The sequence below is a fragment of the Sporosarcina thermotolerans genome (genome assembly GCF_042658975.1).
Taxonomy (GTDB): domain Bacteria; phylum Bacillota; class Bacilli; order Bacillales_A; family Planococcaceae; genus Sporosarcina; species Sporosarcina thermotolerans.
In genome coordinates, this window is the sequence record NZ_JBHSRM010000020.1 from 1 (window position 1) to 83,669 (window position 83,669).

Consider the following 83,669-nt stretch of genomic DNA (forward strand, 5'->3'; position numbering starts at 1 on the left):
CAAACAGGCCGTCCATGGCAAAGTCTAATCCGACTACTTGCTTGATTTCTTTTTTCTTGGGCTTGTGTTCATATTCTGTGAGTATGGAAATATGGTATTTCCCTGTGGAAGAACGGGAAATTGTGCATGACTTGATAACATGATGTGAAGGGATTTCGCGATGCTGTTTCATTCTAAGGGGTGTAAGTTTCGGTAGTTTGATGTGGGCATCCAGAATCTTGATGTTTCCGTTGACCATGTTTGTCGTGTAGGATTGCCTTGACTTACGATTCTTGAATTTCGGGTACTTAGTCTTGCCTGAGAAGAAATTGGAAAACGCTGTTTGCAGATTCAACTGGGCGTTAGCGAGTGCCAGGCTATCAACCTCCTTGAGCCACTCAAATTCTTTCTTATATTTGGCGGGCGTCGGAATCTTCTGTTTCTTCAGTAATGTCATGTTATCTTTGAGTTTTTCATAGGTTTCCTTGCGTTCCGCGAGCATTTTATTGTAGACAAATCGAACACATCCAAAAGTCTTGACCAAAAAGTCTTCTTGTTCCTTTGTCGGGTAGATTCGAAATTTGTATGCTTTATTTGCCACTCAAATCACCACATTTCAGAAGATTAGGAATACCTGTTCCTATTATACCAATCAAAAGAGGTGTTGGCTATCGCCAACCGAAATTCATCTCCCTCTTACCGTTGGGCTTCACCCTTCACACGCTTGAAGAGGGAGACTTCTTTCGGAGAATTGTTAAAAGTTTTTTAGAGATGGAATTTAATACACTTCATTTTTTGAAAAATACAAGTACGCCGGCTAAGGACGTTGTTGTGCTAAGATTTATGAGGAGTACTTTACATATGAAGGAGATATCTGAATGACAGTAAGGAAAAATGATAAATTTATCATATTAGCTGTGTCGTTAGGCGTTATTCTAAATCCATTAAATACGACAATGATTACAGTCGCATTGCCAGCAATTCAAAAGGACTTCCAGTTGAGCTCCACTAATATTTCATGGTTAATTGCTTCTTATTTCATTATTAGTGCGATTTTCACACCTTTAATTGGGAAATTGAGTGATATTTATGGAAGGAAATTAATCTTTTTAATTGGACTTGGATTAGTTGTGGTGTCATCCATTCTTGCACCGTTATCCCCCAACTTGCCAATGTTACTTGTTGCACGGGGAATTCAAGCAATTGGTACCTCTGCACTCTTTCCAGCTGGAGTTGGGATTATCCGAAACACCATTCAGCACAATCAAAACCGTGTGATTGGGACATTAGCAGTTTTTGCTACAACGTCTGCTGCTTTCGGACCCACTATCGGAGGAATGCTCAGTCAGTTTGGTGGCTGGCCGGTTATTTTTTATGTGAACTTGCCGATCCTCGCAATCGGTATTGTATTAACATTAATCTTTATCCCAAAAGATCAGAAAAACAAGGCTACATCATATAAGTTAGATGGAATAGGAATCTTGTTATTTAGTTCATTTATTACATGTTGGATGATCTTCTTACTTGGACTCGAGCAACGTGTTCAAATCGGAACATTGATACTCTCGATTGTCCTAACGGTTATTTTCTACATGTATGAGAAAGGTAAAGATGAACCATTTATCAACGTTAACTTCTTCCGGAAGAACTTGAATATCGCAGTGATCTTTGGTCAGTATATTCTTTCAACCGTCATCTTCTTTGCAGTGCTGTTAAGCTTCCCGACATTTATCCAAACTGTGTTAGGCGCAAGCTCTCAAATGGCTGGAATCGCGATGCTGTCGCTTTCCATATTCGCAATGATTATGACACCGATTGCTACTAGGTGGATGGAGCGGGCAGGATTTCGAATTCCATTGCTGACTAGTGTACTCGTCGGATTAGTCGGTGTGATTTTGTTATTTACCGTTAAGGATCAATCTCCATTAGTCTGGATTGGAGTTGTGCTTGCGGTTACGGGGATCAGTAATGGGATTCAGAATATCGGACTGCAAAACTTGTTGTATAAATTTATTCGTGTTGAGGAAAGCGGAATCGCGTCTGGACTTCTAATGACGTCGAGGTTTATCGGAAATATTTTGGCTTCAAGTATTTATGGAGTGGCGTTTGCTACAGGAATGAACGTAGGAAATATGAGTATGATGGCAATTGTACTTTCAGTTGTTGCCATAGTGTTAATCCCAGGCATGCTCTTTGTCACAGTGCACGAGAAGAAAAAAATAGGTTAACTTACCAAGTTAAGTGCCTGTGCACCATACATTTATGTAACTTCAATTTTTTAAAGGGAATTAGTATAATTTTCCCCGCCTTATTCGTTATACATATGAATGAACTAAAGGGGGCTATACATTGGGTGAGCAGAAAGTTAATCAGCTTATTGAGCTGTCGCGGGAATTTCAACAGGAATTCGAAACAGTCATTGCGGATTTGGGAGATGGATTATGGAAGTATTGTCGCTATTTAACGAGATCTCCGTGGGATGGTGAGGATCTTTATCAGGAAACGATGTTAAAGACGATGGGAAGTTTATATCAACGGTGGCATGTTACAAATCTCAAATCATATCTTTATCGTATTGCGACAAATACATGGATTGACCATTGTCGTAGAGAAAAGCGAAACCTCGGAACGTTGTCTGAAGATGAATTGCCTACAGCCGATTTTTCTGATCATCTTGAACTTGAAGAGGCCTTGGAACAGCTGTTTTACCTTTTCACGCCTAAGCAAACTGCTGTCTTTCTCTTAAAGGAAATCTTCCAATTCAATGCAGACGAAGTGGCAAGTATCATAAAAACAACACCTAATGCTGTGTATGCTACAACAAGAAGGATGAAGAATAAGCTAAAGGATATGCCTGAGGGAACAAGGTCGAAAACGGAGCCTACTGAAAGTGAACATCAAGTCATCCAGACATATTTAAAGGCAATAGCTAATGGCGATGTGGAAGGTCTTCTTGAATTATTCAGCGACCAGCCCCATTATGAAGCTTCCCTTGGTTTCCTTGAAACTACAAAGGATGAAATTCGAAATGGGTCATTACAATTTGGACTTCCTGGTCACGAAGCGAAACAATATATACTATGGGGTAGGCCAGTCATCGTTGTTCTATCAAAATCAGAAAATGGCTCACTTATCCATGATATTCAGTACCAAGAGGTTGAAAACGGAAAAATTGTTATGAGTAGAAGTTACTTTTTTAGGAGAGAATTTATCTTTGCCGCATCAAAGGAGTTAGGCATTCCTCCGCAACTCAATAAGCCGCCTGTGAATTGGGAGAAGGCATAATAGTAGAGTGATGAATAATTCTTGATGCGAATACTTTGCAATTTATTTAAGTGTAGTTTTCGCCCAATGGAATTTTAGGTTTATTATATTGGTGGAAGTCAATCATAGGTAACGTAGAACTAAATACTTTTAAAGGTGGAGACATATGGGAGCAATTGAGGAAATCACAATTGAAGCATCTATTCAGGCACTGGTGGAAAAGGTCTGGGAATATTGGACAGATCCAAACCATATTAAAAAATGGAACAGTGCATCAGATGACTGGCACACACCATTTGCTGAGAATGATCTAAGACCATGTGGGAAATTCACTTCAAGAATGGAAGCAAAAGATGGTAGTATGGGGTTTGACTTTGGCGGAGTCTACGATGATGTAAAATTACATGAAGTTATTTCTTATACCTTAGGTGACGGAAGAAAAGTAAAAATCACCTTTAGAAGTCAAGGAAACGAAACTGAGGTAATTGAAACGTTTGAGGCTGAAACTGAAAATCCAATCGATTTTCAACGACAAGGATGGCAGGCGATTTTAGATAATTTTAAACACTACGCAGAACAAACAAGTAAATCCTAGTAAACCTAAATGGCGGGATCTGTGGTTATTCGAAACCCACAGATACCGTCTTTTTAAAGATGCTCATTCATTTGAAGGGATTTTTGCAAGCGGATGATCTCTTTCTGTATACTTGGGAACGATTCGATTTCGGGAACGTTTTTAATCGTCGGCGACTGTTGTCGACCTGCAGCAATTGCCATCGTTTCACATACGTACAGCAGTTGGGCAAGCTGTTCCTCTGAAAGAATTAGGCGCTTTTCGACTTTGGAGCAGTTGCCTAATAAATACCCTAATCGCTCGATGGAAAAAAGGACTGGCCAATACTCATCCACCGCCTTTAGATTGACCGGAATCTCCCCTGCCGCAGTTTTATAAAGGGTTTGTAAGTTCGTCATGTTAATTTGCATTTTTTTGCTTTCACTACTTTCCTCGACATTCCCTCTTGCTCCATGCTCCGAGAATAGAAGTAATAACAACTGTCCTTGACTGCGAATCGTTTTGGTCACTAACTGAGGTAAGCGGCTCGATGCAGACCTTCTCCCTACAAACCATACGCCGATTAAGCCAATCGCACTCCCAATAACTACATCGATGATCCTCGCTGAAGCAAAATAAGAAAAACTGAAGCTTCCATGGCTTGTGCTTTCAACCATCAATAACGCACTCGGTGTGAAGAACAGTGCAGCTAACCCGTAATTTTTCACAATGAAGAGCTCTGTAATGAACGTCAATACAAGAATGAAAAGCGCAATGAGGTATCCAGATGGATGTATCGCAAGAAGGATGCCTGCAAGGAGAATCCCAACAATTGTACCAATACCTCTTTGTATCGCTCGATGAAATGTCGCTACAATGGTTGCTCCCGACAAAACGGCAACACAAGATAAAGGCACCCAATAGGAGCGTGCTAAATTAAATTCATAAGCGATGATTGCCGCGATAATTGTGATGACACCGAATCGTACTGCTGAAATAAAAACAATTGAATTTTTGTCAAATGCTTCCGCAAAAATCATTCGAATGGATGGTTTTGAGATCCTTATCTCTTTCGTAATGGATGTTGTTTGTTCATTCATGATTGCGTAAGCATCATTTATTTTCCTGTATAATGCAGTAACCTTTTCATCCAACTCTTCTGGCCCTAAGGTTTTATTGCGAATCTGTTTACTTTTGTCCTTATGATCCAGTGAATCTGATAGTCCCCGGATGGCTTGTCCTAGTTCCGAGGGGAGTTTTGAATGATCTTCTGAAAAGTTTTCAAGCACATACAAAAATAGCTTGTTTGCATGTTCATTACAGACATACAGTCGATTAAAAACCTCTGTTTTCCTCCAAGTAATATACCCTGCTGCAAGTGTAGACTCTGCTTCTTTTAGAACGGACATGACTCGATTTTTCGACTCATGAAATTTATCCGTACCAATGGCGTCAACAAATGCCGCAAGCTCTCCATATACTCTTTTCACTACAGTTGTCTCAGGCCCGTGTGGATTAAAAAACCAACTACTCATGGCAAGGATATACGATAATGTCGCACCTAAAAAAACGAGGCCAGCCCGTACTAGCACAAGTTCTGGATTGACAGGCATCCCTGTCGTCAACGCAAAGACGAGGACAAAAAAGATGGCAGATGGCCCAGCAATTCGCAAGGCTCCAAAAATAAAAATACCTGTCGCTCCGATAACCCCCATCAAAATAGCGGATGCGAGCGGGTACGGTGCAGATAGCGTCCCGAGTGCGGAAGCGAACGTCATTCCAATGACAACAAAAAATAGCTTTTTAGCATTTTGGGCATGCGGGATATTGAAAAAGTAGAGGAATGTGAATCCTCCCATCCCCGCGATCAACCCATACTCTAAATTGCCAAACAATAACCCGATCAAGACTGGCAAAGATGCAGCGACCCCTGCAAAAAAAGCTTTCACCCAAGGAAACGGCCTTCTGTTCACACTCATTGCCTGTTTAAAAAGAGTTGGGGCTTTATTTGTGTCTTTCATACGATGGCTCCTTTTCGATATGGCTAACTATGAACCGCTGTCTATTACTATTAAGTATCGTAACCAATACGCACACGACTTATAATGGATTCCTTACACATAAAACCCCTCCAAAGCCTTTTTACGGTCTTTATCATAAGAAGATAGATAGTCATGCGCCATTTCCATTGCACCGGTAATAGTCGATGCGATGTTAAAACCGCATAAATCCCTATTCTTGCGCATAAACTCACGCAATTCCTCATAAATGAAAAATAACGCGCATAAATGCCTGGAAAACCGCATAAACCCCATTTTTCACGCATAAAAGTCTTTACTTACGCATAAAGTACAGTTCGCAATGAAAAAAGCGTTAGACGCCCGCATCAACGGATCTAACGCTCTTTTCTCTAATTCATTTTATCGATTATCAATATTCTCCGGATACATATCATTCTGCATGAGCCGGTTCATCGCCATTTGTTCGAACATCGTGCCTGGGTTTCCGTAATTGCAATACGGGTCAAATTGCTGGGTCTCAATCGTAAACCCGATTGGATAGGATACGCCAATTTTATTGTAGAAAACGTCGGTACCTAAGGTTGAACTTTATAATTATAGCAAACCACCGATTCTTCCTTTTTAAATCCTTCTTTAGTATAAAGATTAACTGCTCGTTCGTTTTCAGCATTGGCGCTTAAAACCGTCTTTGGAAGCCCGATACTATTTCCAAATTCAAGTGCTTTTCTCAATAACTGACGTCCTAATCCTTTCCCTTGATATTCAGGGATGAGAGCTAAAGTACCGATGTTCAGCACAAATTCATTATTGTAAAACTCTCTAGATGAGCGTACGACCCCAACCGGCTTTTCTTGGTGATAAAGAAGAGAGATTCCACCTTCTAAATAATCTTCTTTATTCTCCATGTTCTTAACGTCTTCGACTGTCAGCGGCGTCTCCGAACCTTTAAGTGTTGCAAAACCAGTGTTTCGCACATAAAGATAGTCTACCTCATCTTTATTAAATTCAAAGGTTTTAAATGAGTAGTCCTTTGGTAAGTTTGGTTGTGCGATATCTATGGCTTCTCTTGTTAGAAAATAGGCGTAACGTTCAATAGTAAACTGCATGGAATGAAAAATATCCCGGACGATAAAATTGTCTTCTTGAATAAAAAGATAGACATCGTTTATTTCTGTTATGTGGGGCTTTATACTCTCGAGCATAAGCTTGTAAATATTTAGGTTAGGTTCTATGGAGTGAAAGATCCGCCAGCGTCCCTTTTTTCCTTTCTTAAAATATGAATCCTGGATGAGAGAAACCCCGGCAATAATTTTTGATTGGTCATCTAAAACTATATACGTTGGATTGTCCTGATCAGACTGAAAGATTTTTAGGTCTTCCTCATAAAGATAAGAATCATCTACCTCATTCCTGCATTTTCTACAGAAATCTATAAAATCTGAATGTCTAGCTTCAGATAAATATTCAATACTCATAAATCGCCCCTCCTACACTTTGACTAATAATGTTTCCATACTCGCGACACAAAACATTCAGTCATCACAACATATATGTTGTGATTCCAAAAAATATGTTTTATTATCCGTGATTATCTATAAGGTATAGAGTGGTAAAGGTACATCTCATTGGCTGTATTCAGATAGCGTTACTTACTTTCCCTTCAACTGCACAAACAACTTCTCCACAGTCCCAATCCAAACACTCTCATACTTCGCCAACATCACCAATTCCTTCGCGTGAAAAACTCCACCTATGGCATAACAAAAGGGTAGGAAATCAAATCGATTTCCTACCCTTTTTCTACAGTATAAGCATCCATAATTTGGATTGACGTTTTGTTTGTTTACATCGAACGAATTAAAATATCTCTAACACTTTCTCGATCTAATTCTTTATACAAACCAACGCCTGGTTTGATAAATGTTTTATCGATAATCAACTCGATATCTCTGTCATCGATATCATAGTCACTCAAACGACTTGGGGCACCGAGTGAATTCCAGAACGCACGTAGAGCTTTGGCTCCTTCTTTTGCGACTTCAATATCACTTTTCCCTTCATCCGAAATGCCGAAAACATTCATTGCCAACATTTTCACACGAGATGGATCTTCTTCAAGTACATGCTCTAACCAGTTCGGGAACAAGATAGCGAGTCCTCCACCGTGTGGAATGTCATAAACAGCAGAAAGGGCATGTTCAATTCGATGAGATCCCCAATCCCCACCGTCTGTTCCATTCAATAACGTTTCATTAAATGCGATTGTACTTAGGTACATCATTGTTTCACGATGGTCATATGACGTTAAATCCTCAAGTAATTTTGGCGCTGTTTGAATCGCTGTTCGAAGGAGTGATTCAATGAATGCGTCAATCAATGGTGTGTTTTTTGTGCGATGGAAGTAACTTTCAAGCGCATGAGACATACTATCTACAATTCCATACACCGTTTGTTTGTGAGACACTGAGAACGTATACGTAGGATCTAAGATAGAAAAACGTGGGAATACAAGAGGTGAGCCCCATCCAAGTTTATCTTTTGTTTCCCAGTTGGAAATAACTGAAATTGGATTCATTTCAGAGCCAGTTGCAGCTAACGTAAGTACAGTTCCGATTGGAAGCGCTGATTCAATCGGAGCTTTTCGTGTGATTAACTCCCAAACATCCCCATCATATTTTGCACCAATTGCAATCGCTTTCGTACAATCAATGACACTTCCGCCACCTACGGCTAAAAGTATGTCGATTCCTTCTGATTTACAAATTTCAACGCCTCGGTAAACGGTTGTTAACCGTGGATTTGGTTCAACGCCAGGTAATTTAAAAATGGTGGCTTCTACTTTTTTGAGTTCATTTATCACGTCTTCATATACACCATTTTGCTTAATGCTTCCTCCGCCATATACAAGAAGGACTTTCATTTGACGGACTTCTGTTGATAATTGACTAATTTGCCCTTTTCCAAAATATAATTTTGTCGGGTTGTGTTGTGTAAATATATTCATCTTTGCACCTCATTTAATCGTATTGTTTGAATAGTACTGATAGACAACATGGGCCCGATTAACTATTCATTTACTGTATTCATAAAATCAATGTACGTATAACTAACAACAATCATTCGACTTACAGTTCAGTTGTTACTGTATCACGATAATTGTTTATCCGTCACGGAGGATGAATTGAAATGATGCCGGTAACAAATACCATTCAATAATGTAAAGGTACCTGTTCAATACACATTTATGATAATTCAATACATTACATATAAATACATAATAATGATTTGCAAACAACATAAACACAACGATAACAATTTCCAACTATGCATTTTAGGTGAATATTCTCGATTGTGTGACGCACAGGTACCTTCACAAAGCCTTCACAATGTCGATGGAATACGAACTATGACCGCAAGCATAGGATGATACCGGAGATTGGACAACCTATTAAGTTCTATTGAATATGGTTTTTCAACTGAAGGGGGAATCGAATGTTAGCCTATCACCGACTATCTGCGGATGAGGTCATGAAATCATTGGAGGTGACTTCGCTTGGCTTGAATGATGATGATGTGGAAATGAGACGGGACAAGTATGGCTACAATGAGTTGACGGAAGGAAAAAGGACAAGTTCGATTGCCGTTTTCTTTGGCCAGTTCACCGACTTATTAGTCATCATTTTACTGGTCGCCGCTATCGTTTCATTTCTATTAGGTGAAGTCGAAAGCACGATTGTCATACTGCTTGTTGTTATCGTAAACGCAATTTTGGGCACTGTTCAGCATGCGAAGGCGGAACAGTCATTGGAGAATTTAAAGGCGTTGTCCTCCCCCACTGCAAAAGTGATGCGGAACAACCAACTCATTGAGATTGATTCGGAAGATATCATTGTTGGGGATTTACTAATGCTAGAGGCAGGCGATTTCATAAGCGCCGATGGACGAGTGATTGAAAGCTTTAATTTGCATATTAATGAAAGTTCATTAACAGGTGAATCACTTGCTGTGGCAAAAAGCTCCGCGCCTCTTGGTGAAGCTCATGAAACGATAGCCGATCAGAACAATATGGTGTTCGGAGGTAGCTTTGTCACAAACGGTCGCGGACTTGTCGCTGTGACAGCAATTGGGATGGAGACCGAAATTGGGAAGATCGCGAATTTATTAGATACTGCAAAGGAGAAGAAAACTCCTCTGCAAATTAGCTTGGACCGCTTCGGGGAAAAGTTGGCACTCGGGATTACGATGATTTGCGTAGTAATTTTCTCGATTGACCTCGTTCGGGGCCGCGAACTGGTCGAATCGTTCATGTTCGCCGTTTCTCTCGCAGTGGCGGCGATTCCGGAAGCATTGAGTTCGATTGTGACGATTGTGTTAGCGTTCGGGACCCGCAAAATGGCGAAGGAAAACGCGATTATCCGAAAGTTGTATGCTGTCGAAAGTCTGGGCAGCGTATCGGTCATTTGTTCTGATAAAACCGGAACGTTAACCGAGAATAAAATGCAAGTTCAGCAAGTGTATGTAGACCAAAAAGTCATTCCCCACGATCGACTACATCCGGAACATCCGGTTCAAAAGAAACTACTCTTGCAAGCAATACTCTGTAACGACGCGTTAAGTCAGAATGAAAAAGAGATCGGTGACCCTACCGAAATGGCGCTCGTGAAATTAGGGAGACAGTTTCTTTTTGATGAACTACTTGTCAGGAAGCATTATCCGAGAGTAGCGGAACTTCCTTTTGATTCCGATAGAAAGCTAATGAGTACTGTGAATGAAACTGGTAATCAAACCGTCATGATTACAAAAGGAGCAGTCGATGTCCTCCTGCCGAAAATCGTAAAAATCGAGACTTCTAAAGGAATCTTGACGATGACGGATGAACACCGCAGAAAAATCGAAGAAGTTAACCAATCCTTTTCCGAGAATGGTTTACGGGTGTTGGCGATTGCCTACAAGGAACGAAGGGGCAACCATCCCATCGATGCCAAGGATGAAAGTGGGCTAACATTTGTAGGCTTAATCGCCATGATGGATCCACCAAGAAAAGAATCGCGGGCTGCGGTTGAAAGCTGCATTCAAGCTGGGATTAAACCTGTCATGATTACCGGTGACCATAAAATAACGGCAATGTCCATAGCAAGGCAAATCGGGATCTTAAAGGATCCGTCCGAAGCGATCGAAGGCCATGAAATCGAAAAATTGACGGACGATGAGCTTGAGGAACGGATTGAAGACCTTGCCGTTTTTGCCCGTGTCACACCTGAGCATAAGATGCGGATTGTGAATGCCTATCAGGAAAAAGGACATGTCGTCGCAATGACTGGGGACGGCGTGAATGATGGGCCTGCCTTGAAGAAAGCTGATATCGGGGTGGCGATGGGAATCACCGGAACGGAAGTGGCAAAAGACGCATCCTCGATGGTATTGACGGATGATAACTTTTCAACGATTGTTAAAGCAATTTCGAATGGACGAGGCATTTACACGAATATCAAAAACTCCATTCTCTTTTTATTGTCAGGGAATGCAGGGGCTATTTTTGTCGTTCTTTACGCAACGGTGCTTGCTTTACCCGTCCCCTTTGCGCCAGTCCATCTCTTATTCATCAACTTGCTGACCGACAGCCTACCCGCAATTGCAATTGGATTTGAGCCGCATCATCCGAAAGCAATGAAGGACAAGCCAAGGGATATCCATAAACCTTTATTAACTAAAATGTTTACGACAAGGGTTGTCCTTGAGGGGATCCTTATCGCAATCGCCACCATCATCGCATTCCGGACGGGACTCGAAACAGGAGATGTGGTTACGGCAAGCACAATGGCATTCGCAACGTTATGTCTTTCCCGATTGGTACATGGGTTCAACTCCAGATCGAAGGAATCCATCTTTACAATCGGCGTGTTTTCAAACAAGTACACATGGTTAGCGTTTTTCATCGGATTCTTAAGTTTGCACGCCGTCCTGCTCATCCCGTCACTCTCAGGCGTTTTCAAAGTCGCCACATTAAGCAGCACACAATTTCTGCTCATTTATAGTTTGGCAATCATGCCGTTCATCGTGATTCAGTGGTTTAAACTGTTATTTGTGAGGAGATAGTGGACGGTTTGAAGGTACCTGTGTTTTTGCAGGTACCTCTTTTTGTTTTTGAAGGCACCATTCCCATTTTTGAAGGTACCTCGATTGTGTGGCGCACAGGTACCTTTACAATTCCCGTCACAATTAAAAAAACCCTTTCCAAGTCAATTGACTCGAAAAGGGTAACTGTCCTTCATTCTTTAACTATAGACACTATCACATGTTCCTGCTACTGGTTCATAGAAACAATGATTTTTGAATTGACCGGTAAAAGGTTGGCCGTACCAGGTTGGCGGACAAGGACCGAATGGATTGAAGTACCAAAGGGAGTATTTCGCCGGATGTTGTCTCCAACGCTCCAAATTCTGTCTTGCTAATCTTTTCTCAGATTCCCTTGCTCTTTGGTAGAATAAATTCCCCTTTTGAACAGCTTCAAAAGAATAATTTCCGCCTTGCACTTGATAAATGACATCGTTAATCGTTCTTACATCTTGAAAGTCTAAACAATCTGCTACGGCACGGTTAACAATTACATTTCCAACGTATAACATACCTTGGTTTCCTTCACCCTCGGCTTCCGCCCTCATCATCCTCGCCATTAGATTAACATCATTTTCAATGTATTTGACTCTTGGCATTTTTCCACCCCAAATATATTGTATGAATAAAAGTCAGTATTCATGACAATTTCCCAAATAAGAATGAGGTAGTGTTTCTTCTTTCCCTTCTATAGCTTTTTGACCAAAGAATTGCCAACATCAAAAACATCCCTGCCCCTCCCCAGTAAACGTAAGAGATTCCGTTTGTTAGACCAAAAACCATGAAACTGATAAATGGACCTACAGATGCACCTAAATCCTGAGCTACTGTATAGGTTGTAAGAAATGAAACTACATTCGTGTTTTTTGATAAGTCCAGGGCAATTGCATCAACAATGGTTGTAAGAGAAGTAGCTGCAATCATCACTAGGAACGTAAAGAAAATCATAAGAACGAGTGGAAGATCATATGAAATGCTTCCGAATGTCAAACTCGCAAATAGTAATGACAGAACGAGTACTGGCACCCTTCCTTTAACTCCATCTGACCAAACCCCAAATTTTGCTCCTAAAAACGGCTCCCATAGCCATCGTACCGACAAAAGAATACCAGCAAGGAAGGAAGCACTAATCACGGATCCAAACAAGGTGACACGTTCTCCATGGAAATGCTCGATTACAGAGCTTAGCGTTGAGATGAAAATTCCTTGTATTAAAAGCGTAATACAGAAACCGGTGAAAATAATCATTCCCCTGCCCTGTTTAAGTCTATCTACAATTCTTTCTTTGACAATAACAACCTTGTAATCCTGCTTATTTTCCATCAAAGAATTTGTTTTAACATACAATAAAATCAGTGGTAGCCCTAACAATGTAAGACATCCAAAAATAATCGAAACGGCACTTAACCCTAAAATAGGCACCAACAGGCCCCCTATGAGCATGCCAAACAAGCTCCCTAATCGATGCAGTCCATTGTAAAGTCCAATTGACTTCCCCCTATTATTTTCTTCCGTATTAAAGGCCACAACGGATAAACCACCAATTCTGAAGAACGACCAAGCAATTCCCCAAACACTACGTAAAATAATCCAGGCAATAAACCCGGTAAATAATCCATAGCCTAAGGTCGTTATGCTACCTAAAATAATTGCAATAATTAACCCCGTTTTAAGGGTAATCTTATTATAAAGCCATCCAACAAGCGGGTTGAAAGGCAATCTGATAAAGCGGTTAATGGATAAAAGTATACCGACTTGCCAAATGGAGTCGAGACCTGCTTCTTTCCAATATAAAGGCAACACAATATATAACATTGAATCTCCTAAGAGACTTATAGCAGTAACCAATGCAACTATAACGATTATAGGAGTTTTACTTTCCTCTTTATTTGAAGCTGACAATGCCTATCACTCCTTGTTGAGCATCGGTTTAAACTTACATCTAATTTAGTATATTTGTCCAGATGATTATCAAAATAGGCTGAATTGTAGGTTCCTAACAAAAAAAGAAGCATAAATCTCCGAGTCGGAAATTTATACTTCTTTTCGTGTTACTGACTTATATATGATTTTTACTCAAACACCGTCGTCCACTCAGCCCGCTTATCCAACATCTTTTTCGCCGCTTCCTTCGCGCCCTCAAGACTATGGCTCGCAGCCCATCCGCATTGAACTTCATTGCACGCGGGCACTTCATCCGCAGTCAAAACATCCTTCAATGTCTTTTCCAATAAATCAAGGACATCTTCGTAATCGTCGTGGTTGATGAGCGCCATATAATAACCCGTCTGGCATCCCATCGGACTGATGTCCACGATTTTGTCCGAATGATTCCTGCTGAACTCCGCCATCATATGCTCCAATGAATGAATCGCGGGCATTTCAAGATGCTCCTGATTCGGCTGGCAAAAGCGGATGTCATACTTCCGGATGACATCGCCATTGACACCTTCCTTAACCCCTGCAAGTCGCACAAACGGTGCTTTCACTTTCGTATGATCCAAATTGAAGCTTTCCACATTCATCTTTTTTTCGCTAATAGACATGAAAATCTCTCCTTTATATTCAATCAAACAAAACCTATTGACTTAATAAGATTTAAATATAGAATATCAAAATTCTGAATAGCTTACAAGTTAGGATGAACTTTTTTCAGATTTTACTTGCATTTGAATCTCTTGCTGTATATAGTGTATATAACGTGTATATACACTATTGCAAGAAAGAGGTCGTTCTATGCAAATTATAATTTCCAATACATCAAAAGATCCCATCTATGAGCAGATTTATGTGCAAATTAAAAAACATATTTTGACGAATGAATTACGGGCGGGAGAAGCGTTGCCATCCATGCGCCAGTTAGCTAAAGACTTGGATATAAGCGTCATCACGACAAAACGGGCGTATGAGGAGCTTGAGAAAAACGGCTTTATTTACTCAATCGTTGGTAAAGGATCGTTCGTGTCGGAACAAAATAATGAAATGATTCTTGAGCGAAAAATGAAAGTAATCGAAGAACAATTACTGTCTGCGATTGTAAATAGCAAAGAAATTGGGGTCGAGTTAGCTGAATTACAAGAATTACTTACCTTGTTATATAAGGAGGAGAAATGATGGAAAACGTAATTGAATTGCGAAATGTAAATAGGACGTTCAAAGGGTTTGAGCTGAAAGACTTTTCGCTCTCAGTTAAGAAAGGCTTTGTTACAGGGTTCATCGGTGGAAATGGAGTGGGAAAATCCACAACTATCAAGTTGATCATGAATTTATTGCAACCGGACAGCGGAGAGATCTCGCTATTTGGTTTGAATTACAAAAACCATGAAAAAGAAATTAAACAACGAATCGGATTTGTATATGATAACAATATTCTTTACGAGAATATTACGTTGGCAGAAATGAAGAAAATCATAAAACCAGCCTATAAAAATTGGGATGATACCCTTTTTCAACACTATATTAACCTATTTGAATTGCCGATGAAAAAACAAATAAAGACTTTCTCAAAAGGAATGATGATGAAAGCTTCCTTGACCTTTGCGTTATCCCACCATGCAGAGTTAATCATTATGGACGAACCGACATCTGGATTAGACCCAATATTCCGCAGGGAGCTGTTAGACATACTCCATGATCTTATGCAGGATGATGAAAAGACTATTTTCTTTTCGACGCATATTACGACGGACTTGGATCGAATTGCTGATTATATAACGTTCATCCATAACGGCCAGCATATTTTCACTAAAGAGCATTATAAAATCGAGGAAGACTATGCGATTGTGAAAGGCGAAATGAATTTATTGGATCGTGATACTGAACAAGAATTTATAGGCATTCGAAGATCCAATCATGGTTTTGAGGCATTGACGATGAACAAACATCGTACAGAGGGCATTTTCGGAGGGACAGTCATTTTTGAAAGACCTACACTTGAAGATATTATGCTGTACACAAAGAAAGGAATTGATCACTATGCTGCATCTCATTCGTAAAGATATTGTTTTGCAGAAATATACATTACTAATTTTGTTGCCCATCTTATTTCTCGATGTATTTTTTGATGGTTCTAGGATCTACGTTGGAATTTTATTTTCTATCGCCATCATTATGCAAAGCTTTTTAACGGATGAAAAATCGTCTGTCCATTACTTACTGAATTCTTTGCCTTATACGCGGAAAGAAATTGTTAGCTCCAAATACGCGGTTGCATGTGTGTTCATTTTCCTTGTCTTACTAACGATTTTCATCGGGAATTTGGTTATTCATAATGAGCTAGTTCCTTGGGGGCAATTATTATTTATAGCAGGATTTGTAGCTGTTTTTATCTCCCTTGCTTTTCCATTTTCATATCTTTTCAAAAGCCAGTATTTGATGATTGCTTCTATTGTTTTATTTGTCCTTTACTTTATTACTATTAGCACATTCATACCTGATTTGAATGATAGAATCCGGGGTATTGTCCAAACGCTCCTTTCTCTCGATGACGCTCTGTTGTATGGAGGAGCGATATTCTCAGTAATTCTTCTGTATTGCTTCTCTTGGATGCTGTCTGTGCGGATTTATCATCGGAAGGTTTTTTAATAAATTCAAGGAACAAGTGCCATTGTGTAACCCGTTCAGTTGAGTGGTACAAAACTTTAAATAACGCCGCAAATAACTAAATTAAAGTACAAATTAGCATTGCTTTTAGCAGTGCTTTTTATATATTTATCGAAGTATTCCAGTAGTAAAAGGAAACAAACTATTAATGTGGTACTATTATTGAAAGATGAAGAATTAAAATTCCGAATATTGTTAGTGAGCATTTATTTAACTAACACGGCAGATTAGTATTAATTAAATTGTAAGGGCTGATATCTGCGCAAAGAAAGTTATCCTTAAGTATTATTTTTTTAGTTGCATCAATTATCTTATTTACTTTCTCACCCTGGATTACAAAAGATATTGCTGAAAAAAGAGCAATTACGGGATTTCAAAACAAACAAAAAGGCATTGTAGATGGTTGTGGATTTAATTGTGATGGGTGTGGTGTAGTAACATCCGAGAAAGTTTTGTTTGGTTATACTGTTCGAATTGAATATGCTTGTGGACTAATATCAGAAGACATTAAGGAAAATCATCAAATTAAAAATGTATTTGTTTCTTTTTTGAGGACTGTACATTGAAGGAGGAAATCATGAGTTATATACAAACAATGCGTAAATTAATTGGAAATGAAATGCTAATGACTGTAGGTTGTGGAATTATTATTGAAAAAGAGAAACAGATCTTACTTCAACATAGAAAAGATCGGGATATATGGGGAATACCAGGGGGAGTCATGGAGCCTGGGGAAACGTTTCTTGAAACTGCTGTGCGCGAAACATTCGAGGAAACGGGATTGACGGCTGAACAATTACAATTATTTGGACTTTACTCGGGTGAAAAAGGTTTTTCAGAATATCCAAATGGAGATAAAATGTATAGCGTCCAAATTATTTTCCTTTCTAATAGGTTTTCAGGAAACTTAATTCATAACACTGATGAAAGTCATGAACATCGATTCTTTTCCCGTAACAACCTACCTAATTTGCTTCCGAATCAAGAGCCATTTATTCAGGATTGGGTAAACCAAGTAAATCTGCCAGTAATAAAATAACTCTGACTGAAATATCTCGATAGTAAAATTATGCAAAAAGACGGTGTCAATTCACTTAGAATTTTTTAGGCTATGTGTGGAAGTGGCTTGTCTTATAAGAGGAGATAAACAAATGATTGAATTACGAAAGATAACCCGGGATAACATAGATGAAGTAATAGCACTTGAAGTTGAAGAAAACCAGAAAGAATTCATACTAAAAACTACTAACCTTAGATGCTTCGCAGACGCTCATATGTTGAACACAGATGGTATACCAGCTTCTCCATTAGCTATTTATGCGAATGATACGATGGTTGGATTTTTGATGTATATTTATGATACGTTAGATCATGAATCATTTGAAAACGAACTTTTCTATGGCAAGAAAAGTTATTTTATTTGGCATAATATGATTGATAAAAGTTACCAAGGAAAAGGATATGGCAAACTTGCTTTTGAAAAAATGTTAACGGAAATTGAAAATATGCCATATGGAGAAGCAGAATTTGTAACCCTCTTTTATCATACAAGTAATGTCAAAGCTAAAACTTTATACGCTTCATTTGGTTTCGTAGATACAGGAATCATTCAGGATAATTCGATGTTGGCGATTAAAAATCTTAATGGGGAAATAACAGAATCCTTAGTAGAATAGGATTTCCAAAATAGGTGCGTTATAGGCAAAGGGAAAGAGTCCAATTCATATGCGAATTAGGACTCTTTTTGTGTGTTTAAATTAGATTTTGCACCTCTGAACTGAACGGGTTAGCTATTGTGCATTTGTTCTTTTTTATCCCCGTCCCCCTTTTTCGATCTTCTTCAAAATTGCAATCAATTGATTTAATTCCTGATCGTTTAACATTGAAAATTGATCGGCCTGGAAGTGTTCTTGCTCAGAAACAACTTCGTTTCGCAGTTTAATTCCTTCTTCTGTAAGTGAGATAAACTTATTTTTCCATTCACGTTCACGTCGTATTAAACCATTGTCCTCAAGCTTTTTTAGTATTTGCGTCACATTCGACTCGGTGACAACGAGCCTACTTGCTAAATCACACTGCGTAATTCTTTCATTTGGTTTAATATGACTAAGGACATCAAATTGGCCAGTTTTCATCCCCCATTTGGATAAATGTTGGTTTGTACATTTAACATTTCGATTATAAAAACGTGCATATCGCAGCCAAACTATATAACTAAGTCGAATTCTTCTTAATGTATATTTCATACGTGGGCCCCCTATTACTTTGCATATTAAGTGATGTGTATACAATTTGCAAATGTTGGTGAGAGTAATACCAAGCAATGTAATTGACTTCCATATCACTTAATATATAAACTGATGAATGGGAGGAAGCTTTCCCAATTTACTAACATAAAGGACAGGTGATTAAAACATGGTTAAAGTAGCATTGATCAGTGGTAGTTTAAGAAAAGAATCGTTTTCAACAAAAATCGCTAAAAGTGTAGGAGAATTATTCCCAGACGGTTACGAAACACAATTCGTCGAAATTGGAAATCTTCCTCTATACAATGAAGATATTGATACAGAAAGCAATGTACCTGGAGAATATACGGCATTCCGTAACTCCATTAAAGAAGTTGACGCTGTACTCTTTGTAACACCTGAGTATAACCGTTCAATCTCTGGCGCATTAAAAAACGCATTGGATGTTGGTTCACGTCCTTATGGACAAAGTGCTTGGAACGGTAAACCTGCAGCGGTTATCAGTCAATCCATGGGGAATTTAAGTGGATTTGGTGCGAACCACCATTTACGCCAAAGCCTTGTATTCTTAAATATGCCAGTCGTACAGCAGCCTGAAGCGTACCTTGCAAATTCTCCTCAATTATTTGACGAGAACGGAAAGTTGAATGAAGGAACAACAGAGTTTTTACAGTCCTTCGTAGATGCTTTCGTTGATTTGATCAATAGACATAATCGATAATTAAAAAAGTTGGAGCATTAGGCAGAGCGAATCTGACCTAATCTCCAACTTTCAAGTTATATACTCAATTTCCGATGTTGGTTCCGCAAAATTATTATGTTGATGATTCTCCATTCAGAGTATCCCCTTTTTTCCGCATCAATTCCCCGATGATTGACGTGTTTCTAACTTTAAGTATTGCCAATTTATCAAACCACTACATTAAGATCCAAGTTACTGAGTAAACTCCTTCAACTTGTTTATTTCTCAAATCCATGCTATGTTTATTTAACATTAAAAACTAATGAGTGATAACTATGTGTCATCTTTCAATTTGCCCAAATTATATTTTAAATCCCTAACCCTTGACTGGAAACAGTCGAGGGTTTTTTGTTGCTCAAGGGAAAACTTTGCTACTTCAGACGCTAAAGTCAAATTCATGAATAGTAAATTGAGGGAGGTAAAATACATGGACAAGATCAAGTATAATAATCTTAAATTAGGTGAACGTGGAGCAATCGTTAGCATTATTGCTTATCTTTTGCTTTCAATAATAAAGTTGTGCATTGGATATATGAGTAACTCTGCTGCATTGAAAGCTGATGGTTTAAACAATACAACCGATATTATTGCATCCGTCGCTGTTCTTATCGGACTAAGACTTTCTCAAAGACCTCCGGACAAAGATCATGGCTATGGCCATTGGAAGAGTGAAACAATCGCTTCAATGGTTGCATCATTTATTATGTTAGCGGTCGGTATTCAAGTATTAAATGATGCTATCTCTTCTATGTTTCAAAGTGGAAAAGAGTCACCCCATATCGGGGCTGCTTATGTCGGCATTTTTTCTGCAATAGTTATGTATTTTGTCTATCGTTACAATAGGAAGATAGCAAAGAAAATAAATAGTACAGCAGTCATGGCAGCTGCAAAAGATAATATTTCAGATGCTTGGGTAAGTATAGGAACAGCAATAGGTATATTTGGTTCTCAATTAGGAATGCCCTGGCTTGATACGCTAACTGCGCTCATCGTGGGACTATTAATTTGTAAAACAGCTTGGGATATTTTCAAACAAGCTTCCCACGAACTTTCGGATGGTTTTGACGTTGATAAAATTAAACTTTATCGTAATGTGATCACAAAAGTGGATGGAGTTAAAGGAATAAAAGATATAAAAGGTAGATACTACGGAAATAACGAGGTAATCGATGTTGTAATTCTTGTAAATTCGATGCTAAATATCACAGAAGCCCATAATATCGCGACACAAGTGGAAAAGATAATAATCAATGACTATGGAGTATATGATGTGCACGTCCATGTGGAACCGAATTAGTATCTCTTCCACATATTTATTATAAGGATGGCCGTGATTTGAGTCACGGCCAGTTTTACTTTGTTAAGGTACCTGTGCAAGAAACATCCATGATAATTCAACCGATTTGCATAAATATCCAATCAATTAGCATTGTCACAGTCTTTTTAATGTATTTTTATACAATTGTATTTAATTAATTGAATAGTTCGACGCACAGGTACCTTTACAATATTAATAGATTCACCATGACCAAGTCCTAAATGGCTACAACGAGCATTTATAGCTTTCTTCATAACCATCATCCTCTTTTAAACATATATACAATCATTTAGTCATGTTTCATTTATAGCCAAATAGTATTATTTTTGTATTAATAATAGAGTTTACAGTTTCATAATATTTATATAATACTATCTTAACAATCTACTATTATGATGATGAAGGAGTTAGATTTTAATAAACCATTGGAGGTCTACTGTTATGAACAAAAAAAAGGTAATTATTCCACTGTTAAGTGCAGCACTTCTATTCCCAACTGCGGTCAATGTATTTGCGCAACCGCATAAACCTATAGAAGGCGTAAAATCTGTTGAATTTATTGGCATGCCTGTACCTGCCACTAATGAGGAAAAATCAACAATGTACAGTGATGCCAAAGTAAAGGTGACATTAAAAGACGGAACTCAAAAAACAGTAGAGTTGGATTATACTTCGTTAGCAAAGCCTGGTGATGTCATTAACGGAAAAATTGTCGGAGCTGCAGTCGACATCAACGGCAATCTCATAACAAATAAAAAGGGTGAGCCTTTAGTTTCCCCTTCACCGGATGCAAACTCACTCCTTAGTGTAAATGGAAAAAGCGGCAAGCTATATATGATCAATCATTTTGAAAGTATGCCAAATAATGAATTTGGTACTGTGCCAAGAGCGTTATATTTAAATACTGTCCAACAAGATAAGAAAACAGGCGAACTCAAAATTACTGATATTGAAGCAATTGATTTTTCGAAGTATGGCGGTGTTTGGACTCCATGTGCTGGTATCTTGTCCCCTTGGAACACTCATTTAGGCAGTGAAGAATATGAACCAAATGCTCGTGCCCATGAAGCAAATCCTGAAAAATCATCCGTTACACAATTTGCACGAAATTATTATCAAGATGCAACTGCAATTGGAAACCCTTATTTATACGGTTATACAACAGAAGTATCCGTTCATCCGAATGGTGAAGCAAAAGCAGTCAAACACCACAGCATGGGGCGGTTATCTTTTGAAAATGTAACAGTGGCACCTGATAACCGTACAGTTTACTATGGAGATGACGGCGGCTATGTAATGTCCTTTATGTACATTGCTGACAAAGCAAAAGATTTATCTGCCGGGACACTATATGCTGCAAAATTTGAGCAAACGAGTGCCGAAAACGGTGGTGCTGGGAATTTAAAATGGATTAATTTAGGACATGCAAACGACCAAGAAATTAAAGAATTAGCTGAAACCCTGACATTCAGTGATATCTTTGAAACGACAAATGATGCTGAGTATGCAGCAGCAAATGGATTCAGCCATATTAAGACTTCAGCTGGCGAAGAATATTTGAAAATCAAAATAGGTATGGAAAAAGCGGCTGCTTTCTTAGAATCCCGCCGATATGGAGCTATGCTTGGAGCAACTTCAGAGTTTAACAAGATGGAAACCGTCACATTCAACAAAGCCGATAACAAAGTCTATATGGCTATGTCCACGATTGCAAAAGGCATGGAGGAAAATCCAAATGATCCTGTAGATGATATTCGACTGCCAAAAATCAATGCAGGCGGCATTTATGAAATGAGCCTAGCTGAAAGACAAACAGATCGTGAAGGCAACCGTATTGATAGCGATTATGTACCAACTAAAATGGAAGCTATTATAGTCGGTGAAGACATTCCACAAGATGAAGAAGGCAACAGAGCTCATCTCGATAAAATCGCCAATCCGGACAACATTGTATACTCTGAAAACCTAAGAACGTTATTTATTGCTGAAGACACGGGCAATCATGTAAATAATGTTGGCTGGGCTTATAATGTTGATACAAAAGAACTTTCTCGTATCGTTTCTGCACCAGATGGCGGTGAAGTAACTGGAATACAAGCGATTGATAATTTAAATGGGTATTCTTACTTAATGGTTGGTTCTCAAAATCCAGGGAACATCGGTTATATACAGTTACCTCCTGTTAATAAAAAATAAGATAGATAAGTGAAAAGACAGGCGTCCAATTCGTGGATGCCTGTCTTTTGGTTTAAAATGTAAATAATAATCGCTTATTCACCAGCTTTAGCGAAGTGTTCAATCCTTGCCCCTATTTCATCTCGTACACGCTGGAAAAATGCCCATTTTTCTTCATCAGTTCCTTCTGCTTTGGCAGGGTCGTCAAATCCCCAATGAGCACGTTTAACATGTGGAGGTGTCATTGGGCACTTATCAGCCGCATCTCCACAAAGTGTGACGACGAGATCTGCATTATTCAGGATTTGCGTATCAATAATATCTGAAGTTTGATTTGAAATATCGACGCCAACTTCATTCATCGCTTTAATAGCGTTTGGATTGACTCCGTGTGCTTCAATTCCTGCACTGAGAACTTGCCATTCCTCACCAAGGACTTTTTTTCCCCATCCTTCAGCCATTTGGCTACGGCATGAGTTACCCGTACATAAGAAATACAGTGTTTTTTTCGGCATATTTAATCCCGTCCTTTAGAGTTTTAATGTATGAGTGAAAGCCATAGATATAGTCCAATTAGTGTAATCAAGAGCGTAGGCACTGTTAAGAGTATACCGGTTTTAAAATATGTACCCCAAGATATTTTCACACCTTTTTGTGATAAGACATGCAGCCATAATAACGTAGCCAATGAACCGATTGGTGTAATTTTAGGACCTAAATCTGAACCGATGACATTTGCATAAATCAATGCTTCACGAATCGAACCTGTAGTATTCGTATCCGCAATAGCCAAGGCGTTGATCATGACAGTCGGCATATTATTCATGATTGAAGACAAAATTGCAGCAATGAAGCCCATTGAAATCGTGCCTATAAACAAGCCTTGATCTGCTGCCAATTGAATAAGATCGCCAAGCACGCTTGTCAGACCGACATTTCGCAATCCATAAACGACAACGTACATCCCAATAGAAAAGAATACAATGGACCAAGGTGCGCCCTTAACCACTTTCTTTGTATGAACGGCAGGACTTCTTTGTGCCATGATCATAAAGAATATCGCCATGATTCCAGCAACTATTGAAACAGGAAGCCCCGTAACACCACTCGTGAAATACCCGACAAGCAAAATGCTTAATACGACCCAAGATAGCCGAAACATCTTACCATCTTTTACGGCCTCCTTCGGTTCTTTTAACTCTGATACGTTATAGTCTTTCGGGATGCTCTTCCGGAAGAATAAAAACAACACTAAAATACTCGCAACAAGTGAAAACAAATTGGGTACGATCATCCGGGATGCATATTCGACAAATCCGATGCCGAAAAAGTCGGCTGAAACGATATTAACCAAGTTACTCACAACTAATGGCAACGAAGTCGTATCCGCTATAAACCCGCTCGCAATGATGAATGGAAAAACCATCTTTTCACTGAATTTCAAATTTCGTACCATCGCTAGCACGATTGGAGTTAAAATAAGTGCTGCCCCATCGTTTGCGAACAAGGCTGCAACGATTGCACCTAAAATACTGACATAAACAAACATCCGAATACCGCTACCTTTGGCCAATCTCGCCATATGTAAAGCAGACCACTCAAAGAAACCGATTTCGTCTAAGATTAATGAGATGATAATGATGGCGACGAAGGCAAGAGTAGCATTCCAAACAATCCCCGTTACATCAAGTACATCTTGAAAATCCACGACTCCTACCAACAAAGCAACCAATGCACCTATACAAGCAGACCATCCGATTGATAAATTTTTAGGCTGCCAAATAACAAAAATAAGTGTAATTATGAAAATCAATGATGCGATAATAACTGAACCCAACGCGTTTTCTCCTCCTTATTGACAACAAACACGAAGCCCTTGTGCCTCTAACTCAGTAATTGATTCACTCTGCTCCGGAAGATGCTCAAGTACACTTTGAATAAACGGAAAATCTTCATGACGTTCGTTTATCGAAAAGAAAACCCATTGCCCTCTACGTTCTTCCTTAACTAATTCAATATCCCTTAGTTTTCGCAAGTGTTGGCTGATTGCCGGCTGACTCATGTTAAAGATTTCGACAAATTCACACACACAACATTCATGTGACTGGAGTAATTTCATCATCGTTAAACGAGTTTGATCTCCAAGCAATTTCAATAGCTGTGATGCTCTCTGCATATCAATCGTCACTTCCGTATTCATATGCACTCTCCACCTTTCCGGAATAATTATATAAGCATATGCTTATATAAGCAAGTGCAAGTTTTTTAAATTTCCTGTTCCACAAAAAAGGACCGCCATTAGACAGTCCTTTTAATAGGTACGTTGAATAGAGTATTGAATGATTCGCTCATTACCGGATGGTTATATATTTGATCCCTTAACAACGTATAAGGGGCATCCAAATCCATTGCAAGTTTCACAAGGTTAATCAATTCTGGTGACTCAGGACCAAACAGACTGGCACCTAAAATTTTTTTCGTTTTTTTATCGATGAAAACTTTAAATAATCCTCGAAGATCATTGATGACATGCGCGCGTGGATGGGATGCAACCAACATTTTCCCTTCAGCAAATTCATAACCCTTTTCTTCCGCTTCCTTAGCAGTTAGCCCTACTCGGGATAAAGGTGGGTCAATAAACATGGTATAAGGAATATTTTTACGGCTGTCGAGAGAATATCCTAAATCACCAAATAAATAATTCTCAACAATTCGGTAGTCATCCAAGGAAATATACGTAAATTGCATACCGCCTTTCACATCACCGAGAGCCCATACATTTCGCACCGTTGTTTCAAGATGCTCATTCACCTTTATAGCGCCATCCTCTGTAAGTTCAATTGACGTATTTTCAAGACCTAGATGCTCTATATTCGGTTTTCTACCTGTAGCAAGAAGCACTGCATTTGCATTTACAGTTTCGCCATTAGATAGAGACAACGACACCTCGTCTTCATTTACCTCTTTAATCTCCTGCGCTCTCGCTCCGAATATAAAACGAACGCCTTTTTCTGTCATTATCTTCTGAACTTCTGCAGCAATTTCACGATCTTCACGAGGCAGTAGTTCCTCTTCAGGTGTAATCACGGTGACTTCCGCTCCAAAGGTTCGATACATAGAGGCAAATTCCATCCCGATATAGCCTCCGCCTATTATCGCCAAGTGCTGTGGCAGTTTCTTACGATCCATCAAAGACGTACTTGTATAGACCTTGTTTGAAGTAAGGTCACCTTTTAACGGAGGAATATTGCTTATTGCACCTGTATTGATAAAAATATGTTCGGCAGTTAACACTTCTTTTTTTCCATCTATTTGTATCTCTACTTCTTTATTTGCAATGAACCTTGCTTCCGAATTGTAAATGGTGACATTTTCATTGTCAGCTAAACTTTTGTAGTTTTTCTCCCGTAGCTTTTCCACTACCCTATCTTTTCTTTCAATGGCGTCTGTATAGGGAATGCCTTTCAACCCATCATGGACAAGCACCTTTGTAGGGATGCATGCAATGTTAATACAAGTTCCTCCATACATATTTGGATCTTTTTCAATCATTGCTACGTTCCAATTTTCGTCTGCAAGCCGCCCAGCTAATGTTTTCCCCGCCTTGCCAAATCCTATAATGAGTGCGTCATAAGTTAGCATATACATTCTCCAATCTTTTTCGTGATGGTTCAAACAAGCCATCCAATAAAAAAATTAAATTCCTATTTACTATAACCTTTAATTTTACTACCAAAACACCTATCTCATAATGTCAAAAAGCGGCCCTAAAAAGTTAGACAAAACTTACTTTTTAGGGCCGCTACATTATTTACTTGAAACCGCAAGTCGTATCGCCATCCGTACTGCTGTTGCTGGATTCGCCGATTGGTTTACATCGCCTACAAAAAACAGATCCTTCTCAGGATAATAAAAAGCAAAGGAACCTGTTGAGCCCGAATGTCCAATCAATTCTCCCTTACCTATAAAAAACATTGTAAATCCACCTAATGGGATTCGCATATAGCCGCCGCCATATTGAATGGGATAAAAGCTGATTTGTAACTTCATATACTTCTCCAATTCGCGGAAGATTTCTTTATTAAATAAATCTCCTCCAAAAAATGCTTTAATAAAGACCATCATTTCGCGGGCAGTGGTAATCGCCCCTCCACTCGCACGACAACTTTTAATGTATTTCGGAAGGGAAAGCGCGTTATTTTTAAAATAAATACTGGGAATAAAATCATCCTCATCTATAACTAAATATGTTTTCTCAAGCCCCAAAGGTTCAAAAATGAAAGACGTAAAGACACCTTCCAATGAGGAATTCGCAACGGATTCAATAATCTGTCCAAGGATATAAAAGTTGATATCCGCATAATGTGATCGATTCATTGTGTTGGGTGCAAAGAGTGGTTTCATCTTTTTAGTCAATGCTATCAATTCATCAATTGTAATGTTCATATCTTCATGGAGTACACGTTTTCTAAGATTATTTTTACCTTCCTCAGATACATCCGGTAACCCACTTGTCTGAAACAACAAATGAGCGATTGTCAATTTCGCGGTATACTCCTGTCCTTTATAAAGATGGAGCCCATTAAGTTTTCCATTATCGAAAAAACGTGTCACTTTATCATCTAATGACAGTTTACCTTGCTCCAGCAATATTAAAATGCATGTAGTTGTAAACAACTTAGTGATACTTGCCATGAGTAATGGTGCATCTATGCTCTTGCCCCCATACTCATTTTTGTATGAAAAATCCCCATTTCTGTTTTGGATAAATAGAACAGACTCATGTATTTGCTTTGATTTCACTATTCGGCTAAATATCTTGTCGTATTGTTTAGTCACCATTAGTTCCTAACCTCCCTTCTTGCACACTATTGGATTATATTAGTTGATGCCTATTTGCATGCAGGGAAAAAGAAGGCTTCTCAAAAGTTCATCGAACTAATGGGAAACCTTCCTAAAAGCTAATTCTGTTAGTTTACCAATTCTTGGGCTGTACGACTTTTAAAGCGTCTCGTCCAATTTCTGAATCTGTGAGTTGGAGATTAAAAAAACATTGCCAAAAACATCGATTTTGTCTCCCTTTACACGTACAGCGCAATCTTTATTCGAAGCATAAATATCTATTTCTTCCGATAGGAATATCAGCAACCCATTTTTCGTTAATTGTCGTAGTTTCAAAATCCTGTTCCAATAAATTATCGCGTTCTTCTATTTGGCTATTCGATGATGCTGGACGGTATTTCTTTGTGATGGTAGATCGGATTCCTTCTGCCTTCATAATGCGCTGGACTCGTTTTAAGCTGACTGTGAAACCTTCCTTTTCAAGAAAGTGATGAATTTTAGGCGCGCCGTAGCGGCCTTTACTCTCCGCATGAATAATTTTTATGCGCTCTAAAATCGCTTCGTTTTCAATTTCAGACGAAGATTTTACTTTATGAAATGATTGATAATACGTGCTTCTTGGCATATCGAGCACTTCACACAAAACTTGAACAGGATGGTTTTCCTTTTCTAAATTGATGTGGTCAATAATCTCTTGGTCGGTCACTTTTTCGCGAATATGGTCATAGCCTTTTTTAGGATTTCTACCTCCTGTTGAAGACGAAGGTTTTCCTTTTGAATTTCCGCAATTTCAGCGGGTGTTAAGCCCCCACCATTTTCAATTGGGGAATGGGCTTTAATCCATTTATAGATTGTTACTTCAGATACACCATATTCACGGTTGAGATCACTCACAGATGTGCCAGATCTGTAGAGTTCGACGATTGTTTGTTTGAATTCCTGGTTATAACGTTTTTGTTTCATTCCGGACACGTCCTCTCTATTTATTAGGATAGAGACTTAACTTACTTGTGTCCATACATCTATACTAACTCCATGATCTTTAAGTAAAGCACCCGTTACTTTAATTAGAACTATTTCTTCCTTGTTTTTTAATTAACCGATATTGTATAAATCCTAAAATTCCACCAACAAACCCTACTATTACTTGAGGTACTCCAAATAAAAATTCATTATTGAATAATCGTACAACACCACCTAACCCTATTAAGACTGCACTGATACTCATCATTACTATTACAAATGGATCTACGTAAGATTTATTATTTTTATTCAATTTGTATCACTCTTTCATTATCTTCTGTACCTATCTTCTAAAGGTCAAATGGATTTCCCATTCTCTTTTTTCTTGAAAACCATATGTAAAACTATTAAAAGAATAATTCCACCACCTATTTGCATAGCACCTATTAAAATTGACAAAGTACTTTGTTCATAAAAAGTTAGTGTCAGAACACCATTACCAAAACCTAATATAGCAAGAAGCAACCATGCAAATTTTTGAACATTTTTATTAGCCAATGAGAGAAGCCTCCCTAATATTTACTAACTTGGTCTGATATGACTTTTTCTACGAATTCTTCAATAGTACCAATACATTTATGGACTTCTGAAAGATGGTTTTCAAGTTCGAGTGTAATGTCTAATTCAATTCCTTTTAGAGCGTTTCATCCAATTTCCGAATCTTTGAGTTCGAAATTAAAAAAACATTGCCAAAAACATCGATTTTGTCTCCCTTTACACGTACAGCGCAATCTTTGTTCGAAGCATAAATATGTATTTCTTCCGATAGGGGAGATAGTTCGCTTTGAACCAGTTCAATGTTATTTTCAAGGTCAAAATGAGACAGGACGGAAAAATTGTCAAGACCGATTCCCTCGTAAACAGAATTCATTACAACTTCATCTCCAAAGTTTTTCGAGCATAAAAATTTAGCGGACATGTTGATTGCTCCAGCGCTTGCTCCCATCACAACGGCGTTGCATTTTTTAATCAGATCCGATAATTCATACTCCATCAAAAAACTATTTTGATTAAGAATATTGCCACCCAATAAGAAAATGACTGAAGCGTTTTGAATTATCGTTTGGGCATCTTCCTTCTGTACGCGATAATTAATTAAATGATATTCATCAAACATTATGCCGGCCTGGTCAAGCCACGAGCGTTCAGTACCACCATCATCTTCATAATTAGATGGATTCGAGCTAATCATAGCAAGCGATTTTCTATCAGTTATATCCTCCTGTATCACCCTACCTAAATTCTCTGGAAATAAATTATTAAACCAACCTAAATAATAGTGAATTTTCATAAGTACCTCCAAGCAAAGTGTCACTCATTTAGCAATAAAACACTCTCAAACTGGCCAGATTATTGATTTTCTTTCATCCATTTTTTCATTTCCTCAAAACGCTCGTCTATATGTTCTTTAATAAGCTTATAGAAGATAAATAATAATATCCAAATCACTATAATAGGTCCTAAAATTACAATCCAAGGTATTTGCATAACTACTTTTCCCCTTTCAGTTGAACAAGAAATAGAGCAGCTTAACAAACTAAACGATCTTCAAATAAAGTAATCTACTATGTACAGTCAATTTAAGCACTCCTTATGATAACTAAATTAGGAACGTTTATTCTTAGATGAACAACGTTAAACCTTTACGTCTTTAATATTTCGACAGTCTTTAAAATATACCTTCTTATTCAACTATCCTGCTCCTTTCGTATTAAAAGTCAGCCAGATATTGGTAATCGAGAAACAACTTGAAATGAGTAGTTCTTGATGAAGAGAATCCCCTCCAGAGCCGTGAAAAGGATTTAGAGGGGATTTGAAATGTTGAGCTGTATTTACGACCAATTAAGCTACCTAATCGCATGCAAACAGTTGTCCCATATAACAAAAAAGGATCGATTCATTAAACTACTGTTACCAATTCTACAGCTTCTACAATTAATGGAGTTCTAGCAGGTATACTGCCAGTGACACCATTAAAGGTCAATTCTGTTGCAGTTATTGTATACGAATCGCCCTCTTGTAGTACACCGTTTAAATAGAGGTTATAGTAACCATTCGTTACAACTGGAAAAGCAGTTGCAGCATTTCCACTGTCATCCAAAAATGCAGATGCAAGTACGGTTGTCCCATCGACGACAGGTAAAGTTGCTGCTAGTACATTGAAAAACCTTGTCGAAATGCCTGTGACGTTCACATTAATATTAATAAGGGAAAGCGCCATTTGATTCACCTCCTATCTTCTCCATAATAGTAAATGCGAGATATTGAGAAATGTCAGGGCTGTCCAAATGGTTTTTTGGTGCCTGTGCGAACTGTTCAGCAAAAAACTACAATTGCAAAGGTAAAAGGAAACAAGGAACAGAGCAACGAAAAATGTTGTATGATTATTCGTCCGCAAGAGATGAAGTTCGAAAGTCATTCGAACGATTCGAGAAGGAAGCGCAAAAGTCTAAATAGCATCGGTTTCATGAGGAGACTGTAAAAGAATGGTATTCGCGTATGCGGTGGGAGAAAAACGAACACATCATGTCGACTTACAATGCTATTCGATATGGTTCACATACGCCTTCGGAGAGTGAGCAAAACAATTTTATGATGGGACTTGAAAATATAAAAAGAAGTTATTTTAGAAAAAAGGGTAGGGAATTTTAATAACGGGTTCGGTTGATAGGGAGAAAATCGCAATTAACAAAGTAAATAACAGGTTAATCAGCATATATTTCAACAGTGAAATATCTATATAAAAAACAAATAAAAACGCTCAAATTGAGTGTTTTTTGGTGAAATATTTTACTGTCCTTATTGAACTAAACCCGTTGAAGTAGAATCTTTCACAATCTCTAGATTTATTTTGTATATTTTATCAATCCTTTTATATTCAAAGTATAAGTAATTATTTACTAGCTCTTCTTTTATGTACAATACCATTTATTAATAATACAATCATCAATATTATAGACATATTAAATGTTGTTTTGGAAATTTCTGTATTTACAAAAAGGGCTGTAAAGTTATTTAATAAGATAACAGCACAGATAATAAACGATAGATTAGCAATAGAATTATTGTTCATATGTCTACACGCTCCATATCTTTTGATTTGGATTATTGTACAATATTAAAAGAAAAAGAGTCATCAAATCAATCTTTTAATTTTCGGTAGTTTCATTTGAAGGAGCTTTACTAATAAGATTCAACGTACTTCTTACGAATTCATCAAATTGGTCTTCTTCCTCAAAAAATGGATAATGATTGCTATGTTCGAATGAAGTGAATGTCGCGTTCGGAAGGCATTCCGCTATTTCAATGCCGAATTTATGCGGGCATTGTGCATCATGCTTGCCTGCATATACAAAAGCCGGCACGAAAACACTCTTCAACTCTTCCCTGACATCATACGTCTTGCAGTCCACTTTCCTGAAATACGTCAATCGATCCCCAACTGTCTTGCCGCTATTTGGCTTCTTAAAAGCCGACTCCATTTTCTCCTCAGAATGAAAAGACATCAAATTCCATTCACGGCCTAAAGCTTTTCTTTCCTCCAATGACACGTCTGGTGTATCCATTCGATTCATTATTTCAATAATCCGTTCGAAGTTCGGGTTTTCATGGCAATAAATACTGCCTGGATCTGCACTATATTCAACACTTGCTGCAGCTCCACCAGCAATGATTTTCGTTAATGATTCCTCTCTCATCACAGCATACACAAGAGCTAACATGCCCCCTGTCGAATGTCCCGCAAAGCCCCATTTTGGTAAGTTTAGTCCTTCCCGTATCGCTTCCAAGTCCAATACGGATTCTTTCATGCTATATTGCTCTTCTGTTTGCGCACCTATCGATTTCCCGGTCCCTCGCAAATTGATGAGGTAGACATGATGATGTTCCGTGAATGGATTTGCGAACGCATTTCCCCGTTCATCGAATTCACTGTATAGATGAGTGACGGCTAACGGCTCTCCTTCCCCTTTTTCAAAAACCTCGAAACTTCCTCGTGCTGTTTCGATAAAACGTTGTACCCACATATCCAAGCCCCCCATGTTTTGTTATTTTCTATAATTAACGCTACGGTTTATAAAAGAATCAAAGAAAGGACTAAGCTTTTGATTTGCTTAGCCGTGATTCTTAATTTAACAACCTTTTTGAGCATTCCCGTAAAACGGGTTGTTAAATTTATAGTTAATATCTTCTTTAGTAATCTGTACCCCTACCGATTGAAAAGCATTTACGGCATCTTCGTAACCGCGTTCAATATGCTCAACACCGGTAATGTAGGTAGTACCTTCTGCAACCATTCCCGCAAGGATCAATGAAATACCAGCACGAATATCTGAAGCAGAAACGGTAGTACCTATCAGATTGCTTTTTCCTTTAACAAAAGCAACTCCTGATCGCACTCGAATGTCCGCTCCCATTTTTCTCAGTTGACCGACATGCTGAAAACGATTCGGATAGATTTTTTCCGCTACAATACTTTTCCCTGAAGCTTGAGTAAATAAGGTTGTCATTGGTTGCTGTAAATCTGTTGCAAAACTTGGGTACATACCCGTTCGAATTCGTGACGCAAAGAGTTTTCCTGTTGAACTTGCAGTAACGGAGTTATCCCGAACATCAATCTCCAATCCGATTTCTTCGAGCTTCGCAATGCAGGATCCAAGATGCTCCGGGATGACATCTGTCACCGTTACACTCCCCCCTGCTACACCAGCGGCAATTAAGAATGAACCCGCTATTAGCCGATCCGGAATTACACGATGGGTTCCACCAGTTAACTGATTTACACCAATGATACGAATCGTATCCGTTCCAGCCCCACTTATATTCGCACCAATTGTTTTTAGAAAAATTGCTGTATCAATTACCTCTGGATCACGCGCAGCATTTAACAGCACCGTCTTACCTTTTGCCCTTACAGCAGCTAACATTGCATTTATCGTTGCACCAGAAGTAATCGTATCAAAATAAATAGTTGCACCATGCAATTCCTTAGCCTCAACTTCATAGTAGTCTTTATGATACGTAAACTTAGCCCCCATCATTTCTAAAGCCTTTATATGCTGATCGATTGGCCGGCTGACGAAATTATCACCACCAGGATACCCTACTGACACTTTTCCGTATTTCGCAAGTAATGCACCTACAAAATAATAAGCAGTCCTGAATGAAGAAGACTTTTCGGAATCGAAATCGGTTGAAGATATCGACCTCGGATCAATGGAAACATCCCCAGTTAGATCACGTTTAATTGTCAGTCCAACTTCTTCTCCCATTTCACAAATTACGCGGAAATCAGCTATATTTGGTATGCCTTTAAAGGTTATCGTTTCATCAGAAAGACAAGCTGCTGCAAGTAGAGCCAATGAGCTATTTTTGGAACCTGGAATTTGTACAACACCGTTTATGTTCGGTGAATAATCCACACGAATCGCTTTCAATCTTTTCACTCCTTATCTAACAATTCACCTTCTACTATAATATCAAGTAAAAGCCTAAATTGCAGTTAATTTACGAATTTAAAATATATATAAAATACTTCTTAGGAATAAGGTTAGTATATTTATTGAATCGTCCTACTTGTCCCTAAAAAAGAAGCATAAATCCTCCATACCGGAAAATTCATGCTTCTTTTTCGCGTAAAAAACATTTTTTGTTTTTTAGTTAAACCTTTTCAAATTCACCCCGAACTACTCGACTCATATCAATAACCTTAATCATCTCATTATATAGTTCTTCAATTCGATAATCAGAGTCGACTTTCTCCATAACGATATCATGATGATGTTTATTATTGAACGTAGATACTGAGCACATCAAAATTTCATTTTCCTGCAGTTCCACCGATGACCCTATCCCTTTACAACCGTACATTGCATTAATAAAAGTGCTTTGGTAAGTATCATCTTCAATCGCACCATATTCTTTATAAATAATAGATGCCTTTTTATTAATTTCTATAAACCGATCCTTTTTCTGTTTTAAGACTGGATATAAATATAACACATTGTACATAAAATCCCCCTTTGTTCCATAGTTGCTGGATAGTTACTTAATGAATTAGTGAAGGGTACCAGGTTCTAAAACAATTCGAAATTCAACTATAACCTATTTTGTAACACTTAAAATAAAACTATTTTAAGTATATCTTCTCTCGAAAATAAAATTAAGTATATCTTTGCTATAGAGAAAAGACATCAGAAATCATAGTCAAAATAACTTTCCACGAATTTAGACATGCGGTTTTTGTCATTTAGCTCACCAATTTTGTCCAAATCAAAATCATAGAAATACAAATACGCGATGCGTTGATGTTCATCGGAAGTGCCAACCATCCCGAAGGATTTCGGATAACCATTTCCCTCCAACACTCGGAATACATAGCTGTTAAGTGAGAACTCAACATTCGGATTACTATTATCACCGCTTGTTTCAGACGCGGCTTTTTGGTTGGAGATAATATAGTCTTCTTCAAGTTTCCCTTTTTCGCTTTCATAGGTTTGCATGTCATATTCGACCACAAGTGCTACCGAATTGGCTTCGAAGAGGAATATCTTTTTTTGCGTATGTCGGTAATCGATGTCCCTGTATGCTGGCAACTCGTCAAGAGCGGGCATCACGTCTTTAGCTTCCGCGTCCATTGCGGTACCCGTGTTCAGATACTCTTCGATATCCGTACTTGTCTTGCTGCAGCCCGTCAGTAGGAGTACAATGGTCATCATTACCGAGAGTTTAATAAGCAAAACTTGTTGTCGTTTCAAGAAAACCCACTTCTTATGTGTAATTAAGGTATATGTATGCATAACTATTATTCCCCTTCAATACGTACTTCTCACAAATTCATTCCTCCAATGATACCCAAGCCTTCCGCTTTTTTTTAACTGAACCTACATGTGTTTACCCTTGAGCAAATTATCGGGTATATAGAGACATCTGTTAATTAGGGCGTTATAGAGATAAAGAAGTTGCAATCAAAAAGTAACAATGCAATATTAACTATGTATTGTTTGTGCGCTCTGGGGCATTAAATAAATTGACTGTCTTCCATGCGTGTGTACCAAGCAAAAAAACAGTTCAAATCATTTTTCTTAATGATTTGAACTGGTTTTGTAGTTTTCTTTCATCGAAGCTTCTTTATTTTAGACAGTGTCATGGTCCAAGCCACTACTGCTTTTCCGTTAAAATCATTTCTCTACTTTCGGAGTCCATTCTTCCACCTCAAGATAAATACTCATAAGCCCCTCTTACTAAATCTAATATTTCCTACATGTCCATTGAAAGTAGATATTCCAAGAAGTTAAACAATTTTCTAATGTGCATGATGCTAGGTATACAATTAAGGATTAACTCCTATACCACTTGGACTTGTGCCAACTGGAATTGTAGCTACGATTGAAAAAGTAATTCCGTTAATTACGGAGACACTATTAGTTCCCGCAATCGCTACATAAATTGCGTTAGTCAAAGGATTTGTTGCAACACCAACTGGAAGACTACCAACTGGTACAGTAGCTATTACTGTATTTGAAGCCCCGTCAATAACAGAGACAGTGTTAGAGAGTATGTTTGTAACATAAATTCTATCTGTAGTAGAATTCACACTAATATTAAGCGGACCTGGGTCTACTGCAACAGTGGTTACGACCGTATTTGAAGTCCCGTCAATAACAGAGACATTACTATTAGCATTGTTTGCCACGTAAATTGCGTTGGTTGAAAGGTTCACTGCAACACCAATTGGATCTGATCCTACTCCAACCGTACTTATGACCGTATTTGAGATCCCGTCAATAACAGAGACATTGTTACTACCACTGTTTACAACGTAAATTCGGTTCGTGATCGGATTCACAGCGACTCCAACTGGATTTGTGTTTACCGGAATAGTAGCTATGACTGTATTTGTAATCCCGTCAATAACAGAGACAGTTTCACTAACACTGTTGGTTGCGTAAATTCTGTTGGTTAAAAGATTCACAGCGACACCAAATGGACCTGAGTCTACTGGAACGGTAGCTACGACTGTATTTGAAGTCCCGTCAATAACAGAGACACTATCACTACCACTGTCTGCCGTGTAAATTCGGTTCGTGATAGGATTCACTGCGACTCCTGATGGACCTGCCCCTACTGGAACAGTTGCTATGACTGTACTTGTAAATCCGTCAATAACGTAGACATCGTTGCTGCCTTGGTTTGCTACATAAATTCGGTTAACAGAAGTAGGAATAGTAGCCCCCGAAGGTCCTGTAGGTCCTGTAGGTCCAGCAGGTCCTATTGGTCCAGGTGGTCCGGGAGGTCCAGAGGGACAGCTGGAAACTTTAAACGTAGGATAGCATCTTATTATCCTTTTTTCACATGACAAATTTGACACCTCCTTTATCATTCTAAAAATATTATATGTTTTCAATCACATATTTGGTTGGACAAAAAAGAGGCTTATTCTGTGTATTCCTTGTGCTGATAATCGCCCAATTGGAGAATTACTTATTAAAAAGACGGCTCATGCACTTCTATCTGAACTGCTTTGCGAGCATATTGATCATGATATTTCCGAGTTAAATCATCTTGCTGCGCTACAACGCTTCGCAAAGACGACCCGTGACAATCGTTTGCTTTTAGAGAACGGCGACATGAATTGGAGAGGGATTACGTTCCAACTTCGGCCGGTGGTTTCAGTAGATTCTGTACATAGTAAACTTATTTACAGGGATAGTGCGACATTTTTATAAATCACTTTTTTTCCTGTACTTTATGAATAGACTTCTACGCTGAGTTCAAAAAACCGACTCCAATCATTTTCCCTATATGACTGGAGTCGGTTTTATAGCTTTCGTTATACACCTCAGGTAATAAACAATCCAATGGATGATAAAACAATAATTTTGGTAAAAAAGAGGACCTCCCTAAAATGCAGGGATTGTCCTCTCAGAGCTTGGGTTATGCTTGGTGCGACAAAAAGCGAAGGAATTCGATCAATCGAATTATTTTCTGAAAATTAAAATTTTATCTATATCAAAATATTCATACCACAAGGCGAATAAACTAGTAAGAACAAAATAATGGCTTGCAAATAACAGGAAGAATTAAAGCTGAAATTCGTGATATAACATTATGAATGAACAACAGGAAGTCAGTCAGTTACGAATGCTAATGGTTACTTGGCACTGCAATTAACTAATTCTGCAGGCTGAACCACTAGCGAGTCGAAATCCTCATCTAAAGGAGGTGATAGTTATGGTTGAGATAATCCTACCGAATTTCCAGTGTACTTCTCAATCTATTACAGCAGCTCAAAACGGGAATTATTATGAATTAACAACAGGAAGTCAGGCAATTACGGATGCAAATGGATACTTGGCACTGCAATTAACTAATCCCGCTGGGTCAGGCAAAACCGTATATATAAATACTGTTCAAGCTACGTCTTCTGTAGCCACAATTATAAGTACCTATAAGAATGCGACTCTTAATATAACTGGTACGCCTGCGATCCCCCACAACACCAATTGGGCATATTCTGACGCGAGTGTAGTTACTGGTCGCTGGGTCGCACAAACTTCTGATCCAACGTCCGGAGGTGTGCTATTACAACAGATTAACCAAATTGGAGGTGCAACGGAGTATAATCTCGAAGGACTGCGAGTCATCCCAAGCCTCACAACAAATCAGACTTATTACATTTTGTTGCAGAATACTGCAGCGAATTCTAATCTGTCAATTAATGTGGAGTGGTGGGAATCTTAAAGTTAAAGAGAAACATGCTGACGTTTGTCTACCGGACTTTCTAAAGTAATTTATTCTTCGGAGGCGATTTGATGATCGTTCAAAATCCAAATTCAGGGGTTGCAGTTGATATACCTCTGTCTGCTTTCAATGACTTGCGAACCATTGACCTTCTTCCAGTAGCTGGATGGCAATTTAACTATAACATCAACAGCGATTTGATAAATACGACATTAACTGGAAGCGGTTCAGCAACAGCATCGAATGCCAAGGGTGTACTCCAAACTGGCGCTACTGCAAACTCTTCGGCAACCATTCAGACAGTTAAAGCTGTCCGCCATATACCGGGCTTGGGGAAAACAATTCGTTTTACTGGCATCTTTACTGCTGGCGTTCCTAACAGTACACAAGTTATTGGAATTGGAGATAGTACCGATGGTTATTTCTTCGGCTATAATGGAGCAAGTTTTGGGGTATTGAGAAGGCAAAACGGAGTCGACAATTGGATTTCGCAGTCTTCGTGGAATTATGACGCGATGACTGGTTCAGGTCCGAGCAAAATGACGCTTAATCCAACTTTAGGGAATGTCTATGAAATTCGCTTTCAATGGCTTGGATTTGGAGTCATTACCTTTTGGGTCTACAATTCTGTTTCAGGAGCAGCATCGTTAGTCCATACTATTCAATATCCAAATACCGCTACCGTTCCGTCTACCTACAATCCAACACTTCCACTCATAGCGCAAGTGAAAAACACAGCAAACACGAGTAATCTAACCCTTCAAACATCATCAGCAATGGGGTTCGTTGAAGGAAATGGAAATACCAATGCCATGGTGACACGCAATTCATTTTCAAATGCGAAAACAGGAATCTCAACAACTCCAACCAGCATATTTACGCTACTAAATAAAAATACGTTTCAAGGTAAAACAAATCGGATTCGGATCCAGTTTGATTATGTGTCACTTCAGACAGACTCGGGGGGAAATGCACCTGCGACATGCCGTTTGGTGAAGAATGGTACACTCGGAGGGGCACCGGTATTTAACGATATTTCTACAAATACGAGTGTCATGGCAGTGGATACCTCTGGCACAACGGTTACGGGTGGTTCCAACGTGTTGACATTTGGGATTAATACAAGGGACTCAGTTCGTGAAATTTTAACGGATTTAGACATTCAACTAGAACCTGGAAGTACGTTCTCATTAGTTTGTTTTTCCTCTAGCGGAAGTCAGAATTTCAATATCGCTGCATCATGGAAAGAATTATGGTGAACCTTCCAAAAAGCGCTCCAATCATTTTGCTTTAATGATTGGAGCGCTTTTTTGTAGTGTTCACTATATGGAGATACCCTTTTGCAACACAGATCGGTGGGAGTCGTCCATGATTATGCCTTCTCTATTTATCTTTATCTTTATCTTTATCTTTTTCCCGTTTCTTCTTTTCTTTCTCTTTTTTCTTCTCCTCTTTTCCCTTTCCTTCTCTTTCTTTTTCCGTTCTTTCTCTCTTTCCTTCTTGTCCTTCTTCTCTCTCTTTTTCTGTTCCTTCTCTTTATTCTTTTCCTGTTTCCTCTTCTCTTCTGCTTTTTTCTGTTCTTCCTTCTTCAACTTCTCTTTCTGTTCTTCGAGCTCTTTTTGCTTTTTCGCGATTAATGGTAATTCGAATTTCTTTGTAGGTAATTCACTGATCGACCTTGATAGGACTTGCCCGAAAATTGGTGGCACTGTGAAACTACTAGTTGATGTTAAGTAATGTTCGGCATCCGTTTTATCATAGCCTAACCAAACAGCACCCACGATGTCTAGTGTATATCCGACGAACCAATGGTAAGAGATGACCGCTTCAATCAACTCTTTTGGAATTTGATCAGACGAACTCCTTCAATGTTGGAATTCGAAATTTCACTAACGACCTCTCCGTTTTGATCGTAAATAAACGTCGGTCTCGGTTCAGGTACTTCTAGTTTACTCACATCACTTGATGCAATTAAATGATTCAACACTACTAGTCCGCTAATAACCACGACTAGCATGATGACTAATGTATTCGGATTGGCTTTTTTACGTTGGACCATTTCTTTCGTATAGTTAATCTTCTCTGTTGCTGCTTATGTTCCATTCTTCCCAAATGAATTCCACACTTTTCATTGCCTTTCGAACTTTCAAGTTTAGCATACCTGAAAACAGAAACCTACAGTCTAATTCCCCCTGGGAGCGATGAAAAAACCACTTTTGCGTAAGCACAAAGTGGTTTTTGGCAAATGAAAAATATCTCATTATTCCCACGAATAACACTCAATGAAAACCAAATAAAAAAGGAGCCAACCAAATACTGACATGATTGGCTTCTAATTAAGGCAGCCTATCCCCATGCTCCGCTCCTAACGCTTCGCTTTTAGAAACTGCTATTTCGGCAGGAGTAATCGTTTGGATGCCTGGTACCCAACCAATTGTCCCTTAACAACGCTGTCGCTACTGCAACTGCCTGATTAGTAAAGCTAGGTAACTTTAATTAAAACTTATAATTTAACGAAAATGAAACTTTGACTCTTGCTGTTCCTAGTCCCGCTCCAACAATTCCGATCGAATTAATATCATTCATCGTGATGGATCGGGCTTCACCTGGTCCGATAACAAAGCCGCCGACTGGAGCTCCATTTACAGTGAGAGCTGCAGTAGGTGAAGCTCCAATAATACCATTGTTTTCTACCATGATTGTTCCATTTATGATATAAGAAGTAACATCACTCCAAATGACTAAAGGGTCACCACCAGTGTCATCTAAAACAATATTAAAACATACGGAATCATTTACGACCCCCAAATCGTCACTACCACAACTTCCTAATTGCGCCAAAATATTTCCTCCTAACTTTTTTATCATGTACTTATGTTCTTGGGTTACCTGGTACCCATCACTTGTCCCATAATTAATCTGTCGTTGCCGCAACTGCCTAATTAGTCAAGCTATTAAACATTAATCAAAACTTATAATTTAAAGAAAATGAAACTTTGACTCTTGCTGTTCCTGTTCCAGCTCCAATGATTCCGATCGAACCAATATCATTCATAGTGATGGATCTGGCCTCACCTGGTCCGACAAGAAAGCCTCCGACTGCGACTCCATTTACAACGAGACTTGCAGTAGGTGAAGCTCCGATTATGCCATCGTTTTCTACCATGATTGTTCCATTTATAATAAAAGAAGTAGCATCATCCCAAATGGGTAAAGCGACACCACCCGTGTCTTCTAAAAGAATCGTAAAACATACGGCGTCATTTACAACTCCCAACTGGTCGCTACAACAACTTCCTAATTGCGCCAATATATTTCCTCCTAACTTTATTTAATTGTATTTATGTTGTTATATTATGTGAAATTGTCTTCATAGCTTGGACTTTTGTATTTTTTCTTTTTGATTGTCGTTAGCTTAATATTTGAACCTTTCGGCTTCTCCGTTCGTAAAATAAGAGAACTACACTTTTCTAGCTAAGGAATAGATAATATGACGGATAAATTTTGCGTACAGGTCCCTAAAGTATATGATTGGGTCACAAAAGAAGTTGAATTTCAGACATGCTTAAGTTTGCTAGAATGCTATACGATTACAGACCAAATCTGCAATAATTTCACGTTAGAATGCTCTTCTGATATAACAAGCCTATGGGTAGCTAATGGTGACAATCATCCACGTGCTGGCACAATCTCTGTTTCCTTTAATGAAGGATGTGGAGATGAGCTTGCCGTATTCGTTAACGGTAACTTGGCCTTTTCAGTTGGAAAAGGAAAAACGAGGGTACAAACTGTTGAATCCTTGCGGTCAGTAGAAGTGAGTTGTTCAAATGGAAGAGGCATTTGTAGGGGTGAATACGCCTTGAGTATTCACAATAAATTCCAACATACTTGTCTTCCTGACCCAAGCGAAAGCATAGAGTGTTATTTGTCCGATCCAGGCGGAAACAGAATCTGTCCTTTATTACCCGATGCAATTGAATGTGTTGAAATTCCTCAAGCAAACGGTAGACAGAATAAAAATGTTGTAATGCCAAATGGGCAAATTGTTACCTATCAAAAAATTAATATACTCAAAAAAGGCTGCATTGGCGTCGAATATAAGAGAAATGGGAAGTTATGCAAGAGGTTAGTGCCGTTCGAGTTCACAGAGGAATTGTTAATATGTGCTCCTACAGGTACAAGGGTGAAATGTGACATCATTGCTTTTGATTGTATGGCTATGATACTCGAAAATGATTCGTGCACTTGGATCGAGGTGTTTATCCATGTGGGGCAATGCATACAAAGTCAAGCAGACGTTACCGTTGCTTTAGAAGGTAAGTTTTGCAGCCCTAGAATAGATTTAAGTTCTAGTAGATGTTAAGGAGGTTTAAATGAAGACCATGAAATTTAAATGTACCAGGCACCCGGTTGACTCTAAGTCATTTGGGTGCCAGGTACTTTTGATTCTTTTTTGGACAAGAATTAGTTGTTTCTCGCCTCAGATATTTTCGTAACATACTGGTGCGCTAAGTTAGTAAGCTTGTCCCATTCATAGTTGGAGTCTTAGACAGATCTAATCTGAACTAATCTCCAACAAAACTATTAACGATCCAACTTCTTAATATCCTCAATCAGTTTTTCAACATGTTCCTTTTTTGTAGCCCAACTCGTACAAAATCTCACAACACTTTGCGTATCATCAACTTTTTCCCAAAAGGAAAAAGAATAGTTCTTGCTCAATTCACTCAACACATCATTCGGTAAAATGGGAAACTGTTGATTTGTCTTGGAATCATATCTTAATGAATAGCCTTTTTCAACAAACGCCTCCCGAATCATCATCGCCAAGTCCACCGCATGCCTGGAAATTTCAAAGTATAAGCCATCTTCAAACAAGGTTTCAAACTGAATCCCTAATAATCTTCCCTTGGCTAACAACCCGCCTTTTTGTTTGATCATATACCGAAAGTCTTTTTTAAGGTCATCATTTGTGATAACAACAGCTTCTCCAAACAATGCTCCGAGTTTCGTTCCACCGATATAGAACACATCACAAAGTCTTGCGATATCCGCTAAAGTTAGGTCGTTGTCTTTTGCAGCCAGGCCATACCCTAATCGAGCTCCATCCATAAATAAAGGAAAACCACATTCCCGGCAAACTTTGCTCAATTCCTCCAATTCGGATTTACTGTATGTCGTCCCATTTTCGGAAGGGTGAGATATGTAAACCAAACCAGGCTGTACCATATGTTCATGAGTGACATCGTTCCAATGGGCATCATATAATTCTTTTACTTGTCTCGCAGTAATTTTCCCATCATCACTCGGCAAAGTAAGCACTTTATGTCCAGAAGCTTCAATTGCTCCCGATTCATGTCCCGCAATATGGCCCGTAATTGCAGAAACTGCTCCTTGATGCGGGCGCAATATGGATGAAATAATCGTAGTATTTGCTTGTGTTCCTCCAACTAAAAAGTGTACATCTGCATTCTCCATATCACACGCTTTTCTAATATAACCCCTGGCCCTTTCACAAAATTCATCCATACCATATCCAGGCGTCTGTACTTCATTGGTTTTTAGTAGTCGATTCAGTATTTGTTCATGTGCACCTTCTAAATAATCACTTTCGAAACGTATCATTTATCATCCATCCACCCTTGCAGTAATTTTGAACCTATTTTTAAGTATATCTTGTCCTGAAAATAAAATTAAGTATATCTTTGCCAGAGAGACAAAGATATACTTAACGACACACTTTACGGAAAGAAAGGCTGTCCGGATAAGTCATTTTCATCGACTTTCTGGGCAGCACTTTCAATTTAAGCACCTCTTCAATAATTATTGGACATACATCGACAAGCGTACAAGCAAATACAAATTATTTGAGTAAGTTACTAGTAAACGTGAAAAAAGAAGGTGTTTTTTTGAGTACACGTAAAAATAAATGTTCTTGCCGCTGTTGTAAAAAGTGCAAACATTACAAGCCATGCGCTGTTATTCCATTATCAAAAGCACTCAAAGCAGTAGATAGTAGTCAAATACAGCGAGTTATGTCTTTTGCTTATGTAGCAAATAACGATGATGGTACAGTCACGGTAATAAATACGGCTACCAACACGGTCATCGGTTTCCCGATTTCTGTTGGGAGATCCCCTCAAAGTATCGCGATTACGCCCGATGGTGCGCGTGCGTATGTAACAAATGCCGGTGATGATACAGTCTCCGTAATAAATACGGCTACCAACACAGTCATCGGTTCCCCGATTTCTGTTGGGAATCTCCCTATAGGGATCGCGATTACGCCCGATGGTACGCGTGTGTATGTAACAAATGGCTTTGATAATACAGTCTCCGTAATAAATACGGCCACCAACACGGTCATCGGTTCCCCGATTTCTGTTGGGAATTTCCCTCAAGGGATTGCGATTACGCCCAATGGTACGCGTGCTTATGTAGCAAATGCAGGTGATGATACAGTCTCCGTAATAAATACGGCTACCAACACGGTCATCGGTTTCCCCATTTCTGTTGGAAATGCCCCTCAATTTATCGCAATTACGCCCGATAGTGCACGTGTGTATGTAACAATTGGCGGTTTTAATACAGTCACCGTAATAGATACGGCCACCAACACAGTCAACGGGCCCCCGATTATTGTTGGGGATTTCCCTGTAGGGATTGCGATTACGCCCGATAGTGCGCGTGCGTATGTAGCAAATGCCGGTGATGTCACAGTCTCCGTAATAAATACGGCCACCAACACAGTCATCGGTTCCCCGATAACTGTTGGGGGTGGCCCTTATGGGATTGCGTTTACGTCCGATGGTACGCGTGCGTATGTAACAAATGAAGGTCATAATACAGTCTCCGTAATAAATACCGCCACCAACACAGTCATCGGTTCCCCGATTTCTGTCGGGAATGACCCTAGAGGGATCGCAATTACACCCATTATCATTTAAATAGAGTTTCTTTTGATATTATAAATCTATCAAGTAAGGATCTCATTGAAAAAAGAAGATATTATCACTTTGATTCAAATAGAAGTAGCGAAAATCCACAAGCAACTGCATAAAGCCAACCGGGAAATTTACGGTTGACTTTTTCATTTATTAAATTACTGCCTTGCTTCTTGAACTAAAGCACCGTTGGTAAACTATCCAGCCTTTGATGCGTTTGTTGAAGGTGTATCATTTCACAATAAATCGATGAAATCCACTTGATATTTCGGACGGAAAACAGACTACCGAAATGATGGTCTTGTTAAACTAACGAACCCGGTAGTCATAACCTCATGAATCATACCTACTTCAAAGAGCCTGCCCTACAGCCGTAATTTTGCAAGTTGAAATTGCAAATATAGGATTCATTGTATCTATTGGTAAAGTACCTAACACTATACCAAGTCCTGTTTGTTCCACGGTAAAATTCATTGCAGTAGAACCGTTACTTACCAATATATTCACTGTTGCACCGACAAGTGTATTCAGCAATTGTCTCATTGGTCGTTCACGACAATCACATTCACACCCGGAATCAACAGGTGGCAACAAGCTAATAGGAGGTCCTGGTGGTAAAAAACCTACCCCTATAACATCAGAAATATTTACCGTATAGATTGACACTCCATCTGTCACTGTAACTAAAAAATCATTCACGTTAGTAATTGTGACTAGAAAAAAGAATGGAGGTGTATTTGGTGCGTCTGCAATCGTGGCAAGAATGACAGTTTGCCCAATAAGTTGTTGTAAGACGGACTGCATAGGAGTAACACAACAGTCACAAAGACACGAAGAAGTCGGTAGCGGAGCACAACAAGCATCAAATGCGGTGTACTTTACCGGCGGACAACACTCACTAGGCTTTATTCTACTAATTACCTTTTTTTCTGACATAATTCCCCTCCAATCGTTTCTTATTAGAATATGCTCTTAAGAAATATGAGATTGGATTTAGACCTACTCTGCCTTTTGAGCAAACCGTTTAAAATAGTCGTGACCGGATAAATCACGCCTGTCTGTGACAGGAACGTCTGATGAGGCATTTGCAGCAATTCAGAGATTCGGTGCCTGTCCAACACACATTTATGACAATTCATTATGTTTATATAAGCGCACAAGTAAACCTCCCGGATGTTGATATGGTTGGCTTCTACATTTTTTTCAACATGCTGCTCAAACATAAATTATTGAACACACATCGACAAGAGTACAAGCAGATACTAATAATTTGAGTAAGTTACTAGTAAACGAGAAAACATCCGTTGTAAATCATGTAGTATTCTAATATCAAAAATACTAATAGAAATAGATATTTCTATAATACCTCTACTAGCATTTTCACCGAAGCGTTTTATTAATACGTTTAGTGAGGCATCGGGTTCTCAAGAAAGCGTAAAAGCTTATAGCAGACAAGCAAAAAAAGATTATTAAAATATGGTATTAGTAAACATAAGAAGGGAGGTATTTCATTGAATCCTTGTAAAAAAAATAAATTTGGAAGTTGATGCAATACTCCCGAAAATAATTGCTGATATAGTAGCTGTGATATTGAAAATAATACGGAATTTAATATTTTTATTCTGTAGATAAAACATAATAATCGGAAAAGAAATGCTGGCAATAACTAATAAAATCTTCAAAAGGTCACTCCTTTCGTACGTATAACTAATTATCACCTGAAATACAGGCGGCTAAACGAAGGAGAAATATTACTTAACAAGTAGAGAAGATGTTGTGATTTAATTACGGATAAATTGGAAGTTGCGTAGTTCGACCAATAGTGAAGATAAAGGAGTTGATAAATTTGTCATGTGAAATATGGAAAATTAGATACTATCCTCCGTTTAGAGCTTCCAACGGTCCTCTTTCTAATCCATCTGGACAACCGGGAGACCCTGGATCAGGCATTAGCCCGGATATTACCCCAGTTTATGGTTCACTGTATTCTAATGCTAGTTATTCTGCTGCAAGTGGTGCAAACGTTTTTTTTGACACGACTGGGCCCTCTAAAGGAATAACGTTAAATACCGCCGATGATTCGATTACCATAAATAGCTCAGGTGTATATGCAATTTCGTTTTCAATTATCATTAATGCAAGTGAGGTTGAAGGAGCAACGAACTCAATTGATTTTATGCTCTCTATAAACGGGACTCCTATCACAAATTATTTACTCTCACATCAAACTCTCATTGCTTTTAAAAATGAAATCGATACATTATCAAGAACAGACCAATTCATGTTAAATCAAGGTGATGTTATACGAGTTTCCATAGGTTCTGTAAATGGGACATTTTCATACAATAATGCTGCATTGGTTATAACAAAGGCTGGATAGTTTCCGAAAACCAATAAGGGGAAGATTTAGAGGTTGTAGATTTAGAAGGAAATAACGTTGGTATCGATGAGATCAAGATAGGAGATATTATTTATCTTGATTTTAATTTCCCAAATAGAAAAGACGAGTTTAAAGGTGGAGAAGCTACAATTGAGACTGAAATGCTTATTGTAGAAAAAATTATGCGATAAATAAATCGTAGCTTATCTTTGACTAAACGGAATAGAGTGATGGGTTCTGATTGTGTTGATGCAAAAAAGAAGCATGTCCTCTCTGCCTGGAGAGAACATGCTTTTTCTACTGGGATAGATCATTCGTCTTTAGTGTAGTTATACTGAGAAGGATCGACAGGAGTATACCCTTTCGGTGTATAAAATCTCAATAAGTCGCCATTCACGACTTTATCGGAAAGCTCCAATTTATAATCCACTTCTTTTTTCAAATTGTAAAGGTACCTGTGCAAGAAACATTCATGATAATTCAACCAATTTGTATAAAAATTCATTCCCACCGCATATAAAATGGCTGTTTTTTGAATTTTTATACATTTGTAGTGAATTTATTGAATAGTTTGCTGCACAGGACCTGTTACAATTCCCTTGATATTACCATAAAACATTATCACTATGAGGAAGTCATTAAATTGTCGGAATTCGTGTTCCATACCTTATATGTAATGCTATACTGGACTAAACTGGTGTTTCTGAATAATTTTGCAGTTTACTATATTAAGGACATCGAAAAAATAGGTACTACAAGGAGTGGCATCATGTCTACAAGTTCATTAGTCAGTTTAAGTAATACAGCATTATATATTTCATTTTTTATCTACTTAATAGCAATTATACCTTTGGGCTTATCAGTAGGTTCGAAGAGAAGTTTTTTTTCAAGACTCGGAATAACATTTACATCGGCAGGTTTTATTTTGCAAATCATCTATTTTATATCAAGATGGGCCGTTGCTGGACATGCCCCAGTCAGCAACTTGTATGAATTCTTGACGTTCTTCGCCATTATGCTCGTTGGAAGTTCCCTGATTATGTATTATTTATATCGTCAAAGTGTAATTGGACTCTTCGCCCTTCCGATTGTACTCATAATTCTGGGCTATGCTAATGCATTTTCGAAAGAAATCACGCCTCTTATACCAGCGTTACAAAGTAATTGGTTAGCAATTCATGTACTTACAGTAGCCTTTTCCAGTGCAGTGTTATCAATTGCCTTTGTTTCAGGTATTATCTATCTTTTAAAAACAGTTAATCCTGCCCAAAAGAGCAAGAATACATTCTTTTTGGAGCTTGTCATGTATTTTTTGGTTGTAGTGGTCGGTTTCATTGCAACGACAAGTACATTCGGTGCGATGGCTTATAATAAAAATCTCCAATTTGAAAATTATGAATCAAAGATTGATGTTTCCAACTATAAATTACCGACTATTATCGTTCCTAAAGATTCTAAAGTTGTCCAATCAGTTGATGCTAATTCTTACAAGGTCGTCGATCAAAAAAATGGACTGATAGAGATTCCCAACTCAATTGATGCACACCAATTGAATACAATAATATGGTCTTTTCTCGTAGGAACTGTGCTTTATATACTGATACGTCTCCTTACGAAACGAAAAGTCATCGCTCTACTCAAACCCCTTACTCATAAAGTGAATGCTGGTACAATGGATGAGATATCCTACCGAGCAGTCGTAATTGGTTTTCCTTTGTTCACACTTGGCGGCCTAATCTTCGCAATGATATGGGCACAATATGCTTGGAGCCGATTCTGGGGTTGGGATCCAAAAGAAGTTTGGGCATTGATCACCTTCTTATTTTATGCTGCAATGTTACATTTAAGGATTGGAAACGGCTGGGAAGGAGAAAGAACTGCTTGGATGGCAATCATCGGCTTCGGTCTTATTTTGTTCAACCAGATCTTTGTTAATCTTGTAATTGCAGGACTACATTCCTATGCATAGGGAATGTAAAACAAGTAGATTTGAAAAAAGAAGAGGGATTTACGAGGGCACTGAAAAAGTCCGATTAAAGTGAAAAAGAAGCTAATCGCCTACTACATATAGGTTATTAGCTTCTTTTATTTTCTGTATGTTGATGAAAATCTTCGATGCTTTCAAAAAGCTTTACTTTTTGAGTGGCTTCCGATAAAGGGCGGCTCTTTTATTATGCTCTACGGGGCTTGTAATGCTTTTAATTAGGTATACCCATTGCCGAATGAATTGGTTTCTGATGTTACGGCAGAGTTTACCCTTCTTCGCTCCGCACAAAATTTTTCTGAAAATACCATGTGAGGGCATTCCTCCCAAAATGCATTAAGCTATCTGGCAGGATAGTTGAAACGTTCCTCGAATATTTTATCAGTTGGATAATCTAATGAAATTTGTTAAAATAAGGTTGTCTGAATGAAACGCAAATCTTATAGATAAGGGTGATTCATGTGAAGCAAGGACTCATTGTGTTTTTGAACGGAACGTCAAGTTCTGGAAAGACCTCCATATCGACTGAACTGATAAATCAGAAAGAGATTCCTTTTTATCATTTATCAATTGACGATTTTTTTAATAATTACAATGATTTTGTTAATAACAAATTTCCAGATGAACCTCCAAGAAGAATAGATCATCAAGTTGTCTCACAAATAGTTGATGATTCCATATTCTCAGTGTACCATTCGACAATTAAATTGTTATCAGAACTAGGTTTTAATGTAATAGTAGATACCATAATCGCAAATGACAAGTCGTTTAATGATTTTTATGATTTACTTGTTGATCATCCTATATTGTTTGTAGGCGTACGATGCTCAAAAGAAGAACTCACAAGAAGAGAGCAGAGTAGGGGAGATCGATTAATTGGACTAGCACATTCCCAGTTCGACAGAGTATATTCCTATAATGAATATGATCTTGAAGTAAATACGGAAAAGTTGAGTCCAACCGAATGTGCCGATAAAATATTAAGTTTTATTAAGTCCGATCAGGGTTACTCTGCATTTAAGAAATTAAGTAAAAGAGAGATTAGTGTTTCATAGTAGGCAAATCCATCAGATAACAACATATTCAAGCATTGGGGCTATTGCGAAAAATTAATGAGTTGATTGACTTTTCATTTGTGTATGACGAACTTAAGGACAAATATTGCCATGATAACGGTCGAAATGCCATCGACCCTATTCGTATGTTCAAATATCTATTGTTGAAGTCTATAAGGAAAGCTCGACAAGGTAAAAAAGGGGTCGCCGTTAATCAAACGGACACCTATTATTTTGATGTGGAAAAATGTAAACACTGTCCGTTTAAAGAAGGGTGTTATAAAGAAGGAGCTAAAAGTAAGAGTTATTCGGTAAGTATTAAATCCAATGTACATACCGAACAGATCGAATTTCAAGAAAGCGAGTATTTTAAAGAAAAATCGAAAGAACGATATAAAATAGAGGCGAAAAATAGCGAATTAAAACACAGACACGGGTATGATGTTGCAAAATCCTCGGGTCTAATTGGCATGGAAATGCAAGGTACCATGCCAATTTTCACCGTAAATTTGAAAAGAATATTGAAATCAATGAGTTAAATAACGAGGGAATTTCGGAGTACATAGATAAAAAAGACGATTTCCCATTCAAAATGGAATGAGAAATCGTCTTTTTAAATGGCACTGCTTACCCACTAAAAAAATTCCGTTTTTCAGTGACCTCGGACTTACTCCTTCTTCTTTTTGATTTGCTCTGGTAACTTTTCGAGTTGAATATCGATAGGGGGGCTTATCAATATAGAGAGTAGTTAACAACCATAAACAGATAGTTCATCGCTTTCCGATTGATAGTTAATGCATTATCTATTCGATTGCGGTATAAATATTATATTTTACTAAGACAGAGTTAAAAAAATCGGTTTTTCCTTCTGGATATTTGTGTTTATTATGGGTCAAAACGTTGATAGCTTTCATTTATTTCCGAGAGATCCTATTCTACTACGGCTTCTGTTATTTTCCCATCTAAATTTCTAATCGCATGCACCGAATTATCCTGAATGATGCCTGTTTCTACAAAACCTAATGAAGCGTATAATTCTTTAGCTATGACATTACTTTTATGATAAAAGAGATCTACATTTTCTGCTTCCCCATAAGGCATAGTTTCAATATCCGCCAACATTTTTTCAAAGGCAAGTTTGCCATATCCTTTCCTCTGATAACTCTTATCAATCATAAAATGCCAAATGAAATAGGTCTTCTTCCCGTAAAATACTTCATTTTGAAATGATTCATGATCCGTCGTATCATAAATATACATCAAAAATCCAACCATCGTATCATTCGCATAAATAGCTAATGGAGAAGCTGGTATACCATCTGTGTTCAACATATGAGCGTCTGCGAAGCATCTAAGGTTAGTAGTTTCTAATATAAATTCTTTCTGGTTTTCTTCAACATCAAGCGCTATTACTTCATCTATGTTATCCCCTGTTATCTTTCGTAATTCAATCATTTTTTCATCTCCTCTCTTAAGACAAGCCACTTCCACACACGGCCTAAAACATTCCAATAATTCATTTTTTTCTTTAGTTTTTCCTCGTTCAATACCTCTTTCTCTTCAAAAAGTGCTCATTTAATTAATCATTCGGCATCCCACTTAGTAATACCTGCTTGTGCAACTAAACTGCCGCTTCAGTAAAGAAAAAAAAAAGAGACGCATATTAAAAAATCGCCCCCGTTTATGAAAAATACTTAGATATTTTTGCTGCTGTATTCGTTGCAAGAATTGTTAACACCAAAGAAGAAATAACAAATGGCACCCAGTAACCATTATTATAAATCGCTAAAATCAGCCCAGTGACCGCTAACAAAATAGATGTTAACTGTAAAACCCGCCATTTTGTGTCTTTTATTACTTTCTTATTAATCCTAATTACCATCCTTTCTATAGGCAACCTTTCTCCATTTAATGGTCTGTTTGCTGTACACTGTTCAACTATCTTACTCCGTTATTTGAATAGGAAGAAGGTGGTACTTTTTGTAATTTCTCATTTTAATAACCTTTTCTTTGACAAAAGATAAAGTGATCCTCAGTCTTCCAAACGTGCAGATCCTCAGCAATATATCCACGTAACCACAATACACCATTAATTTTTCTAAGGTAAAAGCCTTTCGGAAAATCATCATCTTCACTAATTATCTCTGATGCTATTGTGATGGACCCTGAAGGAGCTTGTCCTCGTGGAAGATTCCCTGTACTACCTTCAGGTTGATTTAAATACGCTAGTCTTAAGTGAGGTCCTACCTCAAGTGGACACAAATCCAAACCAAGTTCTTCAGCTCGATTAAAAATCTGGGGCATAGTGGCTCCTTCAGGAAAGCCAAGGTTCCTAATGGTTAGTTCAACGGTCTTCAGGTTGTACTTTGTTTTAGAAGTAGTAAATTTATCGTTAGAAAATAGTCTCTCTGCATACTCATTTAAAGAGATAGATTGTTGTTGCAATTTTCGAGTAAGCTGTAATTTTGTCAGCCCACCTATCTCTATTGTTTTAGAAATAGCTTGGAAGTCAGGATACATTTTCACGTGGAGTCACTCCTTACTAATCGGGTAAAGAAATTAAAACAGTAGACAATTTGCCATACGTTTCTTATTCAACTCACTCGGAAAAAAACCTTCTTCTTCCTTCAACTAACCTGCCCCGTTAGTTTAATAAGAAAAAGAGCCGTTTAAGCAGCTCAACGATCTTCAAGTAAAGCACTCCGTTAGTTTAAGAAGAAAAGCGACGTTTACTCCACAATCGCACCCAATTATTGTACAGTTTAGTACTTACTTTTTAGGCATAGTGTATGTCATAGAAAAACCATTGCTTTCTTCAATTTTCGTAAATATTTCATTAAGAATTTCTAATGACCTTTCATTTGATTCGTACTTACCTAAAATTTTACTCCAGTGATGCATAGCACCACCTTCAATTACTCCTTCTATTTTCTTTCCGTCTACTGTAATCTCTTTTGCGTTTATCAAACTTTTATCATCTTGTGTTGCAATCCATAACATAACTAATCATCCTTGTCGTTTATTTTTTTATATTTGTTAATACAACAATCTGGTATCTATACGATAATAGTAACAAAAAGTTCCAATCTACTTAATTGTTAGCAGTCCTTATTCAACTAAACTGCCCCTTTAGTTGAACAAGAAAAAAGAGCCTTCTAAGCAAATTAATAATACTCCAGAAAGTACTCACCTTCGTATATTGAGTCTTAGGCAAAAAAGCAGTACATTGGATTCCCGCCCGATTGTTTAATTGCATTACTTTACATTGAACATGTTAATAGTGACTTGTCATTAAGCAATTACTTGTTTTAATTATCTTTCAATTATATATTTATGATAATGCTGTATATTAACTTTAGGAAACAAATCACAAAATAATTCATTGTAAAGGTTGGGTAAAAATGGCGGAGTTTAAGGAAGTTACAGTAAATGCAACTGTTCAGGCACCAGTGGAAAAAGTATGGGAATTTTGGACAGAACCAGATCATATTAAAAAATGGAATAGTGCTTCGGATGAGTGGCACACACCATTTGCAGAGAATGATCTTAGAGCAGGTGGGAAATTCGTTTCAAGAATGGAAGCAAGAGATGGAAGTATGGGGTTTGATTTTGGTGGAACCTACGATGAGGTAAAATTACATGAGGTGATTTCTTATACAATGGGAGATGGAAGAAAAGTTAAAATCACCTTTAAAGGGCAAGGAAACGAAACTGAAGTAATTGAAACGTTTGACGCTGAAACTGAACATCCAATTGAGTTTCAGCAACAGGGATGGCAGGCCATTTTAGATAATTTCAAACAATACACAGAGCAAACAAATAAATAAACAGTTATTTATTCATAAAACTAACTAAATAACATGTCACTGCAACACTAACTTAAATAAATTCAAAAGAGCTGTTCAATGCTCTTCCAATTTGAACAGCCCTTTTCTTGGCTCAGCTTTCGCACTAGTATTTACCTAATACTCCTTTATCCCTGATTAGAGGATACATAATTTGTTTTCAAGGCTTTTGTTCTCCAATCTTTTATAAAAAGAACAGATGCAACAATCACTGTACCAAGCCATACGAGCAACAAAATGCCTGAAATAATAGGCAGTGTGGTTAATTCGAATACAGTTCGATCTAATAACGTTTGGAAACCTATTAGTAGAATCGATAGCGTCCAAGAGATACTTCCATAATGGATCAGCAATTTTTTTATACGACCATTAAATTGAACTTTTTCCAAAAGCCATCCAAGAAAGATTAATGTCTGTAATGCATGAAAGCCTATTCCATGTAGTACGATTATATTTCCCGTATCTCCTGTAAATCGATCTTGAAGCAAAATCATCCATATTCCAGCAATATTGGCTATCAGAATTGATATGAATGCATAGCGAATCCCTGTCATCAACAAAGGACGTTCAATCGGATATTTTATTCGAAAAAACTGTATAGCAAGCAGTAACGCTAATATCACAAGTACTAGCGAAACAACCCCAAATACCATTCCGCCGATTATATCGACAACGGATCCTTCACGAGAAAACCTTGGATCGAATCCCCGAAAGTTCTGGATCGTTTCGATTGCATAACCATATAAGGCCGAGATTATAAAAAGCCATCTGAAAGCCTTCCTCTTCCGAGCTTCAAGTCTAGCTAAAGGTAAAATTGCAGCTATTGAAAGGATATAAATACCGATTGCCGCATTAAAGGAGAAAGCATCTCCTAAATTGCCTTCGGGTAAAATAATGCGCCCTTGAAAAAAGATAATGAAAGCAATGCCTGCGGCAAGAATAAATCCAAGAATACCAGTAATGACAAGCCATCTTTCTCCTTCAAATAGCTTCACAGACGGTTCCACAAATTCATTTCGACTTGACAAGAATAATCCCTCCACGCGATTTTCTGTGAATTCAAATTTAGCTTGAAGAGTTTTCATTGATACCTATCATTCAGGTTAAAAAAACCGCTTCGTAATTTCAAGGACCTCATCATAACAACCTTCATTTGCTAAAATCCAGTCACCACCTGTCGCATAATCAACAGGGCCTCCATTAAATGTTGACGTCTTCAGTCCCAGCTCTTTAGCAAAGATTAATTGGGCTGCTAAATCCCACGGACCGGACTTAGAATTCACAAAGGCTGCAAATTTTCCGTTAAACACATGAATCGAATCGATCCCGCCGCAGCCAAAATAGCGAATATCAAAACTCTTCTGTAATAACTCTTGAAAAATATCTTTCTTACTCCAGGATGAAATGTTTGCAGAAACTAATCCTTCACTTAGCGTTATCTCTTTTGGCTTTTCTAATCGTTGACCATTTAAATACGCACCTTGGCCATTCATTGCATAGTAAAAATCATCGTTCATCACATCATATAAATAAGCTAACTCACCGATATCCTTTTCATAATAAGAGACGAGAACACAAAAATAATCCTTTTGCTTGACGAAATTTGTGGTGCCATCAATTGGATCAATCACCCAGATTGAATCAAATGACCCTTTCACTCCTTCATACCCATGCTCTTCTCCAATGATTCCGTGAGTCGGATATGTCTCCTGAATTTTAGCCCGGAAATGAGATTCAACGGCTTTATCAACATTTGTGACAAGATCATTCGCACTGCTTTTTGTATCCACCGTCAACTTCGTCAAAATGGATTCCTTTATAAATGGAATAATTTCTTCCACCCATTTTTTCGCCTGTTCATGAATTTCGATTAAATGTTCCTTCATATCCATTTCCTTTCTTCGTATCCTTATTTACATCACTTAGCAATCTTTCAATCTTATGACATTTTTCTAAGCATAACAAAAGATGGAGGGAAGCAAAGTTATTTAATCTGATCTCTATAAACTCTTAATACTATTTACAACTTGTTTACAATTCGCGATTTTTTATGAATCTATATAGTGATGTTGCGACAACTTTAAACACGTACATCAAACGCTACCTCAAATGGATATGTATTTGCTGCGTCGAATACTTCCTGACGTTCACGTGTTAAGAAAAACATCGTCCCACTCCTTTTTTTCAGTAAAGTGGCAATACTAAAAGGATTATTACCAACTTAATAGAATGATAGACATAAGGAGATTTTTTTACTAATGGTGCAACTGTTAAAAAAACGGATTCGACAGAGTAGATTTTTATATGCATTCAAATAAAAAAACGGAGGAGTTATTTATGTTCATCAAAAAAATAATTATGATTTGCGCAGTGTTTTTAGCATTAGTAATTGCGGGCTGTAATAACGAAAAGCCAATAAAAGAAGAAGTTATTCAACACAATTGGAATGAAAGTCCTCTCTTTAAATCAGGAAGTTTCACAATGATCGGGGAAGAAGGTCGTTTGGGTTTTATTTACGATGATAGCGAAGTAGTTAGATTTTATCCAGACAAAGTACAAAAGTATATGTGGCACTTTTGGGGAAATAATGATGAGTTAATTGGTAATTTTAAGGTTTTAGGAACTCACGAAAACAGTGATGAGGAAATAATTGTTGTACCCACAATAGGGAATTCTTTTCCAACCCCTCATAATGGTGCAGATCAACATTTCCCAACAAATATGATGCTCCCTAAAAGTGGAATGTGGAAGTTAGATGCTTATTTTGGAGATGAACTATTTGGAAGCGTTTATGTAAAAGTTCATAAGAAATAAATCGTTATTGAACTAACGCAGCAAGATAGTTTAGTATAAAAAGCCTCGATCTCCTTAAAAATAAGGAATTCGAGGCTTTTTCGTAAAATCATTTTTTCCCCATCCCTCAGCGAATTGGCCTCGGCATGAGTTACCTGCACATAAGAAATCTGGGGTACTATCAATAACGATCCAAATTCTTAATATCCTCAATCAGTTTTTCAACATTTTCCTTTTTTGTAGCCCAACTCGTACAAAATCTCACAACACTTTGCGTATCATCGACTTTCTCCCAATAGGAAAAGAGTACTTCTTGCTCAATTCACTTAACACATCATTCGGCAAAATGGGAAACTGTTGATTTGTCTTGGAATCATATCTTAATGAATAGCCTTTTTCAACAAACGCCTCCCGAATCATCATCGCCAAGTCCACAGCATGCTTCGAAATCTCATCATATAAGCCATCTTCAAACAAGGTTTCAAACTGGATCCCTAATAATCTCCCCTTAGCAAGCAATCCGCCTTTTTGTTTGATCATATAGCGAAAGTCTTTCTTAAGATCATCATTTGTGATAACAACAGCTTCTCCAAACAATGCTCCGAGTTTCGTTCCACCGATATAGAACACATCACAAAGTCTTGCGATATCCCCTAACGATAGATCATTGTCTTTTGCAGCGAGACCATACCCTAATCGAGCTCCATCCATAAATAATGGCAAACCGCATTCCCGGCAAACTTTGCTCAATTCCTCCAATTCGGATTTACTATAGGTCGTCCCATTCTCGGAAGGGTGAGATATGTAAACCAAACCAGGCTGTACCATATGTTCATGAGTGACATCGTTCCAATGGGCATCATATAATTCTTTTACTTGTCTCGCAGTAATTTTCCCATCATCACTCGGCAACGTAAGCACTTTATGTCCAGTGGCTTCAATTGCTCTCGATTCATGTCCTGCAATATGACCCGTAATTGCAGAAACTGCTCCTTGATGCGGGCGCAATATGGAAGAGATAATCGTAGTATTTGCTTGTGTTCCGCCAACCAAGAAGTGTACATCTGCATTCTCTACATCACACGCTTCTCTAATATAACTTCTTGCCCTTTCACAATATTCATTCATTCCATATCCAGGCGTTTGTTCTTCATTGGTTTCCAGTAGTCGTTTCAGAATTCGTGTATGAGCACCTTCTGCATAATCACTTTCAAAACGTATCATTTATCATCCATCCACCCTTGCTGTAATTTTGAATCTTTTTTAAGTATATCTTGTCCTGAAAATAAAATTAAGTATATCTTTGCCATAGAGACAAAGATATACTTATAGTCACGCTTTTCTGTTTTATATTAATTTATCTTCTTCACTTTCCCATCGAAGGTAGTGCCTTCGTATATTAAATCTTTAAATGGCTCCTCGCTATAATGGTAGAATAGAAATCCATTGTCGGATGCGAGCCTATTCAAATGAATAGGTCCACTGTTTGAAGAATGGGCAATGACCGTATTAAAATAATTGTCTTTGTCCATAACAAAAACTAAATACAGGCTTTTATTATCCTTAAATTGTAAAGTACGTTCCGTTATTTCGAATGACTTGTTCTGTTTATCCGAAATTGACAGTTCGTCTGTGACCGACCAACCCCAAAACCCTTTAGACACAGCATATACGTTGAATCCTTCTTCATAAGGTTTTATGGCTATCTCCTGATTTTTGTTTATTACAAAACCCACGCCCGGCTGCCCTTCTACATCATCCAATGCGGCAGATGCCGTATTATTCACTATGTATTCATCCCAAATAAAGGATTTAAATATAAAGATTCCAATTAGAAGTACGAAGCCGAGAGCGCTTGTATTTAGCCTTTTATTGCGCTTTTGCTCTGCCATCCGGGGAACCCCCTTTCCTTTTCCTTTAATTTTCTATGGGATATCCAATTTTCTTAATCATTAATAAGACAATTTTGTTTTCCTTGAATCCAATTTCTAAATTAATCATATTTTCTTTATCAAAATATCCAATTGTATCTAATCCACTTTCAACTCTTTCATAAAAGTTTTCTCCATATGCTTGAATTACATTTTCTTTTGTATCGCCTGTTTTAATTCCTAATGTAGTTTGATAATTGTTGTTGAAATAATAGCTGATTACTTTATCTTCAATAATCCCAAATTCAATTCCTTCATAAACTAGATATTTTGATTTTGGGTTTGCTACAATATTAACTTCAATTGGTTTACCAAAAGCCCCTGTAACGTCATTTGCAGTTGAGTTTAATGCAACTGAATTTACACTTTCTTCTGAGAGGTTAGTACTTTTTGTACTATCATAGAATTCCGTTTTGCTCTTAGCGAAGGGATCACACCCCATTAACAATAAAAGCATAAATAAACTAAACACTAGTGTTCCGTATTTCATTTTACTCTTCAATATAAAACTCCACCTTAATTTTTTATCAAGATTCTACAATATTTAACGAAAACAGTTCGTGAAAGTTCCAACGAACCTGCTGCGTTTGTTAAGGTACCTGTGCAAGAAACATTCATGATAATTCAACCAATTTGTATAAATATTCAACAGACTTGTATCACTATGCGATTCGCATTGAATTTATTGAATAGTTTGCTGCACAGGTACCTAAGAAACAAACGCAAAAAAGAAGCACGCCCTCACCATTCGGAGAGAACATGCTTCTACTGTTGCGATATTTCATTCGTCTTTAGTGTAGTTATACTGAGAAGGATCGACAGGGGTATAGCCTTTTGGCGTATAAAATCTTAATAAGTCACCATTCACGACTTTATCGGAAAGCTCCAATTTATAAGCCACTTCTTTTTTCAAAGAATTGGCGTTCTCCATTTGACGATCGTCGAGTGGTAAGCCTGTTTGATTATCATAAAATTTTTCATTAATTGAAACAATAGTCGGGCTGATAAAATCACCATTTCGAAATGGGACAACTTCATTATGCTCTTCAGAGAATAAATCAGAACCGAATTGAACAAAGTTTTTCGTATCAATTCCAAGCAAATGCAACAACGTCGGAAGAAGATCTGCCTGACCGCCATACGTGTGGTTGATGCCGCCTTTCATTTTAGGAACATGTATAAATAAAGGGACGCGCTGCAAGTTCGCACTTTCATAAGGAGTAATGTCTTTCCCTATGATTTTGCCCATCGCTTTTTTATGATTCTCGGAAATACCATAATGATCGCCATATAGAACAATGACCGAGTTATCATATAAACCTGATTCCTTTAATCGAGTAAAGACTTTTTCAATCGCTTCGTCTGCATACCGTGCAGTTTGGAAATAAGCGTCCACACTGCTGTCCCCAGTCTTGGCTTTATCGATTGTCCAAGTCTTGATTCATATCATACGGATAGTGATTTCCAACCGTAATGAATTTCGTATAAAAAGGTTGCGGCAGTGAACTCAACAGAGCTTCAGATTGTTCAAAGAACGGTTTGTCCAACAAGCCGTATTCTGCCATGTCGATGGAGTTACTCGTATCATAATAACTCGCATCAAAGAAATGGTCGAATCCAAATTCTTTATAAATCGTATTTCGATTCCAGAAGCTTCCGTTATTACCGTGGAATACAGCGGATGTATAGCCGTAATCCTTTAAAATACTTGGGGCGGCTTGGTACGTATTTTGTGCTTTCGTTATAAAAGCCGATCCTTGCGGCAGCCCAAATAAGGAGTTCTCCAACATGAATTCCGCATCGGCTGTTTTACCTTGGCCTGTTTGGTGGAAGAAGTTATCGAAATACGCTGTATTCTTATCTTTGGTTAATGAATTTAAAAACGGTGTAACTTCTTCTCCGTTCAATTTGTAGTTTATCAAAAAGTTTTGGAATGATTCTAAATGCAAATAGATAACGTTCATTCCTTTGGCAGCTCCAAAATAGTCTGGATTCGGTTCGGCGTAAGTAGATTGTGTATAGTTCATCACTTCTGTGACATCACTGCTATCCGCCAAAGCTCTTTGCGATGTCGCAGCCATCGTTTCCACCGAGTCATAAATCGAATAATTATATATCCCTAAATATTTCACAATATAATTTCTATCAAAACCGCGAGTCAACAGTTGCGGGCGACTCATTTCAGCGAGTCCTAAATTGATAATAGAAATTATTAAGGCGCTAACAATAATCGCAGCGGCTTTTTTAGTTCCAATCCTATTTGTTTCTATTTGCACCTTATGTGAAAATCGAAGATACAACATGACGAATACATCCACAAAGAACAGAATATCAAAAGGGTCTAACAGGGACTGAATACTTCCGCCCAAATCCCCGAAGTTCTGCGTTTGGAAAAGGGTAGGCAATGTAATAAAATCACTGAAAAACCGGTAATAGACGACATTCGCATATAAATAAATCGACATAAGCGTGTACATAACGACGAGCACTGTATATTTTTTCTTACCTTTAAACAAAAAAGAAATTCCTAAAAATAGCAATGCAGAGCCAAGAGGATTTAGCAGTAAAAGGAACTGCTGAAGTGGTCCTTCTACCCCTAATTCAAATTGTGTGGTTTGAGCAATATATGTTTTCATCCATAACATCAATACAGCTACTGCATATATCCCTAAAAAGTTGTGTAAAAGAAAATCTTTCAAATTCCATTGTTTTCCCATGTAAACACCAACCTTTTATTTTTTATTTAACCTTTAATCTGCGGAAAACATTATTTTAAAGTAACATTTTTAGCAACTAAAATATAATACTCCCCTTTAGCTTTTTCGTCAAGCCCGGCATTTAGATAAAAAAACGGTATCAGTTTCCAATACAATTCAAAATTGTATTGGAAACTGATACCTTAAATTAATGGTAGCTCCTATTGAAAAGGAGTAAGATGCTATCTCTCGGCCATTGTCAAAATCAGCAGTCTATAAACGATGAATACACCAAGATAAGCTCCAGTGATCAGGAAAAAAAGATTAAGAAAAATGGCGTGAATTGCAGTCATAAATACAGTATTGTCGATTAGGATTTGGAATATGGAAGTTGATGCAATACTTCCGAAAACAATTGCTGATATAACAGCTGTGATATTAAAAGTAATTCGGAACTTAATGTTTTTATTCTGAAGATAAAACATAATAATAGGAAAAGTAATGCTTGCAATAACCAATAAAACCTTCAAGTGGTCACTCCTTTCGTACGTATAACTAATTATCACCTGAATTACAGGCGGCTAAACGAAGGCGAAATATTACTTAACAAGTAGAGAAGATGTTGTGATTTAATTGCGGATTAATTGGAAGTTTCGTAGTTCGACCAATAAGTGCAATAAGGACTGTGCGAAAAGAATAGCGGACAGTAATCGGACTGATAATAGAAGAATCTTTTGTCGAAGTAGATTCATCTGTTCTTTTAACTGCACCAGATAACCACAGAAGCTTACCTCTCCACAAATCACTGGGGGTGGTTGAATAAAGACAATTATAGCTGAAATAAAAAGCCTGTATCTTAGATCACTTAGTGATCATAGAAACAGGCTTCTTGGTTATTATTAGTGATGGATGCCAGGTTCTGGAACAATTCAATATTCAATGAGAACCTATTACTCAAATTGGTCTTCTATTTCTTTTCCTTTTTTTTATCTCTTTTCTTCTTTTCCTTCTCTTTTTCCTTCTTGTCTTTCTTCTCTCTTTTTTTCTTTTCCTTCTCTTCTTTCTTCTTCTGTTTTCCTTTCTCTTTTTCTTTCTCTTTTTCTTGCTTTTGTTCTTTCTCCTTCAACTTTTCTTTCTGTTCTTCTAAATCTTTTTTCATTTTCGCGATTAATGGTAAATCAAATTTCTTTGTAGGCAATTCACTGATCGATCTTGATAGGACTTGCTCGAAAATTGGTGGTACTGTGAAACTACTCGTTGATGTTAAGTAATGTTCGGCATCTGTTTTATCATAGCCCAACCAAACTGCACCGACGATGTCTGGTGTATATCCGACGAACCAATGATCCTTCGATCCATCCACACCCGTGAATGGCAGCTGGGTGGTGCCTGTTTTACCGGCTACTTCCATCCCAGAAATTTGAGCTTTCTTGGCCGTTCCAACTTCTACAGCACCTTTTAGCATATAGGTCATTTGCTGGGCAACTTCCGCTTCTGTTACTTTTAGGGACTGTTCACGCCATTTTCCAATGACTTCGCCTTCCGAATCCTTTATTTCCAATATAGCATGGGCTTCCATCATGACCCCATCATTCGCAAATGTGGAAAAAGCTTGAGCCATACGCAGGGGTGAAGTACCTTTATGCAAGCCCCCTAATGCCAGGCCAAGATTATGATCCTGTTCTTCCAATGGGATTCCGAACCGTTCCACAGTGCGAACGCCTTCTTCAATACCAATGTTATTTAGGAGCCAGACGGGAGGGATATTATACGATTGAGTGACTGCATCGTACATTGTCACTTGCCCTCTAAATTGCTTATCAAAATTCTTCGGTGAATATCCATTAATGTTGATTGGTTCATCAACGAGCAGATCCGAAATTTGATAGCCTTGCTCGAGCGCAGGTGTGTAGGCCGCAATGGGTTTCAAGGTCGATCCTGGTTGTCTAACGAGCTGGGTCGCATTATTAAAGCGACCATACGTGTATTCTCCTCTGCCCCCAACCAATGCACTAATTCCACCAGTTTTAGGATCCAAGAAGACAGAACCGCTTTGAATGAGTTGATCTAACTTACTCTCTGGAAAATTACGATCATCCTGATAGACTTCTTCAAGGGCATCTTGGATGACAGGATTTAACGCTGTATGAATATGTAATCCTCCAGCTAACACTTCATTTTTCGTTAGCCCGTACTTGTTGACCGCCTCGTCAATGATTTGGTCAATATAATATGGATACTTCCCTTCATAATTCGGCATTGTTGGATCGGCTAACACAATTTCTTGTCCGATTGCTTCATCGTACTCCGCTTGACTAATATACTTTTCATCTTTCATTAACGATAAAACAATATCGCGTCGCTGCACCGACTTTTCCATGCTTTTATAAGGAGATAAATGGGTAGGTGCTTTAATTAATCCCGCTAATGTAGCAGATTCACTTAACGTTAATTCGCTTACATCTTTTCCAAAGTAGATTTGCGCAGCCCGTTGAACACCCCATGCCCCTTCGCCGAAATAGATTTGGTTGAGATAGCGTTCCATGATGTCATCTTTTGAATACGTTCTTTCAATATTCTTCGCTATAAGCAATTCTTTAAATTTACGGGAGTATGTACGGTCCTGAGTTAAAAACACATTTTTTGAAAGCTGTTGCGTGATTGTACTCCCACCAGCAACGACTTCACCTTGTAACATGTTTTGGGTAAATGCCCGGGCAATCCCGAAATAATTAACCCCACCATGTTTGTAAAATTGTTGATCCTCAACAGAGATGACTGCTTCAATCAGCTCTTTCGGAATTTGATCCAAAGCAACTCCTTCAATATTGGAATTTGAAATCTTACTAACGATCTCTCCGTTTTGATCATAAATAAACGTCGGTCTCGGTTCAGTTTCTTCCAGTTTACTCACATCATTTGATGCAATTAATCGATTCAACATGACCAATCCACAAATGGCGACAACTATCATTCCGATTAATAGGATTCGGATAGGTTTTTTTAAGTTAGACCATCTCTTCTTTAATTTCGATTGTTTCTGTTGCTGCTTATGTTCCATTCTTCCCATATGTATTCCACCTTCTTCATTGCCTTTCGAACATACAAGTTTAGCATAGAAACCAAACTGAACTACAACAAGAAAATTCTACCATGCCATACTGATCTGTCATGGCGAGCTTCATTTTGTAATAGTATAGGGTACCAGGTTCTGAAACAATTCGAAATTCAACGAGAACCTAACACCCAAAGGTTAAACCGAACCCGTTCTTATATGGCAGTTTTTTTTTCGGGTACTTCCTTTTTCAACTAAACTGCCGTGTTAGTTGAAAATGAAAAAAGAGCCATCTAATCGGCTCTTTGATTTTCAACTTAAGCACCCCGTTCGTGGAATAGCTATAATATAAAGTGGAAAACAACTTTTTCAAACAACCCATTCATAAATACTTTTTGATAATTTTCTTGTGAGATATTTTATATAAACTTTTTACTATAAAATTAATTGTCAAATAAAATCCGTTAAATAATATTGTAAAAATAATACCTCGAACTATCACTAATAACACATAATACTGTTTGTCCATATAAAAATCTCTATCTAACCCTTCAATAGAATAAGCTGGATAGTAGTACACTGCAGAACTTATAAAAGCATACAAGGTTAGTATTATCATTACCAATATCATTGTATTTATCTTCATTTTTGATGTATTTTTCAGAACAATAATCTCCTTTATAAAAACCTTTAATAAATAGTGCAGGGTACCATGTTCTGAAACAATTCGAAATTTAACGAGAACCTAACACCCAAGATGATGTTACTCAGTATTGTTTACCATAATGTTGATTGTACATATTCAATTTATCTCCGTCAGTCTCCATGGTTGATTGCCTTTTTTCTCGTATTTAGAGACGTACTCTTCATCAACCTGTAAGTTTTCCCATAAAATTTCACTATCAACGAAAAGCTTAAATGCTTCCTCTTTTGTTTGATTGTTTGGGTCATATGCTTTAATCCAATACTCTTTGTCGCTTGTATTACCTTTTTCAGTTACAACTAACATTGAAGCTGAGTAAGTTGAAGGGACATAACCACAAGAACTTAGCAACAATAAAACGAATATCATTAATAGACTATGAGTTCTTTTCATCGTTTCACCCCATTCATAATGATCAATATTGAAGTGCGGGTTCCAGGTTCTGAAACAATTCGAAATTTAACGAGAACCTAACACCCAAGGATGACTAAAATACCAATCTTTCTACTCATAAGTTTCCCCCTCATATCGGGCGGGTACTCAAATTTAAGTAGTTATTGATTCCGTTCCCTTATTAGATCATGTGTATTCTTCGTATGATTGTGGTAAACTGAATATATAGTAAAAGAGACTGGGTGCGCTTAGACCCAGTCAGTCAGCTAACATCCGCATGAAGTGCGGTCGGCCATTAGTACGAGAGTTTTTACAAGAGTAACTGCCCTGCTTACTTGCCGGTTAGCGGAGGGTAGTTACTTTTTTCTTTTGGTGTATAGTGTAATCATCGCTACAATGGTCGTTGCCGTTGCTACAAGAAACATTCCAAACTGAAACATCAGTGTCATTGCTTGGTATGTCACCATATAAACACCCCTTACTCCAGAGTGCCAACCGCCCATCCGCCGTATGCCGCTGTACCTTCCATTCTATCACTTTATTCTCAAAATTGCGAACAGGATTTCTGAATCTATCTTACAAAAAGAAGTACAAGTCTAAATAGAGAGAATTCGATCTTCTTTTTTGTTGCTTTCATCACCTTAATACCATAAAGTAAATTCCTTCAAGCTTTTGCCTTCGCACATTCGGAGCCCATTCTTCCTTCTCAATATAATACTCGTAAGCCTCTTTAACTAAATCTAAACCTGCTCCAGTTCCATTGAAAGTAGATCATCTAAAGGGTCATGTCCATTAAACATTCCCACTTAATACAGTAATTAGAGATACCAAAAATCTCCATACGGAAAAAGGCAAGTGAAATTTAAACTTGAACTTGAATACAGGATGTTGCAAAATAACAGGAACATAGGAGGTATGGAAATTGAAGATCAAAAAATTAGATCATGTGGGTGTTATTGTTAATGATCTTTCTGCCGCGAAAGAGTTTTTTCTCGATTTTGGACTTGCGGTGAAAGGAGAATGGGAATTGGAAGGAGAGTTGATGGGATATGCAGTTGGGCTTAATGACGCTAAAGTATCGTGTGTAGGACTCGGTACGCCAGACGGTCAGACATGGATAGAGCTTATCAAATTTATCAAACCAGCAGATGAAAAGGATATTCAGGAAACCTTTGCAAATACACTGGGGATCCGGCATATTGCATTTTCTGTTGAAGATCTTGAAGCTATCGTTGCCAAATTGAAAAAGAAGGGTACGGAAATCTTCAGTGAGATACAGCAATATGAAGAGAGTTATAAATTATGCTATGTTCGTGGTCCAGAGGGAATTATCTTAGAATTGGCTGAGGAAATCAAATAAGGTATGGGAAGATAAGTGCAGGGTGTTAGGTTCTATAACATTTCAAAATCTACTAAAACCTAACACCTAACACTCAACTAAAAATTATATGAGGCTTCTTTTTCTTCCCGGATTTTTGCATACGTTTCAGTTAACGTTGCCGTATCTTCAACTAACCGATCAAGGCGGAATAATACATCATCATTGACGATTTCTTTCCTGAGAAAATCTTTTTCCTCAATGAATACATACGTTTGCACGATTTGTGCCTTCATATACGAGAGGATTGGTTTTAGTTGTTGCTCCGCAATTAAATAATGTTTGGATGTGCCAGCTGTAACGAACAAGCTTACGACTTTATCAAGGAATGCATTCACAGGCAGTAGGTCGAAAATATTCTTTAATGTTGCAGGGATGGATGCTTGGAAGATAGGCGTCCCTATAATGATTGCATCCGCATCCATCAGCGTTCGAAGTACATGCGCTGTATCGCCTTCGTATTCCAAGAAATTACGTCCATCACTGAATGGAATTGTGTAATCCGCTAAATCGAGGAGTGTCCATTCTGCCTCTGGGTACTTTTCAGTTATTTTCTTTTCAACATAATTCATCGCCGTCCTTGTTTTAGAACCAACGATGGAACCTGATATCCCAACAACTTTCACTATGTTTCCCTCCTATTATTTCGCTGTATGCTTTTTAATTGCTGGTAAAATTTCATTGCCAATGAACTCAATGTTTTTCATTAGTTTTTCAAACGGCACTCCACCAAAGTCCATTTGTGCAATATACCGTTGGTGACCAAATAGTTCATGTTGGTATAGGATTTTCTCGACCACTTGCTGCGGACTACCGACATTCAAAACATCACGATTGTCTGCCCCTTGCGCAAAGCCCCGTTTTGAATAGCTTTGACCGTTTATGAGCTCCATTCCTAAATTGACGTGTGGGTATACTTCTTTTTGAGCTTGTTGTGTTGTTTCCGCTACATAGAAAAACCCGGCAGTGGCAACAGGTAAAGTCGACGGATCATGTCCATACTCTTGAGCTGCTTGTCGGTAAGCGTCAACTGAATACTTAAAGTTAGCAGCTGGGCCACCTAACATTGCAATTTGCATCGGCACACCCGCAATCCCTGCTTTAATCGCACTTGCAGCATGGCCACCGACAGCACGCCATATCGGAAGTGAACCGTTTAAAGGACGAGGAATAACCTTTGCATCTCTCAGAGGCGCACGGAATTTCCCGCTCCAGTTCACAATCTCTTCTTCATTTATTTTCACTAATAAATCAAATTTCTCTTCATATAACTCTTCATAATCCCTTAGATCATATCCGAGCAAATCAAATAACCCGACACGCGATGCACGGCCAGCAATAATTTCAGCACGTCCATTTGAAATCAAATCAATCGTCGCAAAATCTTCATATACGCGAACAGGATCCAAAGTACTAATGATTGTCGAAGCACTCGACAGCTTAATAGTCTTTGTCGCTTGTGCAATCGCGGCTAAAACGACTGAATGTGCTTGGGTTGTAAAGAACTCTTGATGACTTTCTCCGACGCTAAAGAAGTTGATGCCCGCTTGCTCTGCTAAAGTTGCCAGTTCAATAATCTCTTGGATACGTTGTTGTGCAGGGATTCTCTCCCCGGTATGTGGATTCGGAATATGATCTCCGAGTGTATATAAGCCGAACTCTAATCCGTTTTTGGGATCTATACGATATTTTTCCATATTCGTTCATCCTTTCGGAAAACAATATTTTATTTCCTATCTCTAATAGTACGCTAATAGCACTTTATGTGAAGTACGCACTTGAAAGTGGTATAGTATACTAAAAGATACTAATGGAGTTTCGGGAGGAATTTACGTGAAGATTGAGCCGGAATTATGTCGTGTTGATGACGCATTGGATATATTAGTAGGAAAGTGGAAACCCTTAATCTTATTGCATTTAATGAAAGAAGGAACGCAGCGTTTTAGTGAGTTGAAGCGAAGTCTGCCAGAAATCACACAAAAAATGCTGACAAAGCAATTAAGGGAATTGGAAGAAGAGGATATTGTCGAACGTAAAGTGTACGCACAAGTACCGCCTAAAGTGGAATATACCGTAACCGAATACGGAAGAAGTTTAGAGTCGATTTTAGTTGCTATGCATGAATGGGGCTTGAATCATCAAAAGCATAAATTGCAAAGGCAAATGGAAAAAGCATCGGCAGCTGAATAGTCGATGCTTTTGTTGTATTGCAGGGTCCATCTGGAGCCTAAACAGTTTTGATGCAATGGTATCAAGAGGAATAATTGATTTCCTCTAAGAACTACCTAAGATTACTCGTCTGTTTTTGTAACACCACTTTTAGCTTTTTCCTGAATTTATTCCGATACGAATTTTTCCACATCTTTTCAATGTCTATTTTACCAATGACATGTCGCACCTTGTCATTTTCGAGGATCAACTTATTGGTGTGTACATCATCTATAAATGCTTGAAACCATTCGTATTGTTCAAGAAACCCGATATTCTTGTTAATTTCTTCTTCAGTAACATCTTTCATAGAAGAGAAAATAAGTGTCCCAATTGAACCTATCAGTTCGAGTAAAATCCCCATTATATCTTCTCCTTATAACGAATAACGAAGCCAAGACGGTGGGGCTAAAACCCCCGTCCCTATCATTTAGCTTTCTATGCAATTTGAATTTTAGGTACTTATTGAATTTTGAATTGTTACAGAATCTAACACCTTAAACTGAAGATTGCTATGTCTATCCTATTTCTCCTTTTATAGAAGTTATAAAATATAATTATACACGAAGAAAAACATAGGGAGATTTTAGTCTTCCTATGTTTTCATTACTATTATTTATCTGTTTGTTTTTGCTTTTTTTCCAAATACTCGGCACGCATTTTTTCAAGATGCTGCTTTTTATCAAACTTGGCGGGCTTGTTTTTTTCATGATATTTAGTCACTGCCGATTTGCCTTTGTTATCCAATTGGTATTTCCCCATCTTGTTCACCTACTTTTCTTTTCTCGTCTTTAAGAGAACCTATTCAACAACTATAATGCACCTTTTTTTATCAAGTATACCCTTTAACCGCTTCGTAGTGACAGTGTACCAAGTACTCGTTTAGTTCTGAATGGTTTGAGCCTGGTACTAAAAACTAAGGAATTAGAATCCGTTCACTCTTTTTGAATAAATAATTCTCTTTCGTCAAAAATAACAATGGTGATAATAAATCGTCCCTGTTATGGAATAAAAAAGGAGATGAATGGATGCAAGTTCGAATATTCAAGTGGTTGTTGGTGTCGGGGTTTTTATTTTGTTTGCATTTAACAGAAGTCTTGACTGTTTATGCGAATGTCGAACCCTTGGTAAATGTATCGCAGGAATGGTCGAAAGCAGTCATACAAGATGATCAGGTAGAAGATTTACCTGACCTTGACGGAGGACCTGAAAATTCTGGGCGGGATCCTCAGCAGCCTGTTGACCTAAGAATTTTACAACAACGGTATCCAGATATTTTTTTCTTACAAGGTCCTACTGATCAAAAACGAGTTGCTTTAACTTTTGATGATGGTCCTGACCCGCGTTTTTCAAATGATGTATTAGATGTATTGAAACAGTACAATGTGCCAGCAACATTTTTCGTGTTAGGTTCAAGGGCCGTTGCGAATCCTGAAATTGTCAAGCGATATCAAAACGAGGGGCATGTAATCGGAAACCATACGTACTCCCATCCTAACCTTGTCAAAGAATCCGATCTCAAAACCTTAGAGCAAGAAGTAACTAAAACGGAAGATGCTCTTAACGGCATTATTGGTTACCGGACAAAATTATTTAGACCACCATATGGCTTCTTATACAATGAATTGGTCGAAAAGCTTCGCGACATGAACTATTACGTGATTGCCTGGTCGGTTGATTCGTTGGATTGGCAGGAAGACCCGCCGGAAGTTATTGCTTCAAAGGTGTTAGACAATATTCATCCAGGCGCGATTATTCTCATGCACGATGGAGCAGAATCGGGTGGAGATCGAACCAATACAATTGAATCGCTTCACCTAATTATCCCGGCACTTCAAGAGCAAGGGTACGAATTTGTCACAGTTCCTGAATTGTTAAATATTCCATATAAGAAATAGAAGGTCTCTCTTCTATTTCTTTATGAAATACACTTCAGATCAGATCAATAGTGCTGTTAGTAAAAGGTGATCGCCTAAAAAAGAAGCATACATTCTCCTATTGGAAAATGTATGCTTCTTTTCCGTTCTATTATTCCATAATTTCTATGGAGACGGCGGGAGTCGAACCCTCTTCTTACAAGAATGCTGTTAGGACGCGGATTAAGGGCGGTTTTCTTACCCTAAAAACATCTTTGACTATGGTTTTGACTATGTTCCTGCCCCCTTGGCTCGCCCTTACAAATAATTTACTTAACATCCTTCTTTTATTATCTACTTTTTAGACAGTTATCTTCATCTGTTGGATAAACAACATATCTGCATTTCTATCGATATATTAATCCATTTACTCCTGCTACGATAAGGTTACATAGCAAATGCAAAACAAAAAAGGAGTGATAGAAAATGGAAAAAATTTATGATGTAGCAATCATCGGTGCTGGTCCTGCTGGAATGACAGCAGCTGTCTATGCTTCTCGAGCCAACTTATCAACCGTCATGATTGAACGTGGTATGCCAGGTGGCCAGATGGCCAATACCGAATTGGTGGAAAACTACCCTGGATACGAATCCATTACCGGTCCGGACTTATCTCATACAATGTTTGAACATGCTAAAAAGTTCGGAGCTGAATATGCTTACGGGGATATTAAGGAAATTGTTAATGAGGAAAAGTACAAAATAATTAAGACAGGAAACAAAGAAATACTGGCGAGAGCCATTATTATTGCTACTGGTGCTGAATATAAAAAACTCGGAGTACCAGGTGAATCAGAACTAGTAGGACGAGGGGTTTCCTTTTGCGCCGTTTGTGATGGAGCATTCTTTAAAGACCGTGAATTAGTTGTTATTGGAGGCGGGGATTCAGCTGTCGAAGAAGGGGTGTTTTTAACCCGATATGCTAGCAAAGTAACCATCATACACCGACGCGATAAGCTTCGCGCCCAAAAAATCTTACAAGACCGTGCATTTGTAAATGAAAAGGTAGATTTTATTTGGAATCATACCATTAAAGAAATCCACGGTGAAGATGGAAAAGTAAGTAGTGTCACATTAGTCAATACCATTGACGGGACCGAACGCAAATTCCAAACGGGTGGTATTTTTGTATACATTGGTATGGTTCCATTGACCAAGCCATTTCTCAATTTAGGAATTACTAATGGAAAGGGTTATATTGTTACAAACGAAAATATGGAAACAAGCATCCCGGGAATATTCGCTGCTGGAGATGTTCGGGAAAAGACGCTTCGCCAAATTGTCACAGCAACTGGCGATGGTAGTATAGCTGCTGAAAGTGCACAGAAATATTTAGAGGGATTGAAAGAAACTTTACTAGAGGTTGTTCATCAATAAGGAGGGGATAAAATGATTAAAATTAAGGCATGGACTGATTATGTATGTCAATTTTGCTACATTGCAAAACGTGAATTAGAGAACGCCATTAAAGAATCGGGTTTAGAAGACCAAGTGGAAATCGAATATAAAGCTTATGAATTGGTACCAGATGCACCAAGCAAACCTACTATTACAACAATAGAGGGATTAAGTCATCGGACTGGAAAATCAAAGGAAGAAGTACGTGACATGTTACAAGGTACCATAGAGAGAGCAAAAGGTTTAGGGCTTGAATACAATTATGACAATATGATGTGGCAAAAAACCTTAAATGCACATCGTGTAGCAAAATTTGCCCATGAGGTTGGAAAAGAGCGTGAATACCAAGAGCGTATTTTCCATGCCGTATTCACTGAGAATAAATTCCTACCAGACAATGAACAACTAATTTCCTTGGCAAGAGAAGTTGACTTAGATGTTAACATCGTCCGAACCATTTTAGAAGATCATAATGCTTATTTAGATGAGGTTGAAGCAGACAAAGCGGAAGCAATGGCTTTACGTATTACTGGGGTTCCCTTCTTTTTATTTAATGATAAATATGCTGTAACCGGCGGACAACCAGGAGAAGTTTTTAGAAATGTATTAAAAAAAGTTGCAGAAGAAGTAGGTATCACCCCTAAGTATGAGACATTTGGGGAAATTAATGAAGGTGTTTGTGGTCCAGATGGTTGTTTAATATGACGGTAAGTGGAATATATTGGGACCCTTTAAATGTTATTCTTTAAAAAGCTCTAAAACGGTCATTGGATATAGTTGACTTGGAAGCACGTCAGCCCGAACCATTAAACAAATGGTTGGAAAAGTAGGATATTATTTTCGCAAAAGAAATTGAAGTAATGTACGAGTTGTTTTTAGGAACCGTTATTTCTTTTATTGAAAGTACACTTGAGCAAGATGATTATCAATTAACAGCCTTCCTATAAACTTACTATATTAAACGAGTATCCAAAATAGTAAAGGATGATGAAAAATGAATTTTGAATTTGCAAAACGGCTAATGGATAATTTTACTTACGAGAGACAGGCGGATGCCTTAGATATGTTTACAGAAGATGGCATCTTTGAGGACTTTACGTATGACTTTCGAGTGGAAGGCATGGAACAACTAATTAATCTCTTTCAAAAATTCTTTGATCCCTCTAAGTCTAAGTTTAAATTTACGGCTCAAAGCTATATTGGTGACGAAACTGGTGGAGCTATTGAATATACTTCGGAAATGCAAATCATGATGGGCGAAGGAAAAGGACAACAGGTTAAGGTTAGAGGAGCTGCAGTTATCAAGCTTCGTGACGGTAAAATTACTAGATTCAGTGATTACTGGGATCAAGCTGGTGTGCTACGTCAAATAGGTATACTTAAGTAAGGGGCAAAATAATGCCCCTTTTTTGTAGCATTTTTAATTATCATGGGAGTTTAATAACTATTTTTTTTATCTCGTAACGTATAAGCGATGTAGTGCAGGGTACCAATTCGAAATTCAATGAGAACCTGGCACCCAAAGGAACATATTTTTTTAGTTCTTCGTAACTATAAGTCGTATAGATAGGTTCTTTAGTATCAAACAAAATAAATGCTGGTGACTTTTCTAAATTCAATCCTGAATGACTCTTATTGAACTCCTCTACTGAATCTAATGTCGTTATTTTGTGCAATTTAGACACGTCAAGCTCATCTTTAATTTCTTCACTAGACATATCAAATTCTCCAACTATCAACAAGGCTAACAACTTCAAAATTCTCATGGCTAATAATGGCTTCATGATGATTTTCTATAAAGAACTGATCCTTTTCACCCTTGTTCGTGCGTCTGGTGAAGTTGCCATCAGTGTAGGTTTTCTGAAGGAGAACATCTCCTATGTATTTCTCATTACCTAAAATGCCCCGGGTAGTAGTTCCTGTCCACTGACCACCTCTTTTGGTAGATATCCCTTCGCCATTTAACCCTTGGGCGATTCTCTGAGTGCCTATTCCGGATAACGCATGCGCAAATATCCGTTTAACAACCTTTTCCTGATCTTTGTGTACAACAATGTTTCCACCAACATAACCATATCCATAGGGAGGATAAGAAAGTTTGTATGTTCCATTTCTAAACCGTCTTTGAATGGACCACTTATTGTTCTCTGAAATAGAAATCGATTCATTTTCGGCAAGACTACTTAAGATTGTCAGCATAAGCTCACTATCCATCGACTGCGTATTGATGTTCTCTTTCTCGAAATAAATTTATACCCCAAGATTGACCAGCTTTCTTACAAGTTCCAAATACTCTTTAAAAATTCGTTCATATGGTTTACTGATTTTAATAAGCGTTTATAAAATGATTTTCATACTTTTTCAAACGCATGAATTGACTTGTATCGGACAGGTTTTAAAAGTACACCTTTATAAACGAAATGAATCCCAAAGATTTGAGTGTTGAATTACAATAAAATCACTCCACAATCGGACCAGATTGTAGATCAACTTGTGAAATTATTTACTTATAGTAACAGGGTTATGAATAGAACTGAAAAAGGGTCATTAGTATGTTTGACAAAAAGCATGAGAATAGTTAGAACCTATCACACTTTTTACAATTAAGGCCTGGAAATTGAAAAGCAAGATTCCGGATGAAAGTCCGCAATGTTTTATCGTAAAATAAGTTTGAGGAGGTATGAAGAACCAATGAGTTTATTAATAGATGATGAAATGTGGGATGCAGTGAATTCATGCGATAGTAAATATGATGGTCTCTTTTTTTACGCTGTAAAAACAACGAAAATTTTTTGTAGACCTTCTTGTAAATCAAGACCCCCTCTTCGTGAAAATACTGTTTTCTTTCCTGTGTCATCAATGGCGATTAAGGAAGGATTCCGCCCATGTAAAAGATGTAGACCCGACTTAATAGAAGCGCCAAATGAAGATTCAATTGTTGAATTGGCACAAAAAGTTATTGAGGAAAGATATACATATTCTATTACTTTAGATACATTGGCTAAGGAAGTGTGGATGAGCAAGTATCATTTACAACGGTTATTCAAAAAGAATACAGGTCTTACACCACAGGAATATCTCACGAAAGTAAGAATGTTACATTCCAAGCATTTAATCGAAAACACCAATGACAGTATAACGCATATTGCACATTTATCCGGTTATACAAGTTCAGCTTACTTCTCTGAAATTTTTTATCGTTATTTCGGATGTACACCTACAGATTTTAGAAAAAGAACAAGGAGAGATGGTCCATGAAGGCGAAAGACATCGCAGCATTATTTGGATTAGCTGCTTTATGGGGAGCATCATTTTTATTTATTCGGATAGCATCTCCTGCAATCGGTCCATTTCTAACCATTCAAGGGCGTGTAACCATAGCAGCAATTGCATTATTGATTTATATTTTTATGATTGGGAAATCAACTGGATGGGGACAGCTTTGGAAACAATATTTGATTATCGGTGCGCTAAATGCTGCGATTCCATTTACACTGATTGCAACGGCATCTATTCACTTGAGTGCTTCGATGCTGGCAATTATTAATTCCTTGACACCTCTATTTACTGCTCTTGTTGTTTGGGGTTGGATGAAAGAAAAGTTAAGCACTCAAAAGTGGGTAGGTATTTTCGTTGGCATCATTGGGGTTATCATCCTGGTTGGATGGAGTCCTATATCATTTACATCAGAAGTAATTATTGCTATTGTGCTTTCTATACTTTCAACTGTGTTCTATGGATTTGCTGGCGTTTATGCGAAAAAGGTTTTTGATAGCGTACCACCTTTGTCAGTCGCTTTTGGACAACAAATGGGAGCAACTTTACTTCTTATTCCATTCACTCTATTCAATTTACCGAAATCAACATCGGTTATTACACCTATCGTTGGATTATCCGTCGTTGGTGTCGCTCTTTTATGTACCGCCATTGGGTATCTCCTTTATTTTTACTTAATTACAAATGTAGGTCCCACTAAAACATTAAGTGTGACGTTCATCATTCCCCTGTTCGGTATGATATGGGGGTGTGTTTTTCTAAATGAACAAATTACTACAGGAATGGTTGCTGGTTTACTTGTTATTTTAAGTAGCATCTTCTTGATTTCGGATAAACGAATAAAAAAGCAGCATCATAGAAACTAAAAAACTATGGGATTATGCTTTTACAATACGAAAATGCCTTATTGAAAAGGTTCCAAAAGGATTTTCGGAAGAGTACATTATCTAAATAGGTTTATGCTGGAAATATGCAATTTTAATGTACTCTCGTTTGAATCCCTTATTATAGTAATGGGTGCTAAAGTTCAATAGGTGCAAGCCATCTTTAGCTGCCATAAGTGCAGGCGCGCCAAGTCGGTAAGTTTGGCGTCCTGCGTGCTAACCTAAAAATCTCTTACGGCTGACTCAGGTAGCACCAGCCGGCGTATCATAAATTAAATTAGAGGCTTCATTATTCTTTGTCTTTTTTCAAAGGTTGCGATTTCTTGCACGCCTTTTTCCAAAAGCATGTTTTTAATTTCATTAGAATAGATTCCTATGTCATTCGGAAAATGCGAATCAGAGGACGTTGTAAATTTAACACCCTTAGCAATTAATATATCTAAAAAATGAGAACTTGGACACATTTCTTTAACTGGATAACGGTAAAACAAACCAGGGTTGATTTCCGTAGCAACATCGTTTTTAACTAATATATCAGCAACTTCTTTGTACATACCCAATAAAGAGGCCTCATCCGGACGGTAGTTAAAGACTTTCAAATTATCGAGATGCGCAATAAAATTAAACATTTTACTCTCAGCTGCTTTTTTTACAGTTTCAAAGTGATTCTTGTAAAGCTCAAGCAAATCATACTCGAGGAATTTCCGCTGAAGATCCGGATTATCAAAACCCCATCCATTATTGAAATGGACAGACCCGATAATATAATCAAAGTCATACCCTTCTAACAGTGACTGGAGTTCCGCTTCACCGCCAACAAAATAGTCGGCCTCCATCCCAAGTTTGAGCTGTACTCCTTTTGATGCCCAATGTTCTTTTTGTGATTGTATAAACTTCACGAAATCAGGGAGGCTTCTAACCATGACTTGATCAAGCCAACGCGCCTGCTTTATCCCCATTTCACTTGATGAAACATCCATATATTTTGTGAAATAGGCTTTTGTTTCCTTGAATCGATATAAATGATCAACGATGCCTACTTCTTTTAATCCTTTATTGATCGCTTCTTCAAGATAAAAGTCCAGCCACCATCTTGAGTATTCCCCTTCTTCTAACCGCTTGCTCATTTTGGCAATATTTTTTTCCAACCAATTCTTTGAGTGGCGCACTTCTTTATTTGGTTCAAAATGCTCCATTGCATTTAGGCTTTTTTCAACAAATGAAAGCGAATAGGGTCCTTCTTCTAAATGTATATGGTAATCTACTTTCATTTTTTTCGACCTTTCCTATTTAGTGGTTAACGGAAATCCATTTAAAATCACCAAGACTTCTTATTCGTCAATTGCGACAATATTATCTTGATGAATATACAAATCTTCTATTTGATGCAAATTCTCACTGTTTATATCATTGTTTATTGAATCAACCGTCAGCTTAGATGGACCCACTTGAAAAAAACAGCGAATTGTACTTCCAAGAATGATGGAATGGTCAAACTTACCTTTGAAGTGCAGAACACGGTCATGGTCACTATGGATCGGTTTCAATTGAATCGCTTCAGAGCGGATGGCATACTTATTTTTATCATTTTTCGGAGTAAAGGCAGAGTCTAATTGCTTTAATTCATCCGTTGATAGAATATTATAATTCCCGATGAAGCTTGCAACAAAATGGCTTTTCGGTTTAGAGTAAAGTTCCGCCGGTGATGCTTGCTGCTCAATGATTCCGGCATTCATCACAAAAATCCGGTCGGACAAAATCATTGCTTCTTCTTGATCATGTGTGACAAAAATCATTGTGATGCCTAACTTTTTCTGAAGCATAAGAATGTCCATTTGCAGCTGTTTTCTGATTTTTGCATCCAAGGCACTTAACGGCTCATCCAATAAAAGGACTTTAGGTTCCGTGACAAGCGAACGGGCTAAAGAAACCCGTTGCTGCTGCCCTCCTGACAGCTGGTCAGGATAATGGTCCGCCTTTTCTTGCAGGTTGACCAAGGCCAAAGCAGTGTTTACTTTTTCTTTAATCTCTTGTTTTGGCAGCTTTTTAATCGATAAACCGAAAGCAATATTCTCGAAAACGGTCATATTCGGGAAAAGCGCGTAAGATTGAAAAACCATACCGACATTACGATCCTTCGGTGCCACTTCACTGATGTCCTCACCGTCCAGATACACGTCGCCTTCTTGGAACGTTTCCAATCCAGCCAGCACACGGAGCAATGTCGACTTTCCACATCCGCTTGGGCCTAATAGCGTTATTAATTCACCTTTCTCAATTGAAAAGGAAAGATCTTTTAATACTCTATTTTGACCAAAGCTTAGGGATAAGTTATCAATCGTGATATAGCTCATATATTTTGCCTCTCTTCGTGTATTGACTTCTGTGTTTACAGATAATGTTTACAAATTTGGCGTTAAAGGAACATCTTCTGGATTTTGTACCGGCGTTTCCTTGATTTTCTCTTTTTTGCGCGTTCGTCTTTTAGAAGAGGTAATATACGTAATCAGTAAACTGATCAAAATTAATAAAATAAAGTACGCAACCATAACAGCACTTGCTAAATGCCCGTTTTCATTCATTCTTCTCAGCATATAAATACGGATTGTTTCATATCTGCCTCCGATCAATAAATTCGTCAGGACAAACTCCCCGAAAAATCCTGAGAAGATTAATAACGTAGTAATTAACAACCCTAAGCGAATATTAGGCAAAATGATTTTCAGAAAAGATGTAAACCTATTTGCACCCAATATTTCGGCTGCTTCCATTAACTTTTTCGATTGAATACTATCCAGACTATTTCGAACCCCCTGATACATAAATGGCAAAGAACCGATGAACAAACCTCCTACTAATACTGAATACATCGGAATTGCGGCACCTGAATACATTCTGAGCAATCCGGTCGCCAAAATAACACCTGGAATTGCAAATGGCATAAGGACAAGGCCTTTCATAAAGTTATCCACTTTAGGAAAGTACATATACACGAGAAATACCGTAGGAACCATCACAACAAGAACAACTGCCAATGTCGTAAGTGTTAAGGTGATCGACCTTAGAACAGCCGATACAAAATTTGGATCCTGCACCAGTTCAACAAACCATTGGAACGTAAAATCCGAAGGTATAATCGTGTTGGACCACTCCGTCGAGGTTGCATAAAAGAAGGTAGAGGCAAACGGGAAAATCATATATAACCCAAAAACAACGAGTATCAAGAAACTCCCTAAATGTCTTCTCTTTGTTTTCATGCTAAATCTCTCCTTACCTTCTTTAGCATCACTTGGGATATAAAGAGGATTGCAATCATGATGATGGCAAAAATCACAGCTAACGTACTTCCGATAATTGGGCGGGCATAGATGTCACCGGAAACAAGCGAAGCGATCTGGATTGTCACTAAATTGACATTGCTGCCAGTCAAGGCATATGCTGTTTCATAAGTTCCCATCCCATTAGCAAACATAATGACGAACGTTCCTGCGATGCTGGGCATAATGCTCGGCAATCCGACTTTTCTCCAGTAGAACCAGTGGGATGCTCCCAACATAAAAGCCGCTTCTTTCCATTCTTTTCTAATTTTTTTCAAAGAAGGGTATATAAAGAGGATGCCTAAAGGGATTTGAAAGTATAAGTAAGTGATTGCCAGCCCTTGCCATGAATAGAGGTTAAATTTACTCAGAAATGGCAAGTTCATGTTTTCAATGAAAAGAGTAAATACTCCTGAATTTCCTAACAGGATAATAAAAGCAAAAGCTAATGGAACCCCCGCAAAATTGGCTGCAACATTAATATATACAGTCAGTTTATCCTGGATTTTTCCAGGAAGATTTGTCATTGCATAAGATACAATGATTGCAAAAATAATACCTACCACAGCAGAAAAGAGAGAAATTATTCCACTATTTAGGAACGATTGAGAATAAAATCGATTTGTAAACACTTCTACATAATTATCTAATGTAAAAGCTCCCGTTACTTCACTTGTGAAACTGGAGGTCACCATTAATACCATTGGGATTACTAAAAACAAAACGGTAATAAGAAGAAATGGGACCAATAAAATTAAACTCCTATTTGATTTCTCCCTCTTCAATCATGTTCACCCTTTCAGGACTTCCCAATCAATTTCCTCCATCTTTTGCCCCTTATCAATGCCAAGCATATAGCAGACAATAGGAGCTAATTGAAGCTGATCAATGACCCCTGTTCCAATATGCGGAGGAAAACCATCAGAAAAAATGAATAATGGTACTTCCCGATGCTCCCACATTGTACCGCCATGGTTACCAAAGTCATCCATACCGTGATCGGAGGTGACTACTATTTGATATCCCATCTCAATCCAGCGAGGAATATAAATCGCCAAAATTGTATCGATCCGATTTACTGCACGACGGTATTCGATTGAATTTCCGGTGAATTTATGCCCTTCATCATCGATATTCATTGAATGCACGTACATAAAATCAGGGTGATAGGTGCTAATTAAATGATGGGCATCCTGAAATAAATGCGAATCAGGATAGGTGTCTTCCGAATAAAAAATCCCGTGTTGAATATTTTTTGTACTATCATGCTGGATACGGTCTTCGAACATTGAGAACGGCGCTCGATTGTAGAGCTCGCTTACCCAATGATAAGCGGCAGCGGCAGTCGTTTTCCCTGCCTCCTTCGCCAGTGAAAAAATACTTTCTTCTTTCGATCGTTGTACGGAGTAATTCGAATAAATTCCGTTTTCAAAAGTAGGCACACCTGTCAATAAAACTTCATATAAGGGTCTGGAGTTGCTTGGAGATTCTGAAAGGACTTTAAAACGGCTTGCCAATTTTTTCTCGACGAAATGATTTAAAAATCCTAATTGCTGGATGGCTATGTCATATCGACAGCCATCCAGAGTGATCATCACTACTTTTTTATCGGGCATTTACTAACACCTCTTGTTGCCATAATCGAGGTAATTCAATAGCTGTTTTATCCCATGCTTCATGGTTTTTCACCTGTCTGACATTCCTGTAAGCTTCATCAGGTAGAAGTTTAGCTTTTACTTCTTCAGGCAGCTTAACATCACGAATAGGACGGGCATACCCTTTTGCTAAATTGATTTGACCTTCATCAGATAAAATATATTCCCTTACTAATTTTGCGGCATTCGGGTGTGGAGCATTTTTGTTTATAACAGTTGTATAACCGCTCATCACTGAACCATCGGTTGGGATTGTAACTTCAAAACGATCAGGATTGATTTGATCCCGATAATTTAAGCCATTGAAGTCCCAAACGATTGCAACATCGATTTCTCCTTTTTCCAAATTGGCAATAGTAGCATCAACCGCAGTCAATCGGCCTTTCTTGGCAATTTCATTAAAATAATCAATACCTGGCTGTATATTCGCTTCATCTCCGCCGTTTGCAATCGCAGCTGCTAAGACTCCGAACTGTGCTTGAGTCGCTTTCATAACATCCCCAACTGAAACTCTGTAATCACCATTTGCAAGCTCTGCCCATGAAGTTGGCGCCTTTTCTACATTTTGCTTATCCGTAATAAAAGCAATAGTACCTGTATAACTTAGTACCCAATCTCCGGCATCATCTTTTGCCCAATCGGGAATTTCATCCCAATAGGACGTTTTGTACTTCAAAGTCAAACCTCTTTGTTTTGCTAATGGTCCAAAGTTAATGCCAACATCACCAATATCTGCTGTTCCGTTCTTGCCTTCAGATTCAAATTTCGCCAGTTCTTCTGCACTTGACATATCAGTGTCAGATTGTTTAATTCCATATTTTGCTTCAATATTATCCCAAGTTTCTACCCAGTTCGCCCATGTATCAGGCATTCCAACACTCGCGATTTGTCCTTCTGCTTTTGCTTTTTCAACAATCGTCTGAAGTGGATCATTTTCATTTACTGTTGATACAGTGCTTTTCTTGGTATTTGTTCCGCATCCAGCTAATACTATCGAGAGGATACCCAAACCAATTGCAGTTTTTAATTTGCTTATTTTCATTTCAATTTCTCCTTGTACTTAATTTTCTTATTAGGATTGTAGTATTACCTAAAGTTGTTTACTTATGACAGAAATATGATTAAACATTCCTATGAGTCCTCCTTTCCATAGGAAACTTTAAATAAAGGTTCTAAATCAAATGTTGGGGTGATGTGATTTGCACACCACCCTTTAACTTAAATTATGCTATGAGAAT

At 38.0% G+C, this 83,669-nt stretch carries 84 protein-coding genes and 6 pseudogenes; 30 read left to right on the forward strand and 60 right to left on the reverse strand.

Features of this window, described 5'->3' with window-relative positions:
• Positions 1-580: RNA-guided endonuclease TnpB family protein (locus tag ACFPZG_RS15700; RefSeq protein ID WP_381427912.1), on the reverse strand; the 580-nt coding region annotated here is incomplete at its 3' end.
• A 277-nt stretch (positions 581-857) separates the two neighbouring features.
• Between ACFPZG_RS15700 and ACFPZG_RS15705 the strand changes: the two genes are divergently transcribed.
• The 3 genes from ACFPZG_RS15705 (at position 858) to ACFPZG_RS15715 (ending at position 3,838) form a co-directional block, all read left to right on the forward strand.
• Positions 858-2,207 carry an MFS transporter gene (locus ACFPZG_RS15705; RefSeq protein WP_283734255.1) on the forward strand — a complete coding sequence of 450 codons (1,350 nt, stop codon included), beginning with the start codon at positions 858-860 and terminating at the stop codon, positions 2,205-2,207.
• Positions 2,208-2,328: 121 nt separating this feature from the next.
• Complete coding sequence (locus tag ACFPZG_RS15710; RefSeq protein ID WP_283734254.1) at positions 2,329-3,264, forward strand: RNA polymerase sigma factor; 936 nt, start codon at positions 2,329-2,331, stop codon at positions 3,262-3,264.
• A 145-nt stretch (positions 3,265-3,409) separates the two neighbouring features.
• The gene (locus tag ACFPZG_RS15715) at positions 3,410-3,838 is read left to right on the forward strand and encodes an SRPBCC family protein (RefSeq protein ID WP_283734253.1); all 429 of its coding nucleotides are present in this window, start codon (positions 3,410-3,412) and stop codon (positions 3,836-3,838) included.
• 53 nt (positions 3,839-3,891) lie between these two features.
• On the opposite strand, the gene ACFPZG_RS15720 is transcribed toward ACFPZG_RS15715, so the two are convergent.
• The 5 genes and pseudogenes from ACFPZG_RS15720 to ACFPZG_RS15740 form a co-directional block, all read right to left on the reverse strand.
• Entirely contained in the window at positions 3,892-5,817 is a 1,926-nt protein-coding gene (locus ACFPZG_RS15720; protein WP_317941267.1) for an FUSC family protein, read from the reverse strand.
• Positions 5,818-5,910: 93 nt separating this feature from the next.
• Entirely contained in the window at positions 5,911-6,042 is a 132-nt protein-coding gene (locus ACFPZG_RS15725) for a hypothetical protein (protein ID WP_283734249.1), read from the reverse strand.
• Between the two features lie 174 nt (positions 6,043-6,216).
• A pseudogene (locus tag ACFPZG_RS15730) lies at positions 6,217-6,321 on the reverse strand (preQ(1) synthase); the annotation flags it as partial.
• A gap of 71 nt (positions 6,322-6,392) precedes the next feature.
• Positions 6,393-7,292 carry a GNAT family N-acetyltransferase gene (locus ACFPZG_RS15735; protein WP_317941268.1) on the reverse strand — a complete coding sequence of 300 codons (900 nt, stop codon included), beginning with the start codon at positions 7,290-7,292 and terminating at the stop codon, positions 6,393-6,395.
• Positions 7,293-7,660: 368 nt separating this feature from the next.
• On the reverse strand, positions 7,661-8,821 hold the full coding sequence (locus tag ACFPZG_RS15740; protein WP_283734245.1) for an iron-containing alcohol dehydrogenase: 1,161 nt from the start codon (positions 8,819-8,821) through the stop codon (positions 7,661-7,663).
• 488 nt (positions 8,822-9,309) lie between these two features.
• Between ACFPZG_RS15740 and ACFPZG_RS15745 the strand changes: the two genes are divergently transcribed.
• Positions 9,310-11,913 carry a cation-translocating P-type ATPase gene (locus tag ACFPZG_RS15745; RefSeq protein WP_317941269.1) on the forward strand — a complete coding sequence of 868 codons (2,604 nt, stop codon included), beginning with the start codon at positions 9,310-9,312 and terminating at the stop codon, positions 11,911-11,913.
• Between the two features lie 179 nt (positions 11,914-12,092).
• Here ACFPZG_RS15745 and ACFPZG_RS15750 read toward each other — a convergent pair whose 3' ends face one another.
• From ACFPZG_RS15750 to ACFPZG_RS15760, 3 genes are all read right to left on the reverse strand, one after another.
• The gene (locus tag ACFPZG_RS15750) at positions 12,093-12,530 is read right to left on the reverse strand and encodes a cell wall hydrolase (protein WP_283734244.1); all 438 of its coding nucleotides are present in this window, start codon (positions 12,528-12,530) and stop codon (positions 12,093-12,095) included.
• Positions 12,531-12,570: 40 nt separating this feature from the next.
• Positions 12,571-13,833, reverse strand: coding sequence for an MFS transporter (locus ACFPZG_RS15755; protein ID WP_283734243.1), 1,263 nt, complete (start codon positions 13,831-13,833; stop codon positions 12,571-12,573).
• A 170-nt stretch (positions 13,834-14,003) separates the two neighbouring features.
• Entirely contained in the window at positions 14,004-14,477 is a 474-nt protein-coding gene (locus ACFPZG_RS15760; RefSeq protein WP_283734242.1) for an S-ribosylhomocysteine lyase, read from the reverse strand.
• Positions 14,478-14,667: 190 nt separating this feature from the next.
• Here ACFPZG_RS15760 and ACFPZG_RS15765 point away from each other — a divergent pair, with 190 nt between their 5' ends.
• The 5 genes from ACFPZG_RS15765 (at position 14,668) to ACFPZG_RS15785 (ending at position 18,209) form a co-directional block, all read left to right on the forward strand.
• Positions 14,668-15,045, forward strand: coding sequence for a GntR family transcriptional regulator (locus tag ACFPZG_RS15765; RefSeq protein WP_283734241.1), 378 nt, complete (start codon positions 14,668-14,670; stop codon positions 15,043-15,045).
• Positions 15,045-15,926: an ABC transporter ATP-binding protein gene (locus ACFPZG_RS15770; RefSeq protein WP_283734596.1), complete on the forward strand. Its 882-nt coding sequence runs from the start codon at positions 15,045-15,047 to the stop codon at positions 15,924-15,926. Before ACFPZG_RS15765 ends, ACFPZG_RS15770 begins: the two co-directional genes overlap by 1 nt.
• A complete protein-coding gene (locus tag ACFPZG_RS15775) occupies positions 15,907-16,515 on the forward strand; it encodes an ABC-2 transporter permease (protein WP_283734240.1) in 609 nt (202 codons plus the stop codon). Before ACFPZG_RS15770 ends, ACFPZG_RS15775 begins: the two co-directional genes overlap by 20 nt.
• A 595-nt stretch (positions 16,516-17,110) precedes the next feature.
• Entirely contained in the window at positions 17,111-17,572 is a 462-nt protein-coding gene (locus tag ACFPZG_RS15780; protein ID WP_317941270.1) for an NUDIX hydrolase, read from the forward strand.
• 112 nt (positions 17,573-17,684) lie between these two features.
• Complete coding sequence (locus ACFPZG_RS15785; protein ID WP_283734239.1) at positions 17,685-18,209, forward strand: GNAT family N-acetyltransferase; 525 nt, start codon at positions 17,685-17,687, stop codon at positions 18,207-18,209.
• 135 nt (positions 18,210-18,344) lie between these two features.
• Here the strand turns inward: ACFPZG_RS15785 and ACFPZG_RS15790 are convergent, their stop codons facing one another.
• Positions 18,345-18,779 carry a MarR family winged helix-turn-helix transcriptional regulator gene (locus tag ACFPZG_RS15790; RefSeq protein WP_317941271.1) on the reverse strand — a complete coding sequence of 145 codons (435 nt, stop codon included), beginning with the start codon at positions 18,777-18,779 and terminating at the stop codon, positions 18,345-18,347.
• Between the two features lie 169 nt (positions 18,780-18,948).
• Between ACFPZG_RS15790 and ACFPZG_RS15795 the strand changes: the two genes are divergently transcribed.
• From ACFPZG_RS15795 to ACFPZG_RS15805, 3 genes are all read left to right on the forward strand, one after another.
• Positions 18,949-19,500, forward strand: coding sequence for an NADPH-dependent FMN reductase (locus ACFPZG_RS15795; RefSeq protein ID WP_283734237.1), 552 nt, complete (start codon positions 18,949-18,951; stop codon positions 19,498-19,500).
• A gap of 448 nt (positions 19,501-19,948) precedes the next feature.
• Entirely contained in the window at positions 19,949-20,818 is an 870-nt protein-coding gene (locus ACFPZG_RS15800) for a cation diffusion facilitator family transporter (RefSeq protein ID WP_283734236.1), read from the forward strand.
• A gap of 462 nt (positions 20,819-21,280) precedes the next feature.
• Complete coding sequence (locus ACFPZG_RS15805) at positions 21,281-23,035, forward strand: PhoX family protein (protein ID WP_283734235.1); 1,755 nt, start codon at positions 21,281-21,283, stop codon at positions 23,033-23,035.
• 74 nt (positions 23,036-23,109) lie between these two features.
• Here ACFPZG_RS15805 and arsC read toward each other — a convergent pair whose 3' ends face one another.
• From arsC to ACFPZG_RS15895, 18 genes and pseudogenes are all read right to left on the reverse strand, one after another.
• The gene (arsC, locus tag ACFPZG_RS15810; RefSeq protein WP_283734234.1) at positions 23,110-23,529 is read right to left on the reverse strand and encodes an arsenate reductase (thioredoxin); all 420 of its coding nucleotides are present in this window, start codon (positions 23,527-23,529) and stop codon (positions 23,110-23,112) included.
• 23 nt (positions 23,530-23,552) lie between these two features.
• Positions 23,553-24,851, reverse strand: a complete 1,299-nt coding sequence (locus ACFPZG_RS15815) for an arsenic transporter (RefSeq protein WP_317941272.1) — start codon at positions 24,849-24,851, stop codon at positions 23,553-23,555.
• Between the two features lie 15 nt (positions 24,852-24,866).
• Positions 24,867-25,214 carry an ArsR/SmtB family transcription factor gene (locus ACFPZG_RS15820; RefSeq protein ID WP_283734232.1) on the reverse strand — a complete coding sequence of 116 codons (348 nt, stop codon included), beginning with the start codon at positions 25,212-25,214 and terminating at the stop codon, positions 24,867-24,869.
• Between the two features lie 98 nt (positions 25,215-25,312).
• A complete protein-coding gene (locus ACFPZG_RS15825) occupies positions 25,313-26,656 on the reverse strand; it encodes an FAD-containing oxidoreductase (protein WP_317941273.1) in 1,344 nt (447 codons plus the stop codon).
• A 165-nt stretch (positions 26,657-26,821) separates the two neighbouring features.
• The gene (locus ACFPZG_RS15830; protein ID WP_283734231.1) at positions 26,822-27,856 is read right to left on the reverse strand and encodes a serine hydrolase domain-containing protein; all 1,035 of its coding nucleotides are present in this window, start codon (positions 27,854-27,856) and stop codon (positions 26,822-26,824) included.
• Positions 27,857-28,015: 159 nt separating this feature from the next.
• Positions 28,016-28,150 (reverse strand): annotated as a pseudogene (locus tag ACFPZG_RS15835) (cyanophycinase); the annotation flags it as partial.
• Positions 28,116-28,481 (reverse strand): IS3 family transposase, encoded by a 366-nt coding sequence (locus ACFPZG_RS15840; RefSeq protein ID WP_283734230.1) that lies wholly within the window; start codon positions 28,479-28,481, stop codon positions 28,116-28,118. The pseudogene ACFPZG_RS15835 and the gene ACFPZG_RS15840, both read right to left, overlap by 35 nt.
• A gap of 77 nt (positions 28,482-28,558) precedes the next feature.
• Positions 28,559-28,819, reverse strand: a complete 261-nt coding sequence (locus ACFPZG_RS15845) for a transposase (protein WP_283734229.1) — start codon at positions 28,817-28,819, stop codon at positions 28,559-28,561.
• Between the two features lie 100 nt (positions 28,820-28,919).
• On the reverse strand, positions 28,920-29,132 hold the full coding sequence (locus ACFPZG_RS15850) for a hypothetical protein (RefSeq protein ID WP_283734228.1): 213 nt from the start codon (positions 29,130-29,132) through the stop codon (positions 28,920-28,922).
• Positions 29,133-29,176: 44 nt separating this feature from the next.
• Positions 29,177-29,377, reverse strand: a complete 201-nt coding sequence (locus ACFPZG_RS15855; RefSeq protein ID WP_317941274.1) for a hypothetical protein — start codon at positions 29,375-29,377, stop codon at positions 29,177-29,179.
• Positions 29,378-29,513: 136 nt separating this feature from the next.
• Positions 29,514-30,170 carry a Type 1 glutamine amidotransferase-like domain-containing protein gene (locus ACFPZG_RS15860; RefSeq protein ID WP_283734226.1) on the reverse strand — a complete coding sequence of 219 codons (657 nt, stop codon included), beginning with the start codon at positions 30,168-30,170 and terminating at the stop codon, positions 29,514-29,516.
• Positions 30,171-30,229: 59 nt separating this feature from the next.
• Positions 30,230-30,367, reverse strand: a complete 138-nt coding sequence (locus tag ACFPZG_RS15865) for a hypothetical protein (RefSeq protein WP_317941275.1) — start codon at positions 30,365-30,367, stop codon at positions 30,230-30,232.
• A 412-nt stretch (positions 30,368-30,779) separates the two neighbouring features.
• Positions 30,780-31,100, reverse strand: a complete 321-nt coding sequence (locus ACFPZG_RS15870; protein ID WP_317941276.1) for a DUF4183 domain-containing protein — start codon at positions 31,098-31,100, stop codon at positions 30,780-30,782.
• A gap of 928 nt (positions 31,101-32,028) precedes the next feature.
• Positions 32,029-32,904, reverse strand: coding sequence for an alpha/beta fold hydrolase (locus ACFPZG_RS15875; protein ID WP_317941277.1), 876 nt, complete (start codon positions 32,902-32,904; stop codon positions 32,029-32,031).
• 105 nt (positions 32,905-33,009) lie between these two features.
• Positions 33,010-34,314 (reverse strand): UDP-N-acetylglucosamine 1-carboxyvinyltransferase, encoded by a 1,305-nt coding sequence (murA, locus tag ACFPZG_RS15880; RefSeq protein WP_317941278.1) that lies wholly within the window; start codon positions 34,312-34,314, stop codon positions 33,010-33,012.
• 223 nt (positions 34,315-34,537) lie between these two features.
• Positions 34,538-34,888, reverse strand: a complete 351-nt coding sequence (locus tag ACFPZG_RS15885; RefSeq protein ID WP_283734224.1) for a DUF1428 family protein — start codon at positions 34,886-34,888, stop codon at positions 34,538-34,540.
• 182 nt (positions 34,889-35,070) lie between these two features.
• The gene (locus ACFPZG_RS15890; RefSeq protein WP_283734223.1) at positions 35,071-35,676 is read right to left on the reverse strand and encodes a hypothetical protein; all 606 of its coding nucleotides are present in this window, start codon (positions 35,674-35,676) and stop codon (positions 35,071-35,073) included.
• A gap of 533 nt (positions 35,677-36,209) precedes the next feature.
• Complete coding sequence (locus ACFPZG_RS15895; protein ID WP_381427937.1) at positions 36,210-37,283, reverse strand: beta-propeller fold lactonase family protein; 1,074 nt, start codon at positions 37,281-37,283, stop codon at positions 36,210-36,212.
• A gap of 827 nt (positions 37,284-38,110) precedes the next feature.
• On the opposite strand from ACFPZG_RS15895, the gene ACFPZG_RS15900 reads away from it, so the two are divergent.
• Complete coding sequence (locus ACFPZG_RS15900; protein WP_283734221.1) at positions 38,111-38,620, forward strand: hypothetical protein; 510 nt, start codon at positions 38,111-38,113, stop codon at positions 38,618-38,620.
• 71 nt (positions 38,621-38,691) lie between these two features.
• Positions 38,692-39,879 carry a hypothetical protein gene (locus ACFPZG_RS15905; RefSeq protein ID WP_317941280.1) on the forward strand — a complete coding sequence of 396 codons (1,188 nt, stop codon included), beginning with the start codon at positions 38,692-38,694 and terminating at the stop codon, positions 39,877-39,879.
• A 63-nt stretch (positions 39,880-39,942) separates the two neighbouring features.
• Here ACFPZG_RS15905 and ACFPZG_RS15910 read toward each other — a convergent pair whose 3' ends face one another.
• The 4 genes from ACFPZG_RS15910 to ACFPZG_RS15925 all read right to left on the reverse strand — a co-directional run bounded on the left by ACFPZG_RS15910 (position 39,943) and on the right by ACFPZG_RS15925 (position 41,930).
• Positions 39,943-40,455 (reverse strand): hypothetical protein, encoded by a 513-nt coding sequence (locus ACFPZG_RS15910; RefSeq protein ID WP_317941281.1) that lies wholly within the window; start codon positions 40,453-40,455, stop codon positions 39,943-39,945.
• On the reverse strand, positions 40,452-40,679 hold the full coding sequence (locus tag ACFPZG_RS15915; protein WP_381427942.1) for a hypothetical protein: 228 nt from the start codon (positions 40,677-40,679) through the stop codon (positions 40,452-40,454). The genes ACFPZG_RS15910 and ACFPZG_RS15915 overlap by 4 nt, the downstream gene beginning before the upstream one ends.
• A gap of 437 nt (positions 40,680-41,116) precedes the next feature.
• Positions 41,117-41,461 carry a DUF3992 domain-containing protein gene (locus tag ACFPZG_RS15920; RefSeq protein ID WP_283734216.1) on the reverse strand — a complete coding sequence of 115 codons (345 nt, stop codon included), beginning with the start codon at positions 41,459-41,461 and terminating at the stop codon, positions 41,117-41,119.
• A 124-nt stretch (positions 41,462-41,585) separates the two neighbouring features.
• On the reverse strand, positions 41,586-41,930 hold the full coding sequence (locus ACFPZG_RS15925; RefSeq protein WP_283734215.1) for a DUF3992 domain-containing protein: 345 nt from the start codon (positions 41,928-41,930) through the stop codon (positions 41,586-41,588).
• Between the two features lie 180 nt (positions 41,931-42,110).
• Between ACFPZG_RS15925 and ACFPZG_RS15930 the strand changes: the two genes are divergently transcribed.
• The gene (locus tag ACFPZG_RS15930; protein ID WP_317941282.1) at positions 42,111-42,983 is read left to right on the forward strand and encodes a BMQ_0737 family morphogenetic spore coat protein; all 873 of its coding nucleotides are present in this window, start codon (positions 42,111-42,113) and stop codon (positions 42,981-42,983) included.
• A gap of 221 nt (positions 42,984-43,204) precedes the next feature.
• On the opposite strand, the gene ACFPZG_RS15935 is transcribed toward ACFPZG_RS15930, so the two are convergent.
• Complete coding sequence (locus ACFPZG_RS15935) at positions 43,205-44,245, reverse strand: threonine aldolase family protein (RefSeq protein ID WP_283734213.1); 1,041 nt, start codon at positions 44,243-44,245, stop codon at positions 43,205-43,207.
• A 284-nt stretch (positions 44,246-44,529) separates the two neighbouring features.
• Between ACFPZG_RS15935 and ACFPZG_RS15940 the strand changes: the two genes are divergently transcribed.
• Positions 44,530-45,567, forward strand: coding sequence for a beta-propeller fold lactonase family protein (locus ACFPZG_RS15940; RefSeq protein WP_283734212.1), 1,038 nt, complete (start codon positions 44,530-44,532; stop codon positions 45,565-45,567).
• A 348-nt stretch (positions 45,568-45,915) separates the two neighbouring features.
• Here the strand turns inward: ACFPZG_RS15940 and ACFPZG_RS15945 are convergent.
• A pseudogene (locus ACFPZG_RS15945) lies at positions 45,916-46,404 on the reverse strand (hypothetical protein); the annotation flags it as partial.
• A gap of 1,006 nt (positions 46,405-47,410) precedes the next feature.
• On the opposite strand from ACFPZG_RS15945, the gene ACFPZG_RS15950 reads away from it, so the two are divergent.
• Positions 47,411-47,944, forward strand: a complete 534-nt coding sequence (locus ACFPZG_RS15950) for a hypothetical protein (protein ID WP_317941283.1) — start codon at positions 47,411-47,413, stop codon at positions 47,942-47,944.
• Positions 47,945-48,254: 310 nt separating this feature from the next.
• Here ACFPZG_RS15950 and ACFPZG_RS15955 read toward each other — a convergent pair whose 3' ends face one another.
• A complete protein-coding gene (locus ACFPZG_RS15955; RefSeq protein ID WP_381427978.1) occupies positions 48,255-48,449 on the reverse strand; it encodes a hypothetical protein in 195 nt (64 codons plus the stop codon).
• A gap of 264 nt (positions 48,450-48,713) precedes the next feature.
• On the opposite strand from ACFPZG_RS15955, the gene ccsB reads away from it, so the two are divergent.
• The 3 genes and pseudogenes from ccsB to ACFPZG_RS15970 form a co-directional block, all read left to right on the forward strand.
• The gene (gene ccsB / locus ACFPZG_RS15960; protein WP_317941284.1) at positions 48,714-49,913 is read left to right on the forward strand and encodes a c-type cytochrome biogenesis protein CcsB; all 1,200 of its coding nucleotides are present in this window, start codon (positions 48,714-48,716) and stop codon (positions 49,911-49,913) included.
• Between the two features lie 476 nt (positions 49,914-50,389).
• Positions 50,390-50,983, forward strand: coding sequence for a chloramphenicol phosphotransferase CPT family protein (locus ACFPZG_RS15965; protein WP_283734210.1), 594 nt, complete (start codon positions 50,390-50,392; stop codon positions 50,981-50,983).
• 170 nt (positions 50,984-51,153) lie between these two features.
• A pseudogene (locus ACFPZG_RS15970) lies at positions 51,154-51,522 on the forward strand (transposase); the annotation flags it as partial.
• A gap of 391 nt (positions 51,523-51,913) precedes the next feature.
• On the opposite strand, the gene ACFPZG_RS15975 reads toward ACFPZG_RS15970, so the two are convergent.
• From ACFPZG_RS15975 to ACFPZG_RS15985, 3 genes are all read right to left on the reverse strand, one after another.
• Complete coding sequence (locus ACFPZG_RS15975) at positions 51,914-52,438, reverse strand: GNAT family N-acetyltransferase (RefSeq protein WP_283734209.1); 525 nt, start codon at positions 52,436-52,438, stop codon at positions 51,914-51,916.
• A gap of 540 nt (positions 52,439-52,978) precedes the next feature.
• The gene (locus ACFPZG_RS15980; protein WP_283734208.1) at positions 52,979-53,509 is read right to left on the reverse strand and encodes a helicase; all 531 of its coding nucleotides are present in this window, start codon (positions 53,507-53,509) and stop codon (positions 52,979-52,981) included.
• Between the two features lie 243 nt (positions 53,510-53,752).
• Positions 53,753-53,983 (reverse strand): hypothetical protein, encoded by a 231-nt coding sequence (locus ACFPZG_RS15985; protein ID WP_283734207.1) that lies wholly within the window; start codon positions 53,981-53,983, stop codon positions 53,753-53,755.
• Between the two features lie 401 nt (positions 53,984-54,384).
• On the opposite strand from ACFPZG_RS15985, the gene ACFPZG_RS15990 reads away from it, so the two are divergent.
• Positions 54,385-54,810: an SRPBCC family protein gene (locus tag ACFPZG_RS15990; RefSeq protein ID WP_317941285.1), complete on the forward strand. Its 426-nt coding sequence runs from the start codon at positions 54,385-54,387 to the stop codon at positions 54,808-54,810.
• Between the two features lie 146 nt (positions 54,811-54,956).
• Here ACFPZG_RS15990 and ACFPZG_RS15995 read toward each other — a convergent pair whose 3' ends face one another.
• Together ACFPZG_RS15995 and ACFPZG_RS16000 are read right to left on the reverse strand one after the other, a co-directional pair.
• A complete protein-coding gene (locus ACFPZG_RS15995; RefSeq protein ID WP_381427951.1) occupies positions 54,957-55,913 on the reverse strand; it encodes a hypothetical protein in 957 nt (318 codons plus the stop codon).
• A gap of 18 nt (positions 55,914-55,931) precedes the next feature.
• Positions 55,932-56,720, reverse strand: a complete 789-nt coding sequence (locus ACFPZG_RS16000; RefSeq protein ID WP_317941286.1) for an inositol monophosphatase family protein — start codon at positions 56,718-56,720, stop codon at positions 55,932-55,934.
• A 445-nt stretch (positions 56,721-57,165) separates the two neighbouring features.
• On the opposite strand from ACFPZG_RS16000, the gene ACFPZG_RS16005 reads away from it, so the two are divergent.
• The gene (locus ACFPZG_RS16005; RefSeq protein WP_283734202.1) at positions 57,166-57,642 is read left to right on the forward strand and encodes a hypothetical protein; all 477 of its coding nucleotides are present in this window, start codon (positions 57,166-57,168) and stop codon (positions 57,640-57,642) included.
• Positions 57,643-57,802: 160 nt separating this feature from the next.
• On the opposite strand, the pseudogene ACFPZG_RS16010 reads toward ACFPZG_RS16005, so the two are convergent.
• From ACFPZG_RS16010 to ACFPZG_RS16045, 8 genes and pseudogenes are all read right to left on the reverse strand, one after another.
• Positions 57,803-58,845, reverse strand: a pseudogene (locus ACFPZG_RS16010) (threonine aldolase family protein).
• A gap of 128 nt (positions 58,846-58,973) precedes the next feature.
• Positions 58,974-59,513: a hypothetical protein gene (locus ACFPZG_RS16015; RefSeq protein ID WP_317941287.1), complete on the reverse strand. Its 540-nt coding sequence runs from the start codon at positions 59,511-59,513 to the stop codon at positions 58,974-58,976.
• Positions 59,514-59,538: 25 nt separating this feature from the next.
• Complete coding sequence (locus tag ACFPZG_RS16020; RefSeq protein ID WP_283734200.1) at positions 59,539-60,054, reverse strand: hypothetical protein; 516 nt, start codon at positions 60,052-60,054, stop codon at positions 59,539-59,541.
• A gap of 279 nt (positions 60,055-60,333) precedes the next feature.
• Positions 60,334-62,269, reverse strand: a pseudogene (locus tag ACFPZG_RS16025) (LTA synthase family protein).
• Positions 62,270-62,490: 221 nt separating this feature from the next.
• Positions 62,491-62,778: a transposase gene (locus ACFPZG_RS16030; protein WP_283734199.1), complete on the reverse strand. Its 288-nt coding sequence runs from the start codon at positions 62,776-62,778 to the stop codon at positions 62,491-62,493.
• Positions 62,779-63,215: 437 nt separating this feature from the next.
• Positions 63,216-65,318 (reverse strand): transglycosylase domain-containing protein, encoded by a 2,103-nt coding sequence (locus ACFPZG_RS16035; RefSeq protein ID WP_317941288.1) that lies wholly within the window; start codon positions 65,316-65,318, stop codon positions 63,216-63,218.
• A gap of 787 nt (positions 65,319-66,105) precedes the next feature.
• The gene (locus ACFPZG_RS16040) at positions 66,106-66,399 is read right to left on the reverse strand and encodes a hypothetical protein (RefSeq protein ID WP_283734198.1); all 294 of its coding nucleotides are present in this window, start codon (positions 66,397-66,399) and stop codon (positions 66,106-66,108) included.
• A 356-nt stretch (positions 66,400-66,755) separates the two neighbouring features.
• Complete coding sequence (locus tag ACFPZG_RS16045; protein WP_283734197.1) at positions 66,756-66,866, reverse strand: putative holin-like toxin; 111 nt, start codon at positions 66,864-66,866, stop codon at positions 66,756-66,758.
• Positions 66,867-67,321: 455 nt separating this feature from the next.
• Between ACFPZG_RS16045 and ACFPZG_RS16050 the strand changes: the two genes are divergently transcribed.
• Positions 67,322-67,759: a VOC family protein gene (locus ACFPZG_RS16050; RefSeq protein WP_317941289.1), complete on the forward strand. Its 438-nt coding sequence runs from the start codon at positions 67,322-67,324 to the stop codon at positions 67,757-67,759.
• Positions 67,760-67,836: 77 nt separating this feature from the next.
• Here ACFPZG_RS16050 and ACFPZG_RS16055 read toward each other — a convergent pair whose 3' ends face one another.
• Together ACFPZG_RS16055 and ACFPZG_RS16060 are read right to left on the reverse strand one after the other, a co-directional pair.
• Positions 67,837-68,403 carry an NADPH-dependent FMN reductase gene (locus tag ACFPZG_RS16055; RefSeq protein ID WP_283734196.1) on the reverse strand — a complete coding sequence of 189 codons (567 nt, stop codon included), beginning with the start codon at positions 68,401-68,403 and terminating at the stop codon, positions 67,837-67,839.
• A 15-nt stretch (positions 68,404-68,418) separates the two neighbouring features.
• Positions 68,419-69,474 (reverse strand): LLM class flavin-dependent oxidoreductase, encoded by a 1,056-nt coding sequence (locus tag ACFPZG_RS16060; RefSeq protein WP_283734195.1) that lies wholly within the window; start codon positions 69,472-69,474, stop codon positions 68,419-68,421.
• A 136-nt stretch (positions 69,475-69,610) separates the two neighbouring features.
• On the opposite strand from ACFPZG_RS16060, the gene ACFPZG_RS16065 reads away from it, so the two are divergent.
• Positions 69,611-69,967 carry a winged helix-turn-helix transcriptional regulator gene (locus ACFPZG_RS16065; RefSeq protein ID WP_283734194.1) on the forward strand — a complete coding sequence of 119 codons (357 nt, stop codon included), beginning with the start codon at positions 69,611-69,613 and terminating at the stop codon, positions 69,965-69,967.
• A gap of 91 nt (positions 69,968-70,058) precedes the next feature.
• Here ACFPZG_RS16065 and ACFPZG_RS16070 read toward each other — a convergent pair whose 3' ends face one another.
• Positions 70,059-70,349: a hypothetical protein gene (locus ACFPZG_RS16070; protein ID WP_283734193.1), complete on the reverse strand. Its 291-nt coding sequence runs from the start codon at positions 70,347-70,349 to the stop codon at positions 70,059-70,061.
• Positions 70,350-70,597: 248 nt separating this feature from the next.
• Positions 70,598-70,747: a hypothetical protein gene (locus ACFPZG_RS16075; protein ID WP_283734192.1), complete on the reverse strand. Its 150-nt coding sequence runs from the start codon at positions 70,745-70,747 to the stop codon at positions 70,598-70,600.
• Positions 70,748-71,013: 266 nt separating this feature from the next.
• On the opposite strand from ACFPZG_RS16075, the gene ACFPZG_RS16080 reads away from it, so the two are divergent.
• The 4 genes from ACFPZG_RS16080 (at position 71,014) to ACFPZG_RS16095 (ending at position 74,686) form a co-directional block, all read left to right on the forward strand.
• The gene (locus ACFPZG_RS16080; protein WP_317941290.1) at positions 71,014-71,883 is read left to right on the forward strand and encodes a polysaccharide deacetylase family protein; all 870 of its coding nucleotides are present in this window, start codon (positions 71,014-71,016) and stop codon (positions 71,881-71,883) included.
• 444 nt (positions 71,884-72,327) lie between these two features.
• A complete protein-coding gene (gene trxB, locus ACFPZG_RS16085; RefSeq protein WP_317941291.1) occupies positions 72,328-73,278 on the forward strand; it encodes a thioredoxin-disulfide reductase in 951 nt (316 codons plus the stop codon).
• A 12-nt stretch (positions 73,279-73,290) separates the two neighbouring features.
• On the forward strand, positions 73,291-74,004 hold the full coding sequence (locus ACFPZG_RS16090) for a DsbA family oxidoreductase (RefSeq protein WP_283734190.1): 714 nt from the start codon (positions 73,291-73,293) through the stop codon (positions 74,002-74,004).
• 289 nt (positions 74,005-74,293) lie between these two features.
• Positions 74,294-74,686 (forward strand): nuclear transport factor 2 family protein, encoded by a 393-nt coding sequence (locus tag ACFPZG_RS16095; protein ID WP_283734189.1) that lies wholly within the window; start codon positions 74,294-74,296, stop codon positions 74,684-74,686.
• A 40-nt stretch (positions 74,687-74,726) separates the two neighbouring features.
• Here ACFPZG_RS16095 and ACFPZG_RS16100 read toward each other — a convergent pair whose 3' ends face one another.
• Together ACFPZG_RS16100 and ACFPZG_RS16105 are read right to left on the reverse strand one after the other, a co-directional pair.
• Positions 74,727-75,017 (reverse strand): hypothetical protein, encoded by a 291-nt coding sequence (locus ACFPZG_RS16100; RefSeq protein ID WP_317941292.1) that lies wholly within the window; start codon positions 75,015-75,017, stop codon positions 74,727-74,729.
• Position 75,018: 1 nt separating this feature from the next.
• On the reverse strand, positions 75,019-75,513 hold the full coding sequence (locus tag ACFPZG_RS16105) for a recombinase family protein (protein ID WP_456242993.1): 495 nt from the start codon (positions 75,511-75,513) through the stop codon (positions 75,019-75,021).
• Positions 75,514-75,990: 477 nt separating this feature from the next.
• Here ACFPZG_RS16105 and ACFPZG_RS16110 point away from each other — a divergent pair, with 477 nt between their 5' ends.
• Positions 75,991-76,557 carry a bifunctional transcriptional activator/DNA repair enzyme AdaA gene (locus ACFPZG_RS16110; RefSeq protein ID WP_317941293.1) on the forward strand — a complete coding sequence of 189 codons (567 nt, stop codon included), beginning with the start codon at positions 75,991-75,993 and terminating at the stop codon, positions 76,555-76,557.
• A complete protein-coding gene (locus ACFPZG_RS16115; RefSeq protein ID WP_283734185.1) occupies positions 76,554-77,441 on the forward strand; it encodes a DMT family transporter in 888 nt (295 codons plus the stop codon). Before ACFPZG_RS16110 ends, ACFPZG_RS16115 begins: the two co-directional genes overlap by 4 nt.
• 290 nt (positions 77,442-77,731) lie before the next feature.
• Here ACFPZG_RS16115 and ACFPZG_RS16120 read toward each other — a convergent pair whose 3' ends face one another.
• From ACFPZG_RS16120 to ACFPZG_RS16145, 6 genes are read right to left on the reverse strand one after another with little or no spacing between them, the layout of a single operon-like run.
• A complete protein-coding gene (locus ACFPZG_RS16120; RefSeq protein ID WP_283734184.1) occupies positions 77,732-78,730 on the reverse strand; it encodes a histidinol phosphate phosphatase domain-containing protein in 999 nt (332 codons plus the stop codon).
• 60 nt (positions 78,731-78,790) lie between these two features.
• The gene (locus ACFPZG_RS16125; protein ID WP_283734183.1) at positions 78,791-79,813 is read right to left on the reverse strand and encodes an ABC transporter ATP-binding protein; all 1,023 of its coding nucleotides are present in this window, start codon (positions 79,811-79,813) and stop codon (positions 78,791-78,793) included.
• Between the two features lie 48 nt (positions 79,814-79,861).
• Positions 79,862-80,716, reverse strand: coding sequence for an ABC transporter permease (locus ACFPZG_RS16130; protein ID WP_283734182.1), 855 nt, complete (start codon positions 80,714-80,716; stop codon positions 79,862-79,864).
• On the reverse strand, positions 80,713-81,525 hold the full coding sequence (locus tag ACFPZG_RS16135; RefSeq protein ID WP_283734181.1) for an ABC transporter permease: 813 nt from the start codon (positions 81,523-81,525) through the stop codon (positions 80,713-80,715). Before ACFPZG_RS16135 ends, ACFPZG_RS16130 begins: the two co-directional genes overlap by 4 nt.
• A 42-nt stretch (positions 81,526-81,567) precedes the next feature.
• A complete protein-coding gene (locus ACFPZG_RS16140; RefSeq protein ID WP_317941294.1) occupies positions 81,568-82,392 on the reverse strand; it encodes an alkaline phosphatase family protein in 825 nt (274 codons plus the stop codon).
• On the reverse strand, positions 82,382-83,473 hold the full coding sequence (locus ACFPZG_RS16145) for an ABC transporter substrate-binding protein (protein ID WP_283734180.1): 1,092 nt from the start codon (positions 83,471-83,473) through the stop codon (positions 82,382-82,384). The genes ACFPZG_RS16140 and ACFPZG_RS16145 overlap by 11 nt, the downstream gene beginning before the upstream one ends.
• Positions 83,474-83,669: the final 196 nt, after the last annotated feature.

Excerpts from the sequence above, each read along its gene's own strand:
- ACFPZG_RS15845 (WP_283734229.1), bottom strand. The coding sequence starts at position 28,819 with ATGAAACAAAAACGTTATAACCAGGAATTCAAACAAACAATCGTCGAA.
- ACFPZG_RS15885 (WP_283734224.1), bottom strand. The coding sequence starts at position 34,888 with ATGTACAATGTGTTATATTTATATCCAGTCTTAAAACAGAAAAAGGAT.
- ACFPZG_RS15760 (WP_283734242.1), bottom strand. The coding sequence starts at position 14,477 with ATGTCTATTAGCGAAAAAAAGATGAATGTGGAAAGCTTCAATTTGGAT.
- ACFPZG_RS16035 (WP_317941288.1), bottom strand. The coding sequence starts at position 65,318 with ATGGGAAGAATGGAACATAAGCAGCAACAGAAACAATCGAAATTAAAG.
- ACFPZG_RS15890 (WP_283734223.1), bottom strand. The coding sequence starts at position 35,676 with ATGCATACATATACCTTAATTACACATAAGAAGTGGGTTTTCTTGAAA.
- ACFPZG_RS15785 (WP_283734239.1), top strand. The coding sequence starts at position 17,685 with ATGATTGAATTACGAAAGATAACCCGGGATAACATAGATGAAGTAATA.
- ACFPZG_RS15995 (WP_381427951.1), bottom strand. The coding sequence starts at position 55,913 with ATGAAAACTCTTCAAGCTAAATTTGAATTCACAGAAAATCGCGTGGAG.
- ACFPZG_RS15870 (WP_317941276.1), bottom strand. The coding sequence starts at position 31,100 with ATGGCGCTTTCCCTTATTAATATTAATGTGAACGTCACAGGCATTTCG.
- ACFPZG_RS16075 (WP_283734192.1), bottom strand. The coding sequence starts at position 70,747 with ATGGGGAAATACCAATTGGATAACAAAGGCAAATCGGCAGTGACTAAA.
- ACFPZG_RS15985 (WP_283734207.1), bottom strand. The coding sequence starts at position 53,983 with ATGTTATGGATTGCAACACAAGATGATAAAAGTTTGATAAACGCAAAA.
- ACFPZG_RS15775 (WP_283734240.1), top strand. The coding sequence starts at position 15,907 with ATGCTGCATCTCATTCGTAAAGATATTGTTTTGCAGAAATATACATTA.
- ACFPZG_RS16005 (WP_283734202.1), top strand. The coding sequence starts at position 57,166 with ATGTTCATCAAAAAAATAATTATGATTTGCGCAGTGTTTTTAGCATTA.
- ACFPZG_RS15770 (WP_283734596.1), top strand. The coding sequence starts at position 15,045 with ATGGAAAACGTAATTGAATTGCGAAATGTAAATAGGACGTTCAAAGGG.
- ACFPZG_RS15765 (WP_283734241.1), top strand. The coding sequence starts at position 14,668 with ATGCAAATTATAATTTCCAATACATCAAAAGATCCCATCTATGAGCAG.
- ACFPZG_RS16000 (WP_317941286.1), bottom strand. The coding sequence starts at position 56,720 with ATGGATATGAAGGAACATTTAATCGAAATTCATGAACAGGCGAAAAAA.
- ACFPZG_RS15805 (WP_283734235.1), top strand. The coding sequence starts at position 21,281 with ATGAACAAAAAAAAGGTAATTATTCCACTGTTAAGTGCAGCACTTCTA.
- ACFPZG_RS16015 (WP_317941287.1), bottom strand. The coding sequence starts at position 59,513 with ATGGCAGAGCAAAAGCGCAATAAAAGGCTAAATACAAGCGCTCTCGGC.
- ACFPZG_RS16100 (WP_317941292.1), bottom strand. The coding sequence starts at position 75,017 with ATGTCTAGTGAAGAAATTAAAGATGAGCTTGACGTGTCTAAATTGCAC.
- ACFPZG_RS15800 (WP_283734236.1), top strand. The coding sequence starts at position 19,949 with ATGGACAAGATCAAGTATAATAATCTTAAATTAGGTGAACGTGGAGCA.
- ACFPZG_RS16095 (WP_283734189.1), top strand. The coding sequence starts at position 74,294 with ATGAATTTTGAATTTGCAAAACGGCTAATGGATAATTTTACTTACGAG.
- ACFPZG_RS15935 (WP_283734213.1), bottom strand. The coding sequence starts at position 44,245 with ATGATACGTTTCGAAAGTGATTATTTAGAAGGTGCACATGAACAAATA.
- ACFPZG_RS16145 (WP_283734180.1), bottom strand. The coding sequence starts at position 83,473 with ATGAAAATAAGCAAATTAAAAACTGCAATTGGTTTGGGTATCCTCTCG.
- ACFPZG_RS15860 (WP_283734226.1), bottom strand. The coding sequence starts at position 30,170 with ATGAAAATTCACTATTATTTAGGTTGGTTTAATAATTTATTTCCAGAG.
- ACFPZG_RS16045 (WP_283734197.1), bottom strand. The coding sequence starts at position 66,866 with ATGGTGACATACCAAGCAATGACACTGATGTTTCAGTTTGGAATGTTT.
- ACFPZG_RS15900 (WP_283734221.1), top strand. The coding sequence starts at position 38,111 with ATGGTTGAGATAATCCTACCGAATTTCCAGTGTACTTCTCAATCTATT.
- ACFPZG_RS15865 (WP_317941275.1), bottom strand. The coding sequence starts at position 30,367 with ATGCAAATACCTTGGATTGTAATTTTAGGACCTATTATAGTGATTTGG.
- ACFPZG_RS16130 (WP_283734182.1), bottom strand. The coding sequence starts at position 80,716 with ATGAAAACAAAGAGAAGACATTTAGGGAGTTTCTTGATACTCGTTGTT.
- ACFPZG_RS15715 (WP_283734253.1), top strand. The coding sequence starts at position 3,410 with ATGGGAGCAATTGAGGAAATCACAATTGAAGCATCTATTCAGGCACTG.
- ACFPZG_RS15750 (WP_283734244.1), bottom strand. The coding sequence starts at position 12,530 with ATGCCAAGAGTCAAATACATTGAAAATGATGTTAATCTAATGGCGAGG.
- ACFPZG_RS15705 (WP_283734255.1), top strand. The coding sequence starts at position 858 with ATGACAGTAAGGAAAAATGATAAATTTATCATATTAGCTGTGTCGTTA.
- ACFPZG_RS15740 (WP_283734245.1), bottom strand. The coding sequence starts at position 8,821 with ATGAATATATTTACACAACACAACCCGACAAAATTATATTTTGGAAAA.
- ACFPZG_RS15875 (WP_317941277.1), bottom strand. The coding sequence starts at position 32,904 with ATGTGGGTACAACGTTTTATCGAAACAGCACGAGGAAGTTTCGAGGTT.
- ACFPZG_RS16105 (WP_456242993.1), bottom strand. The coding sequence starts at position 75,513 with ATGGATAGTGAGCTTATGCTGACAATCTTAAGTAGTCTTGCCGAAAAT.
- ACFPZG_RS16110 (WP_317941293.1), top strand. The coding sequence starts at position 75,991 with ATGAGTTTATTAATAGATGATGAAATGTGGGATGCAGTGAATTCATGC.
- ACFPZG_RS16090 (WP_283734190.1), top strand. The coding sequence starts at position 73,291 with ATGATTAAAATTAAGGCATGGACTGATTATGTATGTCAATTTTGCTAC.
- ACFPZG_RS15780 (WP_317941270.1), top strand. The coding sequence starts at position 17,111 with ATGAGTTATATACAAACAATGCGTAAATTAATTGGAAATGAAATGCTA.
- ACFPZG_RS15915 (WP_381427942.1), bottom strand. The coding sequence starts at position 40,679 with ATGGTCCAACGTAAAAAAGCCAATCCGAATACATTAGTCATCATGCTA.
- trxB (WP_317941291.1), top strand. The coding sequence starts at position 72,328 with ATGGAAAAAATTTATGATGTAGCAATCATCGGTGCTGGTCCTGCTGGA.
- arsC (WP_283734234.1), bottom strand. The coding sequence starts at position 23,529 with ATGCCGAAAAAAACACTGTATTTCTTATGTACGGGTAACTCATGCCGT.
- ACFPZG_RS15725 (WP_283734249.1), bottom strand. The coding sequence starts at position 6,042 with ATGCGCAAGAATAGGGATTTATGCGGTTTTAACATCGCATCGACTATT.
- ACFPZG_RS16080 (WP_317941290.1), top strand. The coding sequence starts at position 71,014 with ATGCAAGTTCGAATATTCAAGTGGTTGTTGGTGTCGGGGTTTTTATTT.
- ACFPZG_RS16120 (WP_283734184.1), bottom strand. The coding sequence starts at position 78,730 with ATGAAAGTAGATTACCATATACATTTAGAAGAAGGACCCTATTCGCTT.
- ACFPZG_RS16070 (WP_283734193.1), bottom strand. The coding sequence starts at position 70,349 with ATGGGGATTTTACTCGAACTGATAGGTTCAATTGGGACACTTATTTTC.
- ACFPZG_RS15975 (WP_283734209.1), bottom strand. The coding sequence starts at position 52,438 with ATGATTGAATTACGAAAGATAACAGGGGATAACATAGATGAAGTAATA.
- ACFPZG_RS15745 (WP_317941269.1), top strand. The coding sequence starts at position 9,310 with ATGTTAGCCTATCACCGACTATCTGCGGATGAGGTCATGAAATCATTG.
- ccsB (WP_317941284.1), top strand. The coding sequence starts at position 48,714 with ATGTCTACAAGTTCATTAGTCAGTTTAAGTAATACAGCATTATATATT.
- ACFPZG_RS15735 (WP_317941268.1), bottom strand. The coding sequence starts at position 7,292 with ATGAGTATTGAATATTTATCTGAAGCTAGACATTCAGATTTTATAGAT.
- ACFPZG_RS15930 (WP_317941282.1), top strand. The coding sequence starts at position 42,111 with ATGACGGATAAATTTTGCGTACAGGTCCCTAAAGTATATGATTGGGTC.
- ACFPZG_RS15955 (WP_381427978.1), bottom strand. The coding sequence starts at position 48,449 with ATGAATTTTTATACAAATTGGTTGAATTATCATGAATGTTTCTTGCAC.
- ACFPZG_RS15795 (WP_283734237.1), top strand. The coding sequence starts at position 18,949 with ATGGTTAAAGTAGCATTGATCAGTGGTAGTTTAAGAAAAGAATCGTTT.
- ACFPZG_RS15830 (WP_283734231.1), bottom strand. The coding sequence starts at position 27,856 with ATGGTGACTAAACAATACGACAAGATATTTAGCCGAATAGTGAAATCA.
- ACFPZG_RS15790 (WP_317941271.1), bottom strand. The coding sequence starts at position 18,779 with ATGAAATATACATTAAGAAGAATTCGACTTAGTTATATAGTTTGGCTG.
- ACFPZG_RS15720 (WP_317941267.1), bottom strand. The coding sequence starts at position 5,817 with ATGAAAGACACAAATAAAGCCCCAACTCTTTTTAAACAGGCAATGAGT.
- ACFPZG_RS15825 (WP_317941273.1), bottom strand. The coding sequence starts at position 26,656 with ATGCTAACTTATGACGCACTCATTATAGGATTTGGCAAGGCGGGGAAA.
- ACFPZG_RS16040 (WP_283734198.1), bottom strand. The coding sequence starts at position 66,399 with ATGAAAAGAACTCATAGTCTATTAATGATATTCGTTTTATTGTTGCTA.
- ACFPZG_RS15905 (WP_317941280.1), top strand. The coding sequence starts at position 38,692 with ATGATCGTTCAAAATCCAAATTCAGGGGTTGCAGTTGATATACCTCTG.
- ACFPZG_RS15820 (WP_283734232.1), bottom strand. The coding sequence starts at position 25,214 with ATGAATACGGAAGTGACGATTGATATGCAGAGAGCATCACAGCTATTG.
- ACFPZG_RS16125 (WP_283734183.1), bottom strand. The coding sequence starts at position 79,813 with ATGAGCTATATCACGATTGATAACTTATCCCTAAGCTTTGGTCAAAAT.
- ACFPZG_RS16060 (WP_283734195.1), bottom strand. The coding sequence starts at position 69,474 with ATGGAAAAATATCGTATAGATCCCAAAAACGGATTAGAGTTCGGCTTA.
- ACFPZG_RS16140 (WP_317941294.1), bottom strand. The coding sequence starts at position 82,392 with ATGCCCGATAAAAAAGTAGTGATGATCACTCTGGATGGCTGTCGATAT.
- ACFPZG_RS16115 (WP_283734185.1), top strand. The coding sequence starts at position 76,554 with ATGAAGGCGAAAGACATCGCAGCATTATTTGGATTAGCTGCTTTATGG.
- ACFPZG_RS15990 (WP_317941285.1), top strand. The coding sequence starts at position 54,385 with ATGGCGGAGTTTAAGGAAGTTACAGTAAATGCAACTGTTCAGGCACCA.
- ACFPZG_RS15840 (WP_283734230.1), bottom strand. The coding sequence starts at position 28,481 with ATGCCAAGAAGCACGTATTATCAATCATTTCATAAAGTAAAATCTTCG.